The organism is Roseofilum reptotaenium CS-1145, from assembly GCF_028330985.1.
Taxonomy (GTDB): Bacteria; Cyanobacteriota; Cyanobacteriia; order Cyanobacteriales; family Desertifilaceae; genus Roseofilum; species Roseofilum reptotaenium.
Genome location: NZ_JAQMUE010000075.1, coordinates 56,934 through 172,276 on the forward strand (window position 1 = coordinate 56,934; position 115,343 = coordinate 172,276).

At 45.2% G+C, this 115,343-nt stretch carries 109 protein-coding genes and 1 tRNA gene (2 of these 110 cut by a window edge); 60 read left to right on the forward strand and 50 right to left on the reverse strand.

Translation table 11 applies throughout. The features are described 5' to 3' along the window. The 5 genes from PN466_RS13700 to PN466_RS13720 all read right to left on the reverse strand — a co-directional run. Positions 1-1,032, reverse strand: the 5' portion of a protein-coding gene (locus PN466_RS13700) for a DNA double-strand break repair nuclease NurA (protein WP_271940198.1). 168 nt of this gene lie to the left of the window's left edge; only the first 1,032 of its 1,200 coding nucleotides appear in the window; its start codon is at positions 1,030-1,032; its stop codon lies beyond the left edge, outside the window. A 22-nt stretch (positions 1,033-1,054) separates the two neighbouring features. Then, entirely contained in the window at positions 1,055-1,825 is a 771-nt protein-coding gene (locus tag PN466_RS13705) for an HAD family hydrolase (protein WP_271940199.1), read from the reverse strand. A 129-nt stretch (positions 1,826-1,954) separates the two neighbouring features. Continuing rightward, positions 1,955-2,179 (reverse strand): type II toxin-antitoxin system HicA family toxin, encoded by a 225-nt coding sequence (locus PN466_RS13710; RefSeq protein ID WP_271940200.1) that lies wholly within the window; start codon positions 2,177-2,179, stop codon positions 1,955-1,957. Positions 2,180-2,182: 3 nt separating this feature from the next. Next, the gene (locus tag PN466_RS13715) at positions 2,183-2,398 is read right to left on the reverse strand and encodes a type II toxin-antitoxin system HicB family antitoxin (RefSeq protein ID WP_271940201.1); all 216 of its coding nucleotides are present in this window, start codon (positions 2,396-2,398) and stop codon (positions 2,183-2,185) included. A 39-nt stretch (positions 2,399-2,437) separates the two neighbouring features. Beyond that, the gene (locus PN466_RS13720; RefSeq protein WP_271940202.1) at positions 2,438-3,418 is read right to left on the reverse strand and encodes a hypothetical protein; all 981 of its coding nucleotides are present in this window, start codon (positions 3,416-3,418) and stop codon (positions 2,438-2,440) included. Positions 3,419-3,853: 435 nt separating this feature from the next. On the opposite strand from PN466_RS13720, the gene PN466_RS13725 reads away from it, so the two are divergent. Further along, the gene (locus tag PN466_RS13725; RefSeq protein WP_271940203.1) at positions 3,854-5,437 is read left to right on the forward strand and encodes a hypothetical protein; all 1,584 of its coding nucleotides are present in this window, start codon (positions 3,854-3,856) and stop codon (positions 5,435-5,437) included. Between the two features lie 914 nt (positions 5,438-6,351). On the opposite strand, the gene PN466_RS13730 is transcribed toward PN466_RS13725, so the two are convergent. After that, on the reverse strand, positions 6,352-6,621 hold the full coding sequence (locus PN466_RS13730; protein WP_271940204.1) for a helix-turn-helix domain-containing protein: 270 nt from the start codon (positions 6,619-6,621) through the stop codon (positions 6,352-6,354). A 280-nt stretch (positions 6,622-6,901) separates the two neighbouring features. On the opposite strand from PN466_RS13730, the gene PN466_RS13735 reads away from it, so the two are divergent. From PN466_RS13735 to PN466_RS13750, 4 genes are all read left to right on the forward strand, one after another. Continuing rightward, the gene (locus PN466_RS13735; RefSeq protein WP_271940205.1) at positions 6,902-7,258 is read left to right on the forward strand and encodes a hypothetical protein; all 357 of its coding nucleotides are present in this window, start codon (positions 6,902-6,904) and stop codon (positions 7,256-7,258) included. Between the two features lie 57 nt (positions 7,259-7,315). Next, complete coding sequence (locus PN466_RS13740; protein WP_271940206.1) at positions 7,316-7,603, forward strand: hypothetical protein; 288 nt, start codon at positions 7,316-7,318, stop codon at positions 7,601-7,603. A gap of 141 nt (positions 7,604-7,744) precedes the next feature. Next, positions 7,745-8,239, forward strand: a complete 495-nt coding sequence (locus tag PN466_RS13745; protein ID WP_271940207.1) for a hypothetical protein — start codon at positions 7,745-7,747, stop codon at positions 8,237-8,239. Between the two features lie 408 nt (positions 8,240-8,647). Continuing rightward, the gene (locus tag PN466_RS13750; RefSeq protein ID WP_271940208.1) at positions 8,648-9,139 is read left to right on the forward strand and encodes a hypothetical protein; all 492 of its coding nucleotides are present in this window, start codon (positions 8,648-8,650) and stop codon (positions 9,137-9,139) included. A gap of 652 nt (positions 9,140-9,791) precedes the next feature. Here the strand turns inward: PN466_RS13750 and PN466_RS13755 are convergent. After that, a tRNA-Gln gene (locus tag PN466_RS13755) sits at positions 9,792-9,863 on the reverse strand. 131 nt (positions 9,864-9,994) lie between these two features. Here PN466_RS13755 and PN466_RS13760 point away from each other — a divergent pair. Continuing rightward, complete coding sequence (locus tag PN466_RS13760) at positions 9,995-10,393, forward strand: response regulator (RefSeq protein ID WP_271940322.1); 399 nt, start codon at positions 9,995-9,997, stop codon at positions 10,391-10,393. A 49-nt stretch (positions 10,394-10,442) separates the two neighbouring features. Here the strand turns inward: PN466_RS13760 and PN466_RS13765 are convergent, their stop codons facing one another. From PN466_RS13765 to PN466_RS13785, 5 genes are all read right to left on the reverse strand, one after another. Continuing rightward, positions 10,443-10,904 (reverse strand): RNA recognition motif domain-containing protein, encoded by a 462-nt coding sequence (locus PN466_RS13765; protein WP_271940209.1) that lies wholly within the window; start codon positions 10,902-10,904, stop codon positions 10,443-10,445. A gap of 626 nt (positions 10,905-11,530) precedes the next feature. Continuing rightward, entirely contained in the window at positions 11,531-13,930 is a 2,400-nt protein-coding gene (locus PN466_RS13770) for a M48 family metalloprotease (RefSeq protein ID WP_271940210.1), read from the reverse strand. 219 nt (positions 13,931-14,149) lie between these two features. Next, entirely contained in the window at positions 14,150-15,022 is an 873-nt protein-coding gene (locus tag PN466_RS13775) for an NAD(P)-dependent oxidoreductase (RefSeq protein WP_271940211.1), read from the reverse strand. A gap of 120 nt (positions 15,023-15,142) precedes the next feature. Continuing rightward, a complete protein-coding gene (locus tag PN466_RS13780) occupies positions 15,143-15,643 on the reverse strand; it encodes a HEAT repeat domain-containing protein (protein ID WP_313898610.1) in 501 nt (166 codons plus the stop codon). Beyond that, complete coding sequence (locus PN466_RS13785; RefSeq protein ID WP_271940212.1) at positions 15,625-16,140, reverse strand: hypothetical protein; 516 nt, start codon at positions 16,138-16,140, stop codon at positions 15,625-15,627. Before PN466_RS13785 ends, PN466_RS13780 begins: the two co-directional genes overlap by 19 nt. Before the next feature lie 351 nt (positions 16,141-16,491). Here PN466_RS13785 and PN466_RS13790 point away from each other — a divergent pair, with 351 nt between their 5' ends. After that, positions 16,492-17,001 carry a photosystem I reaction center subunit XI gene (locus tag PN466_RS13790; protein WP_271940213.1) on the forward strand — a complete coding sequence of 170 codons (510 nt, stop codon included), beginning with the start codon at positions 16,492-16,494 and terminating at the stop codon, positions 16,999-17,001. A gap of 101 nt (positions 17,002-17,102) precedes the next feature. After that, a complete protein-coding gene (locus tag PN466_RS13795) occupies positions 17,103-17,219 on the forward strand; it encodes a photosystem I reaction center subunit VIII (RefSeq protein ID WP_271940214.1) in 117 nt (38 codons plus the stop codon). Between the two features lie 146 nt (positions 17,220-17,365). Here the strand turns inward: PN466_RS13795 and PN466_RS13800 are convergent, their stop codons facing one another. After that, positions 17,366-17,503 carry a hypothetical protein gene (locus PN466_RS13800; RefSeq protein WP_271940215.1) on the reverse strand — a complete coding sequence of 46 codons (138 nt, stop codon included), beginning with the start codon at positions 17,501-17,503 and terminating at the stop codon, positions 17,366-17,368. A 134-nt stretch (positions 17,504-17,637) separates the two neighbouring features. After that, the gene (locus tag PN466_RS13805; RefSeq protein WP_271940216.1) at positions 17,638-18,213 is read right to left on the reverse strand and encodes a hypothetical protein; all 576 of its coding nucleotides are present in this window, start codon (positions 18,211-18,213) and stop codon (positions 17,638-17,640) included. A 383-nt stretch (positions 18,214-18,596) separates the two neighbouring features. On the opposite strand from PN466_RS13805, the gene fni reads away from it, so the two are divergent. The 3 genes from fni to PN466_RS13820 all read left to right on the forward strand — a co-directional run bounded on the left by fni (position 18,597) and on the right by PN466_RS13820 (position 22,198). Then, positions 18,597-19,646, forward strand: coding sequence for a type 2 isopentenyl-diphosphate Delta-isomerase (gene fni / locus PN466_RS13810; protein ID WP_271940217.1), 1,050 nt, complete (start codon positions 18,597-18,599; stop codon positions 19,644-19,646). A gap of 49 nt (positions 19,647-19,695) precedes the next feature. Then, the gene (gene sppA / locus PN466_RS13815; protein WP_271940218.1) at positions 19,696-21,516 is read left to right on the forward strand and encodes a signal peptide peptidase SppA; all 1,821 of its coding nucleotides are present in this window, start codon (positions 19,696-19,698) and stop codon (positions 21,514-21,516) included. 97 nt (positions 21,517-21,613) lie between these two features. Further along, positions 21,614-22,198 carry a Uma2 family endonuclease gene (locus PN466_RS13820; protein ID WP_271940219.1) on the forward strand — a complete coding sequence of 195 codons (585 nt, stop codon included), beginning with the start codon at positions 21,614-21,616 and terminating at the stop codon, positions 22,196-22,198. A 28-nt stretch (positions 22,199-22,226) separates the two neighbouring features. Here the strand turns inward: PN466_RS13820 and PN466_RS13825 are convergent, their stop codons facing one another. Both PN466_RS13825 and PN466_RS13830 read right to left on the reverse strand, forming a co-directional pair. Beyond that, positions 22,227-23,864, reverse strand: coding sequence for a hypothetical protein (locus PN466_RS13825; RefSeq protein ID WP_271940220.1), 1,638 nt, complete (start codon positions 23,862-23,864; stop codon positions 22,227-22,229). A gap of 121 nt (positions 23,865-23,985) precedes the next feature. Continuing rightward, on the reverse strand, positions 23,986-24,888 hold the full coding sequence (locus PN466_RS13830; protein ID WP_271940221.1) for a cell division protein FtsX: 903 nt from the start codon (positions 24,886-24,888) through the stop codon (positions 23,986-23,988). 271 nt (positions 24,889-25,159) lie between these two features. Between PN466_RS13830 and PN466_RS13835 the strand changes: the two genes are divergently transcribed. Further along, positions 25,160-27,460: a Calx-beta domain-containing protein gene (locus PN466_RS13835; RefSeq protein ID WP_271940222.1), complete on the forward strand. Its 2,301-nt coding sequence runs from the start codon at positions 25,160-25,162 to the stop codon at positions 27,458-27,460. Positions 27,461-27,728: 268 nt separating this feature from the next. Next, positions 27,729-30,554, forward strand: coding sequence for an excinuclease ABC subunit UvrA (gene uvrA, locus PN466_RS13840; RefSeq protein WP_271940223.1), 2,826 nt, complete (start codon positions 27,729-27,731; stop codon positions 30,552-30,554). A 35-nt stretch (positions 30,555-30,589) separates the two neighbouring features. Here uvrA and PN466_RS13845 read toward each other — a convergent pair whose 3' ends face one another. Both PN466_RS13845 and PN466_RS13850 read right to left on the reverse strand, forming a co-directional pair. Continuing rightward, entirely contained in the window at positions 30,590-30,928 is a 339-nt protein-coding gene (locus PN466_RS13845; RefSeq protein ID WP_271940224.1) for a rhodanese-like domain-containing protein, read from the reverse strand. 23 nt (positions 30,929-30,951) lie between these two features. Next, positions 30,952-31,374, reverse strand: a complete 423-nt coding sequence (locus PN466_RS13850) for a hypothetical protein (RefSeq protein WP_271940225.1) — start codon at positions 31,372-31,374, stop codon at positions 30,952-30,954. Between the two features lie 127 nt (positions 31,375-31,501). On the opposite strand from PN466_RS13850, the gene PN466_RS13855 reads away from it, so the two are divergent. Continuing rightward, positions 31,502-32,221 carry a phosphate ABC transporter permease gene (locus PN466_RS13855; protein WP_271940226.1) on the forward strand — a complete coding sequence of 240 codons (720 nt, stop codon included), beginning with the start codon at positions 31,502-31,504 and terminating at the stop codon, positions 32,219-32,221. On the opposite strand, the gene PN466_RS13860 is transcribed toward PN466_RS13855, so the two are convergent. The 5 genes from PN466_RS13860 to PN466_RS13880 form a co-directional block, all read right to left on the reverse strand. After that, positions 32,218-33,363 carry a GspE/PulE/PilB domain-containing protein gene (locus tag PN466_RS13860; protein WP_271940227.1) on the reverse strand — a complete coding sequence of 382 codons (1,146 nt, stop codon included), beginning with the start codon at positions 33,361-33,363 and terminating at the stop codon, positions 32,218-32,220. The genes PN466_RS13855 and PN466_RS13860 overlap by 4 nt on opposite strands. 178 nt (positions 33,364-33,541) lie before the next feature. Then, positions 33,542-34,669, reverse strand: a complete 1,128-nt coding sequence (locus PN466_RS13865; RefSeq protein ID WP_271940228.1) for a HetZ-related protein 2 — start codon at positions 34,667-34,669, stop codon at positions 33,542-33,544. A 12-nt stretch (positions 34,670-34,681) separates the two neighbouring features. After that, positions 34,682-35,245, reverse strand: a complete 564-nt coding sequence (locus PN466_RS13870) for a GNAT family N-acetyltransferase (protein ID WP_271940229.1) — start codon at positions 35,243-35,245, stop codon at positions 34,682-34,684. A gap of 38 nt (positions 35,246-35,283) precedes the next feature. Continuing rightward, positions 35,284-35,460 (reverse strand): hypothetical protein, encoded by a 177-nt coding sequence (locus PN466_RS13875; protein ID WP_271940230.1) that lies wholly within the window; start codon positions 35,458-35,460, stop codon positions 35,284-35,286. Between the two features lie 46 nt (positions 35,461-35,506). Then, positions 35,507-36,199: a sigma-70 region 4 domain-containing protein gene (locus tag PN466_RS13880; RefSeq protein ID WP_271940231.1), complete on the reverse strand. Its 693-nt coding sequence runs from the start codon at positions 36,197-36,199 to the stop codon at positions 35,507-35,509. Between the two features lie 853 nt (positions 36,200-37,052). Here PN466_RS13880 and PN466_RS13885 point away from each other — a divergent pair. From PN466_RS13885 to PN466_RS13910, 6 genes are all read left to right on the forward strand, one after another. After that, entirely contained in the window at positions 37,053-37,370 is a 318-nt protein-coding gene (locus tag PN466_RS13885) for a hypothetical protein (RefSeq protein WP_271940232.1), read from the forward strand. A 353-nt stretch (positions 37,371-37,723) separates the two neighbouring features. Further along, positions 37,724-40,972, forward strand: coding sequence for a tetratricopeptide repeat protein (locus PN466_RS13890; RefSeq protein ID WP_271940233.1), 3,249 nt, complete (start codon positions 37,724-37,726; stop codon positions 40,970-40,972). A 227-nt stretch (positions 40,973-41,199) separates the two neighbouring features. Further along, a complete protein-coding gene (locus tag PN466_RS13895) occupies positions 41,200-42,375 on the forward strand; it encodes a hypothetical protein (RefSeq protein ID WP_271940234.1) in 1,176 nt (391 codons plus the stop codon). Positions 42,376-42,934: 559 nt separating this feature from the next. Beyond that, complete coding sequence (locus PN466_RS13900; protein WP_271940235.1) at positions 42,935-44,200, forward strand: hypothetical protein; 1,266 nt, start codon at positions 42,935-42,937, stop codon at positions 44,198-44,200. A gap of 53 nt (positions 44,201-44,253) precedes the next feature. Continuing rightward, positions 44,254-45,996 (forward strand): hypothetical protein, encoded by a 1,743-nt coding sequence (locus tag PN466_RS13905; protein ID WP_271940236.1) that lies wholly within the window; start codon positions 44,254-44,256, stop codon positions 45,994-45,996. Between the two features lie 167 nt (positions 45,997-46,163). Next, positions 46,164-47,504, forward strand: coding sequence for an O-antigen ligase family protein (locus PN466_RS13910; protein WP_271940237.1), 1,341 nt, complete (start codon positions 46,164-46,166; stop codon positions 47,502-47,504). A gap of 1 nt (position 47,505) precedes the next feature. Here PN466_RS13910 and smc read toward each other — a convergent pair whose 3' ends face one another. Together smc and PN466_RS13920 are read right to left on the reverse strand one after the other, a co-directional pair. Then, positions 47,506-51,090, reverse strand: a complete 3,585-nt coding sequence (gene smc / locus PN466_RS13915) for a chromosome segregation protein SMC (RefSeq protein WP_271940238.1) — start codon at positions 51,088-51,090, stop codon at positions 47,506-47,508. A gap of 449 nt (positions 51,091-51,539) precedes the next feature. Further along, complete coding sequence (locus PN466_RS13920; RefSeq protein WP_271940239.1) at positions 51,540-52,742, reverse strand: phosphoglycerate kinase; 1,203 nt, start codon at positions 52,740-52,742, stop codon at positions 51,540-51,542. 92 nt (positions 52,743-52,834) lie between these two features. Between PN466_RS13920 and PN466_RS13925 the strand changes: the two genes are divergently transcribed. The 7 genes from PN466_RS13925 (at position 52,835) to PN466_RS13955 (ending at position 59,711) form a co-directional block, all read left to right on the forward strand. Beyond that, on the forward strand, positions 52,835-53,245 hold the full coding sequence (locus PN466_RS13925; RefSeq protein WP_271940240.1) for a universal stress protein: 411 nt from the start codon (positions 52,835-52,837) through the stop codon (positions 53,243-53,245). Between the two features lie 25 nt (positions 53,246-53,270). Beyond that, the gene (ylqF, locus tag PN466_RS13930; RefSeq protein WP_278003092.1) at positions 53,271-54,116 is read left to right on the forward strand and encodes a ribosome biogenesis GTPase YlqF; all 846 of its coding nucleotides are present in this window, start codon (positions 53,271-53,273) and stop codon (positions 54,114-54,116) included. A 112-nt stretch (positions 54,117-54,228) separates the two neighbouring features. Next, entirely contained in the window at positions 54,229-56,454 is a 2,226-nt protein-coding gene (locus tag PN466_RS13935) for a diguanylate cyclase (RefSeq protein ID WP_271940241.1), read from the forward strand. A 124-nt stretch (positions 56,455-56,578) separates the two neighbouring features. Then, positions 56,579-56,887 carry a hypothetical protein gene (locus tag PN466_RS13940; RefSeq protein WP_271940242.1) on the forward strand — a complete coding sequence of 103 codons (309 nt, stop codon included), beginning with the start codon at positions 56,579-56,581 and terminating at the stop codon, positions 56,885-56,887. A gap of 87 nt (positions 56,888-56,974) precedes the next feature. After that, a complete protein-coding gene (locus PN466_RS13945; protein ID WP_271940243.1) occupies positions 56,975-58,702 on the forward strand; it encodes a succinate dehydrogenase/fumarate reductase flavoprotein subunit in 1,728 nt (575 codons plus the stop codon). A 182-nt stretch (positions 58,703-58,884) separates the two neighbouring features. Next, positions 58,885-59,283, forward strand: a complete 399-nt coding sequence (locus tag PN466_RS13950; protein ID WP_271940244.1) for a hypothetical protein — start codon at positions 58,885-58,887, stop codon at positions 59,281-59,283. 8 nt (positions 59,284-59,291) lie between these two features. Beyond that, positions 59,292-59,711 (forward strand): hypothetical protein, encoded by a 420-nt coding sequence (locus PN466_RS13955; protein ID WP_271940245.1) that lies wholly within the window; start codon positions 59,292-59,294, stop codon positions 59,709-59,711. Positions 59,712-59,725: 14 nt separating this feature from the next. On the opposite strand, the gene PN466_RS13960 is transcribed toward PN466_RS13955, so the two are convergent. Beyond that, entirely contained in the window at positions 59,726-60,541 is an 816-nt protein-coding gene (locus tag PN466_RS13960; protein ID WP_271940246.1) for a Uma2 family endonuclease, read from the reverse strand. 39 nt (positions 60,542-60,580) lie between these two features. Continuing rightward, positions 60,581-61,546 carry a glycosyltransferase family 2 protein gene (locus tag PN466_RS13965; RefSeq protein ID WP_271940247.1) on the reverse strand — a complete coding sequence of 322 codons (966 nt, stop codon included), beginning with the start codon at positions 61,544-61,546 and terminating at the stop codon, positions 60,581-60,583. A gap of 58 nt (positions 61,547-61,604) precedes the next feature. Between PN466_RS13965 and PN466_RS13970 the strand changes: the two genes are divergently transcribed. Together PN466_RS13970 and PN466_RS13975 are read left to right on the forward strand one after the other, a co-directional pair. Further along, the gene (locus tag PN466_RS13970; protein WP_271940248.1) at positions 61,605-63,725 is read left to right on the forward strand and encodes a hypothetical protein; all 2,121 of its coding nucleotides are present in this window, start codon (positions 61,605-61,607) and stop codon (positions 63,723-63,725) included. Between the two features lie 85 nt (positions 63,726-63,810). Beyond that, the gene (locus tag PN466_RS13975) at positions 63,811-64,611 is read left to right on the forward strand and encodes a class I SAM-dependent methyltransferase (protein WP_271940249.1); all 801 of its coding nucleotides are present in this window, start codon (positions 63,811-63,813) and stop codon (positions 64,609-64,611) included. Positions 64,612-64,619: 8 nt separating this feature from the next. On the opposite strand, the gene PN466_RS13980 is transcribed toward PN466_RS13975, so the two are convergent. After that, positions 64,620-65,864, reverse strand: a complete 1,245-nt coding sequence (locus tag PN466_RS13980) for a PAS domain-containing sensor histidine kinase (protein WP_271940250.1) — start codon at positions 65,862-65,864, stop codon at positions 64,620-64,622. 203 nt (positions 65,865-66,067) lie between these two features. Between PN466_RS13980 and PN466_RS13985 the strand changes: the two genes are divergently transcribed. The 6 genes from PN466_RS13985 to PN466_RS14010 all read left to right on the forward strand — a co-directional run bounded on the left by PN466_RS13985 (position 66,068) and on the right by PN466_RS14010 (position 71,667). Continuing rightward, the gene (locus PN466_RS13985) at positions 66,068-66,859 is read left to right on the forward strand and encodes a response regulator transcription factor (RefSeq protein WP_271940251.1); all 792 of its coding nucleotides are present in this window, start codon (positions 66,068-66,070) and stop codon (positions 66,857-66,859) included. A gap of 229 nt (positions 66,860-67,088) precedes the next feature. Then, positions 67,089-68,726 carry an ABC transporter substrate-binding protein gene (locus PN466_RS13990; RefSeq protein ID WP_271940252.1) on the forward strand — a complete coding sequence of 546 codons (1,638 nt, stop codon included), beginning with the start codon at positions 67,089-67,091 and terminating at the stop codon, positions 68,724-68,726. An 18-nt stretch (positions 68,727-68,744) separates the two neighbouring features. After that, positions 68,745-69,581 (forward strand): nitrate ABC transporter permease, encoded by an 837-nt coding sequence (gene ntrB, locus PN466_RS13995; protein WP_271940253.1) that lies wholly within the window; start codon positions 68,745-68,747, stop codon positions 69,579-69,581. Further along, entirely contained in the window at positions 69,581-70,471 is an 891-nt protein-coding gene (locus PN466_RS14000; protein ID WP_271940254.1) for an ABC transporter ATP-binding protein, read from the forward strand. Before ntrB ends, PN466_RS14000 begins: the two co-directional genes overlap by 1 nt. 184 nt (positions 70,472-70,655) lie before the next feature. Beyond that, positions 70,656-71,099, forward strand: a complete 444-nt coding sequence (gene cynS / locus PN466_RS14005; RefSeq protein ID WP_271940255.1) for a cyanase — start codon at positions 70,656-70,658, stop codon at positions 71,097-71,099. Positions 71,100-71,190: 91 nt separating this feature from the next. Further along, the gene (locus PN466_RS14010) at positions 71,191-71,667 is read left to right on the forward strand and encodes a nuclear transport factor 2 family protein (protein WP_271940256.1); all 477 of its coding nucleotides are present in this window, start codon (positions 71,191-71,193) and stop codon (positions 71,665-71,667) included. Positions 71,668-71,676: 9 nt separating this feature from the next. Here PN466_RS14010 and PN466_RS14015 read toward each other — a convergent pair whose 3' ends face one another. From PN466_RS14015 to PN466_RS14025, 3 genes are all read right to left on the reverse strand, one after another. After that, positions 71,677-72,384 carry a ParB N-terminal domain-containing protein gene (locus tag PN466_RS14015; protein ID WP_271940257.1) on the reverse strand — a complete coding sequence of 236 codons (708 nt, stop codon included), beginning with the start codon at positions 72,382-72,384 and terminating at the stop codon, positions 71,677-71,679. A gap of 2 nt (positions 72,385-72,386) precedes the next feature. Next, positions 72,387-73,244: a ParA family protein gene (locus PN466_RS14020; RefSeq protein WP_271940258.1), complete on the reverse strand. Its 858-nt coding sequence runs from the start codon at positions 73,242-73,244 to the stop codon at positions 72,387-72,389. 63 nt (positions 73,245-73,307) lie between these two features. Next, a complete protein-coding gene (locus PN466_RS14025; protein ID WP_271940259.1) occupies positions 73,308-73,757 on the reverse strand; it encodes an NADAR family protein in 450 nt (149 codons plus the stop codon). 20 nt (positions 73,758-73,777) lie between these two features. Between PN466_RS14025 and PN466_RS14030 the strand changes: the two genes are divergently transcribed. After that, positions 73,778-74,182, forward strand: a complete 405-nt coding sequence (locus tag PN466_RS14030) for a sugar ABC transporter ATP-binding protein (protein WP_271940260.1) — start codon at positions 73,778-73,780, stop codon at positions 74,180-74,182. 47 nt (positions 74,183-74,229) lie between these two features. Here PN466_RS14030 and PN466_RS14035 read toward each other — a convergent pair whose 3' ends face one another. From PN466_RS14035 to gvpF, 4 genes are read right to left on the reverse strand one after another with little or no spacing between them, the layout of a single operon-like run. After that, the gene (locus PN466_RS14035) at positions 74,230-74,586 is read right to left on the reverse strand and encodes a HepT-like ribonuclease domain-containing protein (protein WP_271940261.1); all 357 of its coding nucleotides are present in this window, start codon (positions 74,584-74,586) and stop codon (positions 74,230-74,232) included. Continuing rightward, the gene (locus tag PN466_RS14040) at positions 74,576-74,866 is read right to left on the reverse strand and encodes a nucleotidyltransferase family protein (protein ID WP_271940262.1); all 291 of its coding nucleotides are present in this window, start codon (positions 74,864-74,866) and stop codon (positions 74,576-74,578) included. Before PN466_RS14040 ends, PN466_RS14035 begins: the two co-directional genes overlap by 11 nt. Before the next feature lie 42 nt (positions 74,867-74,908). Further along, the gene (locus PN466_RS14045; RefSeq protein ID WP_271940263.1) at positions 74,909-75,148 is read right to left on the reverse strand and encodes a gas vesicle protein GvpG; all 240 of its coding nucleotides are present in this window, start codon (positions 75,146-75,148) and stop codon (positions 74,909-74,911) included. A 16-nt stretch (positions 75,149-75,164) separates the two neighbouring features. After that, complete coding sequence (gene gvpF / locus PN466_RS14050) at positions 75,165-75,908, reverse strand: gas vesicle protein GvpF (protein WP_271940264.1); 744 nt, start codon at positions 75,906-75,908, stop codon at positions 75,165-75,167. A gap of 160 nt (positions 75,909-76,068) precedes the next feature. On the opposite strand from gvpF, the gene PN466_RS14055 reads away from it, so the two are divergent. The 4 genes from PN466_RS14055 to PN466_RS14070 all read left to right on the forward strand — a co-directional run bounded on the left by PN466_RS14055 (position 76,069) and on the right by PN466_RS14070 (position 83,050). Then, a complete protein-coding gene (locus PN466_RS14055; protein WP_271940265.1) occupies positions 76,069-76,704 on the forward strand; it encodes a hypothetical protein in 636 nt (211 codons plus the stop codon). Continuing rightward, the gene (locus tag PN466_RS14060) at positions 76,701-77,285 is read left to right on the forward strand and encodes an L-threonylcarbamoyladenylate synthase (protein ID WP_271940266.1); all 585 of its coding nucleotides are present in this window, start codon (positions 76,701-76,703) and stop codon (positions 77,283-77,285) included. The genes PN466_RS14055 and PN466_RS14060 overlap by 4 nt, the downstream gene beginning before the upstream one ends. A 173-nt stretch (positions 77,286-77,458) precedes the next feature. After that, positions 77,459-78,286: a sensor histidine kinase gene (locus PN466_RS14065; protein ID WP_271940267.1), complete on the forward strand. Its 828-nt coding sequence runs from the start codon at positions 77,459-77,461 to the stop codon at positions 78,284-78,286. Positions 78,287-78,373: 87 nt separating this feature from the next. Next, a complete protein-coding gene (locus PN466_RS14070) occupies positions 78,374-83,050 on the forward strand; it encodes a PAS domain S-box protein (RefSeq protein WP_271940268.1) in 4,677 nt (1,558 codons plus the stop codon). Positions 83,051-83,082: 32 nt separating this feature from the next. Here the strand turns inward: PN466_RS14070 and PN466_RS14075 are convergent, their stop codons facing one another. The 3 genes from PN466_RS14075 to PN466_RS14085 form a co-directional block, all read right to left on the reverse strand. Beyond that, the gene (locus tag PN466_RS14075) at positions 83,083-84,174 is read right to left on the reverse strand and encodes an aldo/keto reductase (RefSeq protein ID WP_271940269.1); all 1,092 of its coding nucleotides are present in this window, start codon (positions 84,172-84,174) and stop codon (positions 83,083-83,085) included. Positions 84,175-84,279: 105 nt separating this feature from the next. Further along, the gene (locus PN466_RS14080) at positions 84,280-85,281 is read right to left on the reverse strand and encodes an AraC family transcriptional regulator (RefSeq protein ID WP_271940270.1); all 1,002 of its coding nucleotides are present in this window, start codon (positions 85,279-85,281) and stop codon (positions 84,280-84,282) included. Positions 85,282-85,302: 21 nt separating this feature from the next. Then, positions 85,303-86,370: an NAD-dependent epimerase/dehydratase family protein gene (locus PN466_RS14085; protein ID WP_271940271.1), complete on the reverse strand. Its 1,068-nt coding sequence runs from the start codon at positions 86,368-86,370 to the stop codon at positions 85,303-85,305. A gap of 397 nt (positions 86,371-86,767) precedes the next feature. Between PN466_RS14085 and PN466_RS14090 the strand changes: the two genes are divergently transcribed. From PN466_RS14090 to deoC, 5 genes are all read left to right on the forward strand, one after another. After that, a complete protein-coding gene (locus PN466_RS14090; protein WP_271940272.1) occupies positions 86,768-87,208 on the forward strand; it encodes a hypothetical protein in 441 nt (146 codons plus the stop codon). Further along, positions 87,130-87,597 (forward strand): hypothetical protein, encoded by a 468-nt coding sequence (locus PN466_RS14095; RefSeq protein ID WP_271940273.1) that lies wholly within the window; start codon positions 87,130-87,132, stop codon positions 87,595-87,597. The genes PN466_RS14090 and PN466_RS14095 overlap by 79 nt, the downstream gene beginning before the upstream one ends. Before the next feature lie 9 nt (positions 87,598-87,606). Continuing rightward, positions 87,607-89,544, forward strand: a complete 1,938-nt coding sequence (locus PN466_RS14100) for a histidine kinase dimerization/phospho-acceptor domain-containing protein (RefSeq protein WP_271940274.1) — start codon at positions 87,607-87,609, stop codon at positions 89,542-89,544. Then, positions 89,508-90,302: a sensor histidine kinase gene (locus tag PN466_RS14105; RefSeq protein WP_271940275.1), complete on the forward strand. Its 795-nt coding sequence runs from the start codon at positions 89,508-89,510 to the stop codon at positions 90,300-90,302. Before PN466_RS14100 ends, PN466_RS14105 begins: the two co-directional genes overlap by 37 nt. Before the next feature lie 411 nt (positions 90,303-90,713). Beyond that, positions 90,714-91,409, forward strand: coding sequence for a deoxyribose-phosphate aldolase (gene deoC, locus PN466_RS14110; RefSeq protein WP_271940276.1), 696 nt, complete (start codon positions 90,714-90,716; stop codon positions 91,407-91,409). Positions 91,410-91,427: 18 nt separating this feature from the next. Here the strand turns inward: deoC and PN466_RS14115 are convergent, their stop codons facing one another. Beyond that, positions 91,428-91,712: a hypothetical protein gene (locus PN466_RS14115; protein WP_271940277.1), complete on the reverse strand. Its 285-nt coding sequence runs from the start codon at positions 91,710-91,712 to the stop codon at positions 91,428-91,430. An 84-nt stretch (positions 91,713-91,796) separates the two neighbouring features. Further along, complete coding sequence (locus PN466_RS14120; protein ID WP_278003096.1) at positions 91,797-92,033, reverse strand: DUF433 domain-containing protein; 237 nt, start codon at positions 92,031-92,033, stop codon at positions 91,797-91,799. Between the two features lie 168 nt (positions 92,034-92,201). On the opposite strand from PN466_RS14120, the gene recO reads away from it, so the two are divergent. The 3 genes from recO (at position 92,202) to PN466_RS14135 (ending at position 95,857) form a co-directional block, all read left to right on the forward strand. Next, entirely contained in the window at positions 92,202-93,047 is an 846-nt protein-coding gene (gene recO, locus PN466_RS14125) for a DNA repair protein RecO (protein WP_271940279.1), read from the forward strand. 106 nt (positions 93,048-93,153) lie between these two features. Further along, positions 93,154-94,512, forward strand: a complete 1,359-nt coding sequence (locus PN466_RS14130; RefSeq protein WP_271940280.1) for an MFS transporter — start codon at positions 93,154-93,156, stop codon at positions 94,510-94,512. A 157-nt stretch (positions 94,513-94,669) separates the two neighbouring features. Beyond that, positions 94,670-95,857, forward strand: a complete 1,188-nt coding sequence (locus PN466_RS14135; protein WP_271940281.1) for a glycosyltransferase family 4 protein — start codon at positions 94,670-94,672, stop codon at positions 95,855-95,857. On the opposite strand, the gene PN466_RS14140 is transcribed toward PN466_RS14135, so the two are convergent. After that, the gene (locus PN466_RS14140; protein ID WP_271940282.1) at positions 95,854-96,675 is read right to left on the reverse strand and encodes a Uma2 family endonuclease; all 822 of its coding nucleotides are present in this window, start codon (positions 96,673-96,675) and stop codon (positions 95,854-95,856) included. The genes PN466_RS14135 and PN466_RS14140 overlap by 4 nt on opposite strands. Before the next feature lie 506 nt (positions 96,676-97,181). On the opposite strand from PN466_RS14140, the gene proS reads away from it, so the two are divergent. The 5 genes from proS (at position 97,182) to PN466_RS14165 (ending at position 102,950) form a co-directional block, all read left to right on the forward strand. Beyond that, positions 97,182-98,990 (forward strand): proline--tRNA ligase, encoded by a 1,809-nt coding sequence (proS, locus tag PN466_RS14145; protein ID WP_271940283.1) that lies wholly within the window; start codon positions 97,182-97,184, stop codon positions 98,988-98,990. Positions 98,991-99,140: 150 nt separating this feature from the next. Continuing rightward, the gene (locus PN466_RS14150; protein WP_271940284.1) at positions 99,141-100,598 is read left to right on the forward strand and encodes a hypothetical protein; all 1,458 of its coding nucleotides are present in this window, start codon (positions 99,141-99,143) and stop codon (positions 100,596-100,598) included. 26 nt (positions 100,599-100,624) lie between these two features. Next, positions 100,625-101,761, forward strand: coding sequence for a tRNA guanosine(34) transglycosylase Tgt (gene tgt, locus PN466_RS14155; RefSeq protein ID WP_271940285.1), 1,137 nt, complete (start codon positions 100,625-100,627; stop codon positions 101,759-101,761). Between the two features lie 109 nt (positions 101,762-101,870). Continuing rightward, on the forward strand, positions 101,871-102,545 hold the full coding sequence (locus PN466_RS14160; RefSeq protein ID WP_271940286.1) for a Uma2 family endonuclease: 675 nt from the start codon (positions 101,871-101,873) through the stop codon (positions 102,543-102,545). Positions 102,546-102,812: 267 nt separating this feature from the next. After that, on the forward strand, positions 102,813-102,950 hold the full coding sequence (locus PN466_RS14165) for a photosystem II reaction center protein K (protein ID WP_271940287.1): 138 nt from the start codon (positions 102,813-102,815) through the stop codon (positions 102,948-102,950). Between the two features lie 76 nt (positions 102,951-103,026). Here the strand turns inward: PN466_RS14165 and PN466_RS14170 are convergent, their stop codons facing one another. Together PN466_RS14170 and PN466_RS14175 are read right to left on the reverse strand one after the other, a co-directional pair. After that, the gene (locus PN466_RS14170) at positions 103,027-103,581 is read right to left on the reverse strand and encodes a glutathione S-transferase family protein (RefSeq protein WP_271940288.1); all 555 of its coding nucleotides are present in this window, start codon (positions 103,579-103,581) and stop codon (positions 103,027-103,029) included. Between the two features lie 3 nt (positions 103,582-103,584). Then, complete coding sequence (locus tag PN466_RS14175; protein WP_271940289.1) at positions 103,585-104,055, reverse strand: hypothetical protein; 471 nt, start codon at positions 104,053-104,055, stop codon at positions 103,585-103,587. A gap of 242 nt (positions 104,056-104,297) precedes the next feature. On the opposite strand from PN466_RS14175, the gene PN466_RS14180 reads away from it, so the two are divergent. Further along, positions 104,298-104,981 carry a tetratricopeptide repeat protein gene (locus PN466_RS14180; RefSeq protein ID WP_271940290.1) on the forward strand — a complete coding sequence of 228 codons (684 nt, stop codon included), beginning with the start codon at positions 104,298-104,300 and terminating at the stop codon, positions 104,979-104,981. A 17-nt stretch (positions 104,982-104,998) separates the two neighbouring features. On the opposite strand, the gene PN466_RS14185 is transcribed toward PN466_RS14180, so the two are convergent. From PN466_RS14185 to PN466_RS14195, 3 genes are all read right to left on the reverse strand, one after another. Then, positions 104,999-105,337: a slr1601 family putative cell division protein gene (locus PN466_RS14185; RefSeq protein ID WP_271940291.1), complete on the reverse strand. Its 339-nt coding sequence runs from the start codon at positions 105,335-105,337 to the stop codon at positions 104,999-105,001. Positions 105,338-105,547: 210 nt separating this feature from the next. After that, the gene (gene psaM / locus PN466_RS14190; RefSeq protein ID WP_271940292.1) at positions 105,548-105,643 is read right to left on the reverse strand and encodes a photosystem I reaction center subunit XII; all 96 of its coding nucleotides are present in this window, start codon (positions 105,641-105,643) and stop codon (positions 105,548-105,550) included. Positions 105,644-105,837: 194 nt separating this feature from the next. After that, on the reverse strand, positions 105,838-105,960 hold the full coding sequence (locus PN466_RS14195) for a hypothetical protein (RefSeq protein WP_271940293.1): 123 nt from the start codon (positions 105,958-105,960) through the stop codon (positions 105,838-105,840). Positions 105,961-106,191: 231 nt separating this feature from the next. Here PN466_RS14195 and PN466_RS14200 point away from each other — a divergent pair, with 231 nt between their 5' ends. After that, positions 106,192-106,794: a Uma2 family endonuclease gene (locus tag PN466_RS14200; RefSeq protein WP_271940294.1), complete on the forward strand. Its 603-nt coding sequence runs from the start codon at positions 106,192-106,194 to the stop codon at positions 106,792-106,794. Between the two features lie 235 nt (positions 106,795-107,029). Here the strand turns inward: PN466_RS14200 and PN466_RS14205 are convergent, their stop codons facing one another. Both PN466_RS14205 and PN466_RS14210 read right to left on the reverse strand, forming a co-directional pair. Then, complete coding sequence (locus PN466_RS14205) at positions 107,030-107,368, reverse strand: XisI protein (RefSeq protein WP_271940295.1); 339 nt, start codon at positions 107,366-107,368, stop codon at positions 107,030-107,032. Beyond that, complete coding sequence (locus tag PN466_RS14210) at positions 107,356-107,772, reverse strand: element excision factor XisH family protein (protein ID WP_271940296.1); 417 nt, start codon at positions 107,770-107,772, stop codon at positions 107,356-107,358. Before PN466_RS14210 ends, PN466_RS14205 begins: the two co-directional genes overlap by 13 nt. Before the next feature lie 120 nt (positions 107,773-107,892). Here PN466_RS14210 and PN466_RS14215 point away from each other — a divergent pair, with 120 nt between their 5' ends. The 5 genes from PN466_RS14215 to PN466_RS14235 all read left to right on the forward strand — a co-directional run bounded on the left by PN466_RS14215 (position 107,893) and on the right by PN466_RS14235 (position 114,199). Next, positions 107,893-109,701: an AAA family ATPase gene (locus PN466_RS14215; RefSeq protein ID WP_271940297.1), complete on the forward strand. Its 1,809-nt coding sequence runs from the start codon at positions 107,893-107,895 to the stop codon at positions 109,699-109,701. Positions 109,702-109,772: 71 nt separating this feature from the next. After that, the gene (locus tag PN466_RS14220; RefSeq protein ID WP_271940298.1) at positions 109,773-110,258 is read left to right on the forward strand and encodes an SET domain-containing protein-lysine N-methyltransferase; all 486 of its coding nucleotides are present in this window, start codon (positions 109,773-109,775) and stop codon (positions 110,256-110,258) included. Positions 110,259-110,270: 12 nt separating this feature from the next. Further along, positions 110,271-111,482 (forward strand): LL-diaminopimelate aminotransferase, encoded by a 1,212-nt coding sequence (locus PN466_RS14225; protein WP_271940299.1) that lies wholly within the window; start codon positions 110,271-110,273, stop codon positions 111,480-111,482. A 21-nt stretch (positions 111,483-111,503) separates the two neighbouring features. Next, on the forward strand, positions 111,504-112,445 hold the full coding sequence (locus PN466_RS14230) for a 2-hydroxyacid dehydrogenase (protein WP_271940300.1): 942 nt from the start codon (positions 111,504-111,506) through the stop codon (positions 112,443-112,445). Positions 112,446-113,095: 650 nt separating this feature from the next. After that, positions 113,096-114,199 (forward strand): alkene reductase, encoded by a 1,104-nt coding sequence (locus PN466_RS14235; RefSeq protein WP_271940301.1) that lies wholly within the window; start codon positions 113,096-113,098, stop codon positions 114,197-114,199. A 20-nt stretch (positions 114,200-114,219) separates the two neighbouring features. Here the strand turns inward: PN466_RS14235 and PN466_RS14240 are convergent, their stop codons facing one another. Continuing rightward, positions 114,220-114,909, reverse strand: a complete 690-nt coding sequence (locus tag PN466_RS14240; RefSeq protein ID WP_271940302.1) for a uracil-DNA glycosylase — start codon at positions 114,907-114,909, stop codon at positions 114,220-114,222. Positions 114,910-115,170: 261 nt separating this feature from the next. Next, a protein-coding gene (argF, locus tag PN466_RS14245; protein ID WP_271940303.1) for an ornithine carbamoyltransferase crosses the window boundary here: on the reverse strand, positions 115,171-115,343 show its end. 754 nt of this gene lie beyond the right edge of the window; only the last 173 of its 927 coding nucleotides appear in the window; its start codon lies off the right edge, out of view; the stop codon is at positions 115,171-115,173.

Consider the following 115,343-nt stretch of genomic DNA (forward strand, 5'->3'; position numbering starts at 1 on the left):
TTTCGCTACTTGAGCGAGGGTGAAACTTAATGCTTGCTCTAATAATTGGGCATCTTCAACCACCCATTGGGGAAATTCCACACGGGCAATTTCTTTCCCCACATGCAGGTAACAAAAATACACTACTTGTTCTCGATACTGCTCTAAAATTCGTGCCGAAGACCTCCATAACCCACTGCGCTGTCCCGGTTTTAGCCAACCTCCCAAGACTGAACTATCTCGCAAGGGATGTAAAACTTGACAGGGTGCCTTATCTGTTTGCCCACCACAGTGAGCCATACAATTGGGTTCGGGATGAGGACAGTGGGCAAGACGCAGAAAGTTAAGTGCTTCTCCACTGCGAGACGAACTCAAATAACCGACAAGGGGAATACGATGATGTTGGAGGGTTTCCCAAGCGTCTAGAATCGGGGGTAAAAGGCGATCGCGTGCCCCACCCGGTAATGGCTCTAAATGCCAATAAATTAAAGAACCATCCACCATGGCTAGGGCGGGCAACTGTTCGTCTAATTCTCCTTGCGTTTCAGTAGCCACTCTTACCCCTAATTCCGCCAATACCACTGCCTCTGATACCGTACGCTGATACGCCATCCATTCATCCGTGCGAATTCCCCATTGGCGAGAGACATAGAGATCTTCTTGACGATAAAAGGCTTCAGGGAGACTATCGAGAATTGCAGCCCGATTTTGACCATAATAAAAAACGACTCGTCCCGTATTAATCAGATAACAATAGGCAATTTCATGGTGGGAGGGAGCCATCTGGGAACCGTCGGTAGAGATAACGGTATGGACTTGAGGCGCATTTTGAATATCCACTACCGTATCTAAGGGTTCAATGGGAAAGGCGGCATTAAATCCAAAATGATTCGACCATTGCTCATAGGAAGAGATTAACTCATCTAGGCGATCGCTCGCTTGAGCTAAGGTTTCTCTAGCGCGGTTCAGCCGTTTCTGGGTAGCGGTGGCTTCATCTTGCAGATGTTGGCTGATGCCTTCCATCTGACGGGCGAGTTTATTAAAATCGAGCATAATCAGGCACTCTAGCAATAGGTTATAGCCAATGGTTTAAACGTTGGCTGAACGTGTCTAGGGATAGAGAATGAATGCGAGGATGGCTGCTGGCGGCTTGTTTTTCGGCGGCTGTATTGTAGCCCCAGGTGGCGAGGAAGAGTTCCACGGAGGTTAATTGGGGATGTTGAGTAACAGACAGGAGAGTTTTCCAGCGATCTTCGATAAACCAAATCCGTTTTTCTGAGGGATGGAATGTGAGTAAGGTTTCGGTTTTGGGGCGTTTGATACTTTTGCCGATAATGCGATCGCCAGGAAAGTTAATGTCCTCCATTTCTAGTAGTTCCTGGACAAATCTGGCTTCTTTGGTGGTAATAATCACCAACTCTAAATCCAGGTTAGCCAGGAGCGATCGCAGTTGAGGGACAATACCGGGATAAAATCGATGCAGGGATAACCAGTCTGAGCGGTTGGTTTGGATCTGGCGATCGCGCCTACCATCGACTCGATCCATAATTTCCCCAGCCTTGAGTCCATCTCTAGTAATAATTTGATCGCAGATCCCGCGCCAATTCGCTAAAATCTCCTCCTCTGACGGTCCTTCAACCATGGCTCGAATCAATACCGGCATTTCCCAACCGGTTTCAATTACTGGGCGCAGGCGATAGAATTGTTCTGCCATCGCTGGTGGGGGTGTCGTCTCGTCTACTGCCCATACCTGAGTATAAGTTTGCCAAGCAGTTTGAAAATACTCGACCAATCCATCACAGAGTACACCATCAAAATCTAAGGCTAGAACCTCTGGAATATCCATAATTTTTGCTGGCTATAACACTATAGGCAAGGATAGCAGGCGATCGCCACTCTCAACAGATTGAAGCATCCTCATTGGATGGCTTACCTGTAACCGTCAATACTGTAAATCCGCCCCACTTCAACGGTGCTAAAGCAACTCCATAAATTCGTCAACGGTTAAATCGGTATCTCGGATAATTTTCCGTAATAATCCTTTGCCTAATGTTTTTCCGGAATGGACTGGAACGGTTATCCTTCTCTCTTGTTCATCTTGTAGGCGAACATGACTTCCTTTTTGTCGGATGATTTCAAATCCAATTTTTCCTAGGGCGCTAATGGCTTGCTCGCCGGTAATTGCTGGTAGTTTGGACATTTATTAAACCACAACTTTCTGTATACCAACAAATTCTGTTAATCGATCGTATTGTTCACTTTCCAGACAGAGTGAGATCGCCTCTTTGATGTTAGTCATAAGTTCATCAAGGCTTTCGCCTTGGCTGTAGCATCCTTGGAGTTGAGGGACTTCACCGATGTAGTAACCGTCTTCATCTCGTTCGATGAGAACATAATACTCTTGGGGTTGGGATGGCATGTTTGTAATCCTCTTAACTTAACCGTACAAAGCCTTTGCTCAAGTCTCATCAACCGGGTTATTAGGTTCTGAGTCATTCGTCTGTGTCTCTGCACTCTCGGGAATTGAATCTTGCAGTTGTTTGAGTTCCCTTGGAGAAACCATCCCCATTAAGACTTGCTTCAACTCTAATTTCTTATCCTTATTTAAGGATGTTTTACTCAAGGTGACCACAGAATCAGCCATCCCTTCTTGAGGAGCCAGTTGCAGATAAACTTCTAGACTAGGAATAGGAATATCCAGATGAGTATTAATTAACTCCCCGGCTTTGACATAATTATTGCTGTCCAGGAAACCCATAAACGCTTCTGAGCGATCGTCAGCTACGTTGCCGACTCGCTGTGGATTACCATACCAGCGATCGCTACTTTCACAAAAGGGTTCCTTTGCTGCCCGAAATCCGGCTGCGGTACTAACTCCCGCAATGACGCTTAATTCCAGAGCGCGATAAATCCACATACCTATTCCGCTCACTGGAATACCGCCACTGCTCGATCTCGATAGTTCCATGCCTCGTTGGGCAGTAAATTGTAAATACCCGATAAAGCCGGCTTGCCCAGTTTCCTCGATTAAGATAATGTCAATGGCTGATTGCAGAAGGTCTTCTTCAGTTACTCCTTCTTCACTTTCAGCGAGTGCTGTTTGCAGATCTTCGCTATAGGCTTGTCGTAATTCTCCAGCTACAGCTCTCTGAAAAGTCCAGTAATCAAAAACATGCATGGCACCATAGATGGATATACCCGTCAATGCCCCAGATAAGGCTGCGATCGCCGGATTTCTGACTTTACCCTTTTTTACGGCCATATGAGTTGCGCCACCTCCCAACAATCCCATACCCAGGGGAAACAGAATGATCAAATACAAGAAATTACCGATAAAACTCGTAATCCCACCAACAACACCACCGGTTATGACAGTGGCGAGCGCTATCCATTGATAGCCAGAAATTGGCACAATATTGCTTGATTTATAGGGTTTCATAGTCGAAGAAGTTAGATATAGCGCTAGATAATAGGTAATGGAAATCCTGACATAGATCGTCTAACTTCATGACAGATCTTCATATATTTTTCATATGTCGCCGATACGAAACGGTAACGCGATCGCTTCCTATCGGATATAGCAGAGAAAGAGTCGGTTAGGACCCTAGTTCAATACTGAAACCTAGCCCTCATCACCTATTTCCTAGCGAACAGTGCTATAATATGCGATCGCACCGCCGGCATAATGCGGCACGATCGTGAATGGCATCGCTTGAGAGACTTTGCCATTCACGATCGGATTTATGAAGTTAAACTGGGGTGCTAGGATTCGAACCGTAGAGCCATTTGATAGCTAACGCTGACTCAGTGGCTAGAAGCTTTGCAAAATCTGCCTTGTAGAACCTTGAAAAGGAAATAGGCAGAAAATAGGCAGATGTCTGACAATTACACTAAACAGGCATGGTCTTTGGTGAATGAGTATTTTCACTCTAACCAAATTGACCCGTCCAAATTGGTAGACCATGAGCTAGTGCGCTACTACCTCAAAGCTTGCCAGAAGTCAACCCCAAAGGGTGTCTCTATCAGCAGGCAGGGGAATCGACTATATCTCCGGTTCAAAACAGCTACCAAGGCAACAACAGCTAATAATGGTTGCAATGAATCTTTTACCCGCGATGGGTGTATCAACGCTCTGGCGAAAGCTTTGGCAGTTTTTGACAAGCTCAAAGAGGCTAAAGCAGAGTCGGAGTTTTGGGAATGGTACGAGTCGGAAATTAAGGGGACTAAAACTCTGGTTGATGATTGCCTAACCATCGGGGATGCCATTGAGATTGTGAAGAAAAACTACCTCTCTGGCTATGATAAATGTGGTAGGGATAGGAGTGATAAAAAGCTTAGGACTAATACCCTAGCAAATTATCAAGTCACTTACGGCATTTACCACCAAAAGCTCAATCCTAAGCTTAGACTTACTGGTGAAAATATCATTCCTGAGATTACTAGAAACTGGTTTGATTTATTCTCAATTGCTGGTACTCAGACTCTCTGCTCTAAAGGTTTTAAGAATGCCTATACTGGTGTTCTTAAGCTTCTCAGGGATACCAAACTAACCGCAGAGCTAGATAAGGTGACAAGTTACTTCGGGACTCTTAAAGTAGTTCGTAAAACTGAAGAACAAACTATTGACCTTGAGGCTTTTCTGGACTTTAGGGCTAGAGTACTAGGGCTGAATGGTTATGAGCTGACTAAGGCTCAGTGGCGTAACATTGAGTCCCGTAGGTCATGGTTTAAGACATTTTGTATTAACCTAATCTATGGACTCCGTGCGTCTGAGTTTAAAGCTATTCGGAATCTTGATGAACCAGCAACGATTGATGGTTACACCTTTAAAGCACTCCATGACCCAACTAATGATGAGAATATCGTCATCATTGGGGATGGATTTTGGGTGACTGACACCAGTGGTAAGCGGCACTATATTACAGTGAAAACCGGTAACCGTATTGCCCGTCCCATGACTCACCCAGATTACCCTAATCTGATTGAAGTGTTGGGGATAAAAGACCCAGAGGTTGAATTACCTAAGTGTACCCCAAGCACTAACGGTAACCCAGAATCCATCAAGGACATTTATCGAAACAGGATGAGGAATCAACTAGCCGATTATGTCAAGCAAGTAGGAGGTCAAGGTTTCACTCAAACTCATGCCCTACGCCACCTGGCTAATTACCATGGGAAGCTTGCCGGATTAACTCGCGACCAACGCGCTCTGTCTCTGGGACATTCCCAAACCATGAATGATAAATACGACAAGCACCAAACTACCAGGAACCAAGTCAATCTTCTGATGGCTGACATTTCTGAGAAATCAGAGAACCAAAGGCTAAAGGATGAACTCACCCAAGCTCAGGAGACCATTAAATTCCTAGAGGAAACCATTCTCTTCCTGAAGAAGGAAAACGCCAGACTCAATGAACTCCTGGGAGGAAATGATAACCTCCCTAGGATTGGAAGCTAGTTCAACAGTTTTTTTGCCCGGAGTAAAAACTTCTTCCCTTCTGCAAAGCTTTCACCTTTATACCCCAGTTCTTTTTCCCTAGGAGAAAAAGGGGTGTAATTCCCCACCTTTCTTTTGTCGTAAGACATAACTAAAATCACAGTAGATGAATAACAAAAAGAATGCTCCAGGAAAACCCTGGAGCATTTTTCTTTTGCCTGGACTGAAAGTACCAGGCAAAAGAACTTCCCTTTAGCTTTTGCCGATCGCTTAATGGGCAGCTTACGCTTTCATTGTCAGGAATTAGTCCAGATTTTATCTAGAGTTTTTCCATTCCAGTTGCTAACTGTAACGATCGCCGTACATTCATGGCTCTGATAGCAACTGCGTAACTGCTATCACCCGGTGAATCACCCGGTGATGAGAAATGCGTCTAACTTCACATTCAGACGCAACTGCTGCCACACAGTGAATCACTGTGTGATGAGGAATGGACGCGAAAGGGACAAGTAACAAGATAAGTTGGATTTATTTCTAATAGCAACTAACATAAATTTCCCTAAGTAATATACTTTGTATTACCTAAATCACTGCAACCCTTATTCTGTAAGGATTCCTTGCAAAAAGGGACTTCCTGTACAAGAGGTCATTCTAGGGTATATAACTACTGTACACCCCCAAAATGAGCCGCTATGAGCATGTCCTGAGTAGTACGGGGCAAGGGAGTGCCCCTAAGGGATAAACTTTGAGCCAATGTCTCTCATTCTGGTATCATCTTCAGTCTATTTAAATCGCTGTAAGACGACTGTACAGTAGTTATGAAAGACTTTGGTGGAGTGGCAGTTACTGCGATCGCCAGGCAATGCACCCCAGTTGCCGTCAAATGACCAATAAAAAGACCGCTTCATAGCGGTCAGGGGGAAACAGCAAGCAGCCTAGTCTTCATAATCTTTGAACAAGTCGCAATACTCATCAAAAGTGATACCTAGGATTTCGCAGAGCTTTCTAATTTGCTTGGAGTTTAATGATGGCTCTACATTTCTCCCTACCCAACGTTGGTAGGTACTTTCTCCAACACCAATTTCTTTGGCAAGTTTTTTCTGCGTAAGTTCTTTCTTCTTTTTCCTCAACTTCTCTAGTGGGTAGACATCATCCCATTCAGGAGGAGCAAATAATAACTTTCTGCGTTCTGATTTTTGACTCATGATTCAACTAATGGATTTTTGTTTCTGGGTATCGTAGATAGATATTTTTATATGCTTACCATAGGTGAACTAGTATCGACCTAACAATTAGGTGTGTTACAATAGAGGTATCGGTAACCAAGCCCTCCTGGCTCAGAGCCTACAAGCCTTATTATCGCTTACCTGAAGGCAGTCGCCAAGTGCAGAAGTGCCGATATATTTTTTCGCTTACCCGTAGCACTATTGTGCATTTTTTACTGGCGTAAGCACTACAGAACCTTGAAAACTAGATATCACTGCCATGACTACCAGAACTAGAGCATCTGCCTCTACCCATGGGTTTACTGCCATGACTGGAGCCGACTTCAACCCCTTTGAGCCTATTGGGGGTCGTCTCGTCAGCATGGACAAGGAAACCCTCTCTTGCCTGATACAGAGGTGCGATCGCTTTCATGTAGAGTCCACCTTATTCAAAAGGGAGTTAGTTGAAACGACCAGGGAAGAGGTTAACAGACTTCTCTCCCTCCATGAATGGGAGACCGTCCAAGATTGCCTGACTTTCTACTACTGGACAGTCCCTAGTTCTGGTAAAAACTCTCTCTTTACTCAGGAAGAAATAGGGGTAAATCGCTCTCATGGGAACCGCTATGAACTTTGAGAGCGCAACCCCATTTTTCTTTCCCGTAGAAGTCATTACAGACCCCAGGAGTATATCATGAGAATTCGTTTGAAACCCAACCCCCACGGGAGAAGGTTTAAGCCAAACCAAAGTAAGTGGCTCAATTCAGAGACTAAACCTGTCCGGTTACCAGAGGTTCTTATTCCTGAAATTCTGGAATATGCCCACCAACTGGACAAGGGAAATGTTAGTCAAGAATCCGATGAAAACATCAGGCAAGTCCGCTCTATTTTAGAAGGCTGCTTAGACAGCAAAAAGTACCCGGCAAATAGAGGAGGTGCAATTAAGAAAGAAATCAAGAAAGTCTTAGAACTTTTGCGATAGCCAAATACCTCCAAAATGAGGGTACACACGTCTTTTGTCCTTGTTGACTGAATCCTCAATCTGGGATTAGTATAGAAGCGAAAAAAAAGAACGGGCTAGATTTACACTCTAGTCCGTCACAAAATAAAAACATCCGATATTATGCACAAAAATCTTAAAGAGCGAAACCCCTCTCTTAACAGTTCTTCATATGGGGGTCATTCTCGTTCCCCCATTGTATCAGACAATGATTGGTTAGAGCAACAGTTAGATGAGTCTGGCATAAAGAATTCTCTATTGAGGAAGCAGTTCAAGGTCTGCTCTGAAGGCTTCACCATTGAGGGAGTAGGCATTGATGGTCAGCCCAATCCTGACTCTTGGCAGAAGCGCAACCGCTACCCAGAGAAGCATCTCAACAAAGAGGGTAAGCCCATCAAGTACATCACCCAGAAGAAGAAGCCAGGAGAGAAACATGGACGCTATGATGCCTTTCTGCCGGCTGGATATGTTGTCTGGTATAGCGAGCTAAAGTGGAAATGCTCTGATTTCCTGGAGTCCTTGCCAGAAGGGGACAGAGGGGATACCTTGCTCTCCCTAGGACAATTCCTCATCAAGCACCCATCATTCCCCATCGTTCCCACTGGGCAGAAGAATTAATGATGAGGGAGGTTTCCCAGCTCACCTATTGCGCTCTTGTGATGCCATCCCATCAAGTGGATGAAGTCATCAATGAATTAGGTGAATATGAGATTCCAGAGTTCCGGTCTAAACAGTGGGAACTGGAGACGGCGGAAAACAGCGTGGCTGACTTCTTGGATACTGAACTAATACCCATTGCTGGATGCAAGACAAGAACTAAAGACATTTATGACGAGTACAAAACCTTCTGTACGGAGACTCGACAGAAGCCTGTCGCTATGAACAAGTTCAGCTCTCGTCTACTGACGGCTTGCAGTTTCGTAGGTTGGGAAGTAGAGAGAGGATTAAACCGCAACGGCTCTTACATGGTTGGAGTAGACATAAGGGAGGAGGTCAGAGACATGAACCCCCCCCACCTCCAGTGAAGTGTTCAAACAAGCAGAGAAGGTTGACAATCGTTATCTACCTTCACAACTTTCACAGTCAGACGGGGTAAGAGATTCAGCCTTCACACCTACCTTCACTCAACCTTCACGGGAACCTTCACAGCCTTCACCGACGAAAAATGAATCTGGAATTCCTAGTCCATCCCCAGAGTGTGAAGGTAGTGTTAAAGCTGATGTGAAGGTTGATGTGAAAGCTGGAACCCAGTCAGGGCAAGGGTGTGAAAGTTGTGAAGGGACTTTCCCTAAAAAGTCTCCAGGAAGAGAGTCTTCACCGGAAAATGCCTCCAGTGGCTCTCCTCCAGAGCTTCGTGTGGGGATGAAAGTGAAGAGCAGAAGCCTTGAGATGGGACTATTTAATGAGGGTGTCTTAACCCTTCCTCCAGGAGAGGATGGAGAGTGGGGAGTCTTCTGGGAACACTTTGGTCGCAATAGCAGGGAACACCCAGACAATCTCATCCCAATTGTTGACTGACCTAGTTTGATAATTCATACCAGCAGGATTGGCTTCTCGTCACCCCTACTGAGATTTTGCCAGGGCTTTTCTGTGCCTAAAACAAGCTCAAGACAACACAAAGTGAATTTGGTATCCTTATAACGATTCCAGCACAAAAGCAATTAAGTGCAGAAGGTAGAGCAAAGTGGACTCCTCAAGACCTCCAACTCCTTAAGTTTGTTTTGTCACCCGTTAGGGGGTCAACTGATCCCTTTGCTTCTCTCACTCTGACATTCATTATCTTCTGGAGCAACGTCTTAGTCGGGTCAGAAAGGGTTAGGGTTGTTCGGCTACGGGCAATGGCTTCTTTACGAGCAGCTCCAGGGTGTAAGCCATCTCTCTGTGTATGTATAGTCAGTGTCACCCTTAATCACTCTGACATTCATTATATGCATGATTGGTGTCACTGCAACTTGGGGTGACATCCATAGTATATACTTTTCCGTCACCCCTTAGAGTTTTCTATGGATTCTATAGAAAACTCTAATTACTATCTAACCCATTTGACCTATTTCTTGCCCCTTACTTTTGGAGGTGTTATGGTGGTTTTAGGCAGATTTTAGGCAGGGTAGTGGGTTTTGGTCCCGCCATTCCTAGGCGAGAGTCATAGCATGTAATTTATGAAGTTAAACTGGGGTGCTAGGATTCGAACCTAGGAATGGCGGGACCAAAACCCGCTGCCTTACCGCTTGGCTACACCCCATTGGCTTTACCTTTGATATGATAACCTTAAGTGCTAGGGGTTTGTCAAGGGTTTGACTGAAAAATTCCCCCAAATTTACCCGAATTTCCCCTGTGGGAGTCCCTGAATCTGTACGTGATGAGGCAACCGTGTTGTTCACAACTCCACCATCTCCCCCTAAAATCCTCGCCGTTGATGACAGTGCGATCGTCCAAAAATCGATTCAAAATGCACTCCAAGATCAAGGCGTAGAGGTTTTAGTCGCTGATAATGCTGTAGATGCCTTAAATTTGATTTATAACGAATCCATCGCCGTTCTTTTACTTGATGTTTCTATGCCAGGGGTTGATGGTTTGGAACTTTGCCGCACCATTCGCAGTATCCCTGAGTTTCAATCTCTGCCGATTGTGATGGTGACGGCGCGGGATAGTCCGTTTGATAAAGTCCAAGGGCAACTTGCTGGAGCAACCCAGTATCTGACTAAGCCTTTTGATTCCCAAACCATACAAGGTATTGTCCAAGGTTTTATCGATAAAAGCAAACCAAGGTAAAGGACTAAATCCTTTACCTTTACAAGTCAACTCTGCTGGTAAAACGCTGCTAACTTTTAGTGGTTTGCGTTGCCAGCAGTTCTTTGAGTTTTTCCAGATCCGCAGCCCAACGAGGATCGGGTTGAATGGAACCCGTATCTTGGCTGGAGCTAGAGGTGTTTTTCTTGGATTTATTTTTCTTACGGTTTCCGCCACCGCTTGAGCTGGCAGTAGGAGCGCTAGAGGCTGCCCCACCTTCTGCGCTGCCCCCCTCTTTACCTTTGTTCCGAGGCTGGGCTTTCTCGATCTTAAGGGGACTTTCTTTGAGCAAATACCCATTAAATTGCTCAATAATTTGGTCGGCTTGCTCTTCATTTTTGACCGTGACAAACCCAAATCCGCGACACTTACCGGTCTTACGGTCTGTAATGACCTTAGTGGAAACTTTGGGTTCTGTTTCAGCAAAAACGGCTTCCAGCTCTTGCTTTTCCGTTTCTTTCGGTAAGTTACCAACGTATAACCGAACAGACATTGATAAGACCTCCCTATTTAGTCTGAGTTGACATAGATATGGCATGACCTAGCCTCCTGAAGACCGATCTGGCATTCAGTAGACTGAGGATGATGGGTAAACACAGTAAAATATTCACCTCGTTGGTAAACCTTTACTATTAAGATTGGGTTAGGCATCACGTTGCTCATTGAGTCTCATGGCAGGCTTTATCGATTCCGAAGACTCGGAAAAGGAAGAGCCAGGTTTTCCCTTTGGAGTCACTGTAAATTTTCCGGGTATTCCTATCGCTATCGAGCACATATTTATATTCTTTAGGTGGCTCTACCATGTTTACTTCATGCCATATTTAACCTATCACGTTTTGGCAGATGGAGCTACCCAAAACTCAATTATTTTACCCTTAAGTCCAGGATTTTGTCATCCCCTTGTTCAGAAAATTTCTTAATCCTATGGCTAACAGATAGTAAAAACCAGCCGGTTACGCGGCTGGTTAACTTGCTGTGTTGGGAGGAAGAACACATGATTCCAAAGCAGCCCACCCTGCACTTGCGTTGTCGATCGCCAGGTTGATTGACTGTTCTGGCTTGAGCCTTCTTGTTAAGAAATGTAACACACAAATTGAAATCTCGCAAAATTTCTTTACATTAGGTTTGAAAAACTAGATAAGCGCCCCAAAGTCCAGAGGCGATCGCCAATAAAGACAGGAGTAGGGGATGATAGCTATTGGCTTGTAGTTGCGATCGCCCCTCCAAATAGGCCAAATCTATAGCCACATCAGCTCCCCGACGCAACCAGCCCCCTACCTTCACAGACTGACCCATCAAATCTTTGGGGCAAACAGGGTTAATCCCCCAATCGCCGAAAATACTCGCACGGGGGCAATGGCGTAAACGAATCAACCCCGCAGAAGTGTGTAGGATTAACGTCTGTCCTAAACCATTATGAACCCCGCGCCGTCCCAAGAGTTTGCCCTGTAAGCGGATAATTTGGCGTTTTTGAGGGGTTAAAGTAGCATCGATTTGGAGCTTGGCGAAGGTTTCTGAATGATCGATGCGCTGATCCTGGAGGGGACGCACTTCCGGATAATAGCGATTGATCTGAAGCATCAGGATCAGGCTCAAACTAATGAAATAACAAGCGGTTATTAAATCTCCATCCTGATCTTGGGAGAGCCAAACCAATTGACCCACATAGAAAAAATAGGCGATCGCCCCCACCAGCATCAACACCAGACGAAACCCGATCCCCACAATGAACGCTTGACAGAGAGCGCGAGGGAATAAGGGGAGACTATTATTAACAAAAATCGAAGTGGCAACACTCAAATTAATCGCCGTTTTCAGCCATTCAGGTAAAGTTGAAGGTAAAGAGAGCCGAATGGGAGAGGAAAAGGGCAAACGTAACTGGGTTTCTAAACTGAAATTCATCTGGGTGGTTAGCCATTGTGTAAAATCCGACGATAAAGAGAAGTGACGAGGAGGGATAAACGGTAGATCTAACTCCGTTTCTAAGCGGAAAAATCGGGCTAAATCCGTTAACCGTTGCAGGCGATCGCCCAATCGTCCATGACTATTCAGTAGGGTAACTCCGTAGCGATAGAGATTGTGTAAATCCCATTGCAGAACACTTTCAAAGGGTTGATTGGGGGTTAGATTACCGATCGCGATCGCCTGTTCCACTCCTAGGGGAAGCAAGAGATCGAAGCGTTCTACGACTTCCGGCACACTAGATATCTGTATAATTCCCCTGTGCCAACTTTGTGCTAGTTTCAACAATCCACGGGTAAAGGCATTCGGGTTACCGGTAAGACTCACTGCAGTAGCATCACTATAGAGCAGTCGCCATCGAGAGAGTAGCAGTAGGGGCAGACGGAACAGATGATAGTAGGTATAACTGAGATTTGCCAAGAGAGTAGATAAGCCTCTGACGATCAGTTCTAGCAGACGGATATCCAGGCGATCGGCCAAACGCTCACCTAACTTAGAGATTGACCAATATAGAGTATAGGGAAGTTGCAGGAAACAGACACAAGCTGAAAGCAAGAGAAAATCCCAGTTGAGAATATGAGCCAGTTGGGTTGCGTAAAAGATAGCGAGTTCATCATCTTCCAGGCGATCGAGCATTCCCTGAGAAATAACAATATGACCGGTAGGGCGCAAGTGACCGATCGGGTATTGGATATAAGTGAAAATTAGGGGTAACGAGGTAGGTAAAATACCCAGTGTAGGTTGGGGAAGTTTCCGTTGACGACAACAGCGTTGAATTACGGTTGCTGATTCTGGCCGGATGGTTTTGAGATGCTCCAGGTTTAGGGGTTCTAATTCATACCTTTTTTTGAGCAAGAGAGAGAGCAAAGCTGGAGAAGCGATAAAAATTAATAATGAGAAGATGAATAGGAATAACGTGGGGTCTCGATAGAGAATTTGCCAAGGGTTGAGAAAGGGCAGTTTCAAGAGCAGGTACTGGACAAGGGCAATGCTGATCTCAATGACAGTCACCATCCAGCCAAAAAAGGCGATCCCCGTTATTCCTTGCAAACCCCATAACCAACGGATATCCGATCCCAGTTTCGAGGTTTTCGGGAGCGTACCCCATCGTTTAGCACGTCCAGCATTTTTCCAGGTTCTCACTTCTGGGGTAGCACAAGGAGAGGACAGACGGTTGTTTGGTTCTTTCACTTCCGTTTTGGGAGCCTGAGGAGCAGAAATGGGTAAAGCATCTGTGGGATCATCGGGAGACATGGTCTTGGATGGCTCCAGATTGGGGAACTGGCGCTTGAGTTTAGGTAAGGTTTTTTTCGCCCAGTTTTGGAACGGTGCATCGGGGCTGTAGATGAGCAACTGGCATAAATTAAGTGCTTGTTGCCCTTGACCCACTTTACGATAAGCAATAACTAATCCCTGTTGAGCGCGTCTTTTGCGAATGCCCTCTGATTCATTGGTATAAACGCCGTTTAAGTGGGCGATCGCGCGATCGTACTCTTGACGCTTGAGTGCTGCTAACCCCGCCGTTAAGGACGGGCGCTTTGGGGGTGGTGATGACATATAGCAGATAATAGTAGGCCATTGAGAGTGATAGCAGCAAGAATATCTACCCCTATTTCTTGTCTTCACTGTCGAAGGGTAGGCATAGGGTACGGTTATCCTTAACTCAATCTATGCTAATCTAATGCCCGTTTGGGTATCGGGAAGAGCTTAGAGGCGATCGCTAAAATAACGGGTTCTTACAGAAGAGCCGGTGTATCAGTTTCTCAATTCCACTCCTCAAGAGGGGTGATAGATTTTCATCATCGCCTGAGTGCCCAATTCTCCCCCATTATCTAGCTTCTCAACACTCTTAAAATGCTGATTGGCTAACTCAGTACCTGGGAAATCTTCGGCTTCAATCATTTCTAAAACCAAGCGCAAATCTTTTAAGATATGCTTAATGGCGAAGCCAGGAGCAAAATCAGACTGATTAATTTTAGGGCCGAGATTGGAGAGGGCCCAAGAGCCAGCCGCGCCACCCCTACAAACTTCAACGATTAAATTAGGATCGATCTTCTGTGTTTGGGCCAGTTTTATGGCTTCGCATAAGCCGATTAAATTAGCCGAACAGAGGACTTGATTACATAGTTTAACCGCTTGGCCACTGCCGACTGGGCCACAGAGGTGGATCGATTTTCCCATCACTTCAAAGAAGGGTAAGCCATCTTGAAAATCCGCTTCACTGCCTCCGACCATAATCGTTAATGTGCCGTTTTGGGCCCCAACATCTCCCCCAGAGACGGGAGCATCTAAAAATCGGAGTGATTTAGTGGACAAGGTTTGGGCGATCGCCTGAGCTGCATTCGGTCCAATGGTACTCATATCCACCACCAGAGTCCCCGGTCTTGCCCATTCTGCCACACTGCCCGGGCCACATAGGACTTCCTCCACATCGGGAACATCACCCACACAAGAGAAAATCACATCTGCTGTGGCTACAGCTTCTTGAATCGAGGAAACGATCTCTACACCTGCCTCTAGAGCCGCCCTTACCCCTGGGCGATCGGGGGTACGATTCCATCCTTTAATAGGATATCCGGCACGAGCCAGGTTAGCGCTCATGGGGCCACCCATAACTCCAAGTCCTAAAAAAGCGAGTTGTTGATTCATGGTTGTTGTCATGTGGAACTACGAAATAGGCAATAGGCAATAGGTAATAGGCAATAGGGAGCAGGGAGTAGGGAGCAGGGAATAATTCTAGTCTCCGCGTCCCCGTTTTCTCCCATTGCCCTATTGCCCCATTCCCCCATTCTCCGGGCGATTTTCCCATAAAGACCGAGGTTTTGGAGATGAAGATTGGGTGAGTCTAGCTTGTTGTAAGGCTAAAGAGGCTGCTTTTTTCACATCAGCCACAGCATCATTTAAGCCCCGTTGTAAATAAGGTAAAACTTGATCGGATCTTATGCTTCCCAGGGCAGTCATGGCAGCTTCACGCACAAGGGGACTCGCATCTTGACTCAGTTGCCCAAGAGCAGAAATGATCCGTTCGGTTTCTGAGCGCAAAGGACAAGAGGCAGCGAGTTGTCCGAGCGCTAAAGCGATTTGCTGGCGAACTTCCGGGTTCTGATGGCGTGTGTAGCCCAGTAATTGGGGTAATGCGGACAGTTGGGGCCAAGTTCCTAGCGATCGCAGAATCTGACTTGGATCGAGAGGGGCTGAAACTGTCCCAGATTCAGAGGGGGTAACCGTTTCTTGGGGTTCCGAGTTGGCGTTTAGTTCAACTCCGGAGATGGGGGGGGGGAGGGGTTAGTTGCTGAAAGAGCCGGTGCAGAGTCTGTATACGGGATCGGGGGATCTTCAGGGGGTTCGGGTTGTTCTTCTAAGGATTGAACCGCTTGTTGAGCCTGGCTTTGATAGCGTTCTCGCTGGGCAAGGGTGACCTGGCGAATCCGCGATTCTTGAGCCACGAGGGTTTTCATTTCCTTCAGGCTCTGTTGAGCTTCTTGGGTCGCTTGAGAGGGTTCTGAGGTGTCTGGACGAGCAGCTTGGGCTGGCATCTCTGTGGGATGGGTTTGAGCTGATTGTTGGGCATCAGCGATCGCCTGTTCCCTAATATCTTCAACGGTCTTGTCTAACCGGAATTGATGAGAGCGCTCTAGGTCTTCAATGACCTTCTGATGCTTCTGTTCTAAGGCTTGTTTTTGTTCGTCGAGTCTTTTTTCCATTAGCCAGTAGGAGATCGCAATCCCTGCGGCTATACCAACAATCAAGGCAATAATGGCAAACATAATCTGATTTTCCTCCAAACTGATGTCGATCGTACACCCAATGGGTTCGGCTTGTGTATTTGCCTAACCCTTCAGTAGATGACTGAGGGGCGATCTCTTATGACTTACCTGTGAACTTTAGTCGATGTCAGCCGATCCCCAACTTTTTCCTAGGGATGACTTAACAAAAATTTACAATAATCGGTCAAATCTGGCTCTAACTCTGCCTCAATTCTGATTTTGATCGGCAAAACATAAACTTTTCTAAACGACAGAGGTGACTTTGTAACAATATCTCCCCTTTTTGCTTAAGATATGACGTTAAGCCTTCAAGCCTAATTTCGATCATACATATATAGAGGAGAAGAACACATGGCTGATTCCAGAGATATTGAGATGATCGCAGCCTATGGGGGTAATCCAGAGGTCGGTCACCTCTCCACCCCAGTTAGCGATTCTGCATTCACTCGCGCCTTTATTGGCAACCTTCCCGCCTATCGTAAGGGTCTTTCTGCCAGTCGCAGAGGCCTTGAAGTTGGCATGGCTCACGGTTACTTCCTGTATGGCCCCTTTGTAGTACTTGGCCCCTTACGCGAAACGGAATTAGCTAACCTGGCAGGTTTATTAGCCACCATTGGTCTGATTTCGATTTTAACCATCGCTCTGTCTCTCCATGGTGCGGCTGATGTTAAATATCCCCCTGTAGAATCAGCAACTCCATCTGCTCCCTCTAATCTGTGGGATAAAGATGGTTGGGGTGACTTTGCAAGCAGCTTCTTTCTGGGCGCTTGTGGTGGTGCATTCTTTGCCTATTTCCTCTGTCTCACCCCTCACCTAGCTCCTCTACAAGAGGTTGTTAATAAGATCTGGTCTGTGGGATAGAATCTTTCTTAAACGAACCTTGAATGTGTTCAGTCCAAAGTTTCCTTTCAGGAAAACACTATAAAGTTTTAACCGCCAATTAGTCATAAGGAGTTTTTGACATGACAGGTGCTTACGCTGCTTCTTTCTTACCGTTTATCTTGGTTCCCTTAGTCGGTTTAGTTACTCCGGCTGTAGTTATGGGTTTGTTATTCATTCACATTGAAACTGAGGCTTAAATCCTATTAGGTTTATTTGAGCATACCGTTCATAAGAAACCTCGCTAGTTTAGCGGGGTTTTTTGTGGTGTAGGGGTGAAAAATTTTTGCCCTTAATCGCCAATATTAGAGTCATTAATTCCTTCTGAACCCATCTCGACTAACAGTTAATGTTGGTAGTAGTATAGCTTGATCCGTTCGGCGCAATCGCGATCGCGCCAGACTTGATAGTTTTCCCAACTAGAGGGTTGCCACACTGCCAAAAAATGTTGATTTTGGCGAGGATTGGAGATGAGCGAAGTCATAGGATTGCAAGGCATAATTTGACTATAGCGTTTCTCTCTTCTATGAGGTACAGCTTGAAGCCTTAGAACCTAAGCTATACAAGCTATTGCAAAGCAAGCCTATTGTATAGCGCTTCGCGCTATACATCACCATTCTACCCATTACCCATAATTTTCAATTCCAAATTTTTTCTTTGAGGCGATTTGAGGGTATGGATTTCTAAAGCATGATGAAACTGTATACGTTGCCAATAGGACACATCTTTCAAGTATTTTCCTTGATTCAAATGACTGCTATTACGCACTTGAGTGACCGTTTGGGGTAAGACTCCAATCAGTTGGGCCAAGACTTGACTGTTGAGTTCTTGAACCGTTTCTAGTCCAAAGAACGCTTCTAGGCTCGATAGCAGCTTTTCAGTACGGCAGAAAGGGTCAGGAGAACATTCGGTAAGTTTGTGCAACCAGCGTATCCATTGAATACGCATACTATAAGCGTGGTGATACTCTTGACGGTTGGTGATCGGCACTAATTGAGGCAAACCAATAAACACTAGTTCTCTACCTTGTTCTTGAGAGGTAATGGCTGCACCAGGGCCAAGAAACTCGGCATGATAATCGGTACAAAGAATCAAGGCACTTTTTTTCTGGCCAGAAACGGCGAACACGCCCTTAATATCCCACTTTTCAATCAACTCGTGCCTAAGTTGCCTCTCTCCTTCATGCCCCACCATGACCGTTTCTCTCCATACCCAAATGATCTGTAAGCAATTTGTAGAGACTGGAGTGAACTGTTTTCGGGGTTTTCTCCTTCCCTACGCCTACTTGACATCCTAATTGTCCTCCTCGTCATTTGTCTTCAGATATTCTTGGATCTTTACACAATCTATATATTTCCTCCTAGGTTTACTGAGTTTTTATCAAGTTTCCGTAGAAAAATCCTTGTTTTTTTAGTATCAAAACATACTTTTGCGCTTTTCCACGGACTTGAGTCGAGAGATTCCCCTCAATGTCCCTTTTTAAGCAGGGGTACTTTCTTCGTTTCGATGGACCAACAAAAGGATAAACTAATGGGCGGGCTTCTGTTCATGCCCCGATCGCTTACTGGTTGAATCTTATGGTGACTTCTCCTTCTGCTCCTACCGACATCGAAAATCGTAAAGCCGATCATCTACGGATCTGTTTAGAAGAGGATGTGCAGTTCCGACGCACGACTTCTGGATTAGAGCAGTATCGCTTTATCCATGATTGTCTGCCAGATTTAGATTATGAGGATCTCCAGGTAAAGACCTCGTTCCTGGGTAAAGAGTTAGGGTCTCCGTTTTTAATTTCTTCAATGACGGGGGGAACAGAGCAAGCGCAACAGGTTAATTTTCGTCTGGCAGCTCTTGCACAAGAGTATGGTTTGGCGATGGGAGTGGGTTCGCAACGGGTGGCAGTGGAACAACCGGAAGTAGCCGATACGTTTAATGTACGGAAAATCGCCCCCAATATTGTGTTATTGGCGAATTTGGGTGCGGTGCAATTTAACTATGGCTATGGGGTGGAGCAGTGCCAACGGGTAGTCGATTTATTGGAAGCAGATGCCTTGATTTTGCACCTGAATCCCTTGCAAGAATGTATCCAAACCCGTGGTGATAAGAATTTTAAGGGATTACTGCCCAAAATTGCCCAGATTTGCGAGCGATTGTCTGTACCGGTGATTGCCAAAGAGGTGGGGAATGGAATTTCTGCTCGTTGCGCTCAACGGTTATTGGACGTAGGGATACAGGCGATTGATGTGGCGGGTGCAGGGGGAACGTCTTGGGCTAAAGTAGAGAGCGAGCGCGCAGAAAGTCAGCTCCAGCGCCGTTTGGGTCAAACATTTGGAGATTGGGGGATTCCGATGGCTGAGTGTTTGACCCAGATTCGGCAGATGAATCGCTCGATGCCGTTGATTGCGTCGGGAGGTCTAAGAACGGGATTAGATGGGGCAAAGGCGATCGCTTTGGGCGCAGATCTGGTAGGCTTGGCTTGGCCCTTTCTACAAGCTGCCCAGCAAGGGGAACAGGCGCTCATTGAATTGGCTGATGTGTTGATTGCAGAACTGAAAACGGTGCTATTCTGTACCGGCCATCCGGATCTCAGTACCCTAAAATACACCCAGAGTTTACAAAAAATGTCATGATTGATCCGATCAACTTCTACTGTTCTCGCTCTTAATTGAGTCTCGAATTATGCGTCAATTCCTGAAATATACGTTTGCCAGTATCCTGGGAACTTTGGTGAGTGTAGTCTTGTTAGGGGTTCTGGGGATGGGTGGATTCATTATCTTGCTCGCCAGTCTAGCAACAAAAGAGACGACTCCCCTAGTTAAAGATCAGTCTGTTTTGGTGTTGGATTTAGGGTTACGAATTAATGACACGGAACCGAGTTCAACAACGACTACAGCGATTAATGAGGCGCTTTCGGGAACGACGAAACGAACGATTACCCTGCGGCAATTTCTGGATGCGGTGGAGGGGGCGATCGCTGATGAGCGCATTGTGGGCTTATATTTGCAAGGAACAGATGCCGATATGGCAGTCGGTTGGGCCAATTTACGGGAAATTCGAGCAGCGCTGAAACAGTTTCGGGAAGCAGGAAAACCGATTATTGCTTACGATTTGAGTTGGAGTAAAAAGGAATATTATTTGGCTTCAGTGGCTAATCGTGTAATTATGCATCCGATGGGAAATCTGGAGTTAAATGGCTTGAGTTCAGAGGTGATGTTTTTAGGGGGAGCACTACAAAAGTATGGTGTGGGGATTCAGGTTGTCCGTGCTGGCAAGTATAAATCGGCAGTAGAACCGTTTACGTCTACGAAGTTATCGACGGAAAATCGGCAACAAATTCAGGCATTGCTTGATAGTCTTTGGGGTGATTTTCGAGAACAGGTGAGTGGAGATCGCCCGATAAATGCGGCACAAATTCAAGTTCTTGCGAATAATAATGGTATCTTATTCGCTAATGATGCCCAAGAGAGGGGCTTTGTGGATGAGATTTGGTTTGACGATCAGGTAATTGAGGATCTTAAGGCATTAACCGAGAGTAAGGAAGATGCGGAAAGTTTTCGGAAAATTAGTTTTCCTATCTATGCAAGTGTTCCCAAGCAGATTGATTTGGCAGTGGATCGCACTTCGGAGCAAAAAGTGGCTTTGGTGTATGCCGAAGGAGCTATTGTAGATGGTCAAGGACGAGTAGGAGAAAATGAAATTGGCGGCGATCGCTATGCATCCATTTTACGGGATTTGCGCTTAGACGATCGGGTGAAGGCAGTGGTTTTACGGATTAATAGTCCGGGGGGAAGTGCGACTGCTTCGGAGAGGATTCGACGGGAGTTAGAGTTAATTCAAGCCGCGAACAAACCAGTGATTGTATCGATGGGGAATTATGCTGCTTCTGGGGGCTATTGGATTGCTACAGCCAGCGATCGCATTTTAGCAGAACCGAATACGATTACCGGTTCCATCGGTGTGTTTGGAATTTTACCAAACTTGCAACAAATCGCCAATGAGAATGGAATTACTTGGGATGTAGTCAAAACAGGATTGTATGCTGATTTAGGCAGTAGCGCTCGCCCCCGATCTCCTGGCGAACTTAGTATATATCAGCAAAATGTCAATCGAATTTATCAACAATTTCTGCAAACCGTGGCAGCATCCCGTAATTTAACGGTGGCACAAGTCAATCAAATTGCCCAAGGTCGGGTATGGTCAGGAAAAGAAGCCCAGGGAATCGACTTAGTAGATGAGTTGGGAGGGTTGCAAGAGGCGATCGCCAAAGCCGCAGAAATGGCTGAATTAGGAGAAGATTGGCAACTCGAAGAATATCCCCAAACTCGCAGTTTAGAAGAGCGATTAATTGAGCAATTAATCGGCATTCGTCATACTCCAGAAGCTTCGGATTGGTTGATGGAAGAAGTGGAGAAACTCAAAGCAGAAGTGGATGAGTTAAGAACCCTCAATGACCCCTTGAGTATGTATACTCGAATGCCATTTTATTTGGAGATTGAGTAAGGAAAGGGTGATTTAGGCTAAAATAAGAAAAATTATCATAAATTCTCCGATCTTCGGGGCACTTTTAATGTGATTATTTCCAACAGGATTTAGTTCTATGACTCTTGCTATTCAACGCTTTACCCTAGAAGAATATCTGCACTACGATGATGGTACAGATACGATCTATGAATTAGTGAATGGAGAATTAGTCGCAATGGCACTCGGAACTGGACGGCATGGTGAAATTGCTGATTTTATTAATACTGAGTTTCGTCATGAAATTGCTAGAACTGGACAAGACTGGGTATCAAGAGCAATGATGCTTGCAGTTCAATCTCCCCGTGGCGATCGCTTCGATACTTCCCGTATTCCCGATGTAGTAGTGCTACCGAAAGAACAATGGCGTAATTTGCAGAACCGGGAAGCGATCGTTCTCTTGAATGAACCCTCACCTCTGTTAGTCGTAGAAGTCGCTAGTCCATCGACTCAAACCATTGATTATCGTGCTAAACGGACAGAATACTGTGTGTTAGATATTCCCGAATACTGGATCGTCGATCCCTTGGAGGAAAAAGTTACTATTTTTACGTTGTCTGAAGGCTGGTATGACGAAGCTGTATTTACAGGAGGCGATCGCCTCATTTCACCTACTTTCCCCGAACTCAATTTAACTGCCCATCAAGTCTTGCAAAGTGATTAACCGTTTACAATCAAGATTACCCAATGAATTAAGGAATATAAGTCCCCATCAATTTCCCTTCTGCATCATATAATTCTAACGCAATACCTGCCGTTCGACTAATATTTTCCAGAGCATTTTGAACACTTTGCACATGCTCATCAACCGAAGTAAACGTCGTTAAATCTCCACGACCTCTAGCCTGAATAAGTGTTTGACGAACCCTTTTGACATAATCAGACGTTAGAGTAACTTTCAATAAATTCTGACTGACTGTATATTCACAGATTTTCGGTAGACCTGCACAAGTTTGATTTAAATCATTTCGTGCTTGTTCCAACCGGTTTGCTTGCTGTAGTTTTTGCTCTGCTGACTGTAACGATCCTTGATAAACATTGACCAGGGGAGATGCTTTACTATAATAAAAACTATCGCTTGGAACTTGCTGTAAATAATTCACCGCTTGACTCCAATGACCCACTGCTAGGGCTAATTCATTACTTTGTTCAAATTCCTTCGCTTTATCTGCTAACGTTAGGGCTTGATTATAAGTATCACTAGCAATTTCTTCCTTTAAGAGTCTCTCTCGGCTGGCTTGAAACTGGGTTTCATAGACATCTAAAAGCTGATTAGCCTCGACTTTTGCTTGAGTCCCCTGGGGAATATTTTTCAAGCCATTAATCGCTGTATTCCAACTGCCATAGGCCTGTTGCCAATTTTCTAAGGATTGAGCAATTCCTTGACGAGTTTTAGCCAGATCTGCGGCCTGTTTTGCCCGTTCTAAATTCTGTTGCGCTTGTTGTTCAACTTGGATACGATTTTGAATCGCTTCTAGATTTTGTTCATATTCTTTTAGCTTGGTTTTGACTAAGGGATAAATGGTTTCAGCCGTAGAAACTTGTTGTAAATTTTTTACAGATTCCAGCCAAAGTTGCTCGACTGCTTTCCAAGTTTCCAGAGGATGGGGAGGGTTCAAACTTAGTTGGGCTGCTTCACTGGCTTGGGAAAAGGCGCTAACGATCCGATTGAGATTATCGGTATGCACTGTATTACGTCGCATGAATTCTTGGGCTTGGGCAAAATAAGGAGACCAAAAGGGAATTCGTTCGACTTGAGAAATCGCTTCTTGTAACTGTTGTTGCGCTTGTACCAATCTTTGGGGGTTATCCGTAGTTTCTGAGGTTTGGATCGCAACTTGGCCGAGGCGTTGGGCAGTTTCTAGGGGAATGCAAGTGGCGATCGCACAGGGACGAGTCATCATATACATCACTCCTCCTGCGATCGCCAGTCCCAAAAGCCCTGCAATTCCCCAACCCCAAGTAAATAAGCGAGAGGGCGGTTGAGCTGGGGTAAGGGACTGGGATGGAGTCGCTTCTAGCAGAGATTGATCCTCTAGATTAAAAGACTGGGAAAAGTAGGGGCGTTTTTGTCCTGCTACCCGCACAAAAATTCGTCCTTGGCGACCGATCAACGGTCGATACTTTCCAATATCTTGTTGCAGTTGGGCAAAGATCCGTTGGGTATCCGGTTGAATTTTGGCAGTATGTTGGGCTAACACCATTAAGCTGCCGTTTTGTAGTAAACATTGAACCCGAAAGGCTGGCCCATGGGGAAGTTTACGATTGAGGTTTTTTTGGAGATGCTGGGTGAGAACTTGGAGTGGGCTACACTCCTGCTTAGTCGCCATAGTCAGCAGGAAGGGTTAAAGAAGGAGTGGACAAAACAATGTATGGCTATTGTAACCAAAAGTTATAGCGCAACGTGCTGGTCATGGGTAATGGGATATTTTCCCCATCTCTATACTTAAATTAATCACAACAGACGCGGCGTAATCCTAACCATCCTCCTAAACCGCCGACCAATGCACCAAAAACTAGCAGTAGGAAAAATAGGGTTGTGGTATCAGTATAAAGATCCCAATAGGAATCCTGAAAGTGGGAGAGCAGAGGAATAACGGATAACTCTTGGGTAAATAACTTCAGGGATATCTGCTCAAAGCCTTGAACGATGCTCCAGGCGATCGCCCCCCCAACACCCCCTAAAATTACTCCTTGCATCATAAATGGTAAGCGAATCCACCAGCGAGAGGCTCCCACCAAGTGCATAATCTCAATTTCTCGGCGACGGGAGACCACAATTAACTCAATGGTAGTCGTCATAACGGCGATCGCGCTCACCATTAACACCATCGTCACCCCCAAACTCAACACCCGCAACCCCCGGTTAATCGTCGATAGTATATCTAACGCGGCTTCCCCATAAATCACCTCATTGACTCCTGATAACTGCTCTAACTGCGGAACCAAAGTCCTCAGTGCCTCTGGAGATCGAGCCTTTACCCTCAACTCATCCACCAAAGGATTGGTTGGTAAAATCTCGGTAGCGACCTCTGGAGAATTTAAACCCAACTCTGTCAGCAAACCCATCCAAGCTTCCTCCTTGGCGATCGCTTCCACCTCGACCACTCCCGGCAGATCCTGTACCTTCGCCACCAATGGGTTCGCGCTCCAATCCGCATCTAAATATACCGATACCTCCAACTGGCTCCCAAACTGATTCACCAAACCCTCCAACTGCCAAGCCACCTGCCAACTCAACCCAAACAAAAATAACAATACCGTCACCGTACTAATGGCCGCCCAATTCATCCATCCCCCACGGCGCAGCCCTAACTGCACCTCACTCCACAGATAGCCCAACTGAACCCCCATCAGAAAATCCTCATTTAAATAGCGATCGCTTTGAAAATTAGCATAAACCTGCTATCTTGTGACCCAGAAACATCAACCCTCTATTCTGAACCTAATTGCCTGCATCCCACAACAGCCCAAAAAATCAGCAGTTTTCCGGAAAGCCACGAAAATTTTGTGTTGATGGGGGAGAACCAAGCATACAATTAGGAATCAGGCCACAGCGCTCCCCTGGGTTTTCTGGGAGTTGTCATCTAAAATAAACAAGTCCTAACGGTGAGGTAGTGAACAAATGTCAACAATCTTTGGAACTCCTAGTAACGACGCTTTACGGGGAACAGCCGGTTCCGACAATATCTTTGGCTTACAAGGCAACGATACCCTCGAAGGTTTAGAATCAAACGATTTTTTATCCGGCAACCAACAGAATGATTTCCTCTCTGGTAACACCGGTAATGACAGCCTCAGAGGGGGGATGAATAATGATACCCTATTCGGCGGACAAGGCGATGATACCCTTCTTGGAGACCTAGGGGATGATATTGTTTCTGGAGACCTAGGCAATGATTCCCTATTAGGTAACCAAGGCAATGACCAACTCCTCGGAGGCATGGGGAATGATATCCTCTACGGGGGACAAAACCAAGATACTCTCTATGGAGGGCAAGGCGCAGACTCCCTCTTTGGAGATTTAGGAAACGACACACTATTTGGCGACCTCGGCTCCGATACCCTCACAGGAGGAGCGGGTCGCGATATTTTTGTCCTCTCGCGCAAGAGTGTGGCTGGCCAAAACCCCACGACAGGTGGCCCCGCGATTACCGATGCGGACATTATTACAGACTTTCAAGACGGACTAGACCTCATTGGTATTCAAGAGGGTCTTCAGTTTAGCCAACTCTCCATTCAAGCAGGAACTGGGACATTCGCAGGCAGTACCGTTATCCAAGACCAAGTAACCGGTAACTTCTTAGCTATTGTTCAAGGAGTTAATCCAGCCCAAATTACCGCAGATGACTTTACAACAGATTTAGTCAACCCCATCACCAGTCCAACCCCGACTCCCACACCAACCCCAACTCCTACCCCAACTCCGACTCCTACCCCACCTGTTCCTTCCACAGTCACCCTCACACTAAATGATGGAGTAGCATTTGAATCCGATGCAGCAAATACCGCTACGTTCACTGTCGCTCGTACTGGAGGAAGCACGGCCGCTGCACTCACTGTGAACTACACTATTGGGGGTACAGCGACTAACGGTACAGATTATCAAACCCTCAGTGGAAGTGTTACCATTCCTGCTGGCGCAACTAGCGCGGTGATTACCGTTACTCCCATTGATAATGTTGCATTTGATGGTGCAAGAACCGTCGATCTCACTTTAGACGCTAGTGGGTTTTATACTGTTGGTACACCTAATACAGCTCAATCCACTATTTATGATAATGAAACCGTCTATGTTTCTAATGCTTATACAACCGCTACTAATGGTGACACGGTTGAAGGAGGCCAAGCTGTAGTTGGACTTAACGCCTTTGATGTGATTACCAATGGAATTGTAGCAGCCGGTGGTGATGATACAAATCCAGGTCGGGTAGAAGTAAGAGCAGGAACGTACAATGAAAACGTAAATATCAGTACTCCTCCAGTCCATGTCCGAGGACCATTTGCAGGTGTGGCAGGAAATGATGCTAGTCGAGGTACAGGAGAGGCAATTGTCATTGGCGAAATGCGCTTTGACCGTGCTGGTTCTGCTACGAGTCCAGTGTTAATTGATGGACTGCAATTCCAGAGTGATGGGAATGCCGCTACTCCTGCCATTAATATGGGGGATATTGGTGGAGCAGGACCAACCCCAGCATTTGCAGGAGATAATAATAGTATTATCAACAACCGATTTATCGGATTGCAAGAGGATGCGATATTCAAAGGCAATGATAGTGCATCAACTAATCTCACTATTCAGGGTAATTTGTTTGATGGCATCACAGGTGCTGGAAGACGGGCGGTGTTTGTTCAAAATGTTGATGGTACTATCTCGGTTTCCAATAATGAAGTTCGCAATATTGGAGCCGCCGGTCAAGATTCTCCTGGTTTGTTATTAGATAATGTGGGTGGTACGATCAGCATCAATGGTAACGTCTTAACTAATGTTAATAGCCAGGGTATTCAATTAGCTGGCTTGCAAACAGGTGCAACAGCAACAATTAATAACAATAGATTTAACAATGTGAATTCACTTAATGATCCTACCAACTCAGCCATTCGCTTGAGAGATTCTGGAACGTCAGCAGCCACACTAAATAATGGTCAGGTTACTGTTGGTGGTAATACCATTAACAACACCTTGAATGGTCTATTTATTAGAACTCCAGCTAATCCTACTAATGTCACCTACCGTAACAATGCATTTACAAATGGAGTCATTTACCCAGGTGGTGCTTTAACAACAGGAACTCCAACTACAGGAACCATTTACGCAATTATTAATGATGGTACAGGAACTCTCAATGTAGCTGGGCTACAAAATACACTCAATGGTGCATTATTGACTGGAGCTAATGTTTTTGGAACTAATGTCACTATCTAGCTAGTAATAGGGTGAGCAGAATAAATAAGTGATGATGTAACTTCTATAATTTTTGTTTTTCCCTGCCTACCCTACAACTATTTTCCTGAAGTCAGATTTTCCCGTTAATCTTGATTTTTTCAGCTCTCTATCTTGCTAGATAAGAGAGTTTTTTTCTCCATCTATTCTTAATATTCAATACTGCATGGGTGGAGAGTTACTCCAGACTCAATAGCCTTAAATCTAGTCTTGAGTCTGTTAAACTTACATGAAGCCATTCCGATCGCCCATGACCGAAGACAATACCATCCGCATCCGAGGAGCGAGACAGCATAATCTCAAGAATATCGACCTGGAACTACCGCGCGATCGCCTGATTGTTTTCACAGGGGTGTCCGGCTCGGGGAAATCTTCCTTAGCGTTTGATACCATTTTTGCCGAAGGCCAACGGCGCTATGTGGAGTCCTTAAGTGCCTATGCGCGGCAATTTTTGGGTCAGGTGGATAAACCGGATGTCGATAGTATCGAGGGGTTGAGTCCAGCTATTTCTATAGACCAAAAATCAACCTCCCATAACCCCCGATCTACCGTGGGGACGGTGACCGAAATTTATGATTATTTGCGCTTGTGGTTTGGTCGTGCCGGAGAACCCCATTGTCCCATATGCGATCGCTCCATTGCTCCGCAAACCATCGATCAAATGTGCGATCGCATCATGGAACTTCCTAACCGTACTCGCTTCCAAATTCTCGCTCCTGTGGTACGCGGTAAAAAAGGAACCCATAAAAAACTGCTCTCTAGTTTAGCTTCCCAGGGATTTGTACGGGTGCGAATTAATGGCGAAGTGCAAGACCTTTCCGATACTATTGAACTGGAGAAAAATCGTAAACACGATATCGAAATTGTCATCGATCGCTTAATCATCAAATCAGGATTAGAAGAGCGATTAACCGACTCCTTAAGCACCGCGCTCCATCACGGGGAAGGGATGGCGATGATTGAGATTATGAGAGATTCAGAACCCGAAACGATCCTATTTTCTGAAAACTTCGCCTGTCCCGAACATGGCGCTGTCATGGAAGAATTATCTCCGCGATTATTTTCCTTTAACTCTCCCTATGGCGCGTGTCCCGACTGTCACGGGTTAGGGAGTCACCGCCAATTTTCCCCAGCACTGCTGATTCCCGATGCAGAGGCTCCTTTGTTTCGCGCGATCGCGCCCTGGTCAGAAAAAGAAAATACCTATTATTTATCCCTACTCGACAGTGTAGCAGAAGCCTATAATTTTGAACTAACCACGTCGTGGAAAAATCTAACTTCTGAACAACAAGAGATCATTCTTCATGGCACAACTGAAGAAATCTATCTTGAACCCCAATCCGACTATCGGCAAACTTCCGGTTATTATGCTCGCTTTAAGGGAGTCATTCCCATTTTAGAGCGAATTTACCATGAAACTGGTTCAGACTTACAAAAACAGAAACTTGAACCCTATCTGATTGATAAAATCTGTAGTTCTTGCAACGGAAAGCGCCTGAAGCCAGAAGCCTTATCTGTGCGCTTAGGACAATATCATATTCACGATTTAACCGAGATTTCCATAGCCGATTGTTTGGAGAAAATTAAGCAAATCCATCTATCCGAGCGCCAAGCGAAAATCGGCGAACTCGCTCTCAAAGAAATTCAAGCTAGACTGAAATTTTTAATCGATGTCGGTTTAGATTATCTTACCCTAGACCGTGCTGCCATGACGTTATCTGGAGGAGAAGCGCAACGCATCCGGTTAGCGACCCAAATTGGAGCGGGGTTAACGGGAGTATTATATGTATTAGATGAACCCAGTATTGGCTTACATCAACGGGACAACTCTCGTCTCCTGCAAACCTTAACCCAATTACGGGATTTAGGCAATACCTTAATCGTCGTCGAACATGATGAAGAAACGATTCGCAATGCCGATTATTTGATAGATATTGGCCCCGGTGCAGGGGTTCATGGTGGCGAAATTGTGTCCCAAGGAACGCTACAACACTTACTCGATAATCAGCTATCCTTGACGGGGGCATATTTATCCGGTAAACGAACAATTGAAACGCCAAAACAACGCCGCGAAGGGAATGGGCGATCGCTCCTCATCAAAAATGCCCATAAAAACAATCTCAAACATATCCATCTTGAAATTCCCTTAGGCAAACTCGTCAGCATTACTGGAGTTTCTGGTTCTGGAAAATCAACCCTCATTAATGAACTACTTTATCCTGCTCTCCAACATCATTTAAACCGGAATATTGCCTTTCCCCAAGAATTAGACAAAATCACTGGGTTGGATGCCATTGATAAAGTGATTGTTATCGATCAATCTCCCATTGGTAGAACCCCAAGATCCAATCCTGCCACCTATACCGGTATTTTTGATTCCATTCGTGCTATTTTTGCTGAAACCATTGAAGCCAAAGCCAGAGGATATAAACCTGGACGCTTTTCTTTTAATGTGAAAGGGGGACGCTGTGAAGCCTGCGGAGGACAAGGGGTAAATGTGATTGAAATGAACTTTTTGCCTGATGTTTATGTCCAATGCGAAGTCTGTAAAGGAGCCAGATATAACCGGGAAACCCTGCAAGTGAAATATAAAGGGTATTCTATTGCGGATGTTTTGAACATGACCGTTTCTGAAGCCTTAGAAGTCTTTCAAAATATCCCCAAAGCCGTTAACCGCTTGCAAACCTTAGTCGATGTCGGATTAGGATATATTCATCTCGGACAACCGGCTCCCACCCTCTCTGGAGGAGAAGCTCAACGGGTGAAATTAGCCACAGAATTATCCCGCAGAGCCACAGGAAAAACCCTCTATTTAATTGATGAACCCACCACTGGACTCTCATTTTATGATGTCCATCAACTGCTGAATGTGTTACAGCGCTTAGTGGATAAGGGCAATTCTATTATTGTAATTGAGCATAATTTAGATGTGATTCGTTGCTCTGATTGGATTATTGACTTAGGCCCAGAAGGAGGGGATAAAGGAGGGGAAGTAGTAGTAACGGGAACTCCAGAAGAGGTCACACAACATTCTCTGTCCTATACAGGGTTTTATTTGCGAGAAGTTCTAGGCTAGAACTCGCAAAGTGAACCCTTCCATTTGTAATTGATTTAATAGCGGGGAACGGAAGGATCAACTAAATAAGAGTAAGCATCAATGCCACCGGATAGGTTTTTAAGATCGGTAAATCCCTGATTCATGAGCCATTGGCACATTTGTTGGGAGCGCATTCCATGATGGCACATCACCACCGTTGTCTTATCCTTGTCAAATCGGGCATGAATTGCTTCTGACCATTCCCGAAACTGACTTAAAGATAGGACTTCAAATCCTTCAATCTGAGCCAAATCAACTTCCTGTGGTTCGCGCACATCAATAAATTGCCAATTGGCTCGCTCTTCGTCGCTCAAGTTCGCTAATTTTTCCACACTAAATTCTTCAATCATCATAGGTTGGTATTCCTAAAACTGACTTAACTATTCTCGTTGGAAGATTCCCGAATTTGCCGTCGAGTGGGAGAACGTTCATCCCCAATGATATCAGAAAATAAAGCAATCCGCTCAGACATTTTTTGTTGCACATTTTTGGCTTCTTCTTCCGATTCAAAGGGCGAAGATGTTCGAGAAAAAGATGGAGAACGCTGCGTTTGGGCTGCTTCTTTTTCTGCTTGCCATTGTTTAAGACGTTGCTGAGAAACCTGCTGATGGTTTTTCATATACTGGGACCAGAATCCAGTATTTAGTTCATCCATCGTGCGTACAATTGACCAAAACTCCATTAACATTAAGTTGTGGAGCATTTGATCGTTACGCTTCAACCCCCGGATGGCTTCAGCAATCTGGCGGTAAAAATCCCGTTGGGAGTCTGAAGACTCATTCTCTCGACTCAATCTCATTACCTACCCTATTCCCTGATACTTGGGATTATCATAGATCAGAATTCGATTGCCGTGCAGTGGGAAGTTTGCAAGAATATGGCAAGATAGGGAAAACGCTGGTGAACTCGACACGCTCGATCCCCCTATGCTTATTCCCTTAAATCGCAGCCGGTTTGAACAACTGATTCCTCTTATCGGGACAGGCAATCAATACAAATACTGCTGGGGCAAGTTTCCTGACCTCCTCAGACGCTTACTCGCCTCAGTTTTGGGCGCTCTGGTGATCTTCTTTGGCCGGCTCTCGGCTTTGGGAGAGAGTTTTGAGTTACTCTTATTTTTGATTGGGATTACCATCGGAACCTATTGGTTATGGGGGCCGATTTTCTGGGCTAGTCGCCGCAATGCTACATACCGAAGATTTCCCTATAGCGGATTCTGGCGCGGTCAAGTCTTGGATGTGTTTGTGACTGATGAATTAATTAATACAGAAGAAACGGTGAATAATCGTGGAGATTTAGTGATTGTCGAAAACCGGGAACGGCGTTTAAATCTGGATTTAGTTGATGAAACAGGCTTTGAAACCCGTTTTCAAGTGCCCATCCGTCGCCAATACCGAGCTATTGATGTGGATATGATTGCGGAAATGGTGGTGATGTCGAATCAACGGGATTTAAGCCGGATTAATCGCATATCTGATGTTTATCTTCCCCAGCTTAACTTGTGGGTGAGTGACTATCCTTATCTACGTCGTGATGTGTTTTTAGATGTGAGCAAAACCCTACGCCGACAGTCTATGCGCTCGGAAACTCGCCCGATGCGCCGTCGGCCTATTCCTCAACAGCGCAATGATGAGTATGATTTTTAGTCTTGGCTTTTGAGCTGTTGAGAGCGCAAGGTTTGTAAATCTCGAACTTGTTCGGTTACATGGATTAAAATTTGATTTAAGCTGGTGAGGGAGTCTAACTCTTTTCCGGAAAACTGAGTATCTCCATGGGCTTGATCGCGGATCTCATTTAGTTTCTTCTGCAATTGTTGGGCGATGGTTAATGCATCTCTGCCCATGGTGGTTAATTGTTGTCGTTGGTGAAACTTTAAAGCTGCTCCCCGTAAGACTTGTAGTGTTGCTTCTTCCCCCTGTTTTCCTGGCATTACCCGTAAACGCAATAATAATCGTTCTTGCTGATAGTAGCGTTCGAGTTCTACTTCTTTCACTGTTTTGACGGGAATTAGGGGTAAGCGACTGAGTAATTTGAGTTCATGAATTACCCCCTGAAACAGCTCTAAGGGTAGGTTGTCTAAAACGGATTGTATGATGCCGTTTAAGCTCCATAACACTCGCCCGTGGTGAGGATGACGTTCAAAAAACAATCGTCCGATACCACCGACTAAAACTCGACTGAGTAATTCTTGCCATAAAACAGAGGGGGGCAGCGTTGCCAGCATGTCAACAGGACTGCATAAATACTGGGCTTGGATTTTTAGTTCAGGTAACCCTTGCGTGAGGTGGGGTTGATCGACTGGAGGGGACGGTTTGGGGGTAGAGTTAGATTCAGGAGTTGCTCCTTTGACTAAAGCGATCGCATCTTCGGTATCTAAAACTAAGGTGGGTCTGTTTTGCCAATGCTCGGATTCTGAGGTACTCTTAGACCCTGAAGTGGGCTTTGAAGAAGGCTCAGGTAAGGCAGGAGGGGATTGTTGTTGAGTGCTGATGTGATTGAGATAGGCTTTAAGGATAGATTGGTGTAAGTCTGAGGAAATCTTTTGAGTGACAATGGAACATCGCAGGTACGATAGGATTTGACGGCAATACGTGAGAGCGCTATTGTCTTCTGGATCGACCATTCCTAATCTGACTAAACTTCCTTCTAAGGCTAGAGGTAAGACTTGATGATAAAGGCAAGCTTCAAAGGAGAGAACCCGATCGATTAGAGGAAAGAGGCGATCGGTATCAATATTAAGGGTAGAAATTGAAGAAGAATGATTAAAGGAAGGAGGGGGTAAGCTCATGATCGGTGCTGGCAATAATGAGGATGGGTGTTCGCGGTAGATGTTACAACTTGGAATATTTCCTTCATCCAAGAACTTCGAAAAAAGCAAATTCAGAAGAACGAAAGTACACTTAGGTATATACTTAAGTAGCCAGTTACACCCTGATCAGAGGATTTGAGTTTTGCACAAAAAGTGTTTAGAGATTCCGCAGAGATTGAGCGGCTAAATATAGCTTACTCCATTCTGCAATGACTTGACTGGTTTTCCAGTTTAAGATTTCAGCAATTTCATGGGGTAGAGTTTTGGCTCTGAGCAATTCGAGTAACTGTTTTTGGGTAGGGGTAAGGCTGTCCAGATAGGTTTGCCATTGGCTTGGGGTTAAGCCTAAGCTGTGGTCTTGAAGGGAGATATCTAACCAATGACTGACTAATTCTGGGTTCTGTTTGATGGCAAAGATGCGAATAGCATGATAGCTTACTTTCTCTCGTAGGCGATAAACTTGTTTGACAGATAGATCGAGTAGAGGGGCAATTTCTTCTTGGGTGCGTCCTTGAAGATAGAATTTTAGCCAATTGGCTGCTTTTTCTCCTAGAGCTTGGTGTAGGTAGGCTTGAAATTCTTTGGCGACGGCTCTTTGATAGCGTTGTTGTTGCAGATAGGTTTGAGTGTCTTGATATTCGACGATCGCCTGACGATCTAAGAGACTGATTGGATCGTCGCTCTCTTCTGAGCTGAGTTCTTCGGAAATGAGTCGCACTAAGTTACCGGTGGGAATATTGGTCATTCCTCCGCGCTGGCTACGCCGTAGATAGTTGAGAAACCGATAGAGAAGCAGGGGTTGATTGCGAATGGGGCGCAGGCAGTATTCTTCTAAGGTGGCTAAAATGAGGGTGTTTTGTAACCATCGCTGGGGGGTAATCTGTTGGATTAAACCCATTTGTTGTTTGAGATAGCGATCGCTCTGTAATAATTCCTGAATTACTTCTTGCAGTACATCTACAACACTGCGTTGGCGATCGCGACTTAAGGCTACCCAGGTGCGAATTTTATTGCGAATCAAAAATAAGCTCGCTAACCGCTTCATCAGTTTTCTGTAAGCGACTTCTGGTGCTACCCCCAAGTATCGGTCTCGTAAAATTCGATAACGATAGTCCATGGCTGCCACCGCAATCTCCCAATCTTCTGGATTGAGATCTAGCAAGCGATCAGGATTTTCCCCGATTAACCAGTTAATAATACTCTGATGAACCTCCTGAGAATACTCAGAACATTCAGTCTTGAGGCGCGATCGCCAATCATCCATTAATTGTTTCAGAACGCTCATCAGACTCACCGCTTAGAGACGCTTTTGCAAAAAGAGACGCTTCGGTTTCCCCAACAGAAAGTTACTCCAACTGAGTTCTACCTGTTGCAGACGATAGCCCACCTTATAGTAGAGACACCGTGCGGGATGGTTATTCTCTAAAACATGAAGATAAATTTCTTCACATCCCCATTTCAACGCTGTTTTTTCACAATGGTCTAGCAGTTCTTGAGCCAACCCTTGATGACGATCGTCTGGTTTGACCGCTAAGTTAGAAATATAAGGATATTGGGCAAACTGATTCCAGTCTGACCAAGACCGTAAAGAGACTTCTACCATTCCCGCTAACCTCTCTTGTTTAGTGACTCCTCCATTACCTGAGTGTTTTTGGGACACTGCCACCCAACAACTATAGTAGGGAGAAGCGTTGCACCATCGTTGTTTTAGGTCTTCATAGATTCCCCAACGAATCAGGAGACTTAACCAACGAAACCACACTTTCCACCCTTGGAACGTGTGGAAACACTCGGCTAAAAGGTCACTGAGACCTTTGAGATCTTGGACTTGAGCCATACGGATGGCATAGCGATCATGCATTCAGAATAGGGAATAGGGAATAGGGAATAGGAAAAACTCTATGTTTGCGATCTCTCGATTAGGGATAGGTCTCGATCAAAGGCGATCGCCTGCATATGACAACGCAGGGGTAGACTAGAGTCTTGGAGTTGTTCTTCCAGGGTTTGGAAAACTGGACGACCGGGCAACCCTAAAGGAAGACTACCATAATAGGGTAGGAGTAATCCGATCACCATCACCCAAAATAGGGGGGTAAATTCTAGAGGAGTGTGAGATCCTATTTTAGAAGGTTTGCAAGGGTTCAGGGGTTGGTGAAAAGTTAGGGGAAAAGGATTCATCAGAAGCTCCTGAATTTTGATCGTTTAAGTAGATGGTGCGGATATCGGTGGGTAAAGCTGCTTCTAGGGCAGCGAGTCCTTGTTGTAATTGGGTTTTCACGCTGAAGGGAGAAATGGATTCTCCTTCAGCTTGTAAATAAGCAGCTATCCGGGTTTCACTCCAGTGGAAGGTCTGAGAGAGTAGAATCATTAACCGCAGAACGGGTTCTAATTGATCCATTGCTTGTTCAACATAGCACCACAGAGGGGGAGAACACTCCTGAAGGTTGTAATAAATAGATTCAACCGGGGGCAACTCCATATTGTTGATACAGAACGCAGTGAAGTTAATCAGTGCATTTTGTAAGGTTAGAGGCTGATCGCCAGGTTGGGTATTACTAGAGTGTAAATGGAGTCCTCCTAGTTCATAATAGATATGTCGCCAGGTGCAAGCAAATAGGTAATCAGCTTGTACCGGCGATCGCGCTGAATGGGAAATAAGAGTATAAACGATGGGATTATAGCGACAAAAGATGGCTGTGAAGTAGCGCCCTGACTCTGGATGGCGCTGAAATAAGGTGAGCAATTCTTGATCGCTGTAGTGAGTCAGGGACTCAATTAGGGGATGCTGGGTTTCGAGAAACTGGGGCAAATGCATGGCTATGAGGCTTCACGCTTGCAAACAGGGCATAGGGACTTGACCTCCTCACCTGGCTCAAGGCACGGTGATTCCTAAACCTCACGATTTAGGTTTCTGCTTCTCCCACATCTGCGTACACGACTAACTCTTGTTAGTTATGTTCCCGTCTTACGTCATGTCCACAGACTTTCGACCCAATGAGAGAGTCCCGATTCCGCAGAGCAATGCGGTACGGAATTTTAAAAGATACATGTACTTGTTGCTTAGAGCTTTTACCCAACCAAGCGTTCCTGGTCAGAACCCCGTAACCCTAGTTTTCAAGATGTTAATATCGAATGCTTGGTTTTTGCTCTTCGATATCCCTCTACTTTAGCAAAAAGAAGTCAAGCCGTCCTGTGCTTGGCTGAAGGACGGGGTTTGAGACCTAGAATGTTCGAGGATAGGTAATCGTGTATTGGATCGCTGAGGGCTGGTGATCGCGCACTAGGCAATCGGCAATTGGCAACCAGTTAGTCTTTCCAGGACATGGCTTTGTTATTGAATGGGTTTTGGGTCAACTGTATCATCATGGCGTTCAAATGCGGAAAAATCCGGTAAATCTATCTGTTATTCTGAAAAAAAGCCCAGATCTTATCTGGATAGTATCATGAAAAATGATGCTGACATTGAGCGATCTGGATCATATTTTTGGAGTCTTTCTTGAGAGGATAATAGACTGGTTGGAGGTCGATTAAAGAAAAGTTTTCTTAAGATAATTAAAATTTAACTCTTATATAGATCAGCAAGGGGATTCGTTTGGATTAAACAGAATTCAATTTAACCACCAGTTCATGATACTCTAGATATACTCAATATTTTTTGAATAAGATATATGGTTGGGTTAAGTGAATTTGGCTTAGATGAATCTGGTTCTTTGATAACCAATATTGTTGTCGATGCCTGGGGGTGTGAAATTTGTTTTGAATGCAAGTATCTCCTGGATAAAAGACTGCGATATAAAATACACTTCTTAAATTGTGAAAAAATAGACTGGTTCATCAATTCACCAGAAAGAAAAAACCAGATAGACGCAGATATAATATTTTTCGATTTCGGCAGAAAAAATCATGAGAAAGAAGCTTCTATTCATACTGATATATTCACTGCGGACATTCTTTACGGCGATCTAAAAATCGAGAAAAATTGGTAGCATTAAATACTATTATTTTTTCTCCTGGACAACTGCTAGAGTCCATTGATGAGTCGGGGGTTAGTTCTAGAGTAGTCTAACTGGGGCGATCTCACTTTGTTCAGGATAGCATCATGAATGCGATCGCCTCCCCTAACTACAACAAAGAATCCGGATCGATATTCAACTGTCGCAATTTCTCCCGTAGCTATTGTAAATCTGAGTCAGCACGATCGGCTCTTTGTTGTTGGCGTTCCTTTTCCTAATAAAAACAAAATAATTTACTCTGAATAAAGATCGAAATTTCACTAAAAATTAAGTTGATAGACAAAGAGTGTTATAATTTTCTGTTAGAGACTATTGAAAAGTTTGATATGTCTACATTCAAAACTTCTAATGAAGATCCACTTAATCAGATTGTTCTAGCGATTCAAGGACAGCAGTTTCAGGAAGCGGCGAACCTTTGCCGGCAGGTATTACAACAGAATCCTCAAAATGGAAAAGTGTGGCATCTGTTTGGGGTAACCTACTATAGCGCAGGAGAGATAAAACAGGCGATCGCCGCTTATGAAAATGCCCTGAAAATTGACCCTCATCAACCCCAAACCCATAATAATCTGGCCATTGCCTTAGCTCAAAGCGATCGCCCTACGGAAGCACTCAAGCATTATCAACAGGCGATCGCCCTTGCACCCGACTATACCGAAAGTTACTATAATCTCGCCAAAACTTACAAGACCCTGGGGAATCTAGATTTAGCTCTTCAGAATTATCAACAGGCGCTGCATCTTAATCCTGACTATAGCCAAGCGCGGCAAAATTTGGGCAATCTCTATTTAGAACAGGGAGAATATGACCGAGCTATTGTGGAGTTAAAACAGGTCATTGCCCAAGTTCGAGATCGGGCCATTATTCACCATAGTCTTGCCTTCTGTTACCATCAAAAAAATGAACGAAAAGAGGCTATTTCCCATTACCAAAAGGCGCTAGAACTAAATCCCCAATATATCTCCATCTATGCCAATCTCGCCTCTCTACTCCATCAGGAAAACCAGGTCGAGCAAGCCATTCCCTACTATAAAACCGCCTTAAGCCATGCTCCAAATTCGCCCAAACTGCACCACGATCTGGCCGTTGCTCTGGGCGCTCAGAAACAACTCGAAGCGGCAACCGATCACTATTATCGATCGCTAGAACTCGAACCTAACTCACCAGAGGCGCATAATAATTTAGGGGTAGCCCTGAGTCAACAGGAAAAATTTGAAGAAGCGATCGCCGAATATCATCGAGCGCTAGAACTTAATCCCCATTATCCAGATGCCTATAATAATCTCGCCGTTGCTCTGGATAAAATAGGTGAATATGATGGGGCGATCGCTGCTTATCAAACCTGTATTTCCCTGAAACCTGACTATGCTGAAGCCCACACTAACCTCGGAATAGCACTCCTACTCGCTGGAGAGTTGAGCAACGGTTGGGCAGAATATGAATGGCGTTATCAATGGCAAACCGCCAGTAATCATAGACCTGTTTATCAACCCCGATGGAATGGAGATCCATTTATAGGACGAACTTTACTGTTGTATTGTGAACAAGGTTTTGGAGACTGCATCCAGTTTTTACGCTATTTACCTCTCGTGCAAGAGCGTGGAGGAAAAATAATCCTGGAATGTCCTCGACTGCTGATAGATTTGTTTCAAATCTTTATAGAAGAACATGCCTCAGATCCTGAGAAAAAGGTAAGGTTAGTAGCACGGGATCGACCTTTACCCAATTATCATATCTGGGCCCCGTTAATGAGTTTGCCCTATATTTTAGGAACCACTTTAGATACGATTCCGGCATCTATTCCCTATCTTCGCGCTCCAGTTAGGGCAGATTCAGAAAATTCATCATCTTCTTACCCAGAGATGGATCGACTCGTTCCTACGGTAGATCGGGCTATCCGAAAATCGGCTCATTTTAAGGTGGGGTTAGCCTGGGGCGGAAATCCCAATCATGGTAACGATTGCCAACGCTCCTGTCAATTCACCGATCTTCTGCCCCTGTTAGACATAGAAGGCATTGACTTTTACAGCTTGCAAAAAGGCGATCGCGCCCAAGAACTTGCAGGAGTAGAAAACATAACCAATCTTGACCCCATTATCCAAGACTTTGCCGATACCGCCACCCTAATTAACCAACTCGACTTAATCATCACTGTGGATACCTCCCTGGTGCATCTCGCGGGAGCCATGGGCAAACCCACATGGCTATTACTCTCCTTTGTCCCCGACTGGCGCTGGATGCTCGATCGCGAGGATAGCCCCTGGTATCCCACCGTCCGTCTCTTCCGGCAACCTGCACGCGGAGACTGGCATTCTGTAATTACTGCGGTTAAAACCCAATTAATCCCATCCATCTCCCCATCTCCTAATCCTTCCATCTCCCCATCTCCCCCATCCCCCCATCTCCCCATCCCCCGAACCGGAATAGGTATCACTTGGCAACTGGGCAACCACACTGGATGGGGAATATACGGACTCAACCTAGCCCTACAACTGGTGAAAAACCCAGAAACATTCCCTCATTTACTGGTTCCCCCTGGAAATATCCAGAACTTGCACCCCTTGCATCAAGTCCTTTTGCATCCGGTATTTGAGGAGCAAAAAATCCTTCAGCGTTTCTTAAACCAGTCCTTGGGTAAGGCACTAAAATCTGATTTTCCTATCTTTCATGGTTTAGGTCATGGGTTTGGAAAGTCACCCTTAATGGAACATGTGTACGGTCATTCTTCAGTAGGGATTGTATTTATTGAAGATACTCATCTGGAGCAAAAGGCGATCGCCAACGCCAAAACCTACGATCGCCTAATTGCCGGTTCCAGTTGGAACACCGAAGTTCTGACCAGTGCTGGAATTCCCCAAGTAGAAACTATTTTACAAGGCATCGATCCCACCCTATTTCACCCTGCCCCTAAGCTAGGAATTTGGGGTCAAGACCGCTTCGTAATTTTTGCTGGGGGTAAACTCGAATACCGCAAAGGACAAGACCTGATCATTGCCGCCTTCAAAGCCTTTCACCACCGCCATCCAGACGTTTTGCTGGTCACCGCTTGGCATAATGCTTGGCCCAGTTGGATGGTCGGATTGGACACGACTGGGAATGTGGAAGGATTACCTCAAATTAGTCAAGATGGCGTGTTACAGATTATGCCCTGGTTGCAGAAAAATGGCATCCCGGCTGAGGCGGCGATCGCCCTCGGTCCCACTCCCAACCACCTCATTCCCCAAATTCTCCGAGAAGCCGACGTAGCTATCTTTACGAGTCGTGCAGAAGGAGGAACCAACTTAGCAGCCATGGAATGTTTAGCCTGCGGTATTCCCACCCTTCTTTCTGCCAATACCGGCCATTTAGACTTACTCAACCGAGGTGCAGGTTATCCCTTAAAAACCCAATATCCCGTCGCTTCTCATCCCTATTTCCAAGGGACAGAAGGCTGGGGAAACTCGGATATTGAAGAAATTTTAGAAACCTTAGAATGGATTTACCACAACCGCAAGCAAGCCAAAAAACAGGGAAAACAATTTGCCAAGATTATGCAAACCTTGACCTGGGAACGACAAATCCAGCAACTGTTATAGCGCATTGCACTGTCATGTATAGTCATTTTAATTAAGATTGATACACCAAGATTTATCTACAACAACGGTATCTGTAGGGGCGAACGGCCGTTCGCCCCTACAACCATGTCCCATCCTTAATTACAACAACTATATATCTAGCCAACATCAATAAAAACAATTGTATCGAAGTTAATGACATTCGCGTTGAAACCCTTGTACCCAAGCAAGACCCAATAAATAAAAAAATGAAATCACATGAATCTTTTAGCAATACTCTCGATCGAGCCAATGGAATCCACCTAGAAATATGGGAACCAAGTTTGATAGTATTACCTATCCCAGAAAGAACGCTACCGGAAAGTATTTCTTTTGGATTATGGCTCAAGTTGACTAATCAGACAGTAAAACCTTGGAAAATTGATGCCGATAAAATAATCATTCCAGAGCTGATAACATCTGATGGTAAGATCTTAGAAAGAGGATTAAATACTGATCATCAGAAAAATGAAGCAAATACACCCTATAAAGGCGATAACTTAGTCAATAGAGTAGTCTATTCTATTTCAAGTTTAATTGACGATATTGCCAGAAGAGGGATTTCGTGGGTGAGTCCCAAAACAGCAATATTTATATCCATTGCTGCTAAAGTTTGTTGGGAAAAAGATTTACTACAGTTACAGTTGTTAACGAATAGATGTCAAGCTTTAAACAGCTCGTGTTTTGATGCCCTCAAGCTAGGAAATTATCAACTCAGATTCATATATGAATCAAGTAGCAATCAAACAAAATATCAGCCTAAAGAAGGGATTTTACAGTTGAGAAATGTCAAACAACGAAAAGGCGATCGCTTAACCACTCCTTTTGTCAACCTACGCTTGGTTGAAACCAAACCCAATGATAAAGCAATAGAAGTAGATGGTATTCGCTTTGAAACTACATTGCCAGAAACAGTAATCCGCTTACCAAAGAAGGACAATGGTATAGAAACATCTGTACCAATTGGTATTCGGATTACAAATAATAGTAATACTGACTTTTATTTTAATTTTTATAACACACTAATTCCTGAACTTATTACTTTAAATGGGGAAATCATCAAGAAGGATTACACCAGCGATTTCTTAAAAAGGATGTTACTATCCGATATACTTTTAGCCGTACAAGGCAAAAGTATTGATTTCTTTCCTAATGCCAAACTATTGTGTAAAAAGAATGGCAAATTAAAACTCAAAATAGCTGCTGGAGATGGAGGTGATTGGAGTTTTAACAATCTTAAAGCAGGTAGATATTGGCTGCGATTAACATATAAGAATAAATCTGTAGAAACAAGAGTAGAGGATAGAAATGCAAAAAAGATTATCTTATTCAAAAAGCTTTGGAGAGGAATGGTGTTAGGGTCTCTTGTAGCACTGGATTTATAAATATAGTCATTTTCAATTTCACTAATTTTTGGATTTTTCAACTTGTCAATTATGTCTATAGCAACTAAAAACGTTCTCTTGAAAACACATTCACTATTTTGGCTAGCCACTAGCTTTTTGATTAGTATCACAAGCCAGCCTGTTCGTGCATTTACTCTTACACCTGGCCGTGGCTGGTTTGGATTGGGTCAAGGAGCTAGTGTTCGTTACCTCCCAAGAGATACAGGAAGCGACGAAATCTTTACTGTAGGAACCTGGCTAGATCCCAAATTAGTCACAGAAATCAATCAGTAATATTACGGTATTGCGGTAAAAAAGCAGAGAATACACTGATGCTTTAGGGAGAGTGAATCCATTCTTGAATTCAGTAAAAATACTATGGTTTGGATCGGCTAATACAGGTAGCATCTAGCCAACATGACATGGAAACAATTTGATCGAAGTTGATGGGATTCGCTTTCAAACAATTATGCCAAACCATCAACCAGTCATTATTGGAGATCCAGTTCCTAGTTTGTTGAATCTTTAATTTAACTAGACGTTCGAGAAGAGAAAAATTATGCTCTTAGAGCTTTTTAACAACTTATTTTTTAAAGAAAAGGGGGTTAACATGGGAATTGGGGGGCCAGAATTAATAGCATTGCCAATTCCCAAAAATGCCTCTGATGCCAGTATCGAAATCGAGATTACTGTTTATGTAATTAATAACACCCTCGAATCGGTTCGTCTTCATCCAAATGACGCTCTGATGCCCGAACTGATAACCTCAAAGGGTCAAACATTACAGCCAGAAGTAGCTATAGAAGAATCTTTGAAGAATCTAGAGAAAATTCAAGCTATTAGGAGGAGATCGCTCGGTGGCAGATTTCCATTGACTCGTTGGCTCTCAAATTTAGTTTTTAGGTTAAGACGACCTCCCAAGATAATAAATCTTGACGATAGCTTAATCGAACCTGGAGAGGGCAAAAAAACTTCTCCAATTGTCAGGCTACTTTGGTATAATAAAAAACTACAGCTAAAATTTATCAAACAATTTAGTTACTTACCAGTCAGTTTCAAGCTAAACGACAGTTGGTGTTTTCACGATCTGCAAGCAGATACCTATCAATTGAGGTTTACTAGAAAGAGTTCAAGCGATCGCACCTCAGCAGATTTGAAACCAGAAACGAAAACAGAGGCGATCGCTCCAGCTTTGGCAACTCAATTCCTAAGTCTGAGCTTGCAAGAGCCAGTAGGGCCTGACAACAGTGCGGTAGAAGTAGACGGGATTCGCTTTGAAACTCTAGTGCCGCAACCAAGGGTAATAGTTCCGAGGTCGCAACCAAAGGTAAGAGTTCGGAATCCGCACTTAGACCCCTATACTCTCGTAGAGATTGGTATTCGTATTAGCAACAACACCTCCAGTTGTTTTCGGTTCAACTTATTTGCCAGCTTGATTCCACAACTGATAGGAACGGATGGTCAACCAATAGAGGCTGCCTATGGTTGTAGCTTAACTATAATACCAAAAGAATCAGATTTTCCTATAGTTAAGCCGGGAGAGAGTCTGACATTTTTTCCCAAGATAGCACAACTGTTTTGGGTGAAGGGAGAGCTTTTTTGCCTGAGCATTCCAGCCGGAGATGGAGGTGGTTGGGTTTTTGGATCGCTTTCTTTAGGAACCTATCAAATTAATTTTATATACAAAAATCAAGATAGGACAGTAGAAATACTAGATAAAGAAGGGAGAAATGCGAAATTACTGGAAGACATCTGGGTAGGGATGGTGTTTACTCCATCAATCACTTTTAGTTTAGTTAGGTCTGAAACTGAAAAAAGTTTCTAGTCCATAAAAAAGTAGTCACTATTTTGTTGAGAAATAACATAGGAGCGATAAAAGTGCAAAAGCAAAGTACATTCATACTTTTTCTGACAACAACTCTCCTGGGAATATTGCCAACTAGGTCTAGCTTGGCATTCTCGATTACTCCTCCTCCCTCAGACTTCTACAGATACACAAAGCCTTACTTTGTTGATATTGACAAGGGGATATGGGGTTATACTCAATTAGACGCATGGCCAGAGTCGGACCCCCGGCGGTATTTATCGAGAGGACAGGTTATTGAAATCAAACAAGGGGGAACCACAGGATTACTGAACTTACTAGAAAGTGAGTTTCCCAACTGGAACTTTGAGGAAACGGGAAACTTACAAGGTAGTTTTGATATTCAGGAATATTACTCATGTGCTCCAAACCCTCTAGGATATGAGTGGTGTGGTCGTCACACATTGAATAGTGTCGGAGCTCATATTAGATTGAATTATAACCCCCAACCATTCTCTTTCGATCCCCAAGGTGATAATGTTCACTGGATTCAAAGGGTTATCGCTACCTTTTCACCATACAAAACAGTACCACCCTCCGGATATTTAGATTTCATCGATATTCCTCCTGGTCAGCAAAATCCTTACTACGATACTCAAGGAAATGCCGAATCAGACTATTTTAGAGATTCTCCAGTATACAACTTTCCACATATAGAGAGTTTCTTTTATGCAGAAACTTACCTTGTTGAGGAAATCGCACCAAAGAAAGTAAAAATTTACAATGGTGTTAGATGGGGATGGGAAAACAAGATATCTCCCATTAAACTTGCAGAAAGTTTTTCTGAGAGCCTAAGTTCTGGTACAGAAGTAGATGACTTCAGCGTAGATGGACTAACTCCAGGAACACCATATATGGCTTGGACTAACAATAGCCTTCCTTCAAACCAATGCAACCCAAACACATATCTGAGGGGAGACAGTCGGGATGGTTCTTGGCTTTATGATGAAAATAGTAGTCCTGAAGGAGATGGTTTTGCTTCAGCAATTTGGGGGACTGTTCCTAGTAGTGGTACTGTTGATTTATCTGTCGGGGTGGCATCGGGCGGTCGCCGTGGAGAAGATGAAGGTAACTACGAGCTTTTTGTCGCTTTATTAGATTCTCAAGACTTACCATCTGAAATTTACCCCATGAATAACGGCAGTAATATTGCACTCGGCGGTAGCGGTGGTGGTGGTATTATAGTCGGCGGTAGCGGCGGTGGTGGCATCATAGTCGGCGGTAGCGGCGGCGGTGGAGTCGATTTAGATACACCGGGTCGCACTCAACAAAATCCCATACTTCCTAGTAGCATCGACTCTGATGGCTGGCAACACTTCTCTAACGTTCCCGGTTGTCGCTGGTATGACCCACCCATAGAGAAGGGATTTGAATTTGTCGCCACCGATGACACCCTATTTACGGAAATTCTAGATTTTCCTGTCGGTCAAGACGATTTGTTTACAGTTATGGTTGACGACCTAATTCTGGGAGAGTTTAGTCCCGGAGATAGAGTCGATTTTCTTTCCTTACTCGGTTCAGGTGTTTCCCGGTTTAAAGTAACTGATATTGATTATTTCATCGGTAATACAGAAGAAACCTATTTTCCAATTCAACTGGCATTTGATAAAAATGTGGGCAGTTTTAAGATGCGCCCGATAGTGACTGAAGAAGAAACGAAAAAGCAGAAAGTCCCAGAATCCAATTCGGTGTGGGGTTTAATTGGGTTGGGTGCTTTTGGAGTCTGGAAATTTATCGGTTTGAGGAATCGGAAGTAGTTAGAGTTGAAGTCATCAGTTATAGTCATTTTCATTAAGGGCGATCGATCGTCATAGATCGCCAACGGTGGTATCTGTAGGAGCAAAAAATATGCAAGCCCCTACAACCCTAATTTGCACGGCAAAAGAGGTAAAACGACGAAGATATTCCTTTCGAGGATACTCTCATGGACAGCATGAAAAATAAGGACTCCAGCGATAAAAAAGGTTTTCCCAGTCCCGCGCGAAGCACTATTGTTTACACCCTATTATTTACCCTTAGTATCATTATCATTAATCCTTGGGGAAGCAGTCGGGGAGAGATCTGGACTCAACCCAAATGTGCTGTACTGGCTCTGATTGCGATCTGCAATCTCTACCTACTGTGGAAAAGTGGGGAAACTCTACACATCCCCAAAAGCTGGTTTACCTCTAAACTTCTCTGGGAAATATTTCTGTTGATCGGATTCATTTCTACTCTCCTGAGTCCGTTTCCCATTCGATCGCTATTCGGTCAAGATCAGATGGGAGATGGTTGGCTCTACTGGTTGCTGATCGCAGCTTTCACTCTCAGTAATACCCTGGTTTTAAAACGATATCCACAACTATTGCCCGCTCAACTCTACGGCTTTCTCATCGGTGGCATTCTTCTGGCTTTGAGTACCTTTCCCCAGTTGATTGACTGGCGTATTGATTACACGGCAACCACCGGACAATTACTGCGAGATCATATCCTCGTCAGCACTATTTTTCAGAATCATCAACCCATCGGTTTCTACTCCCATCGCGGCCATGCTGCATTTGTGTTGGCAGCCCTTGGCGTGATGGCGGTTGCTTGCAGACAGCTCAGATGGGTATCGTTGCCAACAACCGTGACGATAATCATTCCGATCGCGATCGCCCTATTTTTGGCCAATACTCGGATGGCTCTTGTTGCTTTCATCTTTGGCATTTTATACTTGTCAGGAAGGAAATACTATCGACGACTAATTCCCCTTATTTTGGTGGTCATACTGATGATTGGGGTCATGACTACCACCAGACAAATTTCAGGTTTGTCTGGGATTAAACAAATGACTTCAGACCGAATGTACCTGTGGGAGTTAGCCACTCGTGGGATCGGCAAACGCCCTTTATTTGGCTGGGGTTTCAATGGTTTCGGCATTGCTTATCCCTATATCCGATCGCCAAAAGACACGCCCAATGTCGTCCGCTTGGGTCATTTAAGTTACGATGTAGTGAGTGAAAATGGCAGCCTGCGTACATTACCTTTGATTACCTATAAAGCTCATAATCTCATTTTGGATACGATTTTATCCGTTGGCATTTTGGGAATGCTCTCTTATACGGCATTGTGGGGATATGGTATTTTCCTGGTTGTCCGATCGCCAAACGGGAAACTGTTGGCAGTGGCGATCGCCTATTGGGTTTTCACTTTAACCTGGTTTGAATGCGCTCAATTTACCCATATAGCTTGCTGGACTCTATCTTTAGGCATAAATACAAGCAGTCAACCTATAGAAGAGTAACCTAAGAAGCCACCTCACTGGTATTCGTAATGCCCAAAACTTGAGTAAATCCGCCTCTAGCTTGAGTCACGCCGATGGTGCGCTCCGAAGCTTCAATCATCGGACGACGGAGACTGACGACGATAAATTGGGCACTACCCAAACTTTGTTTTTTAATCATCTTCGAGAGCCGTTCCACATTCGCCCCATCGAGGAACATATCCACCTCATCAAAAGCATAGAATGGAGAAGGACGATAGCGCTGGAGGGCAAAAATAAAGCTCAGAGCAGTTAAGGATTTTTCACCTCCCGACATGGAAGCTAAACGCTGCACTGGTTTCCCTTTGGGATGGGCAATTAAATTCAGTCCGCCGCTAAAGGGATCTTCAGCATTATCGAGTTGTAGATGTCCATCTCCTTCCGAGAGTTCGGCAAAGATCTGTTGGAAGTTTTCATTTACGGCATCAAAGGATTCCATAAACGCCCGAAAGCGCAGAGTCGTAAAGTTTTCTACCCTGAGCAGGAGTTCCGTGCGCTCTTTTTCCAGAATTGCCAATTTTTCGCTCAGGGCTTCCAGGCGTTCGGTGGTATGTTCGTATTCTTCGATCGCCAACATATTCACCGGTTCTAAGGCTTGTAATTGTTTTTGCAGTTGGCGCAGGGTTTGTTCGAGTTCCTTCATCTTCAGTTTTTCCGGAACTTCAGGCAACGGATCGGGCAACTCGGCTTTCACCTCTTGAATCTGGTTTTGCAGCGCAATCAGATTTTGGCGACGGGTATTTTGGTTTTCCGCTAGTTTCTGTTGTTGCCATTGCAATTGTTGACGGTTGAGATGCAATTGGCGCAAATTCTCTTCCACTGCATCCCTTTGTTGCTTTTCTGCACCTAGGGTTTCTTCCAGGATTGCCAATTGCCCCGTCGTTTGCGCCATCTGCCCCTTAATATCTGCCTGTTGGCGACGAATGCGGGTATTTTGGCTCATGGTGGTAGACTCATTCTGCTTGAGTTCGTTAACCCGCTCTAAACCTTGGCGAATTTTCTCATTGGTGCGATCGCGTTTTTTATCCAATTCCTGTAACTGTTGTTCGCATCCTCTCAAAGCAAGTTCTCGCCGATCTAATAGACTTTCTTTTTCCCGCAGTTGCTCTTGAATCGCTTGCCATTCCTTCGGTGCTTGATTTTCTTCCAACTGAGCCAAAGAGTGACGATACTCATCCAGTTGGCTCTGTTGTTGAGGCAGTTCCCGATTCAAGTATTCTAAACGGGTGCGAGTTTGATTCAGGTCATGTTCTGTTTGCGCTAAGAGTTCGCGAGCGCGATCGCATTGTTGCTGCTCGCTTTGGATCTGTTTTCGGCATTGCTCCAGTTGCAATTGTTTTTCCCGGTGCTGCCCCCTAACCTCCATCAACTCCGCAGAGGCTTTTTTTGTCGCGTCTGACAAGTTTCCCAGTTCCACCTCAATTTGAGCCAAAAGTCCTTCAATCTCGTTTATCCGGTCTTCTAGCGCCCTCTGCTGGGCTGATTCAGAACTGGCTGCACCCATACCCAAGCGCAGGCTCGATCGCTGGGACTGACTGCCCCCCGTCATGGCTCCAGAGGCTTCCAGAAGTTCCCCGTCTAGGGTAACCATGCGCAGATTGCCAATATGGGGCCTTGCAGTGTTGAGGGTGGCAAACACGGCAGTGTTGCCGAAAACATAGGCAAAAATTGTGTCATAACGGGGGTCGCATTGAATCAGATTAACGGCATAGTCGAGAAAGCCTTCAGCGCTGAAACCGTTATCTGGACGGCGACCGGGGCGGATTTTGTTTAGGGGTAAGAACGTCGCGCGGCCGGCTCGTTTTTGTTTCAGGAGGGCGATCGCCTGGGCAGCTACGTTATCATCTTCTACAACGATATTCCCCAATCGCGACCCAGCCGCAATTTCCAGCGCCAACTGATAGCGCTTGTCTACCTGGCCTAAACTGGCGACTAACCCATGAACGCCAGGGATCTGGGTTTGCATAATCAGTTTACTGGCGTAAGTTCCCGCCGCCTCTTGCTGGGCCTGTACTTGCGCCTCTAGTTTATCGAGTTGTCGTTGTTTATCCCGTTGTTCATTCAGCAATCTTTTCTGAGTTTGCTGCTGGGTTTGCTGGTCATATTCTGCGGTGGAGAGAGTTTGAGCCACTACCTGAATGCGCTGGGATAACTCAATGACTTCCACTTCCAACCCAGTCGCGCTTTCATGTTGGCTGGCAATATTCGGTTCTAGGGTGGCAATGCGAGTATTCTGTTCTTCTAGGGTACGGGTTAATTGGCTTTGGCGCTCCGTCAGTTGTGCTTGTTCTGTGCGTTGGGGTTCTAGGGTTTTGAGAATCTCTTCAATATTGTGATTCAAAGCCGTTTGGCGATCGACCCATTCTTGAGAAGCGCTGGCGATCGCCTGGGCTTGTTCCCGCGTTTCGGTTAAACTAGCCTGAGCCTGATCGCGACTATCTTGCAATCCCGACAAAGCCTGAGTCTCCAAATTATATTGATGCTGAATGGTTTCCAGGGTTTGCCGGTCTTCATGAATTTCCTGCTCCGTTTTTTCCCGATGGTGTTTTAACTGTTGTTCGGTGGTTTCAAGTTCCTGTTGCCGAGTTTCCAGTTGACTCAGTTGCGCTTGTTGAGTTGCCAACGTAGACTGGAGCGCTAATAACTGTTCTTCCCCCAAAGACTTCACCCGTGCATTCAGTCCATCGAGTTCTTCACTTACCTGGGAAATTTGAGTATTCAGTGCTTCTAAGTTATCCTGAAATTCACCTTGAGTGCGATCGCCCGCTTCAATCGCTTCCCTCAGTTTTCCTTCCTCCGCACGCAAAGAGCGCCAGCGCAACACCGCTTCCCACTCCTGTTTCTGCAACAGTTCCGTGCGTAGGGTTTGGTATTTTTCTGCTTTCGCCCGATCTTTGGCCAGGCGATCGCGCTGGGAAATCAACTCCTGTTCTATAATCCGAGAATTCTCTTCCTTCTCCTTAACTTCCGTTAACTTCTCCTTCGCCAAATCAATCTTACGGTCAAACTGAGCCACCCCTGCCAACTCATCAATGATTTCCCGTCTCGCCTTCCCATTCATCGAGATAATACTCGTCACATCCCCTTGAAGCACCACATTATAGCCTTCCGGATAGATCCTCAGCCGGTTTAGATGCTCATGTAACTGAGTTAAGGTGCAAGCCTCCCCATTCATATAATAGGTTGACGTATAGGTTCCGGCTGGCGTAACCCGCAGGCGGCGCGTAATATGCCATTCTGGGTCTAATTCTATTTCACCCTCTGGATCTTCTTCCTCCTCCCAGATGCTGCGCTCCACATCCGAAACATCCAACGTAACCGTCACACTCGCTTCCACCGTTGCTTTCCGTTTCTCCCCCTTTGCATGGTTCACCAGATCCGGCAGCCGTTCCGCTCGCATCCCCTTCGAGCTGGATAAGCCCAAACAAAACAGCAGAGCATCTAAGATATTAGACTTTCCCGACCCATTCGGCCCGGAAATCACGGTAAACCCAGGTAACAACGGCACAGCCGTTGTTCCCCCAAAGGATTTGAAGTTGGTCAGTTGCACGCCCTTAACGTGAACCATAGGATTGAGTGTTTAGACGGATTGAGGTTACTTCAATAAGAGTAGCGTAGGATTGACGAGAATGGATAATGAAGGCTCACCCATCCATTGATCGATTGGCTCTAAGGGCGATCGCGTGGAGATTTAAACCGAGTTTCTCTCAGGAGCTTGGATCGGGTTCTCAAGGTAGCCACAAACCTGGTTTCTTTGTTGGTTGCGATCGCCAGATCTCCTCAATGATTCACTCTAGTGCAATTAGGGGACACAGGGGGAGTTTGCCTATTGGCTAGCGCAAAGCGCTATCTCTTAATTCTCTTTTTGTAGTATTATTTTTTACTTAAATTGCCAAATTAGAAGGAACAACTGAAGAGATTGAAAAGCATTGACCCTCTCTTTCCTGCAACTTAGGAAAAGGGAGGATCAACAAGAGTTACAGGATCGGGCAAATTGCCCGTTGTTCCCAAGCTAGATTAAGCTTCATCTAAAGCAGCAATACCGGGAAGTTCCTTACCTTCGAGCAGTTCCAAACTTGCGCCGCCACCGGTAGAAATGTGACTCATTTGATCGGCAACACCGACTTTTTCCACTGCCGCAACGGAATCGCCACCGCCGATAATGGTAGAAGCGCCGGTTTTGGTCAGTTCAGCCAAGGAGCGAGCGATCGCCTCTGTACCCTTAGCAAAGTTCTCAAACTCGAATACACCCATTGGCCCATTCCAGATTACTGTCTTACAATCAGCTAAAGCCGCCTTAAAGGTTTCCACCGAATCCGGGCCAATATCGAGTCCCATCCAACCATCAGGAATTTCCTCAACACTTACGGTTTGGGACTTGGCATCAGCCGCAAAATTATCCGCTACCACCACATCTGTGGGTAACAACAAAGCTACTCCCCGCTCTTTTGCCTTGGCTTCTAAAGCTTTGGCTAATTCCAGCTTATCTTCTTCCACCAAAGACTTACCGACATTCATGCCTCGCGCTTTATAGAATGTGAAGATCATGCCCCCACCAATCAGGAGCTTATCGCATTTTTCCAATAGGGTTTCAATAACACCAATCTTGCTTGATACTTTCGATCCGCCAATAATAGCGGCTAAGGGTCGTTGGGGACTTTCGATCGCTGCTTGCAGATACTGTAGTTCCTTCTCAATCAAAAATCCAGCGACTGAAGGCTTCAGGTATTGGGTTACCCCTTCTGTAGATGCATGGGCCCGGTGAGCTGTTCCAAAGGCATCATTAACATAAAGATCGGCAATAGAAGCTAACTGTTTCACAAACTCTGGGTCATTCGCTTCTTCTCCAGCATGGAAGCGCACATTTTCCAGTAGTACCACATCGCCATCGTTCATGCTGGCAACCGCAGCCGCGACTTCATCACCAATACAATCATTCGTTTTCTTCACCTCTTTACCCAGAAGTTCAGACAGCCGTTGAGCGACTGGAGTCAAACGCATGGACTCATTCACTTTTCCCTTGGGTCGGCCGAAGTGAGAGGTTAAAATAACTTTAGCCCCCTTGCCCGTCAAATCCTGTATGGTAGGGAGAGCGGCACGGATACGAGTATCATCAGTGATAGACCCATTATCAATGGGGACATTGAAATCCGCCCGCATGAGTACCTTCTTACCAGAGAGGTCAGAAGCCGACAAATTGGCGATCGTTTTCTTGGGCACAGGATAAACCTCCTTCAAAAAATTTTTCGTTATGTTTTTGATTACGCCATCGTCCACATTGTATAGGAGTCCGTGTCTCGGAGGTAAGACCTATGTTTAAGACTGTTCTCTTTCCGATTAACAAAAGCCAAGAAACCTTAGCAGCCACTGAGGTCGTGATGGATATTGTCAAAACCTATGGCTCTCATCTGATGCTGCTCTCTGTCCTGGAGAATGAGGTGACCGAAGAAGATGGGTCGAGAGACCCGATGACCTCCCATGAGCAAATTGCTGAACTTTTAAATAAAGTCCAAAGTGGCTTTTCTAAGAATGGCATTGAGGCTCAAATCCTGGAACGGCAAGGGAACCCGGCTTTTACTATCTGCGATGTCGCCGATGAAATGGATGTCAAGCTGATTATCATGGGAAGTCGGGGGGTTGGTCTGACGGAAGAAGGGCCAAAGGATAGTATTACCAATCAGGTGATTAACCTTTCTCCTTGTCCCGTCTTGATTATTCCCTAATGTTCCTGATTTTTTCATTCTGATTATGATTCAATGGTATCCCGGACATATTGCTAAGGCAGAACGTTCTCTAGCTGAACAACTCAAACGGGTTGATGTGGTCTTAGATGTTCGGGATATTCGCATTCCCCTGACGACGCAACACCCGAAGCTGAAGGAGTGGGTCGCTAGTCGGGAGCGGGTGCTGGTGCTGAACCGGATGGATATGATTTCCCCAGAGATGCAGGATTTATGGTTGCAGTGGTTTACGGATCGCCAAGAGAAGCCCTATTTTACCAATGCTAAATTGGGTAAGGGAATTCGAGAAGTGACCCAAGCGGCGATCGCCGCTGGTGCAGCGATGAATGAACGCCGACGTAACCGGGGAATGCGTCCGCGTCCCGTGCGAGCAGTGGTTGTGGGATTTCCCAATGTGGGTAAATCGGCCTTAATTAACCGGCTCTTGAACCGCAAAGTGGTTCACAGTGCAGCGCGTCCAGGGATCACTCGGCAATTACGCTGGATTAAAATTTCTGCTGATATTGAGTTATTAGATGCTCCTGGAGTAATTCCAGCGCGGTTAGAAGATCAACGAGATGCGGTGAAGTTAGCCATTTGTGACGATATTGGTGAAGCCAGTTATGATAATCAACGGGTGGCGATCGCCCTGTTGGACTTATTGCACCAACTGAATGCCCATGTTAATACCTTGGATAAACTGCGATCTCGCTATCAAGTCGAGCCTGAAAACCTCTCTAGTGAAGACTATTTACATACCCTTGCCCAAACCAAATATCTCGGAGATTTAGAACGCGCTGCTTGTCAACTGCTCACCGACTTTCGTAAAGGTCACTTAGGGTTATTCTCCCTGGAATTACCCCCTTTGCGATAATCTTCTATAATCTCAAGGCCAGCACTCAGTACAATAGACCTCTTACATAAGCAGGTAGAAGATATAAGATTAACTCAGGGTTTGTATGATTTAGCACAGGGAGCCAATTCTAATGGCCGATCGTTTTTTTCACCCCCCTAAAACGGTTCCTTTATCCATCTATATTCTTGTGCCTGTGGTATTGCCTATCCTGGTGGCAATGACACTCACCGGATGGCTCTCCCTACGTCAAAACCATCAGTTAGTCCAACAATTATCCCTGCAATGGATGCAGGAAGTAGCCGATAGCCTAGAAACAAGACTTACCCTGAATCTCGATTTTCCTCAAGAGCTACTCAACTCCTATCCCACCCTTCCCTTAGATGATAAGAGTGCTTTATCCAATCAAAACTGTTTTTGGCCTTTCCTCAACAGTTTTCCCCACCTTCAAGGTATTTATTTAGGATTACACGATAACGGAGACCTGCTAGCTATTCATCGTACAGAAAATGGTGAAACAATTTGTACCCAAGCTAATCGTGAAACAGAGCAACGTTTATTGTCTTATCGTCTCAACGATCAAGGTGAAATCCAAGAGCAAATTCAGGCTGCTTCTACTCCCTATGATGTGCGCCAAGAATTTTGGTATAAAAACAGCTTAATTGAAGACAACCCGACAATAACCATTATACCATCCCCTTCCCACGCTAAGAACTCTGTCCATCTCCAACTCAAGCAACCTTTATACAACACTGAACAAGAATTAGTTGCGGTCAGTAGAATGGATTTTAATCTCGATTTATTTCTTGATTATATTCAAGAAAAATCTAGGAATTTTTCCGCAAATATTCTTGTTTTTGATCCACAGCTAAACCCCTTAAATCACTCTGCATTGACTTCTGAGAAACAAAACGCTCTCGACTCCGAGTTAGTGCCTGAAATTCAAAATCATCTCCAGAATCCATCCAGCGATCGACTGCAAATCATTAACCACAATAAACAAAACTATTGGATTTTAAGTTCTCCCTATCATTGGCCTGGCGAGCAGCAATGGTGGATCGCTATCATAGTCCCGGAACAACAAATATTTAAAACCGTACAAATCAATTTTCGTAATCATCTCTTGATTAATTTATCTGCATTATTAATCGCTATCACTTGGGGAGGGTTCTGTCTTTATAAGGTGAGCTATGTTCTCAATCAGTTGAGCCAGAACGTGGAAGAAGCTCTGTATGGAAACTTGCACCTTAAAAGTTGGAATAAATCTATCGTTGATCCTCTAGATAGATTAATTAATCGTGCGCAAAGGCTATCTGATTATGGCTCTCAAATCATGGAGTCAATCCAAGAGGAAAATAAACGCTTATTAGACAAAGTAGATTCGGGGACGAATTTATTGATAGAAGCGGTAGAAAAAGCCGATCAAGCCAACCTGAAATTACAACAATCTCAATCCCTGTTAGAAAGTATTATTAACAGTTCCATGGACGGGATTATGGCGTTTCAGTCTATCCGAGATCAGCGCGGTAGTATTGTTGATTTTGAATGGATTGTTTGCAATCAGGTTTCTGCCTACTTTTTTCACATAAAAACAGTTAATCTAGTGGGTAAATCTTGGCTTCAAGAAATAAAAAGCCCTAACCTAAGAAGCTTGTTCGATCATTATGTGAGTGTGGTGGAAACAGGTAGAAATGTAGAATTAGAGTTTCCCTATGATTATCAAACAGAACGGGCTTGGTTTCATGTTATTGCGGTCAAACTAGGGGATGGCTTATCCGTGAACTTTCGGGATATTACTGACCGTAAAAAATCTGTGTTTGAACTGCGTAAAATGCTCGATGAAGTGCATAAACTTGCCAATACAGACGGCTTAACCAAAGTGGCTAACCGTCGTCAATTTGATGAATGTCTCTATCAAGAATGGTTACGTTTAAAACGCGATTGCTTACCCCTATCCATCATTTTATGTGATGTGGATTACTTTAAGCTCTATAATGACACTTATGGGCACCAAGCGGGGGATGACTGCCTGATCCAAGTTGCTCGCGCCATTCAACATTCAGTCCGACGCGCTAGTGATGTTGTTGCTCGATATGGAGGAGAAGAATTTGTTGTCCTGCTTCCGAATACGTCAGAAGACGGGGCAAAAGTGGTTGCCCAGTTAATTCAGTCCAAAATGGAAGATTTGCAAATTCCCCATGAAAGCTCGAAAGTGGCTTCAACTGTGACGATTAGCTTGGGGATTGCCACCTTAGTTCCTACCGCACAACTATCTAAAGAAAGCTTGATTGCTCTAGCGGATGAAGCCTTATATGAAGCTAAGGAACAAGGACGAAATCAATTTGTAGTCAAATCTTAATCTGGGGCAGGTAACGTAACAAAATGTTGCAAGTCTTTGAAAACTATTGAGAAATGGGCCAAAGTCCTCTACTGCCTTTACCCTGGTTCATTAAAATAATGTTAACTTTCCCCAATACCAACTTATGAACGATCAACAGAGCTATCGTCTCCATTGCACCCTCTCCTTTGGAGATATCTACGGACAAATCATTGTCTGGTTAATTGTAATTTTCATCAGTTTAGCAGCCGCCTTGGCCTTAATGGGTGCAGGGAGTCCGGTTTATGCCTTAGCCACGGTGGGATTAATTCTCGTTCTTTCTTTACCATTTCTGTTGTTTAGTTTTGTGACGACCTTACTCAACCATATTGAATTTATGCCGGTTGAAGAGCGCCAGCAAAAACGCTCCTCTCGTGCAGGAGCATCCCAAAATCCAGCACAAGCAGCCGGTTAACCGGATTCGTAATGGTATTGTTGTAGGGGCGAAGGGCCCCTACTAATTGCCTGTTTCTTGACCCAGTTGGAGAAGATCAACCAAACCATGTTAGAGCATGATGTAATCATTGTTGGCGGTGGACTGGCCGGATGTCGTGCGGCTGTGGAAATTGCCCGCACCGATCCTAGTCTGAACGTTGCTGTAGTGGCTAAAACTCATCCGATTCGATCGCACTCGGTGGCGGCTCAAGGGGGTATTGCGGCTACGTTGAAGAATGTCGATTCTGAGGATAGTTGGGAAGCTCACGCCTTTGATACAGTGAAAGGCTCCGACTATTTAGCAGATCAGGATGCGGTAGAAATTTTAGCCAAGGAAGCTCCGGATGTGGTGATCGATTTGGAGCATTTGGGGGTTCTATTTTCCCGTCTACCCGATGGTCGCATTGCTCAACGAGCTTTTGGGGGCCATTCCTATCGCCGCACCTGCTACGCTGCCGATAAAACGGGCCATGCGATTCTTCATGAGTTGGTGAATAATCTGCGACGCTACGGGGTAAAAGTCTATCAGGAATGGTATGTGATGCGCTTGATCCTGGAAGAGGGAGAAGCGAAGGGTTTGGTGATGTACCATATCATGGATGGTCGCTTGAAGGTGGTGCGAGCGAAGGCGGTCATGTTAGCGACTGGGGGCTATGGCCGGGTGTTTAATACCACTTCCAATGATTTTGCCTCGACGGGAGATGGGTTAGCAATGGTCGCTCAAGCAGGTCTCCCCCTTCAAGATATGGAGTTTGTACAGTTCCATCCGACGGGATTATATCCAGTTGGGGTGTTGATTTCCGAGGCAGTCCGGGGCGAGGGAGCTTATTTACGCAACAGTGAGGGGAATCGCTTCATGGAACAGTATGCCCCAAGCAAAATGGAGTTAGCTCCCAGGGATATTACGTCTAGAGCTATTACTCTGGAAATCCGCGCCGGTCGTGGCATTCATACCGATGGCAGTGCGGGCGGCCCCTTTGTGCATTTGGATCTGCGCCACATGGGGCGGGAAAAAATTATGAGCCGCATTCCGTTTTGTTGGGAAGAGGCCCATCGCTTGGTGGGTGTGGATGCGGTGGAGGAACCGATGCCAGTGCGTCCCACGGCCCATTATTCTATGGGAGGTATTCCGGTGGATACGGATGGTCGGGTACGCAGTGGGGTAGAGGGATTTGTAGAAGCTTTATTTGCGGCTGGAGAATCCGCTTGTGTGTCAGTGCATGGGGCGAATCGTTTGGGGAGTAATTCCCTGCTCGAATGCGTGGTTTATGGCAAACGGACGGGGGCGGCGATCGCCCAATATGTCCAATCTCGTAAGTTACCCAGTTTAGAGGAAGGGCCTTATCTGCAAGAGGCACAGGAGCAAATTCAAGCGTTATTAGACCAACAGGGAGAACAGCGTATTAATCCCTTGTGCCAAGCATTTCAAGATGCCATGAGCCAATATTGTGGCGTGTTCCGCGACCAGGAATCGATGGAGAAGGGGTTAGAGATTACACAAGAGTTGCAACAGCAATATGGCACGATTTATCTTGGCGATCGCGGGTCTTTGTGGAATACGGAGATTATCGAGGCCCTTGAGCTGAAAAATATTATGGTGGTTGGCCGCATGATCCTCACCTCTGCTCTCAACCGTCAGGAGAGTCGGGGGGCCCATTCCCGCGAAGATTATCCCCAACGGGACGATCCGAACTTCCTCAAGCATTCTTTGGCGTTTTATTCGGCCGCAGGCATTGATATTCAATATCGTCCGGTGACGCTGACCCAGTTTGAACCGCAGGAGAGGAAGTATTAATTTGGTCATGGGGTGGGGGCGGGTTTACGGAATTCATTTGTAGGTATCGTAGATTTGGGTATAACCCGCCCCTACTCGATCAGCGATCGCCTTCTTCTCCTGCCCACCCTATCCGCTTGTAATCCTTCATCAACCCTATAATTTAAAGTGTAGGAGTAATAATATGACTCATCATCAGAGATATGGCCGCTGAACATCTTGATTCATTAGTAAGTGTTGGCAAACAATCTGCATATAGTGAGTTAATCGATGTATGGGATGAATGCCAAATTCCAGGTTGGGATGGTTATGATGCTTGTCCTGTCCAGAAAGAGACTTTTGAACATGCTTGGGCTGTTGTTGCCGCTTTACCGATTACTTATCCAGTGCCATCATGCAATGCAGAACCAGATGGCCATATCACGTTGGAATGGTATCGCCATCCTCGTTGGATACTTTCTGTGAGTGTAAGTCCAGAAGGATGGCTTTACTATGCGGGTTTATTTGGAGAGAGTATCACTCAAGGTTCTGAATATTTTTTGGGTGATGTCCCAAAAACTATTCTCGATTTGATTGAGAAAGTAAATACCAAGGCAATATAGATTACACAATGCTCGATCCTGCAAATGTTCCACCGGTTGAAGAGACAGAGATATTGAGTCGCTATGTTCTACAAAGTAGACATTTCCGCAAAGACAAAACCCCTAGACCAGATTTGTTCATACCTCATCCCCATAAAGATTTATCCGTTACTCGCCACAGAGATGCTACAGAAGATGAACTTTGGCAGGTCGGTAAAGATGTTGCCCAACAAACCAATAAAACACTTTATGGTCGGTTTGAGATTGAAGCAAAAGATTGTGAAATTGAATCTTTGAAAGTAGAAGCAAAGCCTTTGGAGGGCAATCCCAATCATGCAGATATTACCGGTTGGCCATCTGATAAACCGGCTCAGAAAGCTTTGGCTCTACAAATTGCAGCATCCAAAACGATGAGCCAATTTATTCCCAATCCTGGGGGAACTGACTAGATTAATACATAATATCAGGTCAGATCGTCGGGATTGATTCCCAGTTGTTGCAGGTGTTCTCTTAATTGTTGAATCTTCTGATTTTGTTCCTCAACAAGGGTTTCGGCTAGGTTTGCTCTCTCCCGTTCGCGATCGCGCTCCGACTCAGCCTGATTTGCCCTCTCTTGCTCTAGCAGAGCCAGTTCTTCTGGTAACAAGATCAAATTGTCCTCTGGATCGTAAAAACGCAACCAAGGGGCATTTTCTTTCATCAACTCCCCTTGCCAAGTGCCCACCCATAATCCCAAACTTGCACACCATAACCACCCGTACTGATTAGGGCTAATTTCCTCATATGTGCGGTTAACACCTAAACGCCATCCCTGTAATGAGTTAGAGTCAAAGGGATTGTAGACAAAATAATCGCTGGTTTTAAAGGTTTGTTCGTATAACCTTTTCTTTTCATTGAGATCCTGTTGGGCAGTTGAGGGTGACATCAATTCGACAATGACATCAGGATAGCGTCCTTTCTCTTCCCACACGATCCAACTGCGGCGCTCTAGGGTTCCATCTACATTTAAGACGACAAAAAAATCCGGCCCGCGAAAGTCTTTGTTTTTGACTTGTGCGCTACTGTAGTAGACAAACATATTGCCACTACTATAGTAATCGTTGCGTCCTTGATAAGCCTGGTGCAAGGAGGAAATCAAGACATTCATGCCGATGCGATGACGATTGCTTTCCAAGGGTTCTCCGTCGTCATAAGGTAAATCAGTGGGTGGAAGAGGAATGACTTCTTCTTCAAGGGTTTCGGTTTGAGGTTGTTGTTCATCTATCAATTGAACCGACATTGTTTTTTTCCTCAATACTGAATTTATCGTAGTATAGCACTATGCTTGGCGATCGCCCTTTTCCCAGCCTCGAATTTCCGATAGGGTATACAGAGGACGGCCTTTGACTTGTTCGTAGATGCGACCGATATATTCGCCCAGAATGCCGATGCTGACAAGTTGTATGGCTCCCAGGAAGAAGATGGCAATCAGGATAGTGGCGAACCCGGTGAGGGGAGCAGTGGGAGCGACGATGCGCCAATAGAGGACTAATACTGCCATCAAAAGGGCGATCGCTGCAGCCGCTAAACCAACGTAAGTGGATAAACGCAGGGGGACTTTGGAAAAAGATACGATGCCGTTAATGGCCAGAGATAATGATTTGGTAAAGGTGTATTTGACTTCACCAGAAAATCGGGGGCTGCGCTCGTATAAAATAGCTGTTTGCTGGAAGCCAATCCAAGCTCGCAGACCTCGAATGTAGCGATCGCGCTCTGGCATCTGATTTAAAATATCCACCACACACCGATCCATTAAACAAAAGTCACCTGTATCCGTAGGAATCTCCACATCTGATAGATATTTCAGTATCCGATAAAACAAGTAGGCCGTCCATCGCTTCCGCCTCTTTTCTTGATGTCGGCGCGTTCTTTGGGCATAGACCACTTGATAGCCCTGTTGCCATTTTTCCAGCATTTCTGGAATTAATTCCGGAGGATCTTGTAAATCTGCATCTAAGATGACCACTGCTTTACCGCGCGCATAATTTAAACCCGCAGTTACGGCAATTTGGTGACCAAAATTACGGGCAAAACTGAGATAACAAACCCGGTTGTCCCTCTGATACAATTCCCGCAATAAACGTAAGGAAGCATCCGTACTGCCATCATTAACTAGAATTAATTCCGTCTGTCCCTCTAATTGGTTCATCACCGACTTGAGACGATTATACAGCTCAGGAATCGTATTTTCTTCATTATAAATGGGAACAATGAAGGAATAAATAGGCTTGACAAACGGTTCCATTTTTGTTTAGGATTTCTCCTTATTTATTCAGATGCAAGATCGGGTGTAGATTAGGGGCATGATTAAACCTAATTTTATTAAACCATGGTTGGGGCACATCATTTGTTTGATGCTTCTCGTCATTACGGTTTGCAGTGGTACAATGCTTTATGTCTCCAGCGAACAGTATTTTCACTTTTGGGATTTTGCCGCTTATCAAATGTGGGCGCAACAAAGTTTTACTGCTTTTAGTCAATCTTGGTCAATCGGTTGGCAGGAACTGCAAGCGTCTTTTTACCATAATTATAACAAGCTGTATACATTACCCTTACTTCCAGGGTTTTGGCTATTTGGAGACTCTCGGTTAGGCTATATCCTCAGTTTGGCGATCGCCTATTTAATTCCCTTTACGTTAGTCATGGGCGCGATCGCCACCCAGCTTATCCGTATTTATCCGAGTATTGTCTTCTGGTCAACCGTATTTTTCACCCTCTGTATTCCCGCCAGTTGGTTACCTACATTACAGGGGTATCCAGACACTGGAGCCGCCCTATTCATCGCTCTAGCACTTTGGATTTACTTAAAAAATATACGCTTAAAACACTGGTGGCAAATCCCCTTAATTGGGATTTTATTAACCTTAGCCTTTTTATGGCGTAGGCATTTTGCCTATTCAGGAATTGCCCTCATTTTAACCTTAATCATTCAAGGCATCGTCACCTATTTTCAAGACAAGAATCAAGCATCACCTAAAGTTATCAAGAACCTGATTCAATATCAAATTAAAGTCGCGTTAATTGGCTTAACCAGCTTTCTCACCTTAGCCGCGATCGCTCGACCCTATTTAGCCATGGCAACCCAAAGGAATTATAACACTCTTTATGAATCCTATGTTATGCCCTATGGGAAACTCTTTCATCAATATGCTGATTTTTATGGACTTGGTTTACTGATCTTTAGTGCAATAGGTTTTATTCTCGCTTGGAGGAGCAAGAATCAGATCGGCATATTCTCGCACCCGTCTTATATGATTCTATTGATTTTTTATCTGATCTGTGCAATGGAATGGATCGGAATTCTGCGCTATATGGGTGTTCAATACACCCTGCATTTTACTCCCTTGATGATTTTGGGTTTAATCACCCTAATTTGGGCAATGATTAGCTTGATTAAACTGCCTATCAGAAATCTTTTAATTGGCACAGTTCTTGGCTATTTAGCCCTCAACCTAACCCTATCTTTCACTTCCTTAGGACAACCCTTAAGCCTAACTCCAGCAAAAACACTCGTTTCTTTACATGCACCACCTCCCTACCGATCTGATTATCCTGAGTTAGTGCGACTGATGCAAGCATTACATCGCCTTGCCCCCAATCAAGAACCTTTATATTTGGTCGGATCTTCTCCTATTTTTAATAACTCCTTAATGGTTTCAGCAGAACAAGAATTATATGGTCAAGATAGTTCTCAACTCTATATCCTACAAACTCCAACACTAGACTCTCAAGATTGGTATCCTCTAGAACAGTTTTTACAGGCAAAGTATGTAATTATTGCCCAACCTTTTCAACATAATATTGCCATTGAAGAAACAGGGGTAGAGAAAGTCATTTATGATCTTTTTAATGAGAATTGGCCAATCGCAGCAGACTTTAAGCAATTACCTCTAGAATTTGAACTGGAAAATAACATCAAGCTGGTCATTTATCAGCGACTGCAAGATACTTCGGCAGAAAGTGCATGGAAAACTTTTATACGGATGAAAGAGGTCATCGGCGATCGCCCGGGAAGTCAAGAAAATTGGATTATCCTGAACCCTAACTTTAAAGTATCCATTTTACCGGGACATACAACCTATACCCTCTCTACCTATTTTAACGATCAAAATTACGATCAATCCCTAGATATTCTCTGGATTGACAATCTGCCCAATCCCTTGACCTTAACAGGATTACCTCGCTTTTCAACTGACCTTTGTCCGGAATTCAGCTTGCAATTTTCTTGGATTAGTCCCCAAGGAGAATCAAAAACCTCTGCCGGAACCACCTTTAGTTTTTATGATGCCCCTGTCTTTGAACTTCCTTTAGAGCGTCTTCCGGAAGGCTATCTCAATCTCAGTTTAAGGGTAACCGAGCCTCAATCATTCACGACCCCTTGTTATCTAGGAATTAATCAACTAAACTTAAAACAGAATCCCTAAAAAAAAATCCCTTTGCCAATTTTTAAGCCCAATCCAAGCACAGTTACGGCAAAATAGCAAAGGTATTGTAAAAGATGAGTGTATAATGTCAGAAGAAACCTTAAAAAAAGAACGAGACTTTCACGATCAATGGGCATCTATCATTGATATTGACCAAATTCAGGTAACCGATTATTTTGAAGCTTGCACGGCTCCCGAAAATCGATTTATCTTACATCACTTGGGAGATGTGAAAGGCAAAAGTTTATTAGATGTCGGGTGTGGAGCTGGGGAAAATAGTGTTTATTTTGCCCAAAAAGGTGCTCAATGTGTGGCTTCTGACTATTCTCCGGGCATGGTAGAAGTCGCCTTGAAATTAGCCGAAAAAAATGGGGTGAGTATCGAAGGTCATGTGGGGAATGCCATGGCTTTCAATTTCCCTGACAATAGTTTTGATATCGTTTATGTCGCTAATCTTTTACATCATCTTCCCGATCCGAAGTTAGCGCTCCAAGAATTGCATCGAGTCGTTAAACCAGAGGGAAAGATCTGTTTTTGGGAACCATTAAAACACAATCCAATCATTAATGTCTATCGGCGAATGGCGACTGAAGTACGAACGGAAGACGAACATCCTTTGGATATTAATATTATTCCCTTTGTAGAGTCTTTATTCGAGCGAACTCAATGGGATACCTTTTGGATTGCTACCTTGTGGATTTTCCTGCGCTTTTATTTGATTGAACGGGTTAATCCTAATGAGGAGCGCTATTGGAAAAAGATTATCCTCGAAAAGGATCGATTGGAACCCGAATATCGGCGACTAGAAGAGATGGATCGGTGGCTGAAACAGATTCCAGGGATGAAGCGGATGGCGTGGAATTTAGCAGTTGTGGCGACAAAGTAAGAACGGTCTCAATTCTGTTTAAATTTCACAGGAAGTCGCACAGTAAACGTTGTGCCTTGGTTCACCTGACTTTTAACTTGAATGGTTCCTTGTTGCAGTTCAACAAATTGTTTAACAATGCTCAAACCTAATCCTGTACCAGGAATGTTGCTCACATTACGCCCTCGGTGAAATAACTCGAATAAATGGGGTTTGTCTTCGGAGGGAATACCAATGCCTTCATCTTGAATGGTGAAAATGACATGGTTTTGACGCTTGGCGAATTTGAGACGAATAGCCTTGTGTGTCGGGGTATAGCGGAGTGCATTGGAGAGAAGGTTATTGAGGATAGAGCGAAGGAGTCGTTCATCACAATAGGCGATCGCCTGGCGAGAGCGGCTGATAAACTCAATAGGGGACTCTGGCCGAGTATACTGGCGTTCGGCTAACAACTGGCGGCAAAATTGAATAAAATCCAGAGGTTGGGGCTTGATTTCTAGCACCTTTGCCTCAATTTTGCCGATGACGAGGATATCATCAATCATCTGAGTCATGCGTTCTACGTTATTATTGATGCCCAAAAGATAATCTGCTTTTTCTACCGCAGTCAGTTGCAAATCATAGCGTTTCAGGGAAGAAACCGACAGGGTAATGTTATTGAGGGGGTTGCGAAATTCATGGCAGAGCATGGCGATAAAGCGCGATCGCATTTCGCTTAATTCTTGCAATTGTTGGTTAACCTGCCGGAGTTTAGCGGTGCGCTCTTGTACTTTAAGTTCTAACTCCTCATTGCTGCGCTGTAGGACTTCCTCCGCCCAACGACGCTGAGAAATATCCCGAAACGTCACTACCGCACCAATGAGCCGCCCATTATCCTCTCGCATGGGAGTACTGATGTATTCTACGGGAAAACTCGTGCCATCTTTACGCCAAAATACTTCAGTCGTCACTCGATGGGTACTGCCATCTTGTAGAGCAGCATAAATGGGACAATCTTCCCGGCAATAGTGTGTTCCATCTGCATGGGAATGATGCAAGACGGCGTGCATCGACATGCCGATTAATTCCTCAGTTGACCAATCAATCATAGCAGCAGCAGCAGGATTGACAAATGTCACATTTCCCTCTAAATCAAGACCATAAACTCCTTCTCCCACAGCATTGAGAATAAGCTGATGCTGACGGAGTAATTGGGTAAAGTCTTGGGCTACCGGTTGATCCAGGGGAGTCGAGGGTGGAGTCGCAGACGTTGGGAACCAAGCATAATTAGTCATCTGAACAGTATGTTATAGCGCTTTGGGCAAGCAGATATGAAATGTGGGGCTAAGGAGTCAACCCTGTTTCCCAAAAATCCTCTTTTTTCAACTTTCTGATCTCTTTTGACCTAAAAAGTGTAATGGGCTACATCATAAGAGAGCAAATTCGATCTTAATAAACTCAATCAAAAATAGTCTTATATTCATAACCTGGGAGAGTAATGAAAACGATCCTCATTATTGAAGATGAACGTCAAACTCGCAATATTTTTTTGAGATCCCTAGAGTTTGAAGGCTTTTGTGCCTATGGAGCCAGTAAGGGTTCTGAAGGGGTGCAATTGGCTCGCCATCATCGACCGCACTTAGTCGTGTGTGACATTATGATGCCAGATATGGACGGCTATACGGTTCTGTCGCAACTTCGTAGTTCTCCAGAAACCGCAGGAATTCCCCTAATCTTTTTAACGGCTAAAGTTACCATGGCTGATTTACGTCAAGGGATGGAATTAGGTGCTGATGATTATTTGACCAAACCCTGTACCGTAGAGCAATTTTTGTCCGCGATCGCCACTCGCCTGAAACGCCAAGATGATCTGCTAAAATTATATGGGCGATCGCCTCAGCAATACCCAGACCCTAAAGGCTCCCCATCTAGTTCTGCTTCTAGCATTTTTCCCCATTGTCCTAAATTAGTTCAGGTCTTCCGCTTTATTGAAACTTCCTATCACAAACCCATCAATCTCAATGACGTTGCCCAAGCGGCGGGCTATTCACCAGCCTATTTAACCCACCTGGTTCAAAAACAGACTGGACACACCGTCAAACAATGGATTATTAAGCAACGCATGGCAAAAGCTTGTCAGCTTTTACAAACCACCCAAGAAACCATACGACAAGTCGCTGAACGCTCCGGCTATCCCGATGCTGGATACTTTACCCGCCAATTTCGGCAGATTCATGGCATTTCCCCCCTATCCTGGAGACAGCAATTTCTCTCACCATCGCCTGAATAACAATCATATCTAAAAAGAACGATCTGTATCTCAATTAACATAATCAAGATTGATTTCCCTTCCTAGAGAAACTCCTAAAAAAACTCCCAATTTTCCCCAAATAAAGTCCAATGCATTTCTAGAGTTGACCTGATACATTACTGAATAATATTCACTCCGAATCTGGATGTAACAGCCAATTGTTATTGGTCAGGTTTCGTATTTGTTTGCTTGAGATGGACATGGATCTATGGCTTTAATTTCGGCACAGGAGACATTTAAAAATTGGCAATCTGCCCAAACAAGTAACAGAACATGGTCTAATTTACAGCCATTGTGTCAAGTCTGTGGACGACAACACTCGAGCTTTGACCATTGGGACTTTATGCAGACCTTGCCTCAAGATCCCGTTGAATTGGTCGATGACCTGGTAAAAATGGGGATCTATAAAGAAAATCAACTGCGGGCAGCCAACACGGTTAATGCCTATGAACTCCGCAAGACCTTATTTTTGAAACGAGTAGGTCGGGGCGACCCCAAACGGGAAAAGCTCATTTTAGCCCTTTGTCAACAAGCTGGGGGCTTAGAAAATGCTTTTGCTGCTGCCTTTGGCCCCCAAGCTGGACAATTCTTTGGGGATGCCATTCGCAATGGCAAATCCACCCGTCGAGAATTTCTACGCAATATGGCTGTCGGGGCAGCCCTCGTTAGTTTAGCCAGTTGTGCAGATGGGGGTTCAGGAGAATCGGAAGCAGAAGGCGAACCCGTAGCTGCCGCAGACGTGGAAAAAACCGATCTGCAAATTGGGTTTATTCCCATCACCTGTGCCACCCCCATTATTATGTCGGAACCCTTGGGCTTCTACAAAAAATATGGGTTTAACGCCAAGGTTGTCAAAATGCCCAGTTGGGGTGCCGTTCGGGATTCGGCGATCGCCGGAGAACTCGACGCTTACCACATGCTCGCCCCCATGCCCATCGCCATGACCCTCGGTTTGGGATCGGCTGCCTTCGGAGTCAAACTCGCCAGCATCGAAAACATCAATGGCCAAGCCATCACCGTTGCCGAACGGTACAAAGGGCAAGTCAACGGCCCGGCAGACTTCAAAGGCTTTACCATCGGCGTTCCCTTCCCTTATTCCATGCACAACCTGCTGCTGCGCTACTACTTAGCCACTGGTGGCATAGACCCCGATGTCGATGTGCAAATTCGTCCCGTTCCTCCTCCCGATAGCATCGCCCAACTCGTCGCTGGGGACATTGATGCCTATCTGATGCCCGACCCATTCAATCAACGGGCAGTTTACGAAGAAGCAGGCTTTATCCACATGCTCACCAAAGAGCTATGGCCGGGACACCCCTGTTGTGCCTTTGCCGCCAGCGACCAATGGATTGAAGCCTATCCCAAAACCTTCCGCGCCCTGAATAAATCCATTATCGAAGCCGCCGGGTATGCGAGTAACCCTACCAACCGTCCAGAGATCGCTACCGCCATTTCAGAACGAGCCTTCCTCAACCAACCTGTAGAAGTGGTGGAAGCCGTCCTCACCGGTAACTTTGACGATGGCAATGGCAATACCTTAAATATCCCCGATCGCATCGACTTCGATCCCTATCCCTGGCAAAGTTTCGCCAACTGGATTTCCTCCCAACTGGTGCGCTGGGATCTGCAAGGAGACGGTTTAGCCCCCAAAGCCATTCCCGAAAAAGGCTACGACACGGTAGGTAAAGACATCTTCTTAACCGACCTTGCCCGCGAACTTGCCCAGGAACTCGGCCAATCTCCCCCGTCTGATATCTATCGCACAGAAACCTTGAAGTTTGATACCTTCGACCCCGCCGATCCAGCCACCTATGTGCAAGAACAGATTGATGAATATGGTGTTTAGTAAAACAGTCGTTAACCGATGACCCTCACTGAATCAACCCCAATCTCCATTAAACGGAAGCAACGACAAAACCCATTGTTGAACGAGAATGTTCAAGCGTTTGCCCTTTTTATTGGCTCCTTAGCGCTCTTTCTCCTCTTCTGGGAAGTCGGCGCTCGTGCAGAACTGTTTGCCAAAGGAGTGCCTACAGCCTCTAAAACCCTATCTGAATTGTGGTGGTGGATTACCCATCCGTTCTTTAACAATGGCCCCAATGATTTGGGCATTGGTTGGAACCTGTTGATTAGTTTGCGCCGGGTTGCCATTGGTTATCTTTTGGCTTCCATCGTCGCTATTCCGTTAGGCATTTTAATTGGCATTTCCCCCGTGGCCAGAAAAGGATTTAATGCCTATATTCAACTGCTCAAACCCGTTTCTCCCTTGGCTTGGCTTCCCCTAGGGTTGTATCTGCTCAGAGATTCTGAGAATACGGGTATTTTTATTATTTTCATCTCTAGCATTTGGCCCACCTTAATCAATACGTCATTTGGGGTGGCCAATGTAAACCCTGATTATTTAGATGTCTCTAAAACCCTGGGTGCTTCTCGGCTCCGCACCATTTTTAAGGTGATTATTCCCGCCGCCCTGCCCAATATTATCTCTGGTTTGCGGATCAGTATGGGAATTGCTTGGTTAGTTATTGTTGCCGCAGAAATGCTTTTGGGAACCGGCTTAGGATATTTCATCTGGAATGAGTGGAATAACCTCTATATTCCCAACATCTTGGTCGCAATTTTTATTATCGGCTTAGTGGGGCTGATTCTAGATAGTCTTTTTGCTACTGCCGAGAAATTTGTCACATTTGGTCGAAACTAATGAGTATTAGTCCTTTGAATTTTAACCCCGTGACTCCCACAGATGCTTCACCTTCAGCTCAACTGTCAATCCGCCAGGTGACTAAGGTCTTTGAAGGTAAGCAAGATATCTTTAGTAAGATCCAGCGGAAAACCTCTCGAGACTTTGTGGCGATCGAAAATATTAGTCTCGATATTGAACCGAATACCTTCGTCAGCATTATCGGGCCGTCAGGTTGTGGTAAGTCTACCCTACTCAATTTGATCGCTGGTCTTTCCACTATTACGAGCGGCGAGATCTTACTCAATGGTTCCCCCATTCAGGGGCCAGGGCCCGATCGCGGTATGGTGTTCCAAAACTATGCTCTCATGCCCTGGATGACCGTAGAGGAAAATATCCATTTTGCTGTGGAAACGGTCTATCCCAAACTCTCGAAACGGGAGATCGGGCGCGTTGTTAAAGAACACATTCAATTAGTCGGTTTGGTGGGTGCAGAAAAGAAACATCCCCACGAAATTTCGGGAGGGATGCGTCAGCGCGTAGGAATTGCTCGCGCACTAGCAATTAATCCCCAAATTCTACTGATGGATGAACCCTTTGGCGCGCTTGATGCTCTGACCCGGGGCTTCCTCCAAGATGAGATCGAGCGCATCTGGGAACAGGAACGCAAGACTGTGATCATGATTACCCACAGTATCGAGGAAGCACTGTTGCTTTCCGATCGCATCGTCATGATGACACGAGGACCAGCCGCCGGGATCGATGAGATTCTGGAAGTGCCTTTCCCTCGACCTCGGAATCGGGAAGCGATCGATCTCCATCCTGCTTATCACGACTTGAAAGCCGAGATGGAAAGTCATCTATTCCGAGAAACTCGCGCTGTTGAAGAAGCAAGGGTGAAAGGGCGATAAGGCACTTTGCGCGGCAGAAGGGTAATAGGTAATGGGTTTTATCCCTTTTTTGAAAAGTTAACTTTTAACCATAGGATAACAACCCCCATCTCCCTATCCCCCCATCCCTCCACCTTGCCATTTTTCGAGAATTAAAACCCCTGTAATCCTATACATTGCACACTTAAAAACGAGGAATTTAACTATGGCTATCTCTGAAGTCACTCAAAAACTATTAGCGGCTAAAAAAGCGGCTGGCGTAAGCTTTGCTGATTTAGAAGCCAAGGTGGGTTGTGATGAAGTTTGGATTGCTTCGGTGATCTATCGTCAGGCGAGCGCTTCCGTGGAAGAAGCCACCAAAATTGTGGAAGTCATTGGTGCAGATGCATCCCTAATCGAACCGTTAACCGAGTGTCCCGTGAAAGGCTCTCTAGAGCCGGTGATTCCCACTGATCCTCTGATTTATCGTTTCTACGAAATCATGCAGGTCTACGGGATGCCTATTAAAGCTGTGGTTCATGAAAAATTTGGCGATGGCATTATGAGCGCCATTGATTTTTCTGTGGATGTAGAGCGCGAACCTGACCCAAAAGGCGATCGCGTCAAAATCATTATGTGCGGTAAGTTTTTACCGTACAAGAAATGGTAACTCTTGTCTTTATGTCTTTATGTCTTTAGGGTGGGCAAAGTTTGGCTCACCCGAACTACCTCGAAGAATACTGAAATTACAGCCCAATTCAATGACTGCATCAGCAAAAAAACTGGTTCCCCCTTTCGATCGCGAAACGGCGATCGCCAAAGTCCGGATGGCAGAAGATGCCTGGAATAGCCGAGATCCAGATCGCGTCTGTCTGGCCTACACCGAAGATAGTTTTTGGCGCAATCGGGCGGAAATCTTCCAGGGAAGGGAAGCGATTCGTAACTTTTTACGCCGCAAATGGGATAAGGAACTGGACTATCGCCTCGTTAAAGAAATGTGGGCCTTTGGCGAAAATCGGATTGCCGTGCGCTTTCAATACGAATGGCGTGATGATTCGGGTCAATGGTATCGTGCCTATGGCAATGAAAACTGGGAATTCGATGCGAGTGGCCTCATGCAACGACGAGAAGCGAGTATTAACGATCGCCCCATTGCAGAAACAGAGCGTCGTTTTGATTGGCCCCTATCGAGTCCTCGACCCCAAGATCATCCGGGATTAATCAATTCACCAGAATAGATTGTTACCTTACCGATTTCCCCAGACATCTAAGAGGGTAATCATTCGCTTGTCTCCAAGTCCTTTCACTCGTTTAATGACATCGCTGAAGGACTTGAATGGCTCTTGTCTGCGGGCTGTTTCGATCGCATCAATCAACTTATCAGCCGTTTTACCACGTATATTGGCGATCGCCAATTTTTCCAGCAGTTCTACTGAATTTGCATGATTCAATAGCTCCAGTAGCTCAATTTTCGCTGGAATTTGTTCCTGTAAGCCATTAATCTGCTGTTGCAAATCCTTGATAGCCTGCTGGTGAGTCTGTTTCATATCTTGTAGGGTAGCATCGAAGCGAGATTCTAAGTTATTCAAACGTTGCTCTACCGCTCCCATAGATACAGCCTCTGAACCTGTATTCACCACCTGAGTCGGTTGAGAATGCAGCGCCGAAACCTGCTCTAATGCTGCCTCTTGCAACTTTGGCGGAACCACAAACGCATTCACCATTTCCGCCGCACGAGGGTTAATTTCCTTCGCTCTAACGGCTGCATAGTATTCACGATCGCCTGCTAATACCTCATAAGATTCTGGCCCAGTTTGTTTTAAAATTAGAGGCATTAATAACCCATCTGACTTGAGAATACTTTGAGCCAAATTTTCTAAATCATCTACAGCAAATTCTGAACGAGAAACGTTTGAGTTAATACTTTTAACATCCACTAAATAATACTTGCTCATGATTACAGGCCTATTTTTTGCATTACTTCAGACGACAGATTTCTAAATTCTTTGACAGAATCACCGTCGCGATCGAACTCAAACACCGATTTCGGGTCAGGAATTTCCAAATCTCCTCGACTGACTGTTTGATTCACACAATGGGATAATGCCACCCGTTCATAGATGATCGTCTGCAACATCGGAAGCTGATAACGTTGTAAGACCGCTTCTTTTTGTTTGGGAAACACAAACTCCACGTATTTAGGGTTAGTTAAAATCTTAGAAGCCAAAACCCCTAACACTTCCAAGGGGTCTTTACTAATCGTTGAGCGAGTTTCATTGATTTCACGAATAAAATTTTTCACGTTAGTCAAACCCTGATTAGAAAAGGGTTTCATGTCCGAAGGAATAATCACAAAGTCGGCTGAAATCAGAGCAATTTGAGCATAGAGATCTCTAGAGGGTGGCGCGTCAATAATTACGATATCATAGCGATCTTCTACTTGTTGAAGCTTGTTAGTGAGGCGAAACGGAACAGCACTTATACGATTGAGTCTATCTTGTTCATCAATCAGGGTAATGTGGGAGGGGACAACATCAATTTCTGGGATATTAAACCCCTTTGATTTACGGGCAATTTCTGGAATAAAATCAAACTCACCCGAACTCAGAATTTGCAGAACATTCCGATCTTTAAGATTATCATCTTCCTCAAATTGAAACTTAATTAACCCTGTAGCAAACGTTGAGTTAGCCTGAGCGTCAATATCAATGAGTAAGACACGCTTGTTTTTGTTGCTAAAGGCAGCAGCAAGATTCACAGCCGTGGTGGTTTTCCCGACTCCACCTTTGTTGTGATAAATCGCAATAGTTTTCATGAGATGTGGGAATTATTGTCCGTTCTCGATTTTACACCTGCGCGTCACGGATATAGAAGAAGCTTAACAAATTGTACGGAGTTGGTCGCGCACCTGCATCAAAATAACCCCTAACCGGTTTTTCCCACTTCCGTCTTTTCCACATCCCCAATAGTAGTCAATGGGAGAGTTTTCGATGATTTCGTCTTCTCCCGTTCCTAATAAAATCTGCCGTAGCTCTTCATGAGTTTTAAACTTTTGCAACACTGCCTGCAACATAATGTCCTCTTTCACCTGTTCCCAATCTTCCCGTAGGGGATGGGTGCGATCGCGTCCCATTTTTGCCGCTTGTTTCGGGGTTTTCGCCATTTGAATCTTCTCACGCCAGGGGCGATCGGTGGTTACAAACTTCTGCGCTTGGAAATAATGCTCGCTGGTGGGCCACCATAAGTCATCTAACGTAAACCCATGGGCCGAAAAATTGGAGAAACAACCATAAGGCTTTTCACGAGTAGAATAGAAGTAAATCGTCATCGTTCCTAGTTTACAAATCATTGAGTACCGCCCCAACTTCCATTTTATACGGTAAACTAGGTCAGCGATCGCTCAATCTCATTCCCCATTACCAGAATATGAAACGCCCAATTTCTCGCCGTAGCATTCCCCCAAAAATTAGTACTATTCCCCGTCAACAGTCGGAAGCATCGGATTATCTAAATCTCTATCAACTTGCAGTGGAAAAACAGCGACTTTCCCAGGAACTGCAAACGATTGAGCAAAGAAGTCAGCAAATTGAAAAACGTCTGGCTGTAATTAACCATCAGATGGATCGACTAAAAAAAAACACCCCATCTCCCGGCGCTACCAGCGTTTCTAATCCTTCCTTGCCTGGACTCAACCCGACCAAACAATCATCAGGGCGATCGACGGGTTATGAGACATTCATGTTAGATTACTAGAGAATTGAACTACTGGTTTTCTTTGGCATCACTCGCCACATTCGCTATCATTTTCCCTCAATCTCCAGTCGATCCAAAATCCTTTGCAATGCTACCTTGAGAGCAGGTAAATCTAACTGTGTAGTTTGCCAAACCACCTCTAGATCTACCCGAAAATACTCATGAATCACCATATTCCGCATTCCTCGAATCTGATGCCATGGAATTGTTGGGTCGGCTGACTCCCAATCCTCAATTGAACTCGCTACCGCTTCCCCAATGACTGCAAAACTGTACAGCACTGCCCGCAATGCTTGCGGATTCTGAATAAACGCCTCAAAACTCAAGTTTGAAGTGGTTTCTTCAACTACGGTAATTTCAGTTAATATATCCTGTACCCGTAGCTTGAACTCTCTAGATTGCACGAATTCTCTCCTTCAAGACAGTTTCCCGCAAGTGGGGACGCAAGGAATTGGGTGTTCCCAGGTCTACGGAACACCTCAACAACTCCTCCAAATATGCCTGCAATCCTAGCAGTGTAAATAACCCAACGGGGCGGCTAAATTCCACTAAAATATCCACATCACTATCTGGGGTAGCCTCATCCCGTGCCACCGAACCGAATAAAAACAAGGCTTTTACCGCAAATTGCTCCAGGTTCTCTCTATGGTGATTTAATTTGTCTAAAACCTCCTGCCTTTCCATTCACTGATTCCCTCCAAATAATTGTTCATTGTTCATTGTTAATTATTCATTATTCTCTTCTTCTAGTTCCTGAATCGCCAGTAAAAGCGCCTCTTCTTGTTCCTCAAATTCTTCTTCGGAAATATCACCCATATCAAATGCCAACTGGAGGGTGAGCAATTGCTTATTCAAATCTTCTTTATCATTTAACTCGGCATTGGCATGTTCTAGGACTTGTTCGCCAATCCAAAGCATCCCTTCAATGGGGCCGAGAACGGGTAGAGTCAGTAAGCGTAAAATCATGGTTGCATCCCAGAGGTTAGTCCTCTAATTTAGCGAAATTGAATGGAGCGGTAAAATTATTATATCGGATTCGCAAACGGCCTTCAAATTGCTGATCTAAATGCTCAACTTGCTGTGAGAATTTTGGCTCATCATCCCAAGGAATCAGATATGCCGTATTATAAATCATGGCATCGGTAAGGGACTCATTTTCAATGACCTCGATCGCCAACGGATTCAGAACCTGTTGAAATTGAGCAATAATCCCATCTTGGCGATGTTGCAAAGCTTGTTCCAATGCTTGACCAATGCCAATCACCTGATCCATAGCGAGTGGTTGTCCTTCCAGGCGATCGCGTTTTGCTCTTAACTCCTCATTTTCGGCTAAAAGCTGTTGTAACTCTTCCTCCATCTCCCACAATACCTTAACACTGACCTCTCGATAGCCCTTAAGCTTCTCAAATAAATGCTTTAACTGTTCTCGATAAGGCTCAATCAGCAGTGCTTGCACCTCTTGCCAATTCTCCACCGTTAACCCAAATTGCAGAGGTAAAACCGTCCGATATCCCGCTTGCATCGCCTCTTCTAACACCTGTTCGTGGCACAGTAGGTTCCGACGACTGGCTAAATATCGGTCTTGCTTGGCTTCCGAGCAAAGAAAGGCAAATCCGTCCACTTGATGAGCATGAACCGGTTGTTTGTCCAATCCCAGCAAATCTAAGTGTTGCGGCCCTGGAGACGGAAAAATACCATAAAGATAAAACGCGGAACAATCATTCATCCGAGATTCTGACATGAGGTTGATGGGTCTATCTTATCAGTCTGGGCGATCGCTAAGGCGGTATCCCCTATTCCCTATTCCTTAGTGCAAAGTGCTATTAAGTCATCTTTGTCACCCATACGGTACACTGGTAAAGCGCTTTTCATCCAGTGTAAACTTTATGGGTCGCAAGAAAGCAACTGTTAATTATCTGATCGTCGATGACCTCAGTGTTCCCCCCGAAGACCAAAAAGGAACCCTGATTGCTGTTGAAGGTCGTCGCAACACCGAACCCAATCGCCAAAAAGCCCTAGACAAGGCGATCGAATTGTGGCAAGAAGGTCAATTAGAGGGATTTGCCGATGGGTTATCCCTGGAAAATGTGATTTTTGCCCCTGGAACCTCCGGGACGGCTACAGAGGCATATAGTGCCTCTTCAGAGGAAGAATTGCCCTTACAAAAAGCGGCGAGAGATGTCATTACCCTGATCGATTTATTGATTCATCGCGGGGAAGCTATTCAAGAAGCAACCCCCCTATTGCCGATTTTAGAAGCGGCTGAAAAAGGGCAAAAACTGACTGAAGAACAGACCGCACAGGCTAGGGATAGATCCTTTAGTAAAATTCTGACTCGACTGGCCACCTCGGTGACCGAGCATCAAACGTTTGTGGAAACCCCTGGGGTAATGGAATCTATCCAAATGATTATTGCGATTATCCAAGATGATCGCCTGATTACCCCAGAGCAAATTTTACCGCCTTCCTCTAACGAAACCGAAGAGGAAATAGAGGACGAGGACGAGGACGATTCCCCATGAGTCAAGTTTCCCTCCAGGAACTCATTACTGGGGCAAAAGCGGGTCAATTGGTGAGCTTTCCTACAGATACCGTACCTGCTTTAGCCACTTTGCCCCATTGTGCCTCCCTAATTTTTGAGGCCAAAAACCGTAGTTTCAAGAAACCCCTAATCCTGATGGGGGCGGTTCCCCAAGACCTCTGGCGGTTTTGTCAAGGGACTCCTGAAGAGGAGTTGATTTGGCAACAGGTGGCTGCCCAACATTGGCCGGGAATGCTCACCCTAGTCTTACCCGCATCATCGGCCGTTCCTCAAGCACTCAACCCGCAAAATCCGACGAGCATTGGGTTAAGGATACCGAATAGTGCGATCGCCAAAACCATTCTCGCTCAAACCGGCCCCCTAGCCACCACCAGTGCCAACCGTTCTGGCCATCCTGCCCTACACAACCTAACCGAAATTGCCACTGAATTTCCCCAAGTCCTTACCCTTAGGGGGGATGAATTCAACCCAGAGAACTCACCCAGTGGTATTCCCTCCACCGTTGCCCGTTGGGCAGGGAAAGATTGGGAAATTTTACGGCAAGGAGCGGTTAAGCTGTAAAATCTCATTTCCCGAATCGCACTAGAATAAATACAAAATCAATTGGGGATTCACTCACTACCATGGCTTGGGGGAATTGGTTAGAGTTTACATCTGGAGTGATCGTAGGGATAGGGGGCCTCAGTATTAGTCGGACCCTGTGGAAGAACCGGAAACGCTCAAGGAAAACAAAAATGAAACGCAATTATTCTGCCTCCTCATCTGATACGGATGAAGTGCAACAGCTTAAACTGGCTTATCAAATGGCAACTGATATGGCCCAGTTCAAGCAAGGATTTTTAGGCAGAATTTCCCATGAATTGCGATCGCCATTGAATGGCTTGATCGGAATGCATCAACTCATTCTCAACGATCTCTGTGATTCCCCAGAAGAAGAACGGGAATTTATCGCCAAGGCCCATGATTCCGCCCTCAAATTAATTAAGCTCATTGATGAAATGGTGATGATTTCCAAAACTGCGCACGGCACGGATGTCATGGAGATTGAAACCATTCCTTTAACCGAAGTCTTTCAAGATATCTATGATTTAACCTACTTGCAGGCAGCCAATCGAAATTTACAGCTCGATATTGTAATGCCCGATCCCGAAATTTATGTCAAAGCTGATTTACGCCGCCTCAGACAAGTATTAACCAGTTTAGTCGATAGTGCGATCGCCCATATGAGTGAAGGCTCCATTCACCTTCATGCCGATCCTGTTCCCGAAACCCAACAGGTTTATCTCTATCTCGAAGACCAACGCTCCCCCGACTGTTGGCAAGAACCAATTGATTTATTAAATACGCCCCCTAACCCCGAGTTAACTTGGAATGGCTCGCCCTCTCCTGGACTCACCATGATGGCGAATAAACTGCTCTTAGAACTGATGCACGGCAGCTTAGAGTTACTAAACATTCCCTCGAGGGAATCCTCTATCCAGCCCGAAACCAGTCGTATCTTATGTAAATTGCCTTGGGGTAGCTCGGAACCTGAACGTCCAATCCATGCAATTACAGATTAGAAATGTCTGGGTCAAATTGGTAAAATAGAAGAATTTGAGTTAGGAGAAAGGGATATGTGCGATCTCGGCTACAGACCCAGAATGGGAATGCTGACCCAGAACGGGACGGTTGACCCAGAAGGGTTTGATTTTGCCAGTATCCTAAAAGCCTTGCAAGCTCTGACTGAAATTGTTCAATTTAACGAACTCCTGCGTCAACTCACTCAAATCATTTGGCAAAATTCCGGGGGAGATCGCTGCGCCCTTATACTTCCGGACGAGAAGGGAATGTGGCAGATAGAAGCGATCGCAACTGCCGAAAATATTGACCTTTGTGAGATTCCCCTCAAGGGATACATGAACTTGCCCGTCAAGCTGATTGAGTATGTTAAAAACACCCGCGAAATTTTAGCAATCGACGAAGGTGAGACCCCTTTAGCCATTGGCGATCCCTACCTCGATCGCCAACCGCCCCAAAGTCTTCTCTGCTTGCCTTTACTGCATCAGGGACAGTTAATGGGTATTGTGTATCTCAGCCATCAAGCAACGTCAGGCATTTTTACAGGCGATCGCCTTCTCGTTCTCAACTTCCTCTGTACCCAAGCCGCCCTCTTCCTAGAAAATAGGCAACTGTCCCAGAACTTAGAACGACGGGTACAGGAGCGAACTGAAGCACTATGGCAAAGCCAACAAGAACTCTCCGACTATATAGAAAATGCCACCATCTCATTACACTGGGTAGATAAAAATGGGATGATCGTCTGGGCCAATCAAACCGAATTAGATTTCTTGGGATATAGCCGAGAAGAATATATCGGGCAACCCATTGCCAACTTTCACGCCGATCCAGAAGTGATTGCTGATATCCTCACTCGCCTCTCCAATAATGAAACTCTAGTTAACTACGAAGCCCGCTTGCGTTGTAAAGATGGCTCCCTTCGCTACGTGGCCATCAATTCCAATGTCTTGTATCGAGACAGTGAATTCATTCACACCCGCTGCTTTACAGTCGATATTACTCAGCGCAAATCCATCGAACGAGAATTGCAAGAGAGCCAACAACGCTACGCTACCCTTGCCGACATACTACCGGCTGGAATTTTTCTCACCGATCCCCAAGGTCACAGCCGTTACAACAATCCCAGTTCTTGCCAGATGCTGGGTCTAACACCAGCAGAAGCCTTGGGAGAAGGATGGTCTCAAACCTTGCATCCCGATGACCGCGATCGCGTATTCCAAGAATGGTATCAAGCCGCGCACAATCAACAGATGCCCTATCATACCGACTGTCGCTTTCTACATCGCGACGGTAAAGTGGTTTGGTTGAGCGTGCAAGCCGTTGAGGAATTCGACCTTGACGGAAACTTAACCGGGTATATCGGCACTCTGATCGATGTTACCAAACGTAAGGCCGCTGAAACTGCTCTCCACAAGCTGGTGGAAGGCACCGCCGCAACCACAGGTGAAGATTTCTTTCCTGCTCTAGTTCGTCATATTAGTACGGCTCTTGACGTTCCAATTGCCTTGATTACTCAGTTCGTGGGCGAAGAGCTACACAGCATTGCCTTTATACTCGATGGCGAATTGCAACCCAATTTTACCTACGATTTACCCGAAACGCCTTGTATTGAACTGGTGACTGAATACTCCTACCATTGTTCTTGGGGTATTACCGATCGCTTCCCCAACAATCCCCATCGAGAAAGAGGGGTTGAGAGCTATCTGGGAATCGCATTGCGCGATCGCCAAGGGCAGGTGCTGGGCAGTTTGTGCATCTTTGATCGCCGACCTCTACAAGAGCCGGAACGAGCCAAACAGATTCTCGAAATCTTCGCTAGCCGCACCGCCGCAGAAATGGAGCGCCAGCGTGTCGAAACCGCCCTACACAATCTGATTGCCGGGACTGCCGTTACCAAAGGTACAGACTTCTTTCCTCTCCTTGTGTGCCACCTCACCGAAGCCCTAGGCGTATCCCACGCTCTGATGGCCGAGCGAGTGGGCGAGGAAGAAGTCACTCTCGCCTATTACGGCGATGGCGAACTCATTCCCTGTAAATCCTTATCACTTGCGGGGACTCCCTGCGAGCAGGTATACGACAATGAAGTGTATTACTGCGAGCTAGAGCCATGCCAGACCTGTTCAGAACTGGCTAGGATGGGAGCCAAGAGCTATCTGGGGGTAGCACTATACGATCGCCAAGGCAATCCCATGGGGCTGCTGTGCATTTTCCATCGTCAGCATCTCACCGATCCGACTCACGCCGAGCAAATTTTGCGGGTATTTGCTGCCCGCGCCGCCACTGAGCTAGAGCGTAAACGAGCAGAGAACGCCTTACAAAACTTAATTGCTGGAACCGCAGCGTTAACTGGCCCCGACTTTTTCCCCGCCCTCGTCCGTTACCTCGCCGAAGCCCTCAGAGCCTCTCATACCTTTGTGACTGAAGTCGTTGAGGGCGATCGCTTACACTTTTTGGCCGCTTGGGGGGATGGGGAATATCTTCCCAACGATACCGTTGATGCCGAGGGAACGACTTGTGCGATCGCTCTTCAGGAGGGGGTCTACCATTGCGATCGCGATGTGGTGGCTTCCTTCCCGCAAAATCCCAGATTGGCACTCATGGGAGTGGAGAGCTACATGGGTATTGCCCTCCAGGATCGCCAAGGTCGCAAGATTGGCACCCTTTGTATCTTTTCCCGTCAGCCCCTATTTGACCCAGAGCGATCGGAACAAATCCTGCAAGTGTTTGGTGCCCGTGCTTCTGCTGAACTCGAGCGTCAGCGAGCGCAAACCGCCTTAGAGCAATTTAATCAAGAACTGGAACAGCGAGTGAAAGCACAAACCCAAGAAATCGCCCGCTCTGAAAAAGATTTACGCACCATCTTTAACCATGTCTATGATGGCATTTTTATTCACGATTTGGAGGGTAGTATTCTCGATATTAATAATCGGGTATTAGAACTTTTTAAAGCAACGCGGGGGCAAATTTTAGCCACCAAAATTGCCGATTTATCCGCACCCGACACTCCTGTTCACAATCTTCCAGAATTACTCAAACAAGCCAATACCGGCGAAAAGTTGCAATTTGAATGGAAACATAAACGATTCGACCATTCTACTTTTGATTCCGAGGTTTCTGTCCGCAAAGTCACTTTAGGCAACCGCTCGGCAATTGTTACTGGGGTGCGGGATATTAGCGATCGCAAGCAAGCAGAAAATGCCCTTCAACTGAGCGAGGCTCGTGCTAGAGCAACATTTAGCCAAGCCTCTATTGGTATTGCAGAAAGCAATATGTATACAGGGCAATTGATTCAAATTAATGATTATTTTTGTCAGATGTTAGGCTACTCTCCCGAAGAATTGCTTACCATGAGCGTAGTAGATATTACGCATCCTGAAGATATGCCAGAGTCCAAACGCTTAATTCGAGGACTGGCCAACGGAAAAATTAAAAACTTTGTGACTGAAAAGCGATATGTTCGTAAAGATGGCTCGATCTTATTTTCCTTAACGTCCGTAACCCTCGTTCATATGCCAGACGGCAAATCTAACACTTGTTTAGCCATGTTGCAAGATATTGGCGATCGCAAGCAAACAGAAGTGAAGCTGCAACAAACGAATCAAGAACTGGCTCGGGCAACTCGCTTGAAAGACGAGTTTCTGGCCAATATGAGTCACGAATTGCGAACCCCTCTCAATGCCATTTTGGGAATGACCGAGGGACTACAAGAGGGAGTTTTCGAGCCGATGAATGCCATGCAATTGAAAGCGCTCAGGACGATCGAACGGAGTGGGTTCCACTTGCTGGAACTGATCAATGACATTCTTGACTTGGCGAAGATTGAATCGGGGCAAGTCGATCTAGAATACTCCTCTGTTGCCATAGAGCATCTGTGCCAATCGAGTTTGGTTTTTGTCAAGCAACAGTCCCAGAAAAAAGGTATCCAACTCCATTTGAAGGTTCCCCCTAACTTACCCGATATTACTGTTGACGAACGGCGGATGCGTCAGGTCCTGATCAACTTACTCAACAACGCCGTCAAATTCACCCCAAAAGGAGGACAAATCGTTCTCGAAGTCGCCCCCTTGCTCCTAGATAAAACCCGTGAAAACTATCTGCGTTTTACGGTTACAGATACAGGTATCGGCATCTCCCCAAACAATTTGCAAAAATTATTTCAGCCCTTTATCCAGATTGATAGTTCCCTCAATCGACAGTATGAAGGAACGGGCCTTGGTTTGGCTTTGGTCAAACAGATTGTGGAACTCCACAACGGATGGATAACCGTCACGAGTGAGGTTGGAGTGGGCAGTTGTTTTGCCATCAAGCTGCCTTATGCGATTTCTGAACCCAGGTTTTCCCCTTTATTAAAAGCAACCTCTGAGTTGAATGGGAGCGCTCCAGTAAAACCGGTACAATCGGCGATTTCTCCCCTGATCCTTTTAGCAGAAGACAACGAAGCCAATATCATCACGGTGTCCAACTATCTACGAGCCAAAGGGTATCGCCTTCAGGTGGCCAAAAACGGTCAAGCTGCGATTGATCTGGCTCAGAAGGAATCTCCCGATCTGATTCTCATGGACATTCAAATGCCCCATGTGGATGGGTTAACGGCGATCGAGCGTATTCGCCAAGATCCAGATATGGTTCAAGTCCCCATTATCGCACTGACGGCACTCACCATGGAGGGCGATCGAGAGCGCTGTTTGGCCGCAGGGGCAAATCTGTACTACAGCAAGCCAATTAGACTCAAAGAATTAGTTTTATCCATTCAAAAACTGTTGTAATCCTCTGCTGCCACTGTTGGAAAACCTAGGATCTAACTCCCTTGAACTAAAGTCTCAAGGGCGTAAGACGGGGACTTATCTCCTACAGTTACACCACCATGAATCATCGTCTGCATCTGTGAACTGGATTCAAAGAAAGTGTAAGGAGAACGGACTTCCGGACGACTCACCTCATCCAACTTTTGCTGTAGCTCGATGGGGATTTCAAAATCCAGCGCCCCGAGATTATCTTGCAGTTGGTGTAGCTTGGTGGCACCAATAATCACCGATGAGACCATCGGGCGGTTGACAACCCAATTCAAGGCTACCTGAGGCATGGAACGATTGACTTGTTTGGCAACCTGTTCTAATTCAGCCACGATCGCCCAATTTTTCTCCGTAAACCGATCAAAAACTGGATTACCGCTATTAGCCATTGTTGCCAAGCGACCGGAACCTTCTCCACCCTGCTCGGAAGGCTTATATTTACCGGAAAGCAAGCCACCCGCTAAAGGCGACCAAACCATAATACTTGTCCCGAGATTTTTAGCTAAAGCAGTGTACTCAAACTCAATGTTGCGCTCCACCAAGGAATATTCCAGTTGCATGGTGCTAATGGGTTCCCAATGACGCTCTTTTGCCAAGGTTTGCGCCTGTGCCATATACCAAGCAGGGGCATCCGACAAGGCAACATAGCGCACTTTGCCCGATCGCACCAGGGTATCCAATGTACTCATCACCTCCTCTGCTGGGGTGACTTGATCCCAGGTATGGAGCATGTAGAGGTCGATGTAGTCCGTTTCTAAGCGCTCGAGGGAACCTTCCACAGACCGGAGGATATTCTTGCGACCATTGCCCCCCGTATTCGGGTTGCCCGGTTCAGTGTTGTAGCTAAACTTGGTGGTGATGACCATGCGATCGCGGATTCCCCGATCTTTGATGAATTTGCCCACCATCCGCTCGCTATTGCCATTGGTATAGAGATTTGCCGTATCAATAAAGTTACCGCCTGCTTCCACATAGGCATCGAACAGTTGGCGAGCATTCGCTTCATCGGTCCCCCAACCCCAGTCTTCGCCAAAGGTCATCGTTCCCAGAGCCAGACGGCTAACTTTTAACCCCGTATTGCCCAGTGTATAATACATAGATCTTGTTTCTCCTAAAGTAAATTTGATTTTCGTCATTTTTTGCGATCGGACTCTGTAGCCCGCTCGCCCATTCCCGAGCAAAACAACCCTGCCAAGAAAAATTCAATTGATCGATGTTTGAGAGCGAATGCGATCGGGTGTCGTCCCTGTCCACGAGTGGAATGCACGGAAAAATGAGTTGGGATCTTCGTAGCCTAATAAAAGCGAAATCTGCGTGTAAGGTAGCTCGGACTTCGTGATGTAGTACCGAGCAAGTTCCTCACGAACCTTAGTCAGAATGAGCTTAAAACTGGTGCCTTCGTCGCCCAACCGTCGTTGCAGGGTACGTCGGCTAATCAGGAGTCGGCCAGCGAGATCGTCAACAGAAGTTTGTCCACTCGGTAGCATTTCCAGCAGGGCATCGCGCACCCGTTCTCCCATACTGGTTTCAGCACGGATTTCAGAGAGTCTTTTGCGTAACTCTGGTTCAAAAAATTCCCACATCTGTAGATTTTCAGTCAGAAACGGCTTGACGGCATCGTCGGCTGAAAACGAGATGGATAGTTTTTCTCCTTGGATGGGAACTACGCCGAAATAATCGGCATAATCTTGCAGTGAAGGTAATTCACAGGGGGCAACAACTTCTAGTGGGACGATAGGTTCCCGAGTTGCCATTCTTGCCAATTGCACAAAAAAGCCGAGTTCAATACCAGTCAGAGAGACCGGAACTTTCAGTCCTCTCTCCAGAAACCGAAGCTGCACATTTGTGAATGCTTTAGCAATTTTTACATCCAGCTTCATCGGTCCGATTAGACATTTAAACTGACTAATTCGTTGCAAAGCCGTATTGAGATTGGGACTGCAATAGGCCGCAAAAATGGGCGGTTCAAACACTTCGCTACTGAGGTTGCGGATCATCTGCAAGGGAAACACTGGATCGTCCAAAAGAAATTCTATTGCTCGCCAGAAACGAAAGTATTCATCGGTACTGAGACTGGCATCTTTTCGGGCATACAAATCCAAAGGTAATTCAGCACGCCTCAAGACTTCAGTAAACTTAACTCCCAGATCGTTAAGAAGAACTCTCCAGCCTGGACTAAGTGCAAAACGAATCTCTTTTTTCATTAAACTGCCGCCCTACGGATCTTAAGCATTTTTTCTGACTAAGCCGTTGTCGATCATTTGCTGGAAAAAATCATTCATCGACTCTGCCAATGGGCGATAGCTGATGCTGAGTTCTCTAATACCTTTGCTGTTATCCGCTTTCCAGGGTAAATTGATATTCCGAGCGATCACTTTGCGGCTCATGGTTTTGTCCACCATTGGGCCAATCAGCCACAACAACCATTTGGGCGTAGGTTTGCGTGGAATGGGATAGTCTTGCCCATATCGATCGAGCAACGTCTGGGACATACTAAACATATCGGTATTATGTCCGGAAATAATGTATCGGCCCTTAGCCTCTGGAGTAAATCCAGCCTGGAAGTGAGCCTTAGCTAGATCGCGGACATCCACGGTACCAAGGCCCCATTTAGGTGCGCCAGATTTGAAGGTGCCGTCCCCCATTTGTTTGATTAAATTGAAACTTTCTGAGGTTGCGTAAGGGTTAATGCCAGGGCCAATCACCAGGCTGGGATTAATAACCACTAAATCCCAATGGGATTGGGCTTGATTCATTTTCCAGGCTTCTTTTTCGGCAACCGTTTTTGAATAGTAATAGGGATTGTGTTCCAGTGAGGAAGTGGTGTTCCAGAGTTCCTCAGTGAATACGCCGTTAGGAGTCTGTTGCAGATCTATATTGTCGCCGTAGATGGCCACACAACTGCTGGTGAGAACAACCCGCTTGACAGAGGGAGTTCGATTGGCGGTCTCCAACACGTTGCGAGTCCCTAGTTTGGCAGGATCGATGAGTTCTTTCTGGGGGTCTTTGACATCCATTGTAAAGGGGGAGGCAGTATGAAATACCAGTTCGCAACCCACCATTGCTTCTGCGTAAGATCCCTCATCGAGAAGGTCAGCTTTGAAATACTTGATTTCACCAGGGCTGGCTGCGGCGATCGCATTGAGATAGTGCAGTTTTTCTGGATTGTTCGGATCGCGCACGGGGGCATGAACGGTCAGTCCTTCCTCCAGCAGTTTTTTAACTAGCACTCCAGCAACATAACCAGTGGCACCGGTTACCATTACGGGGGCAGAGCGCTCAATCGTTGTCATAGTCAAGCTCCTGTTTTGATGGTGGTTTGCTTCACTAAAACCCATCATAGGAGATGCCAAAGGTGAAGACACTAGCAGACTGCGCCTATCTATATTCAAAGGGTGCCAATCGGTATGCAGGCGAAACCTATAGCGCTTTGCGCCAGGGAATAGGATTGTGGTACATGGCATTGGGGATTCAACAATTTACTTCATAACAGCACTTTGTGCTGTATCGACAACATAAGGGTGTAACCAATCCCCGCGCTAAAGCGACGGGGCTTCCAAACGTATCGGAGGCTTTACGTGAACTTTGATCTGGCTAACTTTTGGAGACGGGATAAGATGGTCTCATAGACGGCAAATTCTTTAAACGATGACAACAATTTGACCCCCTCTTTTAAAGAGTATTAAACAAATGAAAAGACGAGATGTACTGCGATTAGGAGCATCAGCCGCATTAGGATGGAGTACAACTTCTGCATTGAAAGCCTGTCGCCGTTTGTCCCCATCTTCTTCCGTTCCATTATCGATTGAAGAAACTCGCGGTTTGGAATCGGCAAGCAGGAGAGGAACAGATGCCTATCATTTTCTTAAAGATGTAGGCCAAGGATTTTCTGGCACGACAGTGCGATTAATCACTGAAGATTCCCCAGGCGCTAATGTGGCTTGGGAATTGGTACAAGAAGAATTTATTCCCCTAACAGGAATTGATGTGCAATGGGAGGGGAATTTTTTCCCTGGTTTGAAGAATCAGCTAACTCCCAAATATCCGGAAAAGTGGCAGTCGCTCCTTGTCCTCAAGCCATTGCCCTGCGTCCAGAGAGCGCATGTGGTTTCGGCGAAGTTCCAGGTGTGAGCCGTCAAGGGGGCAGTAGTCTGGCGCTCTCTCGTTACAGCAAAAATCGAGATGCAGCCTGGGTCTTTTTGCAATGGCTCACCAGCGCAGACACCATGACTCGGGCAGCCCTATTGAGCAAAACCAATAGTGTTCGCCGCAGTACCTACAGCGATCCTCGTTTGAAAATGGGGTTTGGAGCCAATCCCCAAGTTGCCAATTATTTTGAGGTTACCTTAGATGCCATTGAAAATCGCATGGGAACGGAACCCCACCATTCCAATTGGATTGAAGTGGGTTTTGATCGCTTCCCCATGGAACTGGGAAAACTAATGACCAACCAACAAAGCATCCAAACCACCTTAAACAATATGGCGCAAGCTGCTGCCCGAGCAACAGAAACCCTCTAACTCAAAACTATGAAAGCTATTCCTGGGAATATTCGCTCACGAATTGAGCGTTTCTTCAATCATTACAGCTTGCGCCATCAACTGTTAGGCGTATTTTGCTTCATTGCTCTGACTCCCCTGGCGGGCTTTGCTTGGTGGAATTACCAGACTACGCGGACAGCTTTGATTCAATCGGCCAATCAATCGCTCAATGCAGCCGCGTCCCAAACGGCAGCAACTCTTGATGCCTTTGTTCGCATCAATTTGACGGTCATTGTCACGGAAGCGCAACAAGATATCCTTGCCACTTATTTACAAGCTGCACCCAATGCTTCTCCCTCCGTCAGAGAGCAGGCATTCAACACTCTAAAAACTTCGATCGCCAAAGATAAAGTCTTTTTAGTTTCCTCCGCTGTTCTGAATACCAATGGACAAAATCTCCTGGATACTCGCACCCCTCAGAGGGTATGGGACGAGTCGAATCGGGAGTATTTCCAAATTGCCCTAGAAACGGGAGAGCCTTTTGTCTCTAATGTAGAATTTTCCGAGGTTGACGGTCAGCCTTACTTATATTTCAGCCAATCGATCCGCGATCGCCAAACCGGGGCAGTGGTTGGTGTATTGCGCAGTCAGTATCATGCCGCCAAACTCCAAAACCTCCTACTACAAAATAATAATTTAGCGGGTTCTTTGTCTTTTCCTATTCTGCTCGACGATCGCAATTTACGCTTGGCACAGGGATATCGCGATGATGGAGGACTTCCCCAGGATTTGCGCTTCCAATTTCTGGCCCCTCCCCAACCCGAAACCTTGGATGAATTACAGCAAACCTATCGTTTACCTGCTTCCCTCCCTGCCGATAGAGCCACTCAACTGACGGAATTTGACCAATTTGCTGCCAATTTCAACCCCGATCGTCCCTACTTTACGACCATTTTGTCCCAAGAGAAGAACATAGAATATGCAGGTGCAATCCACATGAGCGAAAGCCGACCGTGGAAAGTTGCTTATTTGCGCCCAAAATCTGTTTTTCTCGAACCCATCAACATTCAAACGCGCAATAACCTCCTCCTCGCTTTGGGGACAACTCTTGCTGCCATTAGCGTGGGATTTGGCATGGCTAATGTGATTTCTTCTCCCATTCGACGCTTGACGGCGATCTCCAAGCAAATCGCCGAGGGGAATTTGAGCGCCCGTGCTGATATGGAATCGGGTAATGAAATTGGTGAATTGGCTCGCACATTCAATACGATGACTGCACAATTGCGCTCTTCTATTGATACTCTCGAAGAAAAAGTACGAGAGCGAACCTTAGAATTGCAAGTGGCCAAAGAAGCCGCAGACAATGCAAACCAAGCCAAAAGCGAGTTTTTAGCGAATATGAGCCACGAATTGAGAACGCCACTCAACGGTATTCTCGGCTACACACAAATTTTAGGACGATCTAAAACAGTCGGTGCAACAGACCGCCAGGGAGTGAATGTCATTCACCAATGTGGCTCTCACTTACTAACGTTGATTAATGATGTTTTGGATTTGTCCAAAATCGAAGCTCGTAAACTGGAGTTAAATCCCATTGCCGTTCATTTTCCCTCTCTTTTACAAAGTGTGGTGGAAATGTGCAAAATTAAAGCCCAACAAAAAGGAATTGACTTCATTTATCAGCCCAGTTCTCGCCTGCCGGAAGGAGTAGAAGTGGATGAAAAGCGCCTACGACAGGTGTTAATCAACCTTTTGGGCAATGCCATTAAATTTACGAATCGCGGTTCTGTGACGCTGCGGGTAGATGTAATTTCCGAGTCCGAAACCAGTGCAACCCTATTTTTTCAAGCGATTGATACCGGGTTAGGATTAGCCATCTCCAAGCAAATTGTTGGGTTGATGGACAGCACGATTGAAGTCACTAGCCAGAGAAATTGCGATCGTCGCAAATGCAATTGGTTCAACAAGAAAAAATGGCAGGATTAGGCAATCTTGTAGCGGGGGGCGCTCACGAAATCAACAATCCGTTGAGTTTCATTAGTGGTAATATCACGATGCTTAAGAATACTCTTGTCGATCTGTTGGCAATTATCCAAGCCTATCGCCAAGAATATCCCGAACCCAGCCCTGACTTAGCAGAAGAAATTGAAAATGCAGATCTTGATTTTTTGCTCGAAGATATTCCCAAAATTCTTGTTTCTATGCAACAAGGAGTGAAACGCATTGCTAATATCAGCACATCTTTGCGAACCTTTTCCCGTGCAGATACAGATGTCAAAACTGAGTTTAATGTGCACGAGGGTCTTGACAGTACTTTATTAATCTTAAAATACCGCCTTAAAGCTAATCAGCAACGCCCTGCCATTAAAATCGTAAAAAAATATGGCGATATTCCTGAACTAAAATGCTATCCGGGGCAGCTCAATCAAGTCTTTATGAATATCTTGGCAAATGCGATCGATACTCTAGATGAAAAGAGCAAGAATAAGTCTTTTGAAGAGATAGAAAAAAATCCTAATTATATTACTGTTACGACTGATTTGAGCGAAAACAAACAGGATGTTGTAGTCAGAATTATCGATAATGGTATGGGAATGTCAGAATCTGTAAAGGCAAAAATATTTGAGCAGGGATTTACCACTAAGAAAGTCGGGAAAGGGACAGGGTTGGGAATGGCGATCGCCTGTGAAATTGTCACCGAAAAGCATGGTGGAACAATGACCTGTTCTTCAGAGTTGGGGTAAGGAACTGAATTTATGATTTCTCTTCCTTTGAGTTCAAGCGCTTCGTGCTGAGGTTGCCTTAGAGAACTTTGCCACCCAGAAATCGAATTAACTTATAGTGCTTTGCGCTAGGGAATAGGGAATAGGCTTTTGATACATAGCTTTGAGGATTCAACACTGTCCCTCATAACGCAAGCAAAGCGCTGTAAATTTTATCCAGTGCTTGCCAGATTATAACAGAGAAAGGGAGAGTTAGGACATGTTCTATAGCTAGAGTCCCTATTGCCTATTGCCTCTTGCCTCAAACTCTCCCCCATCTTTTTCTCATGTATCAAATCAGCTCAGACAGTCCACTCCCTCCCGATCCAGTTGCCTTGTGTCCCCTTGATCCGGAAAAATAGAGAATAACCCAATCAAGGCTCACTAGGGATTATGGCTGTAGACTATTCAGACTATTCAGAAATTGATATCGCTGACTATATCGAGCATTCCTTGTTGCACCCCACAGCAACACCGGAACAAGTCCAGCAGTGGTGCGAACAAGCCATGGCTATGAATTTTCCTACGGTGTGCGTGCCTCCAGTTTACGTGCGGCAAACGGCAGATATCTTACAGGGAAAATCGACTAAAGTGTGTACAGTGATTGGCTTTCCCACGGGTGCGACAACATCAGGGGTAAAGCTCTACGAAGCCCAAGAAGCGGTTGAACATGGAGCAGTAGAGTTAGATGTGGTGATTAATATCGGCTTACTGAAGGCAGGAAAAAGTGAAGCCGTGCATCGGGAAATGGCGGAAATTTGTGAGGAAACGGGGCAAACGGTGAAAGCGATTTTAGAAATGACGGTGTTGACGGAAGCCGAAAAACGATTAGCGGCAGAGCTTTGTTTAGATGCGGGGGTGGTGTTCCTGAAAACGAGTACCGGTTGGCAAGGGGGCGCAACGGTAGAAGATGTGAAGTTATTGAAGTCCATCAGCCGAGGAAATGTGGGGATTAAAGCTTCTGGTGGCATTCGCAATTTAGAGCAAGCCTATGCCTTAATTGACGCAGGGGCAACGCGGTTGGGGACTTCACGGGGAATGATGTTAATGGAAGAGCGGGATATGGCGCTTCGCCCTGGTAATAGGTAACAAGTTCTGATTGAAATCTTAATCTAAAACTGACGGACGACGAATGCGGGTTTGCGTTTCATCGGCAAGTACTAAACAGCATTGAAAAGTTGCCAGTGAATATTCTCGTAGAACTCTCTCTAGAACATCAAGGACGGCTTGACGACTTTTACTTCTAGGACGCAATAATAAAATTCCGGAATGAGTTCCTAGGGGAAAACGTCGCACATCAGAAAAGTCTAAGTCAAGGGTAATAAAAAAACTTTCCCTCAGCACAGACTTGCTGCCATACGACATTATCATCGGCACCTGATCAACCTTCATCCGTTACGCGATCGCAATCATAACCCTGTTTTCTCAGAAATTCCTGATGAGTCCCACTCGAATTTTCATCCAGTTTTACCAACATTATCTCGATCGCAAAGGTAAAAGTACCTCTTCTCTAGCTAAAGTAGCAGCATAGGCGATCGGCGATCGCACCTGCTCCTGACTCAAGGGTGGATAATCGGCTACAATTTCTTCTACTGTCAATCCCTCTGCCAAGTTATCTAAAATTACGGAAACCATAATTCGAGTTCCTTTAATACAAGGTTTCCCATGACAAATATTGGGGTTAATCTCAATCTGTTCTTGCCAGTTGTTCATCATTTACTTTATCAATCCGTAATCCTCATGATAGCCTAATGTAGGGCGATCGCCTTTCCCCATGCTACGCCAGTCTAGTATTCACCGCTCTCTGCCAGGCGATCGCCAACAGAAGAAAGAATATAAACCTAGAATCTATCTTTGTTCTCTCGGATTATCTTAAGTTTTATGAGCAAAACCTATAAGGCAACGGGCATTAATTTGAAGGGAATGCCTATGGGAGAATCTGACCGGTTATTGACGGTGTTAACCCCGGAAGTTGGATTAATTCGAGCGATCGCCCCTGGAGCGAGAAAAGCGAAATCAAGTTTGGGGGGGCGCAGTGGATTGTTTGTGGTGAATGAACTCTTGGTGGTGAAGGGGCGATCGCTCGATAAAATCATTCAAGCGCAAACGATTAAATCCTATCCGGGATTAAGTCGAGATTTACTCAAACTGACTGCAAGTCAATATTTAGCAGAATTAGTCCTCTGCCAAGCCCTCACAGATCGCTCCCAAACCGACCTCTACGACCTACTGTTGCTCCATCTCGATCGCCTAGAAACCAGCGCTCTGAGCCTCACCTTACCTCGCCTAATTCAAGGTATCTTTCACCTGCTGGCTCTCGCGGGAATTGCGCCGCAAGTGCAAAACTGTTGTAGAACGGGAAAGGCGATCGCGCCCAACTTCAACGATCCCCAGTGGAAAATCCAATTTAACCTTGCCTCTGGTGGCATTGTGAGCGAGGAAAAAGAGCTACAAGTCTTTCAGGTTCAAGAATCTGGAGCCAGCTATCAGGTACAACGTTCACCTCGAAAATCGCCCCAACCTCCAGCATTTTCCCTCAACGCCAATCAATTATGGATACTTCAGCATTTAGCGGGGCCAGAACTCCCTAAACTAGAACAAGGAACAGACCATCTCTGGCCTTCCCTAGAAAACCTCCTGCGTGCCTATGCCCAATATCACTTCGATCGACCGATCCGAGCTGCAACCCTCATGGAACCTTGCCTCGCCAACTTGCCAAAAGACTAAGGTTGATACATGAGGATCTATCTACAACACCGGTATCTGTAGGGGCGAAAAATTTTTCGCCCCTACAAAAGATGTCTCATTGTTATTTGAATCCACTATAAATTCTATGTCCCTATCCAAAAACGATGGAGAAATAACCCCTACAACCCCTAAACCTAATCTTCCTCCTCCCTCTCCGAGTCTGGGTGCAGTCCTCAAAAACCGCAATTTTCTCACCCTGTGGAGCGGTCAAATTTTTTCCCAGTTAGCCGATAAAATCTATCTAGTTTTAACGATCGCCATTATTACTAGCGAGTTTCAACGACAGGAGCAAACCATTAGTGGTTGGGTATCAGCGATCATGATTGCTTTTACGATTCCCGCTGTCTTATTTGGCTCCTTAGCCGGGGTATTTGTGGATCGGTGGCCGAAAAAATCGGTCTTAGTTCTCACCAACTTACTCCGGGGAGCCTTTGTGCTGACGATTCCCCTATTCTTAAGTCTATCTGCGGGAATTGACTTGGCGATCGATATTCCCCTCGGTTTTGCCTTCCTCTTAGGAATTACCTTTGCCGTCTCTACCCTCACCCAATTCTTTGCTCCTGCCGAACAAGCCATTATTCCCCTGATTGTCAAGCGCCATTTGCTCTTGCCAGCCAATTCCCTCTACACTTCTACCATGATGGCCTCGGTGATCCTGGGATTTGCTCTTGGCGACCCACTTCTGAACCTGGCAAGTCACCTAATTAGCCCGATTTTAGGTAATGGCGACTTGGGTAAAGAACTTCTAGTGGGAGGTGCTTATGTGTTGGCGGGTGTGATTTTGTTAGTCGTGAATACTCAAGAAAATACTTATCCCCCAGACCACGAACACCCCCATGTTTTGCAAGATCTGCGCGATGGATTACAGTTTTTGCGCGATCGCCATCGGGTTCGCAATGCAATTTTACAACTAATTATTCTCTCCTGTATTTTTGCTGCCTTAGCCGTTTTAGCCGTCCGCATTGCCGAAATTATTCCCAGTCTTGAACCCTCCCAATTTGGCCTGTTATTAGCCGTTGGCGGAATCGGTTTAGGCATCAGTTCGGCTGTCGTGGGAGAATTCGGCCATCGTTGGGGATCGAATGCTCAACTGAGTTTAATCGGATCGATGGGGATGGCGGGATCGCTGTTGGGTTTGTCGTTTACCGTTCAATATTTAGGATGGTCTCTGTTTTGGATTAGTGTGTTAGGTTCATCAGCCGCTTTTATTGGCATTCCCATGCAAACGACAATTCAATCACAAACGCCAGAAGAGATGCGAGGTAAGGTGTTCGGCTTGCAAAATAATGCCATTAATATTGCTTTGAGTTTTCCTCTGGCTTTGGTGAGTGTGGCAGAAGCTGGATTGGGAATTCAAGTGGTTTTAGCTGGTTTAGCCGTCTTAGTCTTCGCAGGGGGAGTCTCAACCTGGTATATTTCCCGTACAGGAGATCGGGATCAATAGACTTCTTACAGAAGTCAGGCAATAGGCAATAGGCACTCTAGCAATAGTCAGGAGAATATTATGATTACTCCATTCCTATTCATTTTTTGTCCACTTATGCAATAGATCTAACGATTGTCGTCTCCTACCCAATGATTCTTCCCTTTTTGGCAATTGAATGCATATCGCTTGGCTTGGTAAAAAATCTCCGTTCTGTGGTAACGTCACTTATTCCCGTGAGGTGACGAATGCGTTGCTCGATCGCGGACATCAGGTGAGCTTCTTTCATTTTGCCTCGGAGGATGGGGTCGCAGAACTGCCCGCGAATGGCGCTCAAGCCTCTTCGGAAGGCTGGCCGGATTGTCCAGAAGTGCCGATTCCTTGTTTGTATAAATCGACGATTTATACGATTCCGACGTTGAGTTCGTCTAAGGTTTTAGCGCGATCGCTCCATTCTTTGCAACCGGATCTGGTTCATGCGTCTTTAACCTTGTCTCCTCTGGATTTTTTACTGCCGGAAATTTGCCAAGATTTAAATTTACCTTTGGTGGCGACCTTTCATCCAGCATTTGACCGCAAATTACGCAATTTTTCTTCCGGAACGCAACAACTCACCTATCAACTTTATGCCCCTGGTTTGGCAAATTATGATAAAACCATTGTGTTTTCCCAGATGCAGCGCGAGATTCTGATTAAACTGGGGGTTCCGGAATTCAAAGTGGTGGTGATTCCCAATGGGGTAGATGCCCTAAAATATTCCCCTGGCCCTTCTTCGATTAAGCAGCAATTGCAGGCAGAACGGTTATTTTTGTATCAAGGACGCATTGCCATTGAGAAAAATGTGGAGTCCTTGCTGAAGGCTTGGAGAATGGCAGATTTGGGGCTGGGGTGTAAGTTGGCGATCGTCGGTACTGGCCCTCTGCAAACTGCTCTCAGAGCTTCCTATGGAGCAGAACAGGGGATTGTTTGGTTAGGCTTTATTGGCGATGAGCAGCGTCGAATCGAAATTTTACGGGGCACAGATGTATTTATTTTGCCTTCTTTTGTTGAAGGGTTGTCTCTCTCTCTGTTGGAGTCCATGGCTTGCGGAACGGCTTGTCTGGCAACGGATGTGGGAGCTGATGGTGAGGTTTTGGAAAAGGGTGCAGGGGTGATTTTAAATGCGAATCGCGTAACGACTGAGTTGCAAACCTTACTTCCTTTGTTTCGAGATCATCCTGAATTAAGTATCATGCTGGGCCAAAAAGCACGTCAACGAGTATTAGAGCGCTATACGCTTAATCGTAATATTTCTCAGGTGGAACAGCTTTATAATGAAGTCATTGAACAGAGTAACGATGCATCTTACCGGAGCTTGGTCAATTAAGGGGACTCGAGAGCATCCGGATCGATATTTAACTGTCGGAGTTTTTCGCGTAATTGTTGTAAATTAGATTCAGCGCGATCGGCTCTTTCTCGCTCCAATTCCTTTTCCTGGCGTTCGCGATCGCGCTCTGATTCAGCAGTATCTGCTCTTTCCTGCTCCTGCACTGCCAACTCTTCTGGCAACAATACCAAATTACCCTCAGCATCATAAAAGCGCAACCAAGGGGCATCTTCCTTCATCAATTCCCCATTCCAAGTTCCCAAGTACAATCCCAAACTCTCACACCACAGCCATCCGCGATCGTTGGGATTTATTTCATCATACTTGCGCCTTCCGCTTAAATTCCATCCCTGTAATGACTCAGAGTCAAAGGGATCGTAGATAAAATAATCATTAGTTTTCCAGACTTTTTCATACAACTCTTTCTTCTGATTGCGGTCAACTTCTGCCGTCGAAGGTGACATCAATTCCACAATCACATCGGGATAGCGTCCTTGCTCTTCCCACAAGATCCAACTGCGGCGCTCAATTGTTCCATCTACATCTAATACCACAAAAAAATCCGGGCCGCGAAAGTCTTTGTTTCGGACTTGTGCGCTACTGTAGTAGACGAACATATTGCCACCCGTGTAATAATCATTGCGTTCTTGATACGCCTGATGCAAGGAAGCAATCAGAACATTCATAGCGATGCGATGGCGGTTGCTTTCCAAGGGTTCTCCGTCGTCGTAGGGTAAGTCGGTTGGCGGAAGGGGAATGACTTCTTGCTCTTGTGGTTCAGTCTGAGGTAATTGTTCGTCAATAAGTTGGACTGACATGGCTCTTTCCCTCAACACTCGGTTCTCACAGTATATCTAAATCAGTTGATTTTGGCGATCGCAGAGTGCAAGAAACCGGGTTGCTCAACCTTAACGGAATTTCTCTATCTCCCTAAGTTACAATCTCAGTAGTTCTATCAACACCGATTAATTATGCCTGTCTGGATTATGCCTGCGATTTATCCAATTTTGAAACAGTTGCTTAATGAATTTAAGGTTATTCATGGATCAATGCGTTCCGAACTCTATGATTGAGAGTTTTCGAGAGTAGGTGCATGATGAGTGAAACAAATGATTAAGAACATTGACGCTATTTTTGCTGAAGGGATTTTAATCCTACCATCAACGGATTGAATCGAATTACAGCAGTTTCAAATTGAGGCAACAAACACGAAGATACGCGAGAAACCCGGTTTCTGGATTATGCGGATGGAAAAGAAACTCAGTTGGCGATCGCCACTCCCTATGAGATAATAGTAAGTTGGTCTAAATGGGAGCAACACAGAATGCGACTGTCACAAATGCTGTTTAATACGCTGCGAGATGACCCAGCAGAAGCAGAAATTCCCAGCCATAAGTTATTGGTTCGGGCAGGATATATTCGTCGAATTGGTAGCGGACTCTATGCTTATCTTCCCCTAATGTGGCGAGTTTTGCAAAAAGTCTCCCAAATTGTACGTGAGGAAATGAATGCTACGGGGGCCCAGGAATGCTTGCTTCCCCAACTGCAACCGTCGGATCTATGGCAAGAGTCGGGACGTTGGGAAACCTATACGAAAGCCGAAGGTATTATGTTTGCCTTGCAGGATCGGCAAAAGCGGGAGTTGGGGTTAGGGCCAACCCATGAGGAGGTGATTACGACGATCGCCCGTGATATGATTCGTTCGTATCGGCAACTACCGGTTCATCTGTATCAAATTCAAACTAAGTTCCGCGATGAAATTCGTCCCCGGTTTGGCCTGATGCGGGGTCGGGAATTTATTATGAAGGATGGCTATTCGTTTCATACTAACCGGGACAGTTTGAAACAGACGTACCAGGATATGGATCGAGCCTATCGGAATATGCTGCGGCGATGTAGTCTGAAATTTCAGCCGGTACAAGCGGACTCTGGAGCTATTGGGGGCGGGGTTTCTCAAGAGTTTATGGTGTTGGCTGAGGCTGGAGAAGATGAGGTTCTCTACACCGAAGATAGCCAATATGCGGCCAATGTGGAAAAAGCGGTTTCTCTTCCCGCAGAAGTTCAACCTTCTCCGTTTACAGAGTATAAAAAGGTGGAAACACCCAATACCAATACCATTGCTACGCTCTGCGAGGCGCTCGGTTGTGATGCCACCAATACGGTGAAAAATGTACTGTATCAGGCTGTTTATGATAATGGAATGACGGTCTTGGTGCTGGTTAATATTCGCGGTGACCAAGATGTAAATGAGGTAAAACTCTCCAATGAGTTAACTGCTCTAGCTCCAGAATACGGCGCGAAAGCAGTTTTGGCGCTCACCGTTCCCGATCCGGAAGCTCAGAGCAAATGGGCCGCGAAACCCTTACCGTTGGGGTATATCGATCCGGGTTTAGGAGATGAATATATTACTCAACAAGAGAATTTAGCGCCCAAGTTTTTGCGGTTGGTGGACAAAACAGCGGTGGAGTTGAAAAATTTTGCCACAGGAGCCAATGAGACCGGTTATCATGTGATCGGCGCAAATTGGGGCGATCAGTTTGTTTTGCCCGATCGCATTGTGGATGTGCGTACTGCAAAAGCCGGCGATCTCGCTGTTCACGACCCGACGCAAATATTACAAACTGCCAGAGGTATTGAAGTCGGTCATATTTTCCAGTTGGGAACCAAATATTCCCAGGCTATGAATGCCACGTTTACCAGCGAACAGGGGGAAGAATTGCCCTGTTATATGGGATGTTATGGGGTTGGAGTCTCTCGCCTCGCGCAAGCTGCGGTAGAGCAGTCCTATGATAAAAATGGCATCATTTGGCCCGTGGCGATCGCGCCCTATACGGTCATCATCTGCGTTCCCAATATTACCGATAGTCAACAGATGGAAGTCGCCGAAAAGCTCTATCAAGACCTACAAGAGGCTGGAATAGAGGTGTTACTTGATGACCGCAATGAGCGAGCCGGGGTAAAATTCAAAGATGCCGATTTAATTGGCATTCCCTATCGCTTAGTGACCGGCAGAGCCATCAAATCCGGTAAAGTTGAATGTGTAGAACGAGCAACCCTCGCTTCTGAGGAAGTGGCCATAGACGATCTGGTTTCTGTTCTCCAAGAGCGTATTCAAACCGCTTTAAACGCCTAAAAATTGCATAAGTGGGACATTTTCAAATGGGCACAGTACCATAGAGCAAGTTCGTCATTAGCTCAATGAAGAATTTCCTGGACTGTGCCTAATTTGGGCTAAGGAAAGGGCAAAACCTAGTATTCCCTATACTCTATTCCCTATTCCCTAATGGAACGCAGAGAACTGATTCAATTGATCGCTTTTATCCTTTTACCAGGGATATTATTTGCCTTACTCGATGGTTTAACTTCTGGTATTTTTGCAGGACTGGCAGGGGCGATAATGGGCTTTTCTTATACTTATCCGGCTTTAGGACTTTGGGCCTTTTTGATCTATATGCCCTTTGCTGGAACAGTTACCCATACGATCGCCAACAGTAACCCCCTATTTCACTTAGTCAAAGATTTATTTTATATTCCCGCTCTAATCTCGATTTTGATCCACGATCGCGACTATCTTAAACCCTTTTGGCAAAAAATTAAACCTCTATATATTCCTCTAATCAGTTTAGTCTCGATCGCATTAGTTCACTTTTTTTGGATTGGCATTATTCGCGAAAGCTTCAATCCCACTCTAGGGAATCAAATGCTCATGGGAATTGTGGGTCTCAAGACCCTGTTAAGCTATATTCCCTTAATGCTTTGTGCCTATTATTTAATTTATAGTAAAGAAGAATTATGGTTCTTTCTGAGACTGCACACTGTTTTAATCTTAATTTGTTGTGCCCTAGGGTTTATTCAATATTTACTGCTAACCAAAGGTATTTGTCCAGGGAGTAGACCCCTTTCAGGAGAGTTTCTATATCGCGCTACCCTACAAGCTCGTTGCTTTATCGGTGGAGCAGTGTTATATAATCCAAATGCCGGATTAGTTCGATTACCCGGTACATTTGTTGCGCCTTGGCAATGGGGATGGTTTCTGATTTCTGGTCTGTTTTTCTTGTTTAGTACTGATGTTGGAGACCCTCAAAAAAAATGGAAGTACATCAGTGTATTTAGCACGGGTTTGCTGATCATAATGGCTGTCTTTTCTGGTCAAAGAATTGCTCTAGCATTAGTGCCAATTATCTTTATGATTTTACAGCTTCTAACGACTTCTAAGAAAAAACAATTGCCTTTAAAATGGGGGGTGGCACTTGTCACCAGTGCAGTAATTATTCAAACGATCAATCGGGTGGAACAACGCATAGACAGCTTAGTAGATCGCTGGACAGTTTACCCTCCGCTATATTTTATGCGAGATCAATGGCAATCGGTTTGGAGTCAGCAAGAAGGGATTTTGGGAAAAGGGATTGGTGCGGCGACGAATGCAGCACGAAAATTTGCTCCAACTCGATTAATTGAAACGTTCCACGCTAAGGTCCTTTATGAAATTGGCCCTTTAGGGTTACTGGCTTTTTTGGTGGTGGTTTCTATCTTGGTCTTTTTAACCTATAAAGCTTATCGTTCATTACAGAAGCCTAGCTGGAAAAAAATAGCGATCTGTTTCTGGATTTTTATTCTGATTGTAAGCTATTTTCCTTATTATTATCCCCTAGATGTCGATCCGGTAGCGGTGTATTATTGGTTTATTGCAGGACTCTTACTCAAATTACCGGAAATAGAGACTTCTTCAACATCTCTCTAACATACAATCCATCAATTTTTGGCCTTATGCATCAACCCTTTCAGTTTTCTATACAAGCCCAATGCTCCCAGACTCAAGCGAGAGCAGCTACCTTTTTGACTCCCCACGGAAAAGTAGAAACTCCTAGATTTATGCCTGTCGGCACATTAGCAACGGTAAAAGCATTAACGCCTGCACAACTCAAAGGGACAGGCGCTCAAATGGTTTTAGCCAATACCTATCATTTGCATCTACAACCGGGAGAAGATTTAATTGCTCGTGCTGGTGGTTTGCATCGGTTTATGGGATGGGATGGGCCAATGTTAACTGATTCTGGAGGCTTTCAGGTTTTTAGTTTAGCCAGCTTGCGAACCATTCAGGAAGAGGGGGTGAAATTTCGATCGCCCAGAGATGGACGGATTATTAATCTTACTCCAGAAAAGGCGATCGCCATCCAAAATCAGCTCGGTGCAGATGTCATTATGGCGTTTGACGAATGTCCTCCCTATCCAGCCTCCAAAGAAGCCGTTATCGCTGCCACAGAGCGCACCTATCGATGGCTAAAACGCTGCATAGCTGCCCATGATCGCTCCGAACAGGCGTTGTTTGGTATCGTTCAGGGGGGAGTATATGCTGACCTAAGAACCGCCGCAGCCGAGCAATTAGTAGACCTTAATTTACCCGGCTATGCTATTGGTGGCGTGAGTGTGGGTGAACCGGGAGATCTGATTAACCAAATTGTAAAGGTGACAGTTCCCCTACTTGCTACGGAAAAACCCCGCTATCTCATGGGAGTAGGAACCTATCAAGAAATGGTACAGGCGATCGCCGCTGGCATCGATCTATTTGATTGCGTCATTCCCACCCGGTTAGCCCGTCATGGGGCGGTATTTGTGCGGGGAGAGCGCTGGAATATTAAAAATGCCCAATTTCGAGAAGATTTTGCTCCCCTTGATGCTGAATGCCCCTGTTATACCTGTCAAAATTTTAGCCGTGCTTATTTGGGGCATTTATGGCGCTGTCGCGAACTGTTGGTGTATACGCTCCTGTCGATCCACAATATTACGGAACTGGTGCGTTTTACCGCACGCATTCGAGAGGCTATTTTAGGCGATCGCTTCCTCTCTGAATTTGGTCACTACCTTGCCCCTCCAGAAAGCCATCAGTACCATGAAAAGAGATAGCCCTTCAAACCTATGAAATACCTCTTGATGCCCCCTCTCTCACGGGAAAGGGGGTTGAGGGAGGGGGCTAGACCTTACGCGATCCTCTCTAACCTCCTCAACTATAAATATGATAGTCACTGAATCAATTAATCCAAGAGTAACCATTCCTCCCCTAGAAAATGGCGACAAGCTCACTCGCACAGAATTTGAGCGCCGTTATTATGCCATGCCCGATCACAAAAAAGCCGAATTAATCGAAGGAATTGTTTATATGGCATCTCCATTAAGAATCACACAACATGGCGAACCCCATGCTTTTATCATGACTTGGTTAGGAAGCTATTGGTCGGCTACGCCAGGAATTCAATTAGGCGATAATTGTACCGTCCGTCTAGATGCTGACAATGAACCTCAACCTGACGCACTCCTGAGAATCAAAGAAGAGGGACAATCGACAATTAGTGAAGATGGTTATGTTGAAGGTGCGCCAGAATTAATTGTTGAAATTGCCGCCAGTAGTGTTTCCATTGACTTACATCAAAAACTCAATGTTTATCGTCGCAATCAAGTGCAAGAATATTTAATCTGGCGCGTCAATGACGGTGAACTCGATTGGTTCCGATTACAGAATGAACAATATATCAAACTTGAACCCAATGCAGACGGAATAATCTATTCTCAAGTTTTCCCTGGCTTGTGTTTAAATCAAGCTGCCCTATTATCCGGTGACTTAGCTCAGGTATTAGCCAGCTTACAAGTCGGATTAGCCACCCCTGAACATCAATCCTTTGTCGATCAATAAACTATCGCTTAACAGGTGATTAGGTAGAGAGTTTTGTCCTTTTTTTTGAACAGTACACTTTTAATAATAGGATAAAAACCCCCTATCTCCCTATCTCCCTATCCCCTCACCTCCCCATCCCCCCATCTCCCCATCCCCCCACCTTGACATTTTTGAAGGAAGAATGAAAACTCCCTGCTTCCCTATTCCCTGGTGCGGCAGTATATGTTAATATTTTTTTCAATTCTGAAAATCATGCCCCGTACTGTTGGAGAGGAAAACACACTTATGGAAGCAGCACTGCTGTTGGCAAAATTACCTGAAGCCTATTCAGCCTTTAGCCCACTAATCGATGTTTTGCCTGTAATTCCTATCTTTTTCTTACTGCTGGCCTTTGTTTGGCAAGCAGCAGTTGGGTTTAAATAGAGTTTAAGATAAATGTAACATCAGAAACATTTATTTCCCTAGAGACAGGTTTTAAGCCTGTCTCATTTTTATGCATCTAGCGTTTGCCAAGGGTATTTTGGAAAGCGGGACGTTCGGATAAACGCTGGATGTACTCCGTAACGGCTGGATACTCACTCAAATCAAGCTTGAGCATCACAGGCATATAAAAGAGAAGCGATCCGACTGCGACATCCGCTACGGTAAGCCGATCGCCGAGTAAAAACGGTTGAGCTTGTAGACGTTGATTCAGGGGAGGCATAAAATCCGCCAAGGCGCGATCGCGGGATGCTTCAATAAACACCCCTGGGCCCAAACTAGCATTGGCAAAGACTACCCACTGGTTCATCTGTGCGATCTCTTGCACCGATCCCTGAGCATTGCCATACTGGAGAGCCAGATACATTAAAATTGCCCCAGATTCCCAAATGGTAAAGTCGCCATCTACGAGGGCAGGCACCTTTCCCATGGGATGAATGGCCAAATAGTCCGGTTTCTTATGTTCTTGCCCTTGGATGTCCACAGCAATCAATTCATAGGGAACACCCAGTTCCTCTAAATACCACTGAACTAAAGTTCCACGAGTTCGCGGGCCACCATAGAGTTTGATCATTCCTTAAAGCACCTTATGGGTATGTTCATGTTGTTTTACATTATCTTCTGTGCGAACCACATTCGTCATATTTAAAACTCGTTTGCGCTCCGTGGAAAAGTTAAAATCCTGATGACAAGTGCCGATGGGAATTTTAGTTTTAACACGTTCATGACTGGGAACCTTATAACTGCGAACTGCGGCGATCGCCCGTTCTACAAACTCGTCACAGAACTGGGGCTTCTCTGGGAACTCGGTCGGTTTTTGGGGGGTCTGGTGGATCAGTACCGTACCTAATGTGGTTCCTAAGGCCATTTCATAGGAGGTGGGAATTCCCTTAAATAAAGCTTCTAGAGCGGCTGAAGGGATCGGTTCTATTACTTTAACCGGATAGACCTCTCCATCTTCCTTAATAAAGCAAGTGGCCAAGCCAACGACTAAATAATCATCCCCGGATACATCGGGGGCATTGGGATAGGTTTGTTCAGCAGTCATAAGGGTAAGGGATATAAATCAATGGATCGGATATCAACCTAACTAGGAGGAAGCAAGAGTTTAAGCGCTCTCCCAAACCGAAAGTAACAGAGACCTCGATCGGCGCACCCCGCTATTCCATATGTTGCATCTTACCATTAGCCACCTGAGTAACTGGTACATTCGCGCTTTTTCCATCAGGATTTCCCTCTTACAGTGAAGGTATCAAAGATAAAGTACAGTCAGTCATTGAGGTACAGTTCATGGGCATCAATCTTTCTACTTCTAGTGTTGATTCTTTCGGAGGTTTATATCCAAGGCAACCTCAACCGAAAACAGAAAGCCCCCCCGTTAATCGAAAATTGAGCCAACAAGCCAAAGTTCGCTTAGAACAAGGGGACTATTTAGGTGCTATTGACCTGTTAACTTGTCTAATTGAATCCGATCCTATTTGTGCCGATCACTACAATAATCGCGGATATGCCTATTTTCAGGATGGAGAGGTTGAACTGGCGATCGCCGACTATAGCCAAGCGATCCAACTGAATCCTACGCTCGATCGAGCGTATAATAATCGTGCCAATGCCTACGCTCGCCTAGGAGATCTCTACGCTGCTCTGCTCGACTACGATCAAACGTTAGATTTAAATCCCTTAAAAATCCAAGCTTGGATTAACCGAGGAATTACCTTTAGGCAACTTCAGATTTATGAACTTGCTCTCGATAACCTGGACTTTGCCCTGCGTCTGGGTCGTCTAGAAGGCTATATTTACGCCGAACGAGGACGCACCTATCATCTTATGGGAGATTGGAATTGGGCGATCGCAGACTACCAAAGAGCGATCGACCACTTCCAAAATACTCCTCAGCTCTCAGGAGCCGAACAACGCCAATATCAACGGGTTCTGCATTGGAAAGACCAACTCCTCAAACCCCTTGCAGATTAAGGAGTTTCCAGAATGAGTTATCGATCTACCCGTTCCTTTTTCCAAACCACAGAACGTCTTTGCGGATCGATCCGATGACTTTGTTCAGCCATCACTTGCTTCGCTTGCTCAGGATCGAAAGATCGGTCAAAATCTTGTTGTAGTTGAGTGACCCGGTCTTGAGTTTGCTGAACTTGAATCTCGACAATTTCTAACTTTTCTTCTACTGACCGATGATAGGGAATCAGGCGCATCACTGCCCCAGTTGCGACCACGACCAAAACCAGATTAACACTTAACTTCATCATTGTTTCCCAGGCGATCGCCGCAGCTAAGGGAGAGGAGCGACGACGCGATCGTTGGCGCTGGTTCCGCATCCGACGACGATCCAATGGATTAACGGAATGAGGGGGTCTCTGGGGGGTTGGCTCACTAGCAAGCATGGGCGTTTTAGAGGATTACAGCGCAACAAAAATTTATGCCCTGATAATACACCTTAGAGTTAACCCTAACCGCCCATTCTCAAAAGTTTTTTCCGTATTCCCCCCAGAATTCTCAAAGACCCTTGATTAACAGGGACTTCAACCTTACTTATACAGTTCGGTAGAGAGGCGGAAAGCTAGGATTCCTGGGATTAAAGCCAGAACTAGAGCCACAAATACTTGAGTATCTGATAAAGCCATGATCAAGAACTCCTGTTAAACATAGGTTTGTTCAACACTGTTGCTTAAATTGCCCTCTAGGGGAATAGGTTTGTTACATACCGTAACATTTAGCCGGCATCCCTGTCTTTAAGCAGGGAATTTTCATTCTCACCTGGAAAATGGCAAGGTGGGGGGATGAGGGGATAGGGAGATAGGGGGTTTTTATCCTATTATTAAACGTTAACTACAGTATGAATATTAACGTTGCTCCAATAGAGAACCACGGACGTTACGCCAAGAGCAACGCGCTTAAGGGTGCGAGTCACTGCATTAATCCCAGATTTGTTGGTTAACATGGATTTATTCTCCTAATTATTTTCAGTTCCAGAGCGGGGGGTTGAGTCAGTAAAATCCCTCTCTGGATGGACTTAGGAGGCTGTTAAAGTTCGGTTTCTGGGAAAATCCCGTCGAGATTTTCCCAGAAGCTTATTATCTCTCCTATAAATTCCTCTATTTTTTGGGGACAATTTTATCCAAATTAGCAAAAATTGTAATAATTGTTTACCAGAACGAAGCGCGATAGACCTATGGTTCAACTGCAATCTGAACAAGTCAAGTCTCCATCGTCGGATCAGCGTATTGTCCATTCTGGAATTACTTGGGAGCAATTCAAACTTCTTCAGTCTGGATTTGGCGATCGCCGCAACCTGCGCCTTTTTTACTACCAAAATACCGTAGAAATTCTCATGCCGGGACGAGAACACGAATTTTTCAGTCGCTTAATTGGATTTCTGATTGGATTATTTTGCCTGGAAATGGGCATTGAATTTGAACCCCTTGGCTCGACTACTCAGGAGCACGAAGGTACAGTTTCCGCCGAACCAGACGAATCCTATTGTTTCAGTACATCTAAGCCTCGTCCAGATTTAGTCATCGAAGTCATCTTTACCAGTGGCAGTCCCAACAAACTGCAACGCTACCGCCTCCTAGGTATTCCAGAAGTATGGTTTTGGGAAGATGGTGTATTTAGCCTCTATCGACTGCGAGGGGAAAATTACAGTCAAATTTCCCGCAGTGAAATCCCGGAACTGATCGACTTGGATATAGAACTGCTCACTCGCTGCGTGTTGATGGCACAAACGTCGCGCTTAGAAGCCGCAAATGAGTTTCGCAGATGGATGAAAAAATGAAATAATTAATAACTATTAATGGGGTTTGTAGGGGCGGGTTTAACCCAAATTTAGGCTACCCACCAATCAATTCCCAAAACCCGCCCCACCTCCTAGGGATACCCTCCAACCCAATTTCTTGCCACTGCGAAGGGTTGGAGGGCAAGTTTACCAACATCTTCAATGCCCACCGATCACTGTTGTAAACCTGCCCCTACGTTTTTTGGGATTAAGAAACTAGATTTCTGACCACGAATCACCCTACAGCATACTCAGTAAACTGTCGTTTAAATGGAGAATGAAAACCAATGACTATATCCGTTTTCGGGACTCCTAAATCGTGCAATTCTTGACCTACATCATTTTCCGTCCCATTGTGCTGTATCCAAACTTTTTCGTCCTTAATATCAAAATGTAAAATAGAGCCATAAATCCGGTAATCCCCTATCCAACCCACATGAAAAAGCTGGTAATGATCTCTAACTGGATCGAAAATTAATTGTGTGTCTACTCCGTCTTCTGGATCGGTGCCCAAATGAGCATAGGTTTCTAAGAGATTTTGAATGGCTTGGCGATAGCGATCTAGTTTATCCATCGGTTAATACTCTCCTGTTTCGGTTCATAGAGAATGATCTTCAATTGTTGAGTGTTAATGATTTCTTGAACTAATTCTATGCTAAAAAAAGAATTATAGGTTTCGAGAGCAATGGCGAGATAAAGAATATGCTCTGAATATTGCTTGAGCAAGAGACTACGATAGGTGATAAATTGACCAAGGGCTGTATAAAATTCGGAAATCGTAGAGTTTTGAACAAAGCTTTTAATTTCTACGGCAATTTTATCTCCTTCTCGTTCCGCCGCTAAAAACTTTTCTGCACCCAGATCGACATAAAGTTTTCCGAGATCGTATCGTAGCATCAGAGGATCATGGGTGATTATCCATCCATCTTTTTCTAAAGCATGGCGTACAGCTTGATGAAAAAAATCTTTAGCAGGCATGATAATATTTTCTAGAGGATACCCAATTCTCAAAGTAAAATCGACTCTCTAATGCAATTATATCCTACTTTGACCTTAAGAATGGGTATAATGATCTATAAAAACTATCCATACTTCACGATGAATGATTTATTTAAAGGATTTGAAGACCTATTAGAACTCGCCAAACGGCTAGAAGAAAAAGCGGAACAAGGAGAATTGAAAACCGATATTCAATTTCGCTCCTTGAGCAATATTCCCCAGGGTGGCAATATTCCTAAGCGTAATCCTAGTCAACCTTCAGCCGATGTAATTGTCACACCACCACCATCGGGAACTGAGGGAAAAACGCCAAAAGCGCCAAATTCTAGCAACTTATCCTTAAACCAAATTGGTGGTTTAGAAGAAGTGAAACAGGAATTACAAGAACTGGTGGAGTTGCCCCTCAAACGTCCTGAATTACTGGCGCAATTGGGGCTAGAACCGACGCGGGGAGTGTTGTTAGTGGGGCCCCCTGGCACGGGAAAAACTCTCACTGCTCGCTCTCTGGCTGCTGAATTAGGGGTGAATTATATCGCCATTACGGGGCCGGAAATTATGGGTAAATATTATGGAGAATCAGAAAGTCGATTAAGGGATTTATTTGAGAAAGCAGCTCGTAATGCGCCTTGCCTGATTTTTATTGATGAAATTGATAGTTTAGCGCCCGATCGCTCCCAAGTGGAAGGAGAAGTGGAAAAGCGGGTTGTTGGTCAGTTATTGGGCTTGATGGATGGCTTTTCAGTTAGGGATTCTGTGGTGATTTTAGCCGCCACGAACCTGCCGAACCGCCTCGATCCTGCTTTGCGACGGCCGGGAAGATTCGATCGCGAAATTGTGTTTCGAGTCCCCAGAATAGAGGAACGGGTGCAGATTCTCCAGATTCTCACCCAAGGAATGCCGTTAGAGTCTGGGGTGGATTTGGAGGCGATCGCCGCCCGCTCCGTCGGATTTGTGGGTGCAGACTTAAAAGCATTGTGTCAAAAAGCAGCCCATCATGCCCTGCGTCGTCAAGTGCCGACTCCAGAGACCCAACCGACTGCTCCATTAACCATTAATCCTGATGATTTTGAGCAAGCACTAAGTACGATTAAACCCGCAGTTTTGCGCTCTGTGGAAGTGGAATCGCCCCAAGTGGATTGGGACGATATTGGCGGGTTAGAGGAGATTAAACAACTGTTGCAAGAGTCTGTCGAAGGGCAATTACTCTATCCCGAACTGTATCAAAAAACGCAGGCTAAAGCGCCCAAAGGCATCTTACTCATGGGAGAACCCGGAACGGGTAAAACCCTGTTGGCTAAAGCGATCGCCTCCCAAGCACAGGCGAACTTTATCGCCATTTCCGGGCCAGAGCTGCTCAGTCGTTGGATCGGAGCCTCAGAACAAGCCGTGCGAGAACTGTTTGCCAAAGCCAGACAAGCGGCTCCTTGCGTGATTTTCATTGATGAAATCGATACCTTAGCGCCCGCACGAGGTCAGTATAGCGGTGATTCTGGAGTGGGCGATCGCGTGGTGGGGCAACTTCTGACCGAAATTGATGGGTTATCGGTTTCCAAAAACCTGATTCTGATTGCAGCAACCAATCGTCCGGAGGCGATCGATCCCGCTCTCCTCCGCTCCGGCCGCCTCGATCTGCAACTGAAAATCGACCTCCCCGACACCCCCAGTCGCCTCGCCATTCTCCAAGTTCACAACCAAGACCGTCCCCTTTCCGGTATTGACCTCTCCCACTATGCCGAACTTACCCTCGGATGGAGCGGTGCAGATCTAGCTCTTCTCAGCAACCAAGCCGCCCTCCAAGCCATCCGTCGTTTCCGTACTCTTAACCAACCCGTGAGCGAACTTTATATTACCAGCGACGACTTCCAGCAAGCCTACACCGAACTCAAAACCCTGCGAGGTTTATCATGACATCTCCTGAGTTATAAGGTAATATAAGACTGCTTTAGTGAAACCAAAGTAAAGTAGCTAGTCATACAAGTATGAAATTTTATCAAAAAAAACACGCAAAAGTAAGCCAATTTGCGGAAATCAGAGAATGTCCCACAACTGGGAGTAAATCACTCCATGCTACGGTCAATTTGATGCCCGGACAAGTTATCTCTCGTTTTGGAGCAAAAGAAATCCGCAATCAGCCTAGTTATTTGACTGTGCAAATCCACCGCGATCGGCATATCATGCTTGATCCTGAGTGGTTGCAATATATTAATCATAGCTGCAATCCTAACGTCGTTTTTAATACCAGTAAACAAGATGTTATTGCTGTTCGTCCCCTTGAGAAAGGGGAGGAAATCACATTTTTCTATCCTTCTACTGAATGGTTGATGGATCGAGCCTTTGATTGTTTATGTAACAGCGACAATTGCTTAGGGACGATTCAAGGGGCAGCTCATTTACCCCTAGAAATTCTGACTAACTATCAACTCTCTGACTATATCCAGCAAGAGCTAGATAGAAAAGCTAAATAGGCGTGGTATCGAATGGCCAGTAAAAATATATATCTGAGTCAGTTAACTGGAGACGCTACCTATACCCAAATTGTTTTTAACAAAGTTTGGGGTAAGGTGGAAGCCGATCGAGCTGCCTATCCCGAAAAAAAAGTTTTTATGATGGCATTTGGCGATACCAGTCAGCCTTTGCCACCGACAGTGGTACAGGGCTTAGTGAATGCGGCAACTCGTTTGGGCGATCGCGAAACTTATACAGGATATGAAGATGTCACGGGAAATCCCGATTTACGACATGCGATTTGCACCAACTATTACCAGAAAAAACTGGGGATAGACTTTGACCCTGCTGAACTGTTCGTCACTGATGGCGCTCAATCGGTTTCGGTCAATATTCAAGAATTGTTTGCCCCTGATAATGTCGTAGCGATTCCTAACCCTGCCTATCCATCTTTTGTGGAAGGCACTTTACTGGCGAGTCGAAAATTAGTTGATTTGCCTTGCCATGAATCAGATAATTTTGTGCCCAAGCTGCCCCAGGAAAACGTAGATATTATTTATCTGTGCTTTCCGAATAATCCTACCGGGTCGGTTGCCACTCGCGAACAACTTCAATATTTTGTGGACTATGCAATCGCTCGCCAAGCCGTCATTATTTTTGACGCGGCTTATAGCGCTTTTATCACTACCCCAAACATCCCTAAAAGTATTTATGAAATAGAGGGGGCAAAAAAATGTGCCATTGAAATTGGCAGTTTTTCCAAAATGGCTAATTTTACGGGTTTAAGAGTCGGATGGTGTGTGATTCCTCATTCCCTGATGATTCAAAATACCGTCCCTGGAGAATTAAATGACTTATGGCGGATAAGACATTGCGTCAAGTTCTGGGGCACGGCTAATATTTCTCAGCAAGGTGCGATCGCTGCTTTATCGGAAACCGGCCAACTAGAATGTCAAGAAGTGGTGAATTATTACCTGAAAAATGCTGGTGTACTTCGGCAAGGTTTGGAAAAAAGCGGATTTCAGTGTTTTGGTGGGATTGACAGTCCTTTTGTTTGGCTGAAAGCAACTTCAGGCTTATCCTCTTGGCAGTTTTTTGAAAAAATGTTACAGTCAACAGGGATTGTCGGTGTACCAGGTTGCGTCTTTGGCAATTGTGGAGAAACTTACTTACGATTGGCCGCATTAGGACACCGAGAGGAAATAGAAGGGGCTGTAGAAAATGCGGATAAATATTTTAAATAAATTAAGACCGGAACTTAAACGATGGCAGTGCTAATCCTTACAGAAATCGAGCTGACAGATCTGTGGGTTTCCACATTAATCGCCCAATTGAAGAAACGCAATCCCGATATAGATTGGCGAGTCTGGCCTGAATGCGGGAAACTTGAAGACATTGAGATTGTTTTAGCATGGTATCCTCCACCCGGAGTGATGCAACAGTTTTCCAATCTAAAGCTGATTATATCTTTAGGTGCTGGAGTCTATCATATTTTACGAGACCCGAATCTCCAAGCACAAGTGCCGATTGTTCGTCTGATTGACGATCGCTTGACCTTGCAAATGGCACAGTACGTCACTCTAGCAGTTTTGCTTTTTCAACAACGATTTTTTGAGTATCAAAAAATACAAAAATTGAGACTTTGGGAATCTCTGCCCGTAGCAGAGGCTAGATGCTTTACAGTGGGGATTTTGGGGTTAGGAGTTTTCGGTTCTACCGTCGCTAAAAAGTTAGCTGCAATTGGTTTTCCGGTGCGGGGGTGGAGTCGAAATCCTAAACAAATAGAAGGAGTTGAATGCTTTTACGGGTACGAACAGTTTGAACTTTTCCTCAGCCAATGTCAGGCGATCGTTTGTGTGCTTCCCGTCACCTCAGAAACCAAGGAAATTCTCTCTAATGAGACCTTTTCAGCGTTACCGCAAGGTGCTTATTTAATTAATGTTGGTCGAGGTCAGCACTTAGTAGAAGCCGATCTATTAAACGCATTAGATTCAGGTCAAATTGCCGGTGCTTGTTTAGACGTATTCAACACCGAACCCTTGCCTCACGACCACCCTTTTTGGTCTCATCCACGGATTATGGTCACTCCTCATATCGCTGCTGAAGGTCAGCCAGATAATTTTGCCGATTTGATTCTTGAGACGCTCTTTCTCTACAAAACTGGACAACCTTTAAAATATCTGGTCGATCGCAACCAGGGTTACTAATATAAGGCCACCTATTCCGAAAAAAATACACAGCCTGACTTATGGTTCTTATCCCATAAATTCTATAGCTTCAGGCAGATGCTTAAAATATTCTCAGCCGATGGGCATATAGCTTTTCATAATAAGGCAAGCACAAGTCATAAAGATATTTTAATTTTTCGCTTTCATTGATATTTAAGTAATAAAGTATCTTGAAACAGTGATAGAAAACGATTGTCAACTCTATGAAGAAAGTAATATGGGAAATCTTTGACAAAAACTGGTCCTTTCTCAAGGATTGAAACCAGGTGTTGTAGCACCACATCATAATTATATTCAGGTTGTGGCTTAACTTCCGATTCGCTATGGAAAATTCGCTCTTCACTGTAGTATGCAGACTTCCCAAAAGGTTCATGGACAACAGTAAAATTCCCCTGATTTTTAATCATCCACATAAACGCATTTGAACGGGATCTAGGAGTTGATCACAAACTCAAATTTCTTTTCATCTTCTTTAATGAAGTATCCACAAATAATAAGTATTATATAATATCATATCAAAGCATTATTTTGCAGTACAGAATACCAACTGCTAGTTTAATGTTATAATTGCAATCACAATTACAGACCAATCCTGGGTTTTAACCGTCCATTTGAGAGGCAACAAATAGATGACTGCATCAACAGTATCGCCAACATTACTCAGCCCTTTTAGCTTACGAGGATTGCCTCTAAAAAATCGCATAATCATGGCCCCTATGACTCGCGGGCGTGCAGGTTCAGAACGCATTCCCAACGATTTGATGGCTGAATATTATGCTCAACGGGCCTCTGCGGGTTTAATTATAACCGAGGCAACAGTTATTTCTCAACAAGCCAATGGATGGGTAAATTCACCTGGGATTTACTCAGACGAACAAACCGAAGGCTGGAAACAAGTGGTTGAGGCCGTTCATGCTCAAGGAGGACTAATTTTTCTACAATTTTGGCATTGCGGACGAGCCTCCCATAGTAGTTTTCAGGAAAACGGTCAATTACCCGTTGCCCCTTCAGCTATTAAACTCAATGGAGAGTACGTTCATACTCCGATTGGCAAACAACCTTACGAAACCCCCCGCGCTTTAGAAACTGAGGAAATTCCCCTAATTGTAGAAGACTATCGTCGAGCAGCAGAACGCGCTCAAGAGGCGGGATTTGATGGGGTAGAAATTCACGGTGCGAATGGCTATTTAATCGATCAATTTCTGCAATCTAAAACCAACCATCGGACTGATAGGTATGGTGGGAGTGTGGAAAACCGATATCGCTTTCTCAAAGAAATTGTTGAATCCGTTCTCACCGTTTGGTCGCCAGATCGAGTAGGGGTCAGACTCGCCCCCAATGGGAATTTTAATGATATGGGGTCGCCAGATTTTCGCGAAAATTCTCTGTACATTGCTCAACAGTTAAATGTTTACGGATTAGCTTACCTCCATGTAATGGATGGTTTAGGCTTTGGTTTTCACGAATTAGGAGAACCGATGACGTTGGCAGAATTTCGAGAAGTATTTACAGCACCGCTAATGGGAAATTGTGGGTATACTCAAGAAACTGCTGAAGTTGCCATTAAAGAAGGAAATGTCGATTTAATTGCCTTTGGGCGACCATTTATTAGTAATCCCGATTTAGTAGACCGTTTTGCTAATAGCTGGCCGCTGAATCCCGAAGCAGAGATGAACATTTGGTTTTCATTTGACCGAGAAGGTTATACGGACTTTCCAAACTATAGTCAATGACCCAATTTTCTCTATATGCTCTAACTGATTTCATCTAACTTGCGCCGTACCTCTTGAATATCCTGCCACATTAACCATTTCGGCTTTCCTTGTTCGCGGGAGGGATTTCGCAGTAAATAAGCGGGGTGAAAAATAGGCATACAGAAGCGTCCTTCCCAGTCAAACCACTGACCGCGAATTTTAGTAATTCCTCGTTTATCTGCTAAGATCCCTTGAACGGCTGTGGCACCGGTCAATAAAATGATTTTCGGATTCACTAAGCGGATTTGTTCTAATAAATAAGGCTTACAAGCGTCTATTTCTGAGGACGTGGGTTTACGATTTCCTGGAGGGCGACATTTATTGACATTGCAAATATAAACATCACGCTCGCTATCTAATTTTACCGAAGCTAAAATTTTATCGAGTAACTGACCGGATTTCCCCACAAAGGGTAATCCTTGTTCATCTTCATTTTGTCCAGGCGCTTCTCCCACAATCATCAAGCTAGCTTTGGGATTTCCCCGGTGAATCACTAAATGGGTACGGTTTTGTCCTAATTCGCAGCGCTGACACTGTTGGCAATGTTCGGTTAGGGTTTCTAAGGTTTCATAGGTTCCTGAAGGAATGGGAATTTTGGGATCTTTGGGAATTAATTCTAGGGAAGAAAATTCGGAATTGCCGGCAATACTTGAGTCATCGAATAGATTAAGTTGATCGGAATTAGACATTTCAATGAATAATGAATAATGAATAACTAACAAGGTTTGGCATCTCCTACTGGAGACGGATTCGCTTCCCAAGGGATGAGGTGCCCTACTCGATTGTTTCATCTAATTTGATACATTATATTTTGTTGGTAGTGAGGGCTTTAGCCCTCTCCAGTTAGGCTTTAAAGCACTCTTCGTGCTTACTACAAACAAAGTCCTATTTTAGATGAAACAATCCACTACGGGCTACTATTCCCTATTCCCTCACCTTCTGCAAGAAGTCTATTCGTCTTTGCCTAGGATACTGGCTAAGAGGGCTTTTTGGGCGTGCATTCGGTTTTCTGCCTGATCCCATAAGCGAGATTGGGAGCATTCCATCACTTCATCGGTAATTTCTTCACCACGATGGGCGGGTAAACAATGGAGTACAATGGCTTCGGGATCGGCTAATTTTA

What these genes read in the sequence shown, in the direction of transcription:
- PN466_RS13705 (WP_271940199.1), bottom strand. Translation starts at nt 1,825, where the DNA reads ATGGATATTCCAGAGGTTCTAGCCTTAGATTTTGATGGTGTACTCTGT.
- PN466_RS13710 (WP_271940200.1), bottom strand. Translation starts at nt 2,179, where the DNA reads ATGTCCAAACTACCAGCAATTACCGGCGAGCAAGCCATTAGCGCCCTA.
- PN466_RS13715 (WP_271940201.1), bottom strand. Translation starts at nt 2,398, where the DNA reads ATGCCATCCCAACCCCAAGAGTATTATGTTCTCATCGAACGAGATGAA.
- PN466_RS13720 (WP_271940202.1), bottom strand. Translation starts at nt 3,418, where the DNA reads ATGAAACCCTATAAATCAAGCAATATTGTGCCAATTTCTGGCTATCAA.
- PN466_RS13725 (WP_271940203.1), top strand. Translation starts at nt 3,854, where the DNA reads ATGTCTGACAATTACACTAAACAGGCATGGTCTTTGGTGAATGAGTAT.
- PN466_RS13730 (WP_271940204.1), bottom strand. Translation starts at nt 6,621, where the DNA reads ATGAGTCAAAAATCAGAACGCAGAAAGTTATTATTTGCTCCTCCTGAA.
- PN466_RS13735 (WP_271940205.1), top strand. Translation starts at nt 6,902, where the DNA reads ATGACTACCAGAACTAGAGCATCTGCCTCTACCCATGGGTTTACTGCC.
- PN466_RS13740 (WP_271940206.1), top strand. Translation starts at nt 7,316, where the DNA reads ATGAGAATTCGTTTGAAACCCAACCCCCACGGGAGAAGGTTTAAGCCA.
- PN466_RS13745 (WP_271940207.1), top strand. Translation starts at nt 7,745, where the DNA reads ATGCACAAAAATCTTAAAGAGCGAAACCCCTCTCTTAACAGTTCTTCA.
- PN466_RS13765 (WP_271940209.1), bottom strand. Translation starts at nt 10,904, where the DNA reads ATGTCTGTTCGGTTATACGTTGGTAACTTACCGAAAGAAACGGAAAAG.
- PN466_RS13770 (WP_271940210.1), bottom strand. Translation starts at nt 13,930, where the DNA reads ATGTCATCACCACCCCCAAAGCGCCCGTCCTTAACGGCGGGGTTAGCA.
- PN466_RS13775 (WP_271940211.1), bottom strand. Translation starts at nt 15,022, where the DNA reads ATGAATCAACAACTCGCTTTTTTAGGACTTGGAGTTATGGGTGGCCCC.
- PN466_RS13785 (WP_271940212.1), bottom strand. Translation starts at nt 16,140, where the DNA reads ATGTTTGCCATTATTGCCTTGATTGTTGGTATAGCCGCAGGGATTGCG.
- PN466_RS13790 (WP_271940213.1), top strand. Translation starts at nt 16,492, where the DNA reads ATGGCTGATTCCAGAGATATTGAGATGATCGCAGCCTATGGGGGTAAT.
- PN466_RS13795 (WP_271940214.1), top strand. Translation starts at nt 17,103, where the DNA reads ATGACAGGTGCTTACGCTGCTTCTTTCTTACCGTTTATCTTGGTTCCC.
- PN466_RS13800 (WP_271940215.1), bottom strand. Translation starts at nt 17,503, where the DNA reads ATGACTTCGCTCATCTCCAATCCTCGCCAAAATCAACATTTTTTGGCA.
- PN466_RS13805 (WP_271940216.1), bottom strand. Translation starts at nt 18,213, where the DNA reads ATGGTGGGGCATGAAGGAGAGAGGCAACTTAGGCACGAGTTGATTGAA.
- fni (WP_271940217.1), top strand. Translation starts at nt 18,597, where the DNA reads ATGGTGACTTCTCCTTCTGCTCCTACCGACATCGAAAATCGTAAAGCC.
- sppA (WP_271940218.1), top strand. Translation starts at nt 19,696, where the DNA reads ATGCGTCAATTCCTGAAATATACGTTTGCCAGTATCCTGGGAACTTTG.
- PN466_RS13820 (WP_271940219.1), top strand. Translation starts at nt 21,614, where the DNA reads ATGACTCTTGCTATTCAACGCTTTACCCTAGAAGAATATCTGCACTAC.
- PN466_RS13825 (WP_271940220.1), bottom strand. Translation starts at nt 23,864, where the DNA reads ATGGCGACTAAGCAGGAGTGTAGCCCACTCCAAGTTCTCACCCAGCAT.
- PN466_RS13830 (WP_271940221.1), bottom strand. Translation starts at nt 24,888, where the DNA reads ATGGGGGTTCAGTTGGGCTATCTGTGGAGTGAGGTGCAGTTAGGGCTG.
- PN466_RS13835 (WP_271940222.1), top strand. Translation starts at nt 25,160, where the DNA reads ATGTCAACAATCTTTGGAACTCCTAGTAACGACGCTTTACGGGGAACA.
- uvrA (WP_271940223.1), top strand. Translation starts at nt 27,729, where the DNA reads ATGACCGAAGACAATACCATCCGCATCCGAGGAGCGAGACAGCATAAT.
- PN466_RS13845 (WP_271940224.1), bottom strand. Translation starts at nt 30,928, where the DNA reads ATGATGATTGAAGAATTTAGTGTGGAAAAATTAGCGAACTTGAGCGAC.
- PN466_RS13850 (WP_271940225.1), bottom strand. Translation starts at nt 31,374, where the DNA reads ATGAGATTGAGTCGAGAGAATGAGTCTTCAGACTCCCAACGGGATTTT.
- PN466_RS13855 (WP_271940226.1), top strand. Translation starts at nt 31,502, where the DNA reads ATGCTTATTCCCTTAAATCGCAGCCGGTTTGAACAACTGATTCCTCTT.
- PN466_RS13860 (WP_271940227.1), bottom strand. Translation starts at nt 33,363, where the DNA reads ATGAGCTTACCCCCTCCTTCCTTTAATCATTCTTCTTCAATTTCTACC.
- PN466_RS13865 (WP_271940228.1), bottom strand. Translation starts at nt 34,669, where the DNA reads ATGAGCGTTCTGAAACAATTAATGGATGATTGGCGATCGCGCCTCAAG.
- PN466_RS13870 (WP_271940229.1), bottom strand. Translation starts at nt 35,245, where the DNA reads ATGCATGATCGCTATGCCATCCGTATGGCTCAAGTCCAAGATCTCAAA.
- PN466_RS13875 (WP_271940230.1), bottom strand. Translation starts at nt 35,460, where the DNA reads ATGGTGATCGGATTACTCCTACCCTATTATGGTAGTCTTCCTTTAGGG.
- PN466_RS13880 (WP_271940231.1), bottom strand. Translation starts at nt 36,199, where the DNA reads ATGCATTTGCCCCAGTTTCTCGAAACCCAGCATCCCCTAATTGAGTCC.
- PN466_RS13885 (WP_271940232.1), top strand. Translation starts at nt 37,053, where the DNA reads ATGGTTGGGTTAAGTGAATTTGGCTTAGATGAATCTGGTTCTTTGATA.
- PN466_RS13890 (WP_271940233.1), top strand. Translation starts at nt 37,724, where the DNA reads ATGTCTACATTCAAAACTTCTAATGAAGATCCACTTAATCAGATTGTT.
- PN466_RS13895 (WP_271940234.1), top strand. Translation starts at nt 41,200, where the DNA reads ATGAAATCACATGAATCTTTTAGCAATACTCTCGATCGAGCCAATGGA.
- PN466_RS13900 (WP_271940235.1), top strand. Translation starts at nt 42,935, where the DNA reads ATGCTCTTAGAGCTTTTTAACAACTTATTTTTTAAAGAAAAGGGGGTT.
- PN466_RS13910 (WP_271940237.1), top strand. Translation starts at nt 46,164, where the DNA reads ATGGACAGCATGAAAAATAAGGACTCCAGCGATAAAAAAGGTTTTCCC.
- smc (WP_271940238.1), bottom strand. Translation starts at nt 51,090, where the DNA reads ATGGTTCACGTTAAGGGCGTGCAACTGACCAACTTCAAATCCTTTGGG.
- PN466_RS13925 (WP_271940240.1), top strand. Translation starts at nt 52,835, where the DNA reads ATGTTTAAGACTGTTCTCTTTCCGATTAACAAAAGCCAAGAAACCTTA.
- ylqF (WP_278003092.1), top strand. Translation starts at nt 53,271, where the DNA reads ATGATTCAATGGTATCCCGGACATATTGCTAAGGCAGAACGTTCTCTA.
- PN466_RS13935 (WP_271940241.1), top strand. Translation starts at nt 54,229, where the DNA reads ATGGCCGATCGTTTTTTTCACCCCCCTAAAACGGTTCCTTTATCCATC.
- PN466_RS13940 (WP_271940242.1), top strand. Translation starts at nt 56,579, where the DNA reads ATGAACGATCAACAGAGCTATCGTCTCCATTGCACCCTCTCCTTTGGA.
- PN466_RS13945 (WP_271940243.1), top strand. Translation starts at nt 56,975, where the DNA reads ATGTTAGAGCATGATGTAATCATTGTTGGCGGTGGACTGGCCGGATGT.
- PN466_RS13950 (WP_271940244.1), top strand. Translation starts at nt 58,885, where the DNA reads ATGGCCGCTGAACATCTTGATTCATTAGTAAGTGTTGGCAAACAATCT.
- PN466_RS13955 (WP_271940245.1), top strand. Translation starts at nt 59,292, where the DNA reads ATGCTCGATCCTGCAAATGTTCCACCGGTTGAAGAGACAGAGATATTG.
- PN466_RS13960 (WP_271940246.1), bottom strand. Translation starts at nt 60,541, where the DNA reads ATGTCGGTTCAATTGATAGATGAACAACAACCTCAAACCGAAACCCTT.
- PN466_RS13965 (WP_271940247.1), bottom strand. Translation starts at nt 61,546, where the DNA reads ATGGAACCGTTTGTCAAGCCTATTTATTCCTTCATTGTTCCCATTTAT.
- PN466_RS13970 (WP_271940248.1), top strand. Translation starts at nt 61,605, where the DNA reads ATGATTAAACCTAATTTTATTAAACCATGGTTGGGGCACATCATTTGT.
- PN466_RS13975 (WP_271940249.1), top strand. Translation starts at nt 63,811, where the DNA reads ATGTCAGAAGAAACCTTAAAAAAAGAACGAGACTTTCACGATCAATGG.
- PN466_RS13980 (WP_271940250.1), bottom strand. Translation starts at nt 65,864, where the DNA reads ATGACTAATTATGCTTGGTTCCCAACGTCTGCGACTCCACCCTCGACT.
- PN466_RS13985 (WP_271940251.1), top strand. Translation starts at nt 66,068, where the DNA reads ATGAAAACGATCCTCATTATTGAAGATGAACGTCAAACTCGCAATATT.
- PN466_RS13990 (WP_271940252.1), top strand. Translation starts at nt 67,089, where the DNA reads ATGGCTTTAATTTCGGCACAGGAGACATTTAAAAATTGGCAATCTGCC.
- ntrB (WP_271940253.1), top strand. Translation starts at nt 68,745, where the DNA reads ATGACCCTCACTGAATCAACCCCAATCTCCATTAAACGGAAGCAACGA.
- PN466_RS14000 (WP_271940254.1), top strand. Translation starts at nt 69,581, where the DNA reads ATGAGTATTAGTCCTTTGAATTTTAACCCCGTGACTCCCACAGATGCT.
- cynS (WP_271940255.1), top strand. Translation starts at nt 70,656, where the DNA reads ATGGCTATCTCTGAAGTCACTCAAAAACTATTAGCGGCTAAAAAAGCG.
- PN466_RS14010 (WP_271940256.1), top strand. Translation starts at nt 71,191, where the DNA reads ATGACTGCATCAGCAAAAAAACTGGTTCCCCCTTTCGATCGCGAAACG.
- PN466_RS14015 (WP_271940257.1), bottom strand. Translation starts at nt 72,384, where the DNA reads ATGAGCAAGTATTATTTAGTGGATGTTAAAAGTATTAACTCAAACGTT.
- PN466_RS14020 (WP_271940258.1), bottom strand. Translation starts at nt 73,244, where the DNA reads ATGAAAACTATTGCGATTTATCACAACAAAGGTGGAGTCGGGAAAACC.
- PN466_RS14025 (WP_271940259.1), bottom strand. Translation starts at nt 73,757, where the DNA reads ATGACGATTTACTTCTATTCTACTCGTGAAAAGCCTTATGGTTGTTTC.
- PN466_RS14040 (WP_271940262.1), bottom strand. Translation starts at nt 74,866, where the DNA reads ATGGAAAGGCAGGAGGTTTTAGACAAATTAAATCACCATAGAGAGAAC.
- PN466_RS14045 (WP_271940263.1), bottom strand. Translation starts at nt 75,148, where the DNA reads ATGATTTTACGCTTACTGACTCTACCCGTTCTCGGCCCCATTGAAGGG.
- gvpF (WP_271940264.1), bottom strand. Translation starts at nt 75,908, where the DNA reads ATGAATGATTGTTCCGCGTTTTATCTTTATGGTATTTTTCCGTCTCCA.
- PN466_RS14055 (WP_271940265.1), top strand. Translation starts at nt 76,069, where the DNA reads ATGGGTCGCAAGAAAGCAACTGTTAATTATCTGATCGTCGATGACCTC.
- PN466_RS14060 (WP_271940266.1), top strand. Translation starts at nt 76,701, where the DNA reads ATGAGTCAAGTTTCCCTCCAGGAACTCATTACTGGGGCAAAAGCGGGT.
- PN466_RS14065 (WP_271940267.1), top strand. Translation starts at nt 77,459, where the DNA reads ATGAAACGCAATTATTCTGCCTCCTCATCTGATACGGATGAAGTGCAA.
- PN466_RS14070 (WP_271940268.1), top strand. Translation starts at nt 78,374, where the DNA reads ATGCTGACCCAGAACGGGACGGTTGACCCAGAAGGGTTTGATTTTGCC.
- PN466_RS14075 (WP_271940269.1), bottom strand. Translation starts at nt 84,174, where the DNA reads ATGTATTATACACTGGGCAATACGGGGTTAAAAGTTAGCCGTCTGGCT.
- PN466_RS14080 (WP_271940270.1), bottom strand. Translation starts at nt 85,281, where the DNA reads ATGAAAAAAGAGATTCGTTTTGCACTTAGTCCAGGCTGGAGAGTTCTT.
- PN466_RS14085 (WP_271940271.1), bottom strand. Translation starts at nt 86,370, where the DNA reads ATGACAACGATTGAGCGCTCTGCCCCCGTAATGGTAACCGGTGCCACT.
- PN466_RS14090 (WP_271940272.1), top strand. Translation starts at nt 86,768, where the DNA reads ATGAAAAGACGAGATGTACTGCGATTAGGAGCATCAGCCGCATTAGGA.
- PN466_RS14100 (WP_271940274.1), top strand. Translation starts at nt 87,607, where the DNA reads ATGAAAGCTATTCCTGGGAATATTCGCTCACGAATTGAGCGTTTCTTC.
- PN466_RS14105 (WP_271940275.1), top strand. Translation starts at nt 89,508, where the DNA reads ATGCAATTGGTTCAACAAGAAAAAATGGCAGGATTAGGCAATCTTGTA.
- deoC (WP_271940276.1), top strand. Translation starts at nt 90,714, where the DNA reads ATGGCTGTAGACTATTCAGACTATTCAGAAATTGATATCGCTGACTAT.
- PN466_RS14115 (WP_271940277.1), bottom strand. Translation starts at nt 91,712, where the DNA reads ATGAAGGTTGATCAGGTGCCGATGATAATGTCGTATGGCAGCAAGTCT.
- PN466_RS14120 (WP_278003096.1), bottom strand. Translation starts at nt 92,033, where the DNA reads ATGAACAACTGGCAAGAACAGATTGAGATTAACCCCAATATTTGTCAT.
- recO (WP_271940279.1), top strand. Translation starts at nt 92,202, where the DNA reads ATGAGCAAAACCTATAAGGCAACGGGCATTAATTTGAAGGGAATGCCT.
- PN466_RS14130 (WP_271940280.1), top strand. Translation starts at nt 93,154, where the DNA reads ATGTCCCTATCCAAAAACGATGGAGAAATAACCCCTACAACCCCTAAA.
- PN466_RS14135 (WP_271940281.1), top strand. Translation starts at nt 94,670, where the DNA reads ATGCATATCGCTTGGCTTGGTAAAAAATCTCCGTTCTGTGGTAACGTC.
- PN466_RS14140 (WP_271940282.1), bottom strand. Translation starts at nt 96,675, where the DNA reads ATGTCAGTCCAACTTATTGACGAACAATTACCTCAGACTGAACCACAA.
- proS (WP_271940283.1), top strand. Translation starts at nt 97,182, where the DNA reads ATGCGACTGTCACAAATGCTGTTTAATACGCTGCGAGATGACCCAGCA.
- PN466_RS14150 (WP_271940284.1), top strand. Translation starts at nt 99,141, where the DNA reads ATGGAACGCAGAGAACTGATTCAATTGATCGCTTTTATCCTTTTACCA.
- tgt (WP_271940285.1), top strand. Translation starts at nt 100,625, where the DNA reads ATGCATCAACCCTTTCAGTTTTCTATACAAGCCCAATGCTCCCAGACT.
- PN466_RS14160 (WP_271940286.1), top strand. Translation starts at nt 101,871, where the DNA reads ATGATAGTCACTGAATCAATTAATCCAAGAGTAACCATTCCTCCCCTA.
- PN466_RS14165 (WP_271940287.1), top strand. Translation starts at nt 102,813, where the DNA reads ATGGAAGCAGCACTGCTGTTGGCAAAATTACCTGAAGCCTATTCAGCC.
- PN466_RS14170 (WP_271940288.1), bottom strand. Translation starts at nt 103,581, where the DNA reads ATGATCAAACTCTATGGTGGCCCGCGAACTCGTGGAACTTTAGTTCAG.
- PN466_RS14175 (WP_271940289.1), bottom strand. Translation starts at nt 104,055, where the DNA reads ATGACTGCTGAACAAACCTATCCCAATGCCCCCGATGTATCCGGGGAT.
- PN466_RS14180 (WP_271940290.1), top strand. Translation starts at nt 104,298, where the DNA reads ATGGGCATCAATCTTTCTACTTCTAGTGTTGATTCTTTCGGAGGTTTA.
- PN466_RS14185 (WP_271940291.1), bottom strand. Translation starts at nt 105,337, where the DNA reads ATGCGGAACCAGCGCCAACGATCGCGTCGTCGCTCCTCTCCCTTAGCT.
- psaM (WP_271940292.1), bottom strand. Translation starts at nt 105,643, where the DNA reads ATGGCTTTATCAGATACTCAAGTATTTGTGGCTCTAGTTCTGGCTTTA.
- PN466_RS14195 (WP_271940293.1), bottom strand. Translation starts at nt 105,960, where the DNA reads ATGTTAACCAACAAATCTGGGATTAATGCAGTGACTCGCACCCTTAAG.
- PN466_RS14200 (WP_271940294.1), top strand. Translation starts at nt 106,192, where the DNA reads ATGGTTCAACTGCAATCTGAACAAGTCAAGTCTCCATCGTCGGATCAG.
- PN466_RS14205 (WP_271940295.1), bottom strand. Translation starts at nt 107,368, where the DNA reads ATGGATAAACTAGATCGCTATCGCCAAGCCATTCAAAATCTCTTAGAA.
- PN466_RS14210 (WP_271940296.1), bottom strand. Translation starts at nt 107,772, where the DNA reads ATGCCTGCTAAAGATTTTTTTCATCAAGCTGTACGCCATGCTTTAGAA.
- PN466_RS14215 (WP_271940297.1), top strand. Translation starts at nt 107,893, where the DNA reads ATGAATGATTTATTTAAAGGATTTGAAGACCTATTAGAACTCGCCAAA.
- PN466_RS14220 (WP_271940298.1), top strand. Translation starts at nt 109,773, where the DNA reads ATGAAATTTTATCAAAAAAAACACGCAAAAGTAAGCCAATTTGCGGAA.
- PN466_RS14225 (WP_271940299.1), top strand. Translation starts at nt 110,271, where the DNA reads ATGGCCAGTAAAAATATATATCTGAGTCAGTTAACTGGAGACGCTACC.
- PN466_RS14230 (WP_271940300.1), top strand. Translation starts at nt 111,504, where the DNA reads ATGGCAGTGCTAATCCTTACAGAAATCGAGCTGACAGATCTGTGGGTT.
- PN466_RS14235 (WP_271940301.1), top strand. Translation starts at nt 113,096, where the DNA reads ATGACTGCATCAACAGTATCGCCAACATTACTCAGCCCTTTTAGCTTA.
- PN466_RS14240 (WP_271940302.1), bottom strand. Translation starts at nt 114,909, where the DNA reads ATGTCTAATTCCGATCAACTTAATCTATTCGATGACTCAAGTATTGCC.